97 protein-coding genes, 1 other RNA gene and 3 pseudogenes (2 of these 101 running past the window's edge) are annotated in these 115,343 nt (G+C 58.7%); 42 read left to right on the top strand and 59 right to left on the bottom strand.

Annotated features, from left to right (window positions below; genetic code table 11):
- From RB216_RS21055 to RB216_RS21065, 3 genes are all read right to left on the bottom strand, one after another.
- Positions 1–393, bottom strand: partial view of an NCS1 family nucleobase:cation symporter-1 gene (locus tag RB216_RS21055; protein ID WP_308907829.1) — the start only. It extends 1,050 nt beyond the left edge of the window; 393 of the gene's 1,443 nt are visible here — the first part of the coding sequence; its start codon is at positions 391–393; the stop codon falls past the left edge of the window.
- Positions 394–592: 199 nt separating this feature from the next.
- Entirely contained in the window at positions 593–991 is a 399-nt protein-coding gene (locus RB216_RS21060) for a DUF2177 family protein (RefSeq protein ID WP_028617390.1), read from the bottom strand.
- 52 nt (positions 992–1,043) lie between these two features.
- The gene (locus RB216_RS21065; protein WP_308907831.1) at positions 1,044–1,880 is read right to left on the bottom strand and encodes a CvfB family protein; all 837 of its coding nucleotides are present in this window, start codon (positions 1,878–1,880) and stop codon (positions 1,044–1,046) included.
- 311 nt (positions 1,881–2,191) lie between these two features.
- Between RB216_RS21065 and RB216_RS21070 the strand changes: the two genes are divergently transcribed.
- The 3 genes from RB216_RS21070 to RB216_RS21080 all read left to right on the top strand — a co-directional run bounded on the left by RB216_RS21070 (position 2,192) and on the right by RB216_RS21080 (position 4,232).
- The gene (locus tag RB216_RS21070) at positions 2,192–2,371 is read left to right on the top strand and encodes a PFL_1563 family small protein (RefSeq protein ID WP_003193095.1); all 180 of its coding nucleotides are present in this window, start codon (positions 2,192–2,194) and stop codon (positions 2,369–2,371) included.
- A 206-nt stretch (positions 2,372–2,577) separates the two neighbouring features.
- Positions 2,578–3,300 (top strand): TorF family putative porin, encoded by a 723-nt coding sequence (locus tag RB216_RS21075; protein WP_028617392.1) that lies wholly within the window; start codon positions 2,578–2,580, stop codon positions 3,298–3,300.
- Between the two features lie 65 nt (positions 3,301–3,365).
- On the top strand, positions 3,366–4,232 hold the full coding sequence (locus RB216_RS21080) for a DUF6279 family lipoprotein (RefSeq protein WP_308907832.1): 867 nt from the start codon (positions 3,366–3,368) through the stop codon (positions 4,230–4,232).
- Here RB216_RS21080 and copD read toward each other — a convergent pair.
- From copD to RB216_RS21105, 5 genes are all read right to left on the bottom strand, one after another.
- Positions 4,229–5,083 (bottom strand): copper homeostasis membrane protein CopD, encoded by an 855-nt coding sequence (copD, locus tag RB216_RS21085; RefSeq protein ID WP_308907833.1) that lies wholly within the window; start codon positions 5,081–5,083, stop codon positions 4,229–4,231. The genes RB216_RS21080 and copD overlap by 4 nt on opposite strands.
- Positions 5,080–5,466, bottom strand: coding sequence for a copper homeostasis periplasmic binding protein CopC (copC, locus tag RB216_RS21090; protein ID WP_028617395.1), 387 nt, complete (start codon positions 5,464–5,466; stop codon positions 5,080–5,082). The genes copD and copC overlap by 4 nt, the downstream gene beginning before the upstream one ends.
- Positions 5,467–5,516: 50 nt before the next feature.
- A complete protein-coding gene (locus RB216_RS21095; RefSeq protein WP_308907834.1) occupies positions 5,517–6,329 on the bottom strand; it encodes a copper resistance protein B in 813 nt (270 codons plus the stop codon).
- Between the two features lie 10 nt (positions 6,330–6,339).
- Positions 6,340–8,037, bottom strand: coding sequence for a copper resistance system multicopper oxidase (locus RB216_RS21100; protein WP_308907835.1), 1,698 nt, complete (start codon positions 8,035–8,037; stop codon positions 6,340–6,342).
- A gap of 127 nt (positions 8,038–8,164) precedes the next feature.
- Positions 8,165–8,554, bottom strand: a complete 390-nt coding sequence (locus RB216_RS21105; RefSeq protein WP_028617398.1) for a hypothetical protein — start codon at positions 8,552–8,554, stop codon at positions 8,165–8,167.
- A gap of 153 nt (positions 8,555–8,707) precedes the next feature.
- Here RB216_RS21105 and RB216_RS21110 point away from each other — a divergent pair, with 153 nt between their 5' ends.
- Positions 8,708–8,983 (top strand): hypothetical protein, encoded by a 276-nt coding sequence (locus tag RB216_RS21110; RefSeq protein ID WP_028617399.1) that lies wholly within the window; start codon positions 8,708–8,710, stop codon positions 8,981–8,983.
- A 50-nt stretch (positions 8,984–9,033) separates the two neighbouring features.
- Here RB216_RS21110 and RB216_RS21115 read toward each other — a convergent pair whose 3' ends face one another.
- Entirely contained in the window at positions 9,034–10,380 is a 1,347-nt protein-coding gene (locus tag RB216_RS21115; RefSeq protein ID WP_016979359.1) for a DEAD/DEAH box helicase, read from the bottom strand.
- 193 nt (positions 10,381–10,573) lie between these two features.
- Between RB216_RS21115 and RB216_RS21120 the strand changes: the two genes are divergently transcribed.
- Entirely contained in the window at positions 10,574–11,872 is a 1,299-nt protein-coding gene (locus tag RB216_RS21120) for a mechanosensitive ion channel family protein (RefSeq protein ID WP_068937129.1), read from the top strand.
- A gap of 64 nt (positions 11,873–11,936) precedes the next feature.
- On the opposite strand, the gene RB216_RS21125 is transcribed toward RB216_RS21120, so the two are convergent.
- The 3 genes from RB216_RS21125 to RB216_RS21135 form a co-directional block, all read right to left on the bottom strand.
- Complete coding sequence (locus RB216_RS21125; RefSeq protein WP_068937130.1) at positions 11,937–12,803, bottom strand: carboxylate/amino acid/amine transporter; 867 nt, start codon at positions 12,801–12,803, stop codon at positions 11,937–11,939.
- Between the two features lie 202 nt (positions 12,804–13,005).
- On the bottom strand, positions 13,006–13,605 hold the full coding sequence (locus RB216_RS21130; RefSeq protein WP_308907836.1) for an FMN-dependent NADH-azoreductase: 600 nt from the start codon (positions 13,603–13,605) through the stop codon (positions 13,006–13,008).
- Positions 13,606–13,744: 139 nt separating this feature from the next.
- Positions 13,745–14,059 (bottom strand): hypothetical protein, encoded by a 315-nt coding sequence (locus tag RB216_RS21135; RefSeq protein ID WP_033900621.1) that lies wholly within the window; start codon positions 14,057–14,059, stop codon positions 13,745–13,747.
- Positions 14,060–14,108: 49 nt separating this feature from the next.
- Between RB216_RS21135 and RB216_RS21140 the strand changes: the two genes are divergently transcribed.
- From RB216_RS21140 to RB216_RS21170, 6 genes and pseudogenes are all read left to right on the top strand, one after another.
- Positions 14,109–15,032, top strand: a complete 924-nt coding sequence (locus RB216_RS21140) for a LysR family transcriptional regulator (protein WP_028617427.1) — start codon at positions 14,109–14,111, stop codon at positions 15,030–15,032.
- A gap of 14 nt (positions 15,033–15,046) precedes the next feature.
- Positions 15,047–15,850, top strand: coding sequence for an alpha/beta fold hydrolase (locus tag RB216_RS21145; RefSeq protein ID WP_308907837.1), 804 nt, complete (start codon positions 15,047–15,049; stop codon positions 15,848–15,850).
- A gap of 3 nt (positions 15,851–15,853) precedes the next feature.
- Complete coding sequence (locus RB216_RS21150) at positions 15,854–16,417, top strand: peptidylprolyl isomerase A (RefSeq protein ID WP_016979352.1); 564 nt, start codon at positions 15,854–15,856, stop codon at positions 16,415–16,417.
- Between the two features lie 82 nt (positions 16,418–16,499).
- Positions 16,500–18,332 carry an ABC transporter ATP-binding protein gene (locus RB216_RS21155; RefSeq protein WP_068937133.1) on the top strand — a complete coding sequence of 611 codons (1,833 nt, stop codon included), beginning with the start codon at positions 16,500–16,502 and terminating at the stop codon, positions 18,330–18,332.
- Positions 18,333–18,558: 226 nt separating this feature from the next.
- On the top strand, positions 18,559–19,260 hold the full coding sequence (gene aqpZ, locus RB216_RS21165; RefSeq protein ID WP_308907838.1) for an aquaporin Z: 702 nt from the start codon (positions 18,559–18,561) through the stop codon (positions 19,258–19,260).
- A pseudogene (locus RB216_RS21170) lies at positions 19,253–19,366 on the top strand (outer membrane lipoprotein carrier protein LolA); the annotation flags it as partial. The gene aqpZ and the pseudogene RB216_RS21170, both read left to right, overlap by 8 nt.
- 13 nt (positions 19,367–19,379) lie before the next feature.
- Here the strand turns inward: RB216_RS21170 and RB216_RS21175 are convergent.
- A complete protein-coding gene (locus RB216_RS21175) occupies positions 19,380–20,504 on the bottom strand; it encodes a GNAT family N-acetyltransferase (protein ID WP_305382241.1) in 1,125 nt (374 codons plus the stop codon).
- A gap of 283 nt (positions 20,505–20,787) precedes the next feature.
- Here RB216_RS21175 and RB216_RS21180 point away from each other — a divergent pair, with 283 nt between their 5' ends.
- Positions 20,788–22,110 (top strand): putative porin, encoded by a 1,323-nt coding sequence (locus RB216_RS21180; protein WP_028617432.1) that lies wholly within the window; start codon positions 20,788–20,790, stop codon positions 22,108–22,110.
- A gap of 107 nt (positions 22,111–22,217) precedes the next feature.
- Here the strand turns inward: RB216_RS21180 and RB216_RS21185 are convergent, their stop codons facing one another.
- The 4 genes from RB216_RS21185 to hrpA form a co-directional block, all read right to left on the bottom strand.
- The gene (locus tag RB216_RS21185) at positions 22,218–22,463 is read right to left on the bottom strand and encodes an anti-sigma factor family protein (RefSeq protein WP_028617433.1); all 246 of its coding nucleotides are present in this window, start codon (positions 22,461–22,463) and stop codon (positions 22,218–22,220) included.
- A complete protein-coding gene (locus RB216_RS21190; RefSeq protein ID WP_028617434.1) occupies positions 22,457–23,071 on the bottom strand; it encodes an RNA polymerase sigma factor in 615 nt (204 codons plus the stop codon). The genes RB216_RS21185 and RB216_RS21190 overlap by 7 nt, the downstream gene beginning before the upstream one ends.
- Before the next feature lie 136 nt (positions 23,072–23,207).
- Positions 23,208–24,329 carry a beta-ketoacyl-ACP synthase III gene (locus RB216_RS21195; RefSeq protein WP_308907839.1) on the bottom strand — a complete coding sequence of 374 codons (1,122 nt, stop codon included), beginning with the start codon at positions 24,327–24,329 and terminating at the stop codon, positions 23,208–23,210.
- 392 nt (positions 24,330–24,721) lie between these two features.
- Positions 24,722–28,633 carry an ATP-dependent RNA helicase HrpA gene (gene hrpA, locus RB216_RS21200; RefSeq protein WP_308908896.1) on the bottom strand — a complete coding sequence of 1,304 codons (3,912 nt, stop codon included), beginning with the start codon at positions 28,631–28,633 and terminating at the stop codon, positions 24,722–24,724.
- Positions 28,634–29,218: 585 nt separating this feature from the next.
- Between hrpA and RB216_RS21205 the strand changes: the two genes are divergently transcribed.
- Entirely contained in the window at positions 29,219–29,806 is a 588-nt protein-coding gene (locus RB216_RS21205) for a hypothetical protein (RefSeq protein ID WP_028617437.1), read from the top strand.
- Positions 29,807–29,831: 25 nt separating this feature from the next.
- Here the strand turns inward: RB216_RS21205 and RB216_RS29895 are convergent.
- A pseudogene (locus tag RB216_RS29895) lies at positions 29,832–29,974 on the bottom strand (hypothetical protein); the annotation flags it as partial.
- A 238-nt stretch (positions 29,975–30,212) separates the two neighbouring features.
- Here RB216_RS29895 and RB216_RS21210 point away from each other — a divergent pair.
- Complete coding sequence (locus RB216_RS21210) at positions 30,213–32,090, top strand: NAD(P)/FAD-dependent oxidoreductase (protein WP_308907840.1); 1,878 nt, start codon at positions 30,213–30,215, stop codon at positions 32,088–32,090.
- Positions 32,091–32,143: 53 nt separating this feature from the next.
- On the opposite strand, the gene aceK is transcribed toward RB216_RS21210, so the two are convergent.
- Complete coding sequence (gene aceK, locus RB216_RS21215) at positions 32,144–33,850, bottom strand: bifunctional isocitrate dehydrogenase kinase/phosphatase (protein WP_308907841.1); 1,707 nt, start codon at positions 33,848–33,850, stop codon at positions 32,144–32,146.
- A gap of 404 nt (positions 33,851–34,254) precedes the next feature.
- Here aceK and RB216_RS21220 point away from each other — a divergent pair, with 404 nt between their 5' ends.
- Complete coding sequence (locus RB216_RS21220; RefSeq protein ID WP_372514815.1) at positions 34,255–35,865, top strand: methyl-accepting chemotaxis protein; 1,611 nt, start codon at positions 34,255–34,257, stop codon at positions 35,863–35,865.
- 52 nt (positions 35,866–35,917) lie between these two features.
- On the top strand, positions 35,918–36,805 hold the full coding sequence (locus tag RB216_RS21225) for a DMT family transporter (protein ID WP_308907843.1): 888 nt from the start codon (positions 35,918–35,920) through the stop codon (positions 36,803–36,805).
- A 75-nt stretch (positions 36,806–36,880) separates the two neighbouring features.
- Here RB216_RS21225 and RB216_RS21230 read toward each other — a convergent pair whose 3' ends face one another.
- A complete protein-coding gene (locus tag RB216_RS21230) occupies positions 36,881–37,741 on the bottom strand; it encodes a DMT family transporter (protein WP_308907844.1) in 861 nt (286 codons plus the stop codon).
- Positions 37,742–38,150: 409 nt separating this feature from the next.
- Here RB216_RS21230 and RB216_RS21235 point away from each other — a divergent pair, with 409 nt between their 5' ends.
- Positions 38,151–38,939: a CPBP family intramembrane glutamic endopeptidase gene (locus RB216_RS21235; RefSeq protein ID WP_028617443.1), complete on the top strand. Its 789-nt coding sequence runs from the start codon at positions 38,151–38,153 to the stop codon at positions 38,937–38,939.
- 333 nt (positions 38,940–39,272) lie between these two features.
- Positions 39,273–40,430 carry an acyltransferase family protein gene (locus RB216_RS21240; RefSeq protein WP_028617444.1) on the top strand — a complete coding sequence of 386 codons (1,158 nt, stop codon included), beginning with the start codon at positions 39,273–39,275 and terminating at the stop codon, positions 40,428–40,430.
- Between the two features lie 87 nt (positions 40,431–40,517).
- Here RB216_RS21240 and RB216_RS21245 read toward each other — a convergent pair whose 3' ends face one another.
- The 21 genes and pseudogenes from RB216_RS21245 to RB216_RS21345 form a co-directional block, all read right to left on the bottom strand.
- On the bottom strand, positions 40,518–41,624 hold the full coding sequence (locus tag RB216_RS21245; protein WP_028617445.1) for a glycosyltransferase: 1,107 nt from the start codon (positions 41,622–41,624) through the stop codon (positions 40,518–40,520).
- A gap of 81 nt (positions 41,625–41,705) precedes the next feature.
- Positions 41,706–42,152 (bottom strand): hypothetical protein, encoded by a 447-nt coding sequence (locus RB216_RS21250; protein ID WP_028617446.1) that lies wholly within the window; start codon positions 42,150–42,152, stop codon positions 41,706–41,708.
- Between the two features lie 353 nt (positions 42,153–42,505).
- A complete protein-coding gene (locus RB216_RS21255; protein ID WP_308907845.1) occupies positions 42,506–44,800 on the bottom strand; it encodes a DUF7024 domain-containing protein in 2,295 nt (764 codons plus the stop codon).
- A gap of 33 nt (positions 44,801–44,833) precedes the next feature.
- Positions 44,834–45,769 (bottom strand): glycosyltransferase family 2 protein, encoded by a 936-nt coding sequence (locus RB216_RS21260; RefSeq protein WP_032864229.1) that lies wholly within the window; start codon positions 45,767–45,769, stop codon positions 44,834–44,836.
- Positions 45,759–46,139, bottom strand: a complete 381-nt coding sequence (locus RB216_RS21265) for a GtrA family protein (protein ID WP_028617449.1) — start codon at positions 46,137–46,139, stop codon at positions 45,759–45,761. The genes RB216_RS21260 and RB216_RS21265 overlap by 11 nt, the downstream gene beginning before the upstream one ends.
- Before the next feature lie 82 nt (positions 46,140–46,221).
- Positions 46,222–47,397, bottom strand: coding sequence for a glycosyltransferase family 4 protein (locus RB216_RS21270; protein WP_308907846.1), 1,176 nt, complete (start codon positions 47,395–47,397; stop codon positions 46,222–46,224).
- Positions 47,394–48,350: a GDP-mannose 4,6-dehydratase gene (locus RB216_RS21275; RefSeq protein ID WP_028617451.1), complete on the bottom strand. Its 957-nt coding sequence runs from the start codon at positions 48,348–48,350 to the stop codon at positions 47,394–47,396. The genes RB216_RS21270 and RB216_RS21275 overlap by 4 nt, the downstream gene beginning before the upstream one ends.
- A 94-nt stretch (positions 48,351–48,444) precedes the next feature.
- Positions 48,445–49,479, bottom strand: a complete 1,035-nt coding sequence (gene gmd / locus RB216_RS21280) for a GDP-mannose 4,6-dehydratase (RefSeq protein WP_028617452.1) — start codon at positions 49,477–49,479, stop codon at positions 48,445–48,447.
- A 25-nt stretch (positions 49,480–49,504) separates the two neighbouring features.
- A complete protein-coding gene (locus RB216_RS21285) occupies positions 49,505–50,866 on the bottom strand; it encodes a formyl transferase (RefSeq protein WP_164673172.1) in 1,362 nt (453 codons plus the stop codon).
- Between the two features lie 11 nt (positions 50,867–50,877).
- Positions 50,878–52,476 carry a membrane protein insertase YidC gene (yidC, locus tag RB216_RS21290; protein ID WP_028617454.1) on the bottom strand — a complete coding sequence of 533 codons (1,599 nt, stop codon included), beginning with the start codon at positions 52,474–52,476 and terminating at the stop codon, positions 50,878–50,880.
- 128 nt (positions 52,477–52,604) lie between these two features.
- Positions 52,605–52,841, bottom strand: a complete 237-nt coding sequence (locus RB216_RS21295) for a hypothetical protein (RefSeq protein ID WP_032864231.1) — start codon at positions 52,839–52,841, stop codon at positions 52,605–52,607.
- A 12-nt stretch (positions 52,842–52,853) separates the two neighbouring features.
- On the bottom strand, positions 52,854–54,002 hold the full coding sequence (locus tag RB216_RS21300; RefSeq protein ID WP_050587882.1) for a CDP-glycerol glycerophosphotransferase family protein: 1,149 nt from the start codon (positions 54,000–54,002) through the stop codon (positions 52,854–52,856).
- A 2-nt stretch (positions 54,003–54,004) separates the two neighbouring features.
- Positions 54,005–54,784: a phosphocholine cytidylyltransferase family protein gene (locus RB216_RS21305; RefSeq protein WP_028617455.1), complete on the bottom strand. Its 780-nt coding sequence runs from the start codon at positions 54,782–54,784 to the stop codon at positions 54,005–54,007.
- Positions 54,784–55,422 carry a gamma-glutamyl-gamma-aminobutyrate hydrolase family protein gene (locus RB216_RS21310; protein ID WP_028617456.1) on the bottom strand — a complete coding sequence of 213 codons (639 nt, stop codon included), beginning with the start codon at positions 55,420–55,422 and terminating at the stop codon, positions 54,784–54,786. Before RB216_RS21310 ends, RB216_RS21305 begins: the two co-directional genes overlap by 1 nt.
- On the bottom strand, positions 55,422–58,490 hold the full coding sequence (locus tag RB216_RS21315) for a PEP-utilizing enzyme (protein WP_028617457.1): 3,069 nt from the start codon (positions 58,488–58,490) through the stop codon (positions 55,422–55,424). Before RB216_RS21315 ends, RB216_RS21310 begins: the two co-directional genes overlap by 1 nt.
- Positions 58,490–60,724: a sulfatase-like hydrolase/transferase gene (locus RB216_RS21320; protein WP_308907847.1), complete on the bottom strand. Its 2,235-nt coding sequence runs from the start codon at positions 60,722–60,724 to the stop codon at positions 58,490–58,492. The genes RB216_RS21315 and RB216_RS21320 overlap by 1 nt, the downstream gene beginning before the upstream one ends.
- 33 nt (positions 60,725–60,757) lie before the next feature.
- Positions 60,758–64,465 carry a glycosyltransferase gene (locus RB216_RS21325; RefSeq protein WP_028617459.1) on the bottom strand — a complete coding sequence of 1,236 codons (3,708 nt, stop codon included), beginning with the start codon at positions 64,463–64,465 and terminating at the stop codon, positions 60,758–60,760.
- 1,351 nt (positions 64,466–65,816) lie between these two features.
- A pseudogene (locus RB216_RS29995) lies at positions 65,817–66,570 on the bottom strand (class I SAM-dependent methyltransferase); the annotation flags it as partial.
- A complete protein-coding gene (locus RB216_RS21335; protein ID WP_028617461.1) occupies positions 66,567–67,784 on the bottom strand; it encodes an ABC transporter ATP-binding protein in 1,218 nt (405 codons plus the stop codon). The pseudogene RB216_RS29995 and the gene RB216_RS21335, both read right to left, overlap by 4 nt.
- Complete coding sequence (locus RB216_RS21340; RefSeq protein ID WP_122687283.1) at positions 67,781–68,575, bottom strand: ABC transporter permease; 795 nt, start codon at positions 68,573–68,575, stop codon at positions 67,781–67,783. Before RB216_RS21340 ends, RB216_RS21335 begins: the two co-directional genes overlap by 4 nt.
- Positions 68,576–68,691: 116 nt before the next feature.
- A complete protein-coding gene (locus RB216_RS21345) occupies positions 68,692–70,134 on the bottom strand; it encodes a mannose-1-phosphate guanylyltransferase/mannose-6-phosphate isomerase (RefSeq protein WP_308907848.1) in 1,443 nt (480 codons plus the stop codon).
- A 463-nt stretch (positions 70,135–70,597) separates the two neighbouring features.
- On the opposite strand from RB216_RS21345, the gene RB216_RS21350 reads away from it, so the two are divergent.
- Positions 70,598–72,163 carry a methyl-accepting chemotaxis protein gene (locus tag RB216_RS21350; RefSeq protein WP_028617464.1) on the top strand — a complete coding sequence of 522 codons (1,566 nt, stop codon included), beginning with the start codon at positions 70,598–70,600 and terminating at the stop codon, positions 72,161–72,163.
- A gap of 75 nt (positions 72,164–72,238) precedes the next feature.
- Here RB216_RS21350 and RB216_RS21355 read toward each other — a convergent pair whose 3' ends face one another.
- The gene (locus RB216_RS21355) at positions 72,239–72,931 is read right to left on the bottom strand and encodes an alpha/beta family hydrolase (RefSeq protein WP_028617465.1); all 693 of its coding nucleotides are present in this window, start codon (positions 72,929–72,931) and stop codon (positions 72,239–72,241) included.
- A gap of 79 nt (positions 72,932–73,010) precedes the next feature.
- Here RB216_RS21355 and ccoN (RB216_RS21360) point away from each other — a divergent pair, with 79 nt between their 5' ends.
- The 16 genes from ccoN (RB216_RS21360) to hemN all read left to right on the top strand — a co-directional run bounded on the left by ccoN (RB216_RS21360) (position 73,011) and on the right by hemN (position 87,733).
- Positions 73,011–74,435, top strand: a complete 1,425-nt coding sequence (gene ccoN / locus RB216_RS21360; RefSeq protein WP_028617466.1) for a cytochrome-c oxidase, cbb3-type subunit I — start codon at positions 73,011–73,013, stop codon at positions 74,433–74,435.
- Positions 74,436–74,445: 10 nt separating this feature from the next.
- Positions 74,446–75,054, top strand: a complete 609-nt coding sequence (gene ccoO, locus RB216_RS21365; protein ID WP_017735321.1) for a cytochrome-c oxidase, cbb3-type subunit II — start codon at positions 74,446–74,448, stop codon at positions 75,052–75,054.
- A 3-nt stretch (positions 75,055–75,057) separates the two neighbouring features.
- Complete coding sequence (locus tag RB216_RS21370; protein ID WP_010208563.1) at positions 75,058–75,258, top strand: cbb3-type cytochrome oxidase subunit 3; 201 nt, start codon at positions 75,058–75,060, stop codon at positions 75,256–75,258.
- Entirely contained in the window at positions 75,255–76,202 is a 948-nt protein-coding gene (gene ccoP / locus RB216_RS21375; protein ID WP_028617467.1) for a cytochrome-c oxidase, cbb3-type subunit III, read from the top strand. The genes RB216_RS21370 and ccoP (RB216_RS21375) overlap by 4 nt, the downstream gene beginning before the upstream one ends.
- 351 nt (positions 76,203–76,553) lie before the next feature.
- Positions 76,554–77,996, top strand: coding sequence for a cytochrome-c oxidase, cbb3-type subunit I (gene ccoN / locus RB216_RS21380; RefSeq protein ID WP_028617468.1), 1,443 nt, complete (start codon positions 76,554–76,556; stop codon positions 77,994–77,996).
- Positions 77,996–78,604 carry a cytochrome-c oxidase, cbb3-type subunit II gene (gene ccoO / locus RB216_RS21385; protein WP_003193167.1) on the top strand — a complete coding sequence of 203 codons (609 nt, stop codon included), beginning with the start codon at positions 77,996–77,998 and terminating at the stop codon, positions 78,602–78,604. The genes ccoN (RB216_RS21380) and ccoO (RB216_RS21385) overlap by 1 nt, the downstream gene beginning before the upstream one ends.
- A 6-nt stretch (positions 78,605–78,610) precedes the next feature.
- Positions 78,611–78,796, top strand: a complete 186-nt coding sequence (locus RB216_RS21390) for a CcoQ/FixQ family Cbb3-type cytochrome c oxidase assembly chaperone (protein WP_003175465.1) — start codon at positions 78,611–78,613, stop codon at positions 78,794–78,796.
- Complete coding sequence (ccoP, locus tag RB216_RS21395) at positions 78,793–79,770, top strand: cytochrome-c oxidase, cbb3-type subunit III (RefSeq protein ID WP_028617469.1); 978 nt, start codon at positions 78,793–78,795, stop codon at positions 79,768–79,770. Before RB216_RS21390 ends, ccoP (RB216_RS21395) begins: the two co-directional genes overlap by 4 nt.
- Positions 79,771–79,941: 171 nt before the next feature.
- The gene (locus RB216_RS21400; protein ID WP_010208555.1) at positions 79,942–80,196 is read left to right on the top strand and encodes a type II toxin-antitoxin system Phd/YefM family antitoxin; all 255 of its coding nucleotides are present in this window, start codon (positions 79,942–79,944) and stop codon (positions 80,194–80,196) included.
- The gene (locus tag RB216_RS21405) at positions 80,196–80,606 is read left to right on the top strand and encodes a type II toxin-antitoxin system VapC family toxin (protein ID WP_028617470.1); all 411 of its coding nucleotides are present in this window, start codon (positions 80,196–80,198) and stop codon (positions 80,604–80,606) included. Before RB216_RS21400 ends, RB216_RS21405 begins: the two co-directional genes overlap by 1 nt.
- A 207-nt stretch (positions 80,607–80,813) precedes the next feature.
- Positions 80,814–82,217 (top strand): cytochrome c oxidase accessory protein CcoG, encoded by a 1,404-nt coding sequence (ccoG, locus tag RB216_RS21410; RefSeq protein WP_122687281.1) that lies wholly within the window; start codon positions 80,814–80,816, stop codon positions 82,215–82,217.
- A gap of 14 nt (positions 82,218–82,231) precedes the next feature.
- Positions 82,232–82,771: a FixH family protein gene (locus tag RB216_RS21415; protein WP_015885303.1), complete on the top strand. Its 540-nt coding sequence runs from the start codon at positions 82,232–82,234 to the stop codon at positions 82,769–82,771.
- A 114-nt stretch (positions 82,772–82,885) separates the two neighbouring features.
- Complete coding sequence (locus RB216_RS21420) at positions 82,886–85,336, top strand: heavy metal translocating P-type ATPase (protein WP_308907849.1); 2,451 nt, start codon at positions 82,886–82,888, stop codon at positions 85,334–85,336.
- Positions 85,337–85,358: 22 nt separating this feature from the next.
- Positions 85,359–85,571: a cbb3-type cytochrome oxidase assembly protein CcoS gene (gene ccoS / locus RB216_RS21425; protein WP_028617473.1), complete on the top strand. Its 213-nt coding sequence runs from the start codon at positions 85,359–85,361 to the stop codon at positions 85,569–85,571.
- A complete protein-coding gene (locus RB216_RS21430) occupies positions 85,564–86,247 on the top strand; it encodes a sulfite exporter TauE/SafE family protein (RefSeq protein ID WP_068934580.1) in 684 nt (227 codons plus the stop codon). The genes ccoS and RB216_RS21430 overlap by 8 nt, the downstream gene beginning before the upstream one ends.
- A gap of 103 nt (positions 86,248–86,350) precedes the next feature.
- Positions 86,351–87,733, top strand: coding sequence for an oxygen-independent coproporphyrinogen III oxidase (hemN, locus tag RB216_RS21435; protein ID WP_028617475.1), 1,383 nt, complete (start codon positions 86,351–86,353; stop codon positions 87,731–87,733).
- Here the strand turns inward: hemN and RB216_RS21440 are convergent, their stop codons facing one another.
- The gene (locus tag RB216_RS21440) at positions 87,734–88,201 is read right to left on the bottom strand and encodes a hypothetical protein (RefSeq protein WP_084651060.1); all 468 of its coding nucleotides are present in this window, start codon (positions 88,199–88,201) and stop codon (positions 87,734–87,736) included.
- A 153-nt stretch (positions 88,202–88,354) separates the two neighbouring features.
- Here RB216_RS21440 and fnr point away from each other — a divergent pair, with 153 nt between their 5' ends.
- Entirely contained in the window at positions 88,355–89,089 is a 735-nt protein-coding gene (gene fnr / locus RB216_RS21445; RefSeq protein WP_016979302.1) for a fumarate/nitrate reduction transcriptional regulator Fnr, read from the top strand.
- Positions 89,090–89,169: 80 nt separating this feature from the next.
- Positions 89,170–89,718, top strand: coding sequence for an adenine phosphoribosyltransferase (locus RB216_RS21450; RefSeq protein WP_028617477.1), 549 nt, complete (start codon positions 89,170–89,172; stop codon positions 89,716–89,718).
- On the opposite strand, the gene RB216_RS21455 is transcribed toward RB216_RS21450, so the two are convergent.
- The 5 genes from RB216_RS21455 to dnaX all read right to left on the bottom strand — a co-directional run bounded on the left by RB216_RS21455 (position 89,719) and on the right by dnaX (position 95,294).
- Complete coding sequence (locus RB216_RS21455; protein ID WP_308907850.1) at positions 89,719–90,867, bottom strand: acyl-CoA dehydrogenase family protein; 1,149 nt, start codon at positions 90,865–90,867, stop codon at positions 89,719–89,721. It lies immediately after the preceding gene.
- Between the two features lie 163 nt (positions 90,868–91,030).
- On the bottom strand, positions 91,031–91,633 hold the full coding sequence (gene recR, locus RB216_RS21460) for a recombination mediator RecR (RefSeq protein ID WP_028617479.1): 603 nt from the start codon (positions 91,631–91,633) through the stop codon (positions 91,031–91,033).
- A 58-nt stretch (positions 91,634–91,691) separates the two neighbouring features.
- On the bottom strand, positions 91,692–92,717 hold the full coding sequence (gene curA, locus RB216_RS21465) for an NADPH-dependent curcumin/dihydrocurcumin reductase (protein WP_122815034.1): 1,026 nt from the start codon (positions 92,715–92,717) through the stop codon (positions 91,692–91,694).
- Positions 92,718–92,851: 134 nt separating this feature from the next.
- On the bottom strand, positions 92,852–93,190 hold the full coding sequence (locus tag RB216_RS21470) for a YbaB/EbfC family nucleoid-associated protein (RefSeq protein WP_003175481.1): 339 nt from the start codon (positions 93,188–93,190) through the stop codon (positions 92,852–92,854).
- Between the two features lie 43 nt (positions 93,191–93,233).
- Positions 93,234–95,294, bottom strand: coding sequence for a DNA polymerase III subunit gamma/tau (gene dnaX, locus RB216_RS21475; protein ID WP_028617481.1), 2,061 nt, complete (start codon positions 95,292–95,294; stop codon positions 93,234–93,236).
- 133 nt (positions 95,295–95,427) lie between these two features.
- Here dnaX and RB216_RS21480 point away from each other — a divergent pair, with 133 nt between their 5' ends.
- Positions 95,428–96,177 (top strand): substrate-binding periplasmic protein, encoded by a 750-nt coding sequence (locus tag RB216_RS21480; RefSeq protein WP_028617482.1) that lies wholly within the window; start codon positions 95,428–95,430, stop codon positions 96,175–96,177.
- Positions 96,178–96,232: 55 nt separating this feature from the next.
- Positions 96,233–96,604: a VOC family protein gene (locus tag RB216_RS21485; RefSeq protein WP_308907851.1), complete on the top strand. Its 372-nt coding sequence runs from the start codon at positions 96,233–96,235 to the stop codon at positions 96,602–96,604.
- Here the strand turns inward: RB216_RS21485 and RB216_RS21490 are convergent.
- A complete protein-coding gene (locus RB216_RS21490) occupies positions 96,530–97,477 on the bottom strand; it encodes a DMT family transporter (protein WP_028617484.1) in 948 nt (315 codons plus the stop codon). The genes RB216_RS21485 and RB216_RS21490 overlap by 75 nt on opposite strands.
- Before the next feature lie 102 nt (positions 97,478–97,579).
- Here RB216_RS21490 and RB216_RS21495 point away from each other — a divergent pair, with 102 nt between their 5' ends.
- On the top strand, positions 97,580–98,443 hold the full coding sequence (locus RB216_RS21495) for a LysR family transcriptional regulator (RefSeq protein WP_028617485.1): 864 nt from the start codon (positions 97,580–97,582) through the stop codon (positions 98,441–98,443).
- Positions 98,444–98,570: 127 nt separating this feature from the next.
- Here the strand turns inward: RB216_RS21495 and RB216_RS21500 are convergent, their stop codons facing one another.
- From RB216_RS21500 to RB216_RS21545, 10 genes are all read right to left on the bottom strand, one after another.
- Positions 98,571–99,161 (bottom strand): SH3 domain-containing protein, encoded by a 591-nt coding sequence (locus tag RB216_RS21500; protein WP_308907852.1) that lies wholly within the window; start codon positions 99,159–99,161, stop codon positions 98,571–98,573.
- Position 99,162: 1 nt separating this feature from the next.
- Positions 99,163–100,209, bottom strand: a complete 1,047-nt coding sequence (locus tag RB216_RS21505) for an N-acetylmuramidase family protein (protein WP_028617487.1) — start codon at positions 100,207–100,209, stop codon at positions 99,163–99,165.
- Between the two features lie 157 nt (positions 100,210–100,366).
- Positions 100,367–102,328, bottom strand: a complete 1,962-nt coding sequence (locus RB216_RS21510) for an AAA family ATPase (RefSeq protein WP_305382310.1) — start codon at positions 102,326–102,328, stop codon at positions 100,367–100,369.
- A 20-nt stretch (positions 102,329–102,348) separates the two neighbouring features.
- Positions 102,349–102,762, bottom strand: coding sequence for a hypothetical protein (locus RB216_RS21515; protein WP_028617489.1), 414 nt, complete (start codon positions 102,760–102,762; stop codon positions 102,349–102,351).
- A 127-nt stretch (positions 102,763–102,889) separates the two neighbouring features.
- An RNA gene (gene ffs, locus RB216_RS21520) (signal recognition particle sRNA small type) lies at positions 102,890–102,986 on the bottom strand.
- Between the two features lie 149 nt (positions 102,987–103,135).
- Positions 103,136–104,299: a zinc-binding metallopeptidase family protein gene (locus tag RB216_RS21525; protein ID WP_236321111.1), complete on the bottom strand. Its 1,164-nt coding sequence runs from the start codon at positions 104,297–104,299 to the stop codon at positions 103,136–103,138.
- A 240-nt stretch (positions 104,300–104,539) separates the two neighbouring features.
- Positions 104,540–106,897: an NAD-dependent DNA ligase LigA gene (gene ligA, locus RB216_RS21530; RefSeq protein WP_028617491.1), complete on the bottom strand. Its 2,358-nt coding sequence runs from the start codon at positions 106,895–106,897 to the stop codon at positions 104,540–104,542.
- 88 nt (positions 106,898–106,985) lie between these two features.
- Positions 106,986–107,855: a cell division protein ZipA gene (gene zipA / locus RB216_RS21535; RefSeq protein WP_308907853.1), complete on the bottom strand. Its 870-nt coding sequence runs from the start codon at positions 107,853–107,855 to the stop codon at positions 106,986–106,988.
- A 259-nt stretch (positions 107,856–108,114) separates the two neighbouring features.
- Complete coding sequence (smc, locus tag RB216_RS21540; protein ID WP_308907854.1) at positions 108,115–111,603, bottom strand: chromosome segregation protein SMC; 3,489 nt, start codon at positions 111,601–111,603, stop codon at positions 108,115–108,117.
- 2 nt (positions 111,604–111,605) lie between these two features.
- Entirely contained in the window at positions 111,606–112,265 is a 660-nt protein-coding gene (locus RB216_RS21545; protein ID WP_028617494.1) for a GntR family transcriptional regulator, read from the bottom strand.
- A gap of 280 nt (positions 112,266–112,545) precedes the next feature.
- On the opposite strand from RB216_RS21545, the gene xdhA reads away from it, so the two are divergent.
- Positions 112,546–113,994, top strand: a complete 1,449-nt coding sequence (gene xdhA, locus RB216_RS21550) for a xanthine dehydrogenase small subunit (RefSeq protein ID WP_028617495.1) — start codon at positions 112,546–112,548, stop codon at positions 113,992–113,994.
- Positions 113,987–115,343 carry the 5' portion of a xanthine dehydrogenase molybdopterin binding subunit gene (gene xdhB / locus RB216_RS21555; protein ID WP_122554753.1) on the top strand. The gene runs 1,046 nt beyond the window's last position, so the window shows 1,357 of its 2,403 coding nt (coding positions 1–1,357); it begins with the start codon at positions 113,987–113,989; the stop codon falls past the right edge of the window. Before xdhA ends, xdhB begins: the two co-directional genes overlap by 8 nt.

Genomic DNA, 115,343 nt, shown 5'->3' on the forward strand with positions numbered 1-115,343 from the left:
CACGATGATCAAGGCGCTCGACGCCAGGTACGTCTGAATCCCGTACCAGGCCACGGCGATCAAGCCGCGAATCACCGCAGGAATATTCGCGCCGAACACACCAAACGCCAGGCGACAGATCACGGGATAAGGCACAGCGGCTTGCTGACTCGGCTTGGCCACCAGGTTGGCGATCAGTTGCACAATGCAGATACCGGCGAGCAAGGCGATGAGTACTTGCCAACTGGCCAAGCCCAAGGCGAACAGGCTGGCGGCAAACACATAACCGCCGACGCTGTGCACGTCGCTCATCCAGAAAGCGAAGATGTTGTACCAGTTCCACTTTTGCGGCAGCGGGCCCAGGTCCTGGTTGTACAGGCGCGGGCTGTAGCCTTTGGGCAATTGTTCGGTCATCGCGGGGCTCCTCGAAATACCGGCCTGCGCTTCCGTCACGGGGATGCATACGGGAGGCGGCATGGTTTGTATACGAGGTGTTCAGCAGAATGCGTGCCAATTGAACGCAATCCCTCTGGAACGGTGTTCCAAAGGGAGGGGAGCAGGCGAGGACACAGGGCCTACGCTCAGCAACGGTGCACAACAATCCTGTACACAATCAGCGCTGCACTCGATGTGCACACAGATAGCCCACCGTGCAGCAGGCTGCGGTCAAGAAGGTGCCCCACGCCATGTCCATGACCGCCAACTGCGCAGACCATGCTTTCAGCGTGGCCCAGTTGCTCAAGTCATAGGTGCCGTAGGCGACCAGGCCCAATAAGGCACCCAGGCGTGCTGCGCGTTGCCAGCTTGCGCTGGGCAAGACCACTAACACCACGCAACCGAGCACGTAAAGGAGATAGAAGAATGTGGCGGGCAACAGACGGGGCTGGTCCAGCATCAGTGGACCCAGCAAGGATTTGTAGGTGGGGCCCATGAGGACACCGAGCCAGAGACCGTCCAGCACTAGGAAGGCGAGCAACGTGCCGAGGTAGGCGAGCAGCGATTTTTTGGTCATTGGTGCAGCCTCTGTAGACGCCGACGAGCGTCTACAGAAGAGCAAAGCGTGGTCAGCTTAGTTCAATGCGATCCGCGTGAATCACAATCTCGCCCTGCTTGTACAACGCACCAATGGCCTTCTTGAAGTTGCCCTTGCTCACGCCGAACAAGTTGCTGATCACCGCCGGATCACTCTTGTCGCTGACCGGCAAGCTGCCGTTGTTTTCACGCAACTTGGCGAGGATCTTCGAGTTGAGGCTGGAGGCCGCTTCCTGGCCGACCGGCTGCAGGCTCAGGCTGATGTTGCCATCGGCGCGGATCTCTTTGATAAAGCCCTTCTCTTCTTTCCCTGGGCGCAGGAACTTGAACACTTCGTTCTTGTGGATCAGGCCCCAGTGCTTGTTGTTGATGATCGCCTTAAAGCCCATGTCAGTGGCTTCGGCCACCAGCAGGTCGACCTCCTGGCCCACCTGGTAGTTGGCAGGGGTCTTGTCCAGGTAGCGATCCAGGCGTGCAGTGGCGGTGATGCGCTTGGTGTGTTTGTCGAGGTAGACATGCACCACGCAGTATTCGCCTGCGGTCAACTGGCGCTTTTCTTCCGAATACGGCAGCAACAGGTCCTTGGGCAAACCCCAGTCGAGGAACACGCCAATGCTGTTGACTTCCACCACTTTCAAACTGGCGAATTCACCCACTTGAACTTTGGGCTTTTCAGTCGTGGCGATAAGTTTGTCATCGCTGTCCAGATAAATGAAAACGTTAAGCCAGTCTTCATCTTCACTAGGAATATCTTTGGGGATATACCGATTAGGCAAGAGGATTTCGCCATCTTGCGCACCGTCCAGGTACAAACCAAAGTTAGTGTGTTTAACCACTTGCAAGCTGTTGTAGCGCCCGACCAAAGCCATTTTCAATACCCTCATTACGTGGGCGGCATTCTACCCGAGTTGTGCCCGCCACGCGCGCGCGCCTGAAAAATCGCGGGTTGCCATGGCTCCGCCCCGCTCGTCTGATCAATCGACCCATTTTTTCCGCGCAGTCGGTGATGGATAGCTCCATGGTTTCGAGCTAAAACAGTAAGTTAGGGGATTATCTCAACGATGAACTTCGGCTATTTCCCATCGCGTCACTTATTCCCAGGGGATATTTGCCAAGCAATTGTCAAGTATTTCCTGTACGATGCCTGGCCAAGTTAATTTTCTACAGGTTAGTGGCCGCCATGCGCGTAAAAGCATCCAACAGCAAAGCAAAGCCAGCTCCCGCCGTTGAAACCAGCGAATCGATCAACAGCCAGATTGCTGCATTCCTCAAGTCCGGCGGCGAAATCCAGCAGATTGCCAAGGGCGTGAGCGGCCAGACTTTCGGCCCATCCAAGCAGATCAGCCTGGGTAAGAAGTAATACCGCGCAACACACCTGGTCCCTAAGCGTCTTGCCATCAAGGCGCTAGGACTAGAGCCCGAAATACCCTCTGCTGACCTTCATCATCGCGCTAATCGACGAACGGGCCTCACCGCCTGGCATTCGCCGGTATGCTTGCACACGTCTAGCACGGGCATCTGCCCGATTTTCTCCGTTACTGCTCCTCGCTTTTCATGGAGTGAAGCATGTTCAAACCCTGCATATTCCTGGTCGGCGCCCTGATTGCCAGCCCTCTCGCCGAAGCCCAGATCTTCCAGCGTGAATTGGGTGACTTCGACTTGAAATTGGGCACGACGCCCAGCCGCAGCATGGCCCAGGGCCTGGTCAAGCCAACGTCTCCCGGCAGCGATTCATTCCATGGCGGGCTGGACCTGAGCCACGACAGCGGCCTGTACTTCGGCCAGTTTTCACCGAACATGGGCCTGTCTTCGTCCAGCAACCTCGAAGTCGATTCCTACATGGGCTTCAAGCACCCCTTCGACCAGACGTTGGGCTACGAGGTGGGCCTGATTCACTATAGCTACCCCACGCTCAGCCCCCTCGACAGCCAGGAGTTCTACGGCGGCCTGAACCTGCTGGGCAATCGCTTCGGCGCCTCCTTCAGCAACGACCCGGACCGCCAGGACAGCACCCTGTTTGCCGACCTCGGCGGCACCCAGCCGTTCGGCATCGGCGTCAGCATGAAATACACCACTCATCAGTTGGGCACCCCGGTCGCGGTGGACGGCGGCTCCATTCGGACCTTCAGCGATTGGTCGGTGCAATTCTCCCGACAGTGGATGGGCGTGGACTTGAACCTGATCTACAGCGATTCCAGCCTCAGCGGCGGGGATTGCTCGGCCTATTCCGGACACAACTCGCAATGCGATGGCCTGTTGACGTTGAAGGCCGCACGGTCGTTTTATTGAGGGGCTGAACTGTCGCACCCGGCGCGGGTTCACATGTGATAACCCACTCTGCGAAGGACCCGCCCATGCTGCGTCGGCTCAAACTACTGGTGGTACTGCTGACCCTGAGCCTGGCGCTCAGCGGTTGCAATCGCGTGGGCCTGGCCTATCGCAACCTCGACGTGATCATTCCCTGGACCCTCAATGACTACCTGGACATGAATGCCGGGCAGAAGAGTTGGTTCAACGACAAGCTCAAGGAACACCTGGCCTGGCACTGCACCACGCAATTGCCGGGTTACCTGGATTGGCTGGACCGCCTGCAACAGATGGCCAACGACAACCAGGTGACCGACGCCGCGCTCCAGGCCCGGACCACCGAGGCCAAACAGGCCATCGACGAAGTCGCCCGTGAGATCACGCCCTCCGCCATCGAACTGCTCCAAGGCCTGGACGACCAGCAGGTCAAGGAAATGAGCGACGCCCTGGCCAAGGACCTGCGCAAGCGCCAAGACGAATACCTCAAGCCGCCCCTGGCCCAGCAGATCAAGGACCGCGCCGAGCGCATGAGCAAACGCCTGGACGCCTGGATCGGCCCGCTCAGCGCCAGCCAGCAGAACCGGGTGACCGCCTGGTCCATCGCACTGGGCGAGCAGAACCATGAATGGATCGGCAACCGCGCCCGCTGGCAGGCGCAATTTATCGACGCCGTGCAACAGCGCAAAAACGCCGACTTCCCGCAGAAAATGCAGCAGTTGCTGGTGGACCGCGAAAACCTGTGGACCCCGCAATATCGCACCGCCTATGCACAGACGGAAGCCGCGGCCCGCAGCCTGATTGTCGACGTGATGGCCGAAAGCACTGTGCAGCAACGGCAGAAACTCACCCAGAAAATCGACAAGGTGCGCAGCGATTTCCAGGCGCTTAAATGCCTGAAGAGCGTGCAGCCCTAGCTGGGTGCCAAGGTCCCCAGCCAGGCCACAAGCCCCAGGATCAGCACCACCGCCCCGAACTCCAGGGTGATGCTGCGACGCAAGGCATTACGCGCCGCTCTGTGGTCACCCGCCGCGAGAGAGCGCTGAAGCAGGGGCGTCAAGTGCGAGCGATTGAGCGCCGCCAGCCCCAACATCAAGCCGAACACCCCCAACTTCAAGCACAACAGGATTGCGTAGACACCGCCGGTGATGCCGTCCAGGTTCGGCCCGACCACAAACAGATAATTCGCCACGCCCGTGCCGATCAGTACCGCGACGAAGACCACACCAACACGCTCGAAGCCCGCCAAGGCGTGTGCAAGCGTCTGCACCGCCTGCTCAGACGCATTCGCCAGCATCAGCCCGAACGCCGCCAATGCCCCGACCCAGCCCGCCGCTGCCAGCAGATGCGTACTGTCGCTTAGCAGATGCCACTGCCCCAACGAGCCCTCATGCATCACGCCATGCCCGACCCACGCCAGCGTCACCAACGCGACACCGCCGAACACGGTGGCCAATCGGGTACTGAGCGCAACCAGCACCAGCGCCGCAATGCGCAACCACCACGTCCAGCCCAGCTCGGTCTGCCAGAGCATCATCTGCAGGTGCGTCCACAGTGTCGGCCAATCCTCGGCGCCGCTCATGGCCTGGGTCATGGACAGCAGCGACGCCAACGACAGCAGCAAACCCAGCGCCGCCAACCTGCGCAGCAGCGGTTTCAGATTCAGCAACTTGCTGTCTGCATACAGGCCAAACAGCCCCAGGCCGAATACCAGCATCAAGTCCAGATACAGCGCGAAACGCAGTAACACCGGGACCAGTTCACTCATGGCTGGACGCTGAACACCACGTTGCCAAGGATCGGGTGCGTGTCGGAAGACACGGCCCGCCAATCGACCCGATAGGTCCCGGTCATCAGTGTGGAGGCCGGCTTGATCAACATCACCTTAGGATCACTACTGGCCGCGACACTGGCCTTGACCGGCATCGGCGAATTGGGCATGCCGGGCATATCGGTCATGATCAGCTTGGCGCCGGAAAACTGCGTCAACAGGTTTTCCGAGAACCGCAGTTCAATGACTGCCGGTGCCGCGCCCTGGGCACCGGACGCTGGCGTGGACGACAACAACTTCGGATGGGCCGAGGCCGCCAGGCTGGCGATCACTCCGGCGCACAGCACAACGCCCGCCAGGGCGGTTTTAAACATCGACATGCAAGGCTCCAGGCCGCTCGTGGCGGCGAGTTATAGGAAAAATAGAAACGTCAGAACCACAGGCGCACACCCACGACCCAGCGCACCTGGTTCGTGTCTTCGCCGTCATCTCGGGCGTATTGCGCGGTTTGGCCGTAGCTGCGATTCCATGTCACGCCCACATAGGGCGCAAATTCGCGGTGCACTTCGTAACGCAGCCTCAGGCCCAGCTCACTGTCCGACAGGCCCGAACCAACGCCGCGCTGCGGATCGTTGCGCCCATAGAAGTTGAGTTCAGCGGTGGGCTGCAGGATCAGCCGATTGGTCAGCAGAATGTCGTAATCGCCCTCCAATCTCGCAGCAGTACGCCCTGCTTCACCGACAAAAACCGTGGCTTCGGCTTCAACGTTGTAAAGAGCCATGCCCTGGGCCCCGAACGCCGCCCAGGTCTGGCCGTCCCCTGGCTTGAAGTCCTGGCGCACACCACCCACCAAGTCCCACCAGGGTGTGATGGCATGCCCCCACAACGCCTGGGCTTCGGCGCTTTCGGTGCGACCGGCACTGCGCTCGCCTTCACTGCGTAGCCACAGGCGATCGATATCGCCACCGACCCACCCCTTGATATCCCAATTCAGCGCGCCGTCGCCCTCGCCGCCCTGCCATTCCAACTGGTTGATCAGCAGCAGGGAATTGATGCCACTGTCGTGGACCCTGTGCCCACCAGCCGCGTTGTAGACCGCAGCGCGATCGGCGGCAGTCAACACGGGAATCGGTGTGCGACTCTCGGTGAGCGCCGGTGTCGCCGGGCTCATGCCCTGGAATTCGTCGGCCAGCGCCGATGGAGCGAACGCCAGCCCGATCAGGACAGTTAAAACACGGCTCATGCTCGCGTCCTCATTCATGCACGCGTACCTCACGGAACATGCCCATTTCCATGTGGTACAGCAGATGGCAGTGATAGGCCCAACGCCCCAACGCATCGGCAGTCACTCGGTAGCTGCGCCGTGAGCCCGGCGGCATGTCGATGGTGTGCTTGCGCACCTGGAACTGGCCGTTTTCATCTTCCAGGTCACTCCACAGGCCGTGCAGGTGGATGGGATGACTCATCATGGTGTCGTTGACCAGCACCAGCCGAACTCGCTCGCCGTAGGCCAACTGCAAGGGCTCGGCATCGGAAAACTTCACGCCATTGAACGACCAGGCGAACTTCTCCATATGCCCGGTGAGGTGCAGTTCAATGGTGCGGCTGGGATCGCGCCCGTCGGGGTCTTCGAAGGTGCTGCGCAAGTCGGCATACGTCAGGACGCGCCGGCCGTTGTTGCGCAGGCCGATACCGGGGTCATCGAGCTTGGGCACCGGGCTCATGGCCTGCATATCCACCAGCGGGTTGTCTTGCTCGCTGGCAGGATGGGCCTGCATCGACATGGCACTGTGATCCATGCCCGGCATATCCGCCATGGCAACGTGATCCATGCCACCCATGCCCATGTCGTCCATGGTGATCCAGGGGCGCGGGTCCAGTGCCGGTACGGGGGCCGTCGCCCCGGTTTGTCGGGCAAGCGTGCCGCGGGCATAACCACTGCGGTCCATTGACTGGGCGAACAGCGTGTAAGCCTCGGCCGTCGGCTCGACCAGCACATCGAAGGTCTCCGCCACGGCGATACGGAACTCGTCGACGCTCACCGGCTGCACTGGCTGGCCATCGGCGGCAATCACGGTCATCTTCAGCCCCGGAATGCGCACATCGAAGTAGCTCATTGCCGAGCCGTTGATAACGCGCAACCGGATCGTCTCGCCAGCCTGAAACACACCGGTCCAGTTGCGCTCCGGCGGCTGGCCGTTGAGCAGGTAGGTGTAGGTCTCGCCGCTGACATCGGCCAAGTCCGTGGGGTTCATCTTCATCTGCGCCCACATCAGGCGATCGGCAATCGTGGCCGACCAGCCTTGCTTGCCCACATCCCGCACGAAGTCGCCCACGGTGGGCTTGTGCAGATTGTAGTAGTCGGACTGTTTCTTGAGGGTTTTCATCAAGGCGACCGGGTCTTCGTCGGTCCAGTCCGACAGCATCACCACGTAGTCTCGCTGGTAGGTGTAGGGCTCGGGCTCTCTCGGGTCGATCACCAGCGGGCCATACACGCCCTGCTGTTCCTGGAACCCGGAATGGCTGTGGTACCAGTAAGTGCCGTGCTGCTTGACCGTGAATTGGTAGACAAACACGCCACCCGGCTCGATGCCCTTGAAGCTCAAGCCCGGTACGCCGTCCATGTTCGACGGCAGGAGAATGCCGTGCCAGTGGATCGACGTCGGTTCGGCCAAGCGGTTCTTCACGCGCAAGGTCACGGTGTCGCCTTCGCGCCAGCGCAGCAGCGGGCCGGGCAAGCCGCCATTGATGGTCAGCGCCGTGCGGTGGCGGCCGGTGAGGTTGACGGGGGCCTGGTCGATGAACAGATCAAACTCGGTGCCGGCCAGCACCGTGGGCTGGCCGGGGCTGGTCAAGGCCCAGACCGGGCTGCGCCAGAGGCCGAGCCCGCCCAGCAAGCCGCCGGCGGCCAAGCCTTTGACGAAGGTTCGTCGGGAGGTATTGGAGTGCATGCCGATTCAATTCCATGAGTTGAATGGCAGCAGAGTAGGCAGGGTCGGCTGTCAGCCAGCTTAGCGGCAGATTACCGATCTGACAGTTTCGCCCCGGCGTTACGAGCGTGCCGGGGCGTAATGGATATCAGGCGATCTGGGCCTTGGAGGCGACCTCGGCGAAGGTCGTCGGGTCCAGCGCGTCGGATTGCTCATCCAGCACCTGCCGTGGATGATCGTTGCCCGGAATCGAACTGTCGATCAGCGCCAGCAACTGCGCGCCCAGCGGGGTCAGGATGAAATTCTCGCCATTCCCGCCCTCATCTTCGGGGCGCGATTCGATAAAACCGCGCTTGAACAGCAGTGCTTCATAATCCGCAGCAGTCTTCTTGAGCGCGTCCAGGTTGCCGGTGGACTCGCCCGCCGTGGCCTTCTCGGCCGCTTCCTGCTCGGCGTATTTGCGCGGGGCGAAGCTGCCCTCGCCGTTCTGCACTTCATGCAGCAGACGTTCGATCAAATCCCAGTTGTAAGTCGTCATCCTGATTCCTCCTGCGGGCGAGTGGAAAGTAGCCCGTTAAAGGTGTGACCCGCCGCGCCACTGGCCGTTCAGCCCAGGAGACGAGCGTCATTGGCGTGAACTTTCCAGGTGCCCGCGACCTCAACTGAATATCCCTGCCAAGGAGGTCCCCCCATGAAAACCCTGATGAACCTGGCCATCGCCGCCGCATTGTTGACCGCCCTGCCCGCCTGGGCCTGTACGCCAGACGAGGCTACCGCCAAGCGCGAGCAACTGGCTCAGGAAGTGGCCAAGCTGACCGAGCAGAACCCGACCAAGGCCAAGGAGATGAACGACGAGCTGCAAAAGATGGACTTGGATACCGAAAGCGCGGAATTCCCCGACAAGTGCCAGTTGATCGATGCTCGCCTGAAAGAGCTCAAGGAAGCAGCCGCCAAGGCCAAAAACTGATGGCATAAAAAAACCGGACAATCGTCCGGTTTTTTCACATCACCTGCGCCTTATTCGGCAGCCGGGGCTTCCGGCTTGCGGCGCTTGAGCGGAGCCATGCCGTCCTTGCTGACGAGCGACAGGTTGTCGGTCTTCGGCCGGTTGGCGATCTTGCGCTTGGTCGGCGACTTGGCGCCGGTTTTCTTCTTGTCGCCCTTGGCGTCGGTCTTTTTCTTCTTCACGCCAACGGCCTTGCCCGACGCCTTGACCTTCTTCGGCCCGGTGTAGGTGCCTTTGACTTCCTTGATGGTGCGGCGCTCGAACGATTGCTTGAGGTAGCGCTCGATGCTCGACATCAGGTTCCAGTCGCCGTGGCAGATCAGCGAGATGGCCAGGCCGTCATTGCCGGCACGCCCGGTACGCCCGATACGGTGCACGTATTCGTCGCCACTGCGCGGCATGTCGAAGTTGATCACCAGGTCCAGGCCGTCCACGTCCAAGCCACGGGCGGCGACGTCGGTGGCGACCAGGATCTTCACGCCGCCAGCCTTGAGGCGGTCGATGGCCAGCTTGCGGTCCTTCTGGTCTTTCTCGCCGTGCAGCACGAACGCCTTGTATTCCTGGGCCACCAGGCGGCCATAGATACGGTCGGCGGCGGCGCGGGTGTTGGTGAACACGATGGCTTTCTGATAGGTCTCGTTGGCCAGCAGCCAGTTGAGGATCTGCTCTTTGTGCACATTGTGGTCGGCGGTGACGATCTGCTGGCGCGTGGTCGCGTTCAGGTCACTGACGTTGTTGACCTGCAGGTGCTCAGGGTTGTTCAGTACCTTGGCGACCATGTCGCGCAGGGTCGAACCACCGGTGGTGGCGGAGAACAACATGGTCTGCTGACGGTTGACGCATTCGCCCACCAGACGCTGCACGTCGTCGGCAAAGCCCATATCGAGCATGCGGTCGGCTTCGTCCAGCACCAGCACTTCGACTTCCTTGAGGTCGAGGTTGCCGGCGTTGAGTTGCTCGATCATGCGACCTGGGGTGCCGATCAGGATGTCCGGCACCTTGCGCAGCATGGCGGCCTGGACCTTGAAGTCTTCACCGCCGGTGATGATGCCGGACTTGATGAAGGTGAACTGCGAGAAACGCTCGACTTCCTTCAGGGTCTGCTGGGCCAGCTCGCGAGTCGGCAGCAGGATCAGGGTCTTGATGCTGACGCGAACCTTGGCCGGGCCGATCAGGCGGTTCAGCACCGGCAGGACGAAGGCGGCGGTCTTGCCGCTACCGGTTTGAGCTGTCACCCGCAGGTCACGCCCTTCGAGCGCGAGCGGGATGGCCGCTGCTTGCACAGGCGTAGGCTCGACAAATTTAAGCTCGGCCACGGCTTTGAGCAGGCGTTCGTGCAGGGCGAATTGGGAAAACACGGGTGCTACCTCGAAGAAATACAAAAAATCAGCTGCATAGGTTACCGGTTTCGGGCGTCCAAACCGAGTTTCTTTACGCGAACAGTGCGAATCGGCTGCTTTTTTGTCAGGGCATTTGTCCATGACATCAACTTTGTTGCACTTAAATGCTCTAATCGCCCCGTGTTGTCTTATAGAAGAATCGGTTTCACCCATGGATATCAAACAGCTCTGGCTCAACGTCCAAGACCTTTGGGGCACCCTCGACGAACACCCGCTTCTGCATGCCAGCCTTGGCTTGCTGGTGTTGCTGGTGGTGGCCCTGTTGCTCGGACGAGTGGCACGTTACCTCATCCTCCACGCCGTCAAACTGCTCGGCCGGCAACCGGCGCTGCACTGGCTCAACGACCTGCGGCACAACAAGGTCTTCCATCGCCTGGCGCAGATGACGCCGTCCTTGGTGATCCAGTTCGGCCTGTACCTGGTGCCAGACCTGAGCAAGACCGCCATCCTGTTCATCGGCAACGTGGCCCTGGCAATCACCATCCTGTTCCTGGTGCTGGCCACCAGCGCGCTGCTCAATGCCCTGCTGGACATCTACGCCCGCACCGAACACGCGCGCACCCGCTCGATCAAGGGCTACGTGCAGTTGGCGAAGATGGTGCTGTTCGTGTTTGGCGCGATCATCATCGTCGCCACCCTGATTGACCGCTCCCCCCTGTTGCTGCTGTCAGGGCTTGGCGCCATGTCGGCGGTAATCCTGTTGGTATACAAGGACACGCTGTTGTCGTTCGTCGCCAGCGTGCAGTTGACCAGCAACGACATGCTACGGGTCGGCGACTGGATCGAAATGCCCCAGGTCGGCGCGGATGGCGACGTGGTGGACATCACCCTGCACACGGTCAAGGTGCAGAACTTCGACAAGACCATCGTCTCCATCCCCACCTGGCGCCTGATGTCGGAGTCGTTCAAGAACTGGCGTGGCATGCAGGCCTCCGGCGGGCGCCGTATCAAGCGCAGCCTGTTCATCGACGCCAGCGGCGTGCGCTTCCTGCGCGACGACGAAGAACTGCGCATGACCCAGGTGCACTTGCTCACCGACTACATCGGGCGCAAGCAGGCCGAGCTCAAGGCCTGGAACGAAGCCCAGGGCCACAGCGCACAACTCTCGGCCAACCGCCGCCGCATGACCAACCTCGGCACCTTCCGCGCCTACGCCCTGGCCTACCTGAAAAGCCACCCGGACATCCAGCCGAACATGACCTGCATGGTGCGCCAGATGCAAACCACCGCCCAGGGCGTACCGCTGGAGATCTATTGTTTTACCCGCACCACGGCGTGGGCGGATTACGAGCGTATCCAGGGGGATATTTTTGATTACCTGCTGGCGGTACTGCCGGAGTTTGGCTTGAGCCTGTATCAGCAGCCGAGTGGCAATGACTTGCGTGCGGGGGTGTTGCCGGCGGTGTTGGGGGCTAGTCATTTGCCGACTCTGGACAACAAATCTGCCTGACGCCACCACACCGCTATGGGAACGGGGTTGAGTGGGAGCGGGCTTGCTCGCTCCCACAGATGGTTCAGCGCAGGATCGGCTGTTTGCGCACACCCAACCGACTGATCCACACCGCCCCCAGAATCACCAACCCGCCCAACGCCAACCGCCCCAGCGGCTCATGCTGGTTCCAGATCAGCAAGTTCAACAGCAACCCCACTGGCACATGCAGGTTATTCATCACTGCCAGCGTGCCGCCCTGCACCAGGCAAGCACCCTTGTTCCACCAGTACATGCCTAGCGCGGTGCTCACCAGCCCGAGGAACACCAATACGCCCCATTGCAGTGGCGCATCGGGCAAGAAATTGGCCTTGCCGAACAGCAGGAACGCCGGCAGCACCACCAGCAATGCCCCTACGTAGAAGAAACCAAAGCGGCGGTAATGCGGCAAGTCGCTTGGGTAGCGTTTGACCAGGTGCTTGTACATCACCTGTCCGGCGGCATAGGTGAAGTTGGCCAATTGCAGCAGCAGGAAGCCTCCCAGGAAGTGCGGAGTGATCTGGTCGAAGCGGATCACCGCCGCACCCGCCACCGCCACCAGCGCGGCAATCAGCGCCCAGGGGTTGAAGCGACGATTGAGTGCATCCTCGATGAGGGTCACGTGCAACGGCGTGAGGATGGTGAACAGCAACACTTCGGGCACCGTGAGCACGCGAAAGCTCAGGTACAGGCACACATAGGTCACGCCGAACTGCAACGCGCCGATCACCAGCAAGCCGCGCATGAAGCCCGGTTCCACCGAGCGCCAGCGGGTCAGCGGGATGAATACCAAGCCGGCCAGCAACACGCGCACCAGCACGGCGAAATAGCTGTCGACGTGACCGGCGAGGTATTCGCCGATCAAGCTGAAGGAAAATGCCTGAATCAGGGTGACAACCAGTAAGTAGCCCATGCGCGCCTCGTTTCGAATGGGCGGGACATTAAAGGTTTTCGACGGTTGAAGAAACTCGGCGCAAAAAAAACCCGACCTCGCTAAAGCGGCAGTCGGGCAGGAGCACTCAGGAGCAAAAGTGCAAAGGGAGGTCTGTTACGCGTACTTGAAGGGCTTGCGTGGAGCTAGATAAACATCGCGGGATTATCTGGCGATTAACGGATCAGGCGACCTGGGCCAACAGGGCCTTGGCGTGGTTGATGCCCTTCTCCTGGAAGTCACCACTGAGGTTCACCCCTTCGGCGTGAATGAAGGTCACGTCGTGAATTCCGATAAAAGCCATGACCTGACGCAGGTAGGGTTCCTGGTGATCGGAACTGGCCCCGGTGTGAATGCCGCCGCGAGCGGTGAGCACGATGGCGCGTTTGCCAGTCAGCAGGCCCTGTGGCCCGGTGGCGGTGTACTTGAAGGTCACACCGGCCCGCAACACGTGATCCAGCCAGGCTTTGAGAGTGCTGGGGATAGCGAAGTTGTACATCGGCGCGGCCATCACCAGAACGTCGGCAGCCAACAACTCATTGGTCAATTCGTCGGAGCGGTCCAGGGACGCCTGCTCGCTGTCGTTGCGTTGATCCGCAGGTTTCATCCAGCCGCCGAGGAGGTTGGCGTCCAGGTGCGGAACCGGGTTGAGGGCCACATCGCGCACGGTCATCTGATCGGCCGGGTGAACGGCCTGCCATTGACTGATGAACTGCTGGGTCAGTTGGCGGGAAATCGAATCCTGCTGGCGGGCGCTGCTTTCGATGATCAGAACATTGGACATGGCTTTGTAGGCTCCATCGGAAATTGCTGTAAGGCGATGGAGTAGAGATTAAACAGAGCCAATTCGATTAAAAAGCGCAAAAAACTGCTATAACCCATCTATAAATTTGTTTATAAGCGGAGCGTGCTCCGCTGCTGGATTACTTCGGTGCGCAAGCCAGGGCGATCCGCATCTTGATAATCGCGCGGTTGAACTTGACCGTGGTGTTGGTGCTTTTGCCCGCCGGCACCGTGACCGTTCTGCGGCGCGGCGATTCCGGGCCGTTGGTGAAGGTTACCGAGCAGACCGCGTCTTGAGTGCCGTAGTTATTGAGTTGAATCGAGCTGATATCGCCGTCCACGTCAGAGGCGGTGTAATCGATGCTGACGCCGTCGATCTTTTTCGTCACGTCGATGGGGTACGCAAACGCGCTCAGCGGCAGCAGCGCCAGCAACACACAACAGAATTTTCTCATTCGACAGTCTCCAATAAGGACTGTCAGCTTAGGACAAGAGGAACCCATCTTGAAAGCGCCCCGCGTTACCCTCGATCAATGGCGCACGCTGCAAGCCGTGGTCGACCATGGCGGCTTCGCCCAGGCGGCCGAAGCGCTGCACCGTTCGCAGTCCTCGGTGAGCTACACCGTGGCCCGCATGCAAGACCAGCTCGGCGTGCCGCTGCTGCGCATTGACGGGCGCAAGGCCGTGCTCACCGACGCCGGTGAAGTGCTGTTACGCCGCTCCCGGCAACTGGTGAAAAACGCCAGCCAGTTGGAAGACCTCGCCCACCATATGGAACAAGGCTGGGAAGCCGAGGTGCGGCTGGTGGTGGACGCGGCCTATCCAAACGCTCGCCTGGTACGCGCGCTCACCGCATTCATGCCGCAGAGCCGCGGTTGCCGTGTGCGCCTGCGTGAAGAAGTGCTGTCGGGTGTTGAAGAGTTGCTGATGGAAGGCGTGGCCGACCTGGCGATTTGCGGTTTCAGCATCCCAGGTTACTTGGGCACAGAAATGAGCGATGTGGAATTCGTCGCCGTGGCGCACCCCGAGCATACCTTGCACCGCATGAATCGCGAGTTGAGCTTCCAGGATCTGGAAAGCCAGATGCAGGTGGTGATCCGCGATTCCGGCCGCCAGCAACCACGGGATGTGGGCTGGCTCGGCGCCGAACAGCGCTGGACCGTCGGCAGCCTGGCTACCGCCGCCGCGTTTGTGGGCAGTGGCCTGGGCTTTGCGTGGCTGCCCCGACACATGATCGAACGCGAACTCGCCGAAGGCGTGCTCAAGCAACTCCCCTTGGAACAGGGCGGCAGCCGTCACCCCACGTTCTTTCTGTATTCCAATAAAGACAAACCCTTGGGCCCGGCAACGCAGATCCTCGTGGAACTGCTGCGCACCTTTGACACCGCCCCGTTGGACGCGCCTTTCGCCGCCCCACAGCAAGCCTGAAACGGAGTTCACGCATGGCCTGGTTCGACCACGAAGGATGCAGCCTGCACTACGAGGAATACGGCCACGGCACGCCGCTGATCCTGATCCACGGCCTGGGCTCCAGCAGCCAGGATTGGGAGCTGCAGATTCCGGTGCTGGCCAGGCATTACCGACTGATCGTGGTGGATGTTCGTGGCCACGGGCGCTCGGACAAACCGCGCGAACGCTACAGCATCCAGGGCTTCACCTTTGATCTGCTGGCGCTGATCGAACACTTGGACCTGCCACCCGCCCATGTGGTGGGCTTGTCCATGGGCGGCATGATCGCCTTCCAACTGGCAGTGGACGAACCCGCACTGGTCAAGAGCCTCTGCATCGTCAACAGCGCGCCGGAGGTGAAGGTGCGCAGTGCCGATGATTACTGGCAATGGGCCAAACGTTGGAGCCTGGCGCGCGTGCTCAGCCTGGCCACTATCGGCAAGGCGCTGGGCGACCGTTTGTTTCCCAAACCGGAGCAAGCCGACCTGCGCCGCAAGATGGCCGAACGCTGGGCAAAAAACGACAAACGTGCTTATCTCGCCAGCTTCGATGCCATTGTGGGCTGGGGCGTGCAGGAACGACTTTCCAGAATCACCTGTCCAACCTTGGTCATCAGCGCCGACCACGACTACACCCCCGTGGCGCAGAAAGAAAACTATGTAAAACTGCTGCCCGATGCGCGACTGGTGGTGATCGAGGATTCCCGCCATGCCACGCCCTTGGATCAACCCGAAGTCTTTAACGCAACCCTGCTCGATTTTCTAAAGACAGTCGAAACCACTACCCAGGATCACTGACCCATGTTGAAAAAAATCGCCTTCTTTGCCGGTTCCGTTCTGTTCGCCGCCAACCTGATGGCCGCCGAGCCCGCCAAGGCGCCCCACGTATTGATCACCACCACCAACGGCGACATCGAGATCGAACTGGACCCGGTCAAGGCGCCGATCAGCACCAAGAACTTCCTGGCCTATGTCGACAAGGGCTTCTACACCAACACGATTTTCCACCGCGTGATCCCAGGCTTCATGGTCCAGGGCGGCGGGTTTACCGCACAGATGTCGCAGAAGCCGACCGAAGCACCGATCAAGAACGAAGCCAGCAACGGCCTGCATAACGTGCGTGGCACCCTGTCGATGGCGCGCACCAATGACCCGAATTCGGCCACCAGCCAATTCTTCATCAACGTCGCTGACAATGCCTTCCTCGACCCGGGCCGCGATGCCGGTTACGCCGTATTCGCCAAAGTGGTCAAGGGCATGGACGTGGTTGATGTGATCGTCAACTCGCAGACCACCACCAAGCAGGGCATGCAGAACGTGCCAATCGATCCTGTTGTGATCAAGTCGGCCAAGCGCATCGACTGAGGTCAGCAGGTAGCTCCGCGCGCAGCCCACAAGGCTGCGCGCGCATTTGAAAGGAGAGCCCGCCCCGCGGGCGTCATACCTAATGCTCTATCGTCGTTTTGAACAACTGATCGATATTTTCCGCGACGCCCCCAGCGAAGCCCCACCCGACAACGTCCTGCCCTTCTACCTCTACTACCTGCGCCAAGTGTGGCCGCATTTCGCCGCCTTGCTGGTGGTGGGCCTGATCGGGGCGCTGATCGAAGTGGCGCTGTTCAGCTACCTGAGCCGCATCATCGACCTGGCCCAAGGCACGCCGCCGGCCAACTTCTTCCAGTTGCATAGCACCGAGCTGATCTGGATGGCCGTGGTCGCCCTACTGCTGCGCCCGATCTTCGGCGCCCTGCATGACTTGCTGGTGCACCAGACCATCAGCCCCGGCATGACCAGCCTGATCCGCTGGCAGAACCACAGTTACGTGCTCAAGCAGAGCCTGAATTTCTTCCAGAACGACTTCGCCGGGCGTATTGCCCAGCGCATCATGCAAACCGGCAACTCCTTGCGCGACTCTGCCGTGGCGGCAGTGGATGCGATCTGGCACGTGGCGATCTACGCCATCAGTTCCCTGGTGCTGTTTGCCGAAGCTGATTGGCGCCTGATGATCCCGCTGGTGACCTGGATCATTTGCTACAGCCTGGCGCTGCGCTTCTTCGTGCCACGGGTGAAGGAGCGCTCGGTGATTTCCTCCGAAGCGCGCTCCAAGTTGATGGGCCGCATCGTCGACGGCTACACCAACATCACCACCTTGAAGCTGTTCGCCCATACCCGCTATGAGCAGGAATACGCCAAGGAAGCGATCATCGAGCAAACCGAAAAAACCCAGTTGGCTAGCCGCGTCGTCACCAGCATGGACATCGTGATCACCACCATGAACGGCCTGCTGATCGTCACAACCACCGGCCTGGCGTTGTGGTTGTGGACGCAGTCGCTGATCTCGGTGGGCGCAATTGCCCTGGCCACGGGTTTGGTGATCCGTATCGTCAACATGTCCGGCTGGATCATGTGGGTGGTCAACGGCATTTTCGAGAACATCGGCCAGGTGCAGGACGGTCTGAAGACCATCGCCCAGCCACTCGCCGTGATCGACCGCGAGAATGCCCCGCGCTTGAGCGTACCTCGGGGCGAAGTGCGTTTCGAACAGGTGGATTTCCACTACGGCAAGAAGAGCGGAATCATTGGCGGCCTGAACCTTGAGATCAAGGCCGGTGAAAAGATCGGCCTGATCGGGCCGTCGGGTGCCGGTAAGTCGACGTTGGTCAACCTGCTGCTGCGCCTGTACGACCTGCAAGGCGGACGCATCCTGATCGATGGTCAGAACATCGCCGATGTCGCCCAGGAATCCTTGCGCGAACAGATCGGCATGATCACCCAGGACACTTCGCTGCTGCACCGCTCCATCCGCGACAACCTGCTGTACGGCAAGCCGGATGCCACCGATGAAGAACTCTGGGCCGCCGTGCACAAGGCGCGTGCCGATGAGTTCATCCCGTTGCTGTCGGATTCCGAAGGCCGTACCGGGCTGGATGCGCATGTCGGTGAGCGCGGGGTGAAGCTCTCCGGCGGGCAGCGTCAACGCATCGCTATCGCCCGCGTGCTGCTCAAGGACGCGCCGATCCTGATCATGGACGAAGCCACCTCCGCGCTGGATTCGGAAGTGGAAGCGGCCATCCAGGAGAGCCTGGAAACCCTGATGCAGGGCAAGACGGTAATTGCCATCGCGCACCGGTTGTCGACCATTGCACGGATGGACCGCTTGGTGGTGCTGGAGAAAGGCCAGATTGCCGAGAGCGGAAGCCACGCCGAGTTGCTGGCCCATGGCGGGCTGTATGCGCGGTTGTGGCAGCACCAGACCGGAGGTTTTGTCGGTATCGACTAACCCCTCTCACTGTAGGAGCGAGCTTGCTCGCGAAAAACGTCAACGATAACGCGGGCAGTCTGGTTTTAAGTGGCGTCCTGGCGTTCTTCGCGAGCAAGCTCGCTCCTACACTTTTGCCGCAACCCTGCTGTAATCAGTGCAGTGCCCAGAAGGGCGCTGAAGTAAATCTGCAGGGAGCATCACTGATTTACGGATCCGGTAGAGCGATCTATCAAGGACGGGCGGCATGTCTTTGTTCAAGCGTTCAATCACAGAGGGGCTAGGTACATTTTGGTTGGTGTTGGGCGGTTGTGGGAGTGCGGTGCTTGCCGCAGCGTTCCCTGCAGTCGGGATTGGATTGTTGGGCGTGTCCCTGGCATTCGGGCTCACGGTGCTGACCATGGCGTTCGCCATCGGGCACATCAGCGGCTGTCACCTCAACCCGGCAGTGTCGGTTGGGCTGGTTGTGGGCGGACGGTTTCCGGCCAGGGAACTGCCGGCGTACATCGTGGCGCAGGTGGTCGGCGGTACGATCGCCGCTGCGTTGCTGTATTTAATTGCCAGCGGCAAACCGGGGTTCGAACTCGCGTCGGGCCTGGCGTCCAACGGTTATGGCGCGCATTCACCCGGCGGCTATTCGATGGCGGCGGGGTTTGTGAGTGAGCTGGTAATGACCGCCATGTTCGTGGTGATTATCCTCGGCGCCACCGACCGCCGTGCCCCAGCGGGCCTTGCGCCCATCGCCATCGGCCTGGCGCTGACACTCATCCACCTGATCTCCATCCCCGTCACCAACACTTCAGTCAACCCGGCCCGCAGTACGGGCCCGGCATTGATCGTCGGCGGGTGGGCGATCCAGCAGTTGTGGATGTTCTGGCTCGCGCCGATCCTTGGCGCGGGGATCGGTGGGGCTACCTATCGATGGCTGGGCAAGGAGGAGCCTGCCTAACCCCTTTGTAGGAGCGAGCTTGCTCGCGAAAACCATCAACGATGACGCAGCGCATCTGGTTTTACGCGGCGCTCTCAGGTTTTTCGCGAGCAAGCTCGCTCCTACAGGGGACCCGAGCGTTACACCTGCCGATAAGGCAGGGCTGCCCTCGCCTCCTCAGCATACGCCACGATCCCCACCCGCTCGCGCTCGAGGAAATCTTCCACGGCGTTCTTCAATCCCGGATGGCGCAAGTAGTGCCAGGACCGCGTGATCACCGGTTCAAACCCGCGAATCAATTTGTGCTCGCCCTGTGCCCCCGCGTCGAAGCGTTGCAGGCCGTGGGCGATGGCGTAGTCCATGCCTTGGTAGAAACAGGTTTCGAAATGCAGGCGGTCGAACTCCGCCAGACAGCCCCAGTAGCGACCGTAGAAGCTGTCGCCGCCGATCAGGCTGAAGGCCATGGCCACCGGGCGGGTGCCTTGTTTGGCCAGGACCACGCGAATCGCTTCGGGCATGCGCTCGGCCAGCAGGCTGAAGAACGCGCGGGTCAGGTAGGGTGATTGGCGGCGCACCGCGTAGGTGTTGGCGTAGCAGGCGTAGACGAAATCCCACTGGGCCTCGCTCAGTTCATGGCCTTGCAGCCACTCGAAGTCGATGCCCTGCCCTGCCACTTGTTCGCGCTCTTTGCGCATCTGTTTGCGCTTGCGTGAACTCAAGGCATCAAGGAAATCCTGGAAGTCGCGATAACCCCGGTTCTGCCAGTGAAACTGACAACCCAGGCGCTGCAGCCAGCCCGGTTGTTGGGCCAGTGCCATATCGGCCAGTTCGTCAGTGAAGTTGATGTGGGCACTGGAGAGCCCTTCGATTTCCAGGTAACCCGGCAGGCTTTTCAGCAGTTCGACCCCCTCCTCTGCACTCGCCGCTAACAGGCGTGGCCCGCTGACGGGGCTGAACGGCACGGCAGTCAGCAGCTTAGGGTAGTACTCAATGCCAGCCCGCTCGCAAGCATCCGCCCAGCCGTGATCAAACACGTACTCGCCGTAGGAATGCCACTTGCGATAACTGGGCAGTGCCGCCACCAGCCGATCACCTTCCCAATGCAGCAAATGCTCCGGCTGCCAGCCCGATTGCGGGCCCAGGCTGGCGCTGTCTTCCAATGCGCTCAGGAAGGCGTGCCGTACGAACGGCTGGGCCTGTGGCACCAGCGCATCCCAGGCTTGCGGGGCGATCTCGGACAGGCTGTCCAGGCGTTGCAACGGCATCGGCATCCTCACTGGTTTGGGGCGTGAAAGCCTAGCGAGTATCGCTGATTGCCGGCCTTGGCACACCCCCGTTTCGCGCGACAAGGCTCTAAACCAATAGTTCCGAACGTGAAAAATTTGTCATCTAGATGACATCACTTCGCCACTGCTCCGTCATAAACGATCGTGATACTGACGCCTGTTTTTAGAGCGCCTGGTTCTACCCGGCGGCTATTTTTCCGTCCGTCATCGGTCGGTTGTGTCCTGGATGGTTTGCCATCCCTCCTCACCTTCGGAGATTGATATGCGTCTTGCTTCCACTAAAACTGCGGCGGTCCTGTGCGGCGGCCTGTTACTGGCCCTGAGCGTTCCGGCCAGCGCTGCAGTCGACGCTAAATTGCTCGACATGCTCAAGGCCAACGGCCAGATCACCGCGGCGCAGTACACTGAACTGCAAAGCGAATTGGCCAAAGACCAGAAAGAACAGCAGATCGCACGGCAAGCTCAACAAGAGACCAACGAACAGATCGCGGCCACCGCGAAGAAAACCAATGAGCTGAGCAGCTTTGACCAGAAGCTGGCCTGGGCGGCCAAGACTCAGTTCAAGGGTGACGTACGTTTCCGTCAGGAAACCGTGAAAATCCAGGGAGAATCCAACAACGGCGGCCGCGACAAAGACCGTCAGCGCATCCGTGCCCGCCTGGGCGCCTACACCGAGATCAACTCGCAAGTCGACACCGGTATCCGCATTGCCACCGGTAGCAGCGACGATGCGCGCTCGACCAACCAGGACCAGGACAACTATTTCGACAAGAAGTCGATCTGGCTGGACCTTGGCTACATCGACTACCACCCGGACCAGATCAAGAACCTGCACGTGATCGGCGGCAAGATGCTGCAACCGTGGGTGAACATGGGCGACGTCATCTGGGATAGCGACATCAACCCTGAAGGCCTGGCCCTGACCTACAAATACCCGCTGGGCAGCAGCGCCGAACTGTTCGGCAGCCTCGGCAACTACAACCTCAAGGACAACGTCGACGGCGACGGCGTGCAGTTCCGTCACGACCTGCGCCTGACCTCTGGCCAGTTGGGCACACGCTTCTCGGTCACCGACAACCTGAAAATGACCCTGGGCGGCAGCGTCTACGCCTACCAGAATGACAAGGACAGCCGTTGCACAACCACCACCACGCCTTGCGCACTGGCGGTCAACGGCAACTCGGCCGACAACCAGTTCCGCCTGTATGAAGGCTTTGCCCAAGCCGACATCGGCGGCCTGGCTGTACCGCTGGCGTTCTACGGCCAGTACGTGAAAAACAACGACGCCGTGACCGACCAGGACACCGCCTGGCTGATCGGCGCCAAGTCGAAAGTGTTCGGTTTCAACCTGGACTACAACTACCGCGACATTCAGCGTAATGCCGTGGTGGGTGCCTTCACCGACTCGGACTTCGCCAACGGCACCACCGGTTCGCGCGGTCACAAGATGAAGGTCAGCTACGACATCGACAAGAACTTCGCCCTCGGTGCCACGTACTTCCTGACCAAGGCCGACTACGCCAGCCGCACCCAACGTGATGCCAACACCAACACCCTGCAGTTGGACGCAGAAGCCAAGTTCTAATAGTCAGTGTTGAAAGCCTCGGGCCAGGACGGCCCGGGGTGGCTGTAACAGTCTTGCGTGGGTGGAGCGGTCCCCATCATCCGTCCGATCCATCCACGTGAGCCTGCTTAATCCCCGCCTTTGTGATCCTTGAGTCGTTCTTCAGCCAAGCGCTGCGCCAAGGCCTCCACACCCTCTACCGGCTCATCCGGCATTATCTTCAGCGTCGCCTGCATCAGGCGCATCTGGCGGATAAACCGGCGACAGTTCGGGCAGAACATCAGGTGATGACGCACCAGCAGACGCTCGCGAAAGGTCAGTTGCCCATCGAGATAGTCACTGGAACGTGCCACTTGTTCTTTACAGGTCAACATTCGCCCGTTTCCTCAAAATGCTCCACCGTGGCGAAGACTTTAAGCCGTGCTCGATGCAATAGCACACGGACATTGGAGAGCGACAGCGTCAGAAGATTACAGATCTCTTCCAACTCCAGCCCCTGGCGTTCACGTAGCACCAGCACGCTGCTTTGCAATTCAGACAAACTCAGCAACGTATGCTCCAGGCACTTGCGCAGCTCATCCTCGGTCAGCAAGGCTTCCGGGGTGTCCTGATGCCAGGCGTAGGGGGCGACAGCCCAGTGGCCATCATCCGGGGAGAAACGGTCATCGCCAATGGTGCCATGGGGCGAAGGCAGATCGTCGAGCAACACTTCGCGACGATTCTGCTTGTAGCGCCCCTTGGCGGCGTTGGCGGTGATGGTCAGCAGCCAGGTCTTGAGGCTGGAACGCCCTTCGAACCTGGCCAGGTTGCGCACCACCGACAGCCACGCGTCTTGCACGACTTCGTCGGCGTGACGCTGGCCGACGATGGCATAGGCCACCGCCCGCATGGCGCTTTGGTAGGTGGTGACCAATTCCTTGTAGGCCCGCTGCTCACCCTTGAGCAGGCGTTCAAGCAGGTGCGTGTCGTCCGCTGCTGCCATCGTTTACCTCGATTTCACTCTGGAAACCCGATCCCTGTGGGAGCTGGCTTGCCTGCGATGCAGGCGCCACGGTGCGTCATTTACACCGCAGGGATATCATTGCCGGCAAGCCGGCTCCTACAGGGAACGAGGCAGATCAGCGTTTGCGCAAAATCACGCTGCCGATCGAATAACCCGCACCAAACGAGCTGAGCACCGCCACGGAACCCTTGGGCAAATCATCCTGATACGTGTGGAACGCAATCACCGAGCCCGCCGAACTGGTATTGGCGTAAGTATCGAGGATCACCGGCGCTTCTTCCACCGAGGCTTCGCGACCCAGTAGTTTCTTCACGATCAGGTGGTTCATGCTCAAGTTGGCCTGGTGCAGCCAGAAGCGCTTCACATCGGCTACGTTCAACTGGTTTTCTTGCAAATGCACGCCGATCAGCTCGGCCACCATCGGGCACACATCACGGAATACCTTGCGGCCTTCCTGTACGAACAGCTTGTCGGGCGCGCCGATGCCTTCTTCCGCCGTGCGGTTGAGGAAGCCGAAGTTGTTGCGGATGTTGTTGGAGAACTTGGTCAGCAGCTTGGTGCTCACCACGTCGAACTGGTGCTCGGAAGTCGCCAGGTCGGCGCGCTCCAGCACCACGGCAGTGGCCGCATCACCAAAGATGAAGTGGCTGTCACGGTCGCGGAAATTCAGGTGGCCGGTGCAGACTTCCGGGTTGACCATCAAAATCGCCCGCGCCTGGCCCAACTGGATGCTGTTGGCCGCGTTCTGGATGCCGAAGGTAGCCGAGGAACACGCCACGTTCATGTCAAAACCAAAACCTTCGATACCCAGGGCTTCCTGCACTTCAATGGCGATGGCCGGGTAGGCACGCTGCAGGTTGGAGCACGCGACGATAACACCGTCGATATCGGCGGCGGTTTTGCCGGCGCGTTGCAAGGCTTGTTCGGCAGCGCCGACGGCCATCTGGCAGAGCACTGACCATTCGTCGTTGCTGCGCTCGGGCAAGCGTGGGGCCATGCGCTGCGGGTCGAGAATGCCGTCCTTGTCCATCACGAAGCGGCTCTTGATGCCCGAGGCTTTTTCGATGAAGGCGGCGCTGGATTCGGTCAGCGGCTGCACATCACCGCGCTCGATGGCGGTGGCGTTGTCGCTGTTGAACTGATGCACGTAGGCATTGAAAGACTGCACCAGCTCTTCGTTGGAGATGCTGTTGGCCGGGGTGTACAGGCCAGTGCCGCTGATGACGACGTTATGCACGGTCGTTCCTCTAAATCTGTCAGGCAGAAGATATTGGTACCGTCGTACCAAACTGTAAGTAGTCCGATTCCGCACCGCGGACACCAAACTGGCATCGCTTAATTCCTTCGCGTCGCATCCCTACACGACGATCCCGGCATTTATAGGCGCGAAGTTTGCCACAAACCCCGGGATTTGGCGCCATATGCCAGATAAACACCCTTATCAGAGGCTTACACACAACCCTGTGGTGAGCGAGCTTGCTCGCGCTGGGGCGCGAAGCGACCCCATTCCAGGCCCTGTGGTGTTTCAGCAATATCTTGATTGCCTGTAAGAGGGGCCGCTTCGCAGCCCAGCGCGGGGCAAGCCCGCTCACCACAACAAGCTCGCTCACCCCAGAGGATCTACGGGGGTCAGGGCTCTACCTGGCTCCATTGCTTGCTCAAGCGCTTGTCGGAAATCGGCACTTTAGTGCCCAGTTGCTGGGCAAACAACGACACCCGGTATTCCTCCAACCACCAGCGGTAAAGTTCTAGCTGGGGGTCGCGCTTGCCTTCCTGGGCATGTTTTTTCAGGCGATTCTCGTACTGCGTCCACAAGCCTGCCAGCTCGCCGCTCCATACCCGATCCTTTTGCACCTGGCTCGGCAGTTTTTCCAGGCGTAACTCGATAGCCTTGAGGTAACGCGGCAGCTCCTTAAACCACTGCGCCGGGGTTTCCCGCACGAAACCGGGATACACCAAATTGCTCAGCTGCTGCTTGATGTCGTTCAGGGCCACGGCCTGGGCGAGGTCAATCTTGCCTTTGAAGCGTTTTTGCAGGCCGTGCCACAGCTTCAACACATCCAGGGTCAAGCGCGCCAAGCGCTCGGCGTGCTCGGTCCAACTGCCGCGCTTGCGCTCGGCCAAAGCGGCCAGACCAGCACCATCACGCGGCAGGCTGGTTTCGCCTTCGAGCACGCAGGTGTCGAGGCTGGCCAGCAGGATGTCTTCCACCAGCGCATCGATACGCCCCAGTTCGCGGTACATCAGGCCCAACTCGGTCAGGCCCGGCAATTTGCCGCGCAGGAATTTCGCCGGTTCCGCCAGTTGTTGCATCAGCAAACGCTGCAAGGCGCGGCGATGCTGGAACTCCGCCTCGGCGGCCGTGGAGAAACGCCCTTCCTTGACCGTGCCGCTTTCTTCCACCAACGCTGGATACACCGTCATCGACAGACCGGCGATCTTCTGTTGGGTCTTCTCCGCCACCGCCGCAAACACCTTGGCTTCCACCGGTTGTTGGCTTTTCGCGGTTTGCGGCACGGCCAGGGCGGCCTGGCTCGCCTCGGCAAAACGTGCGGTCAGTTCGGCCAGGTCGCGGCCTTCGCCGAGGAACTTGCCCTGGCCGTCGACTACTTCTAGGTTCATCTTCAGATGGCTTTCGACCTGCTGCGCGGCTTCGGCCCAGGCTTCATCGCTGACACGCGCACCTGTCATGCGCAATAACTCACGGCCCAATGCCTGGGGCAAAGAGCCCTGGCCGAATTCGATGCGTTGCAGCGCGGCTTTGACGAAGTCCGGCACCGGCACAAAATTCTTACGCAGCGCCTTGGGCAGGTTGCGCACCAGGGCGATGCATTTGGCTTCGATCACCCCCGGCACCAGCCATTCCAGACGCTCTGGCGGCAACGCCGGCAGCAGTGGCGCCGGAACGCGCAGGGTCACGCCGTCACGCGGGTGGTTGGGTTCGAAGTGGTAACTCAAGGCCAGTTCCAGGTCGCCCAGGTGCAGGGTGTCCGGGTAATGCGCGGCGGTGACTTCACTGGCTTCGCGGGCCAGCACGTCTTCTTCGCGCATGATCAGCAGTTGCGGGTCTTTCTGGCTGTTGACCTTGTACCAGCTGTCGAAGGTCGCGGTCTGGTGGATCTCCGCCGGCAACCGCGCATCGTAGAAGGCGAACAGGGTTTCTTCATCGGCCAGGATGTCGCGACGACGCGCCTTGGCCTCCAGTTCGTCGAGTTGTTCCAGCAGTTGCTGGTTGGCGGTAAGGCACTTGGCCCGCGACTGGATCTCGCCACGCACCAGGCCTTCGCGGATAAACAACTCGCGCGACACCACCGGGTCGATCGGCCCGTAATGCACCGGCCGGCGTCCGACCACAATCAGCCCGAACAGGGTGATCTGTTCAAAGGCCACGACCTGGCCGCGCTTCTTCTCCCAGTGGGGCTCGAAGTGGTTTTTCTTGATCAAGTGCCCAGCCAGCGGCTCGATCCAGTCGGCGTCGATCTTGGCGACCATGCGCGCATACAGCTTGGTGGTTTCCACCAGTTCGGCGGTCATCAGCCATTGCGGACGCTTCTTGCCGATGCCCGAGGACGGGTGGATCCAGAACCGCCGCTGGCGTGCGCCGAGGTAATCGCCGTCTTCGGTCTTCTGGCCGATCTGGCTGAGCAGGCCGGACAACACCGCCTTGTGCAGTTTCGGGAAGTCCGCCGGCTCTTTGTTGACCGTCAACTGCATGTCGCGGCAGATCAGGCTCAGCTGGCGATGGGAATCACGCCACTCGCGCAGGCGCAGGTAGTTGAGGAAGTTCTTGCGACACCAATTGCGCAACGGGCTGGCCGTCAGTTCCTGGCGCTGCTCTTCGAAACCGCGCCACAGATTGACCAGGCCGGCGAAATCCGAATCCGGGTCTTTCCACTGCGCGTGGGCTTGGTCAGCAGCCTGCTGACGTTCCGGCGGACGCTCGCGCGGGTCCTGGATCGACATGGCACTGGCGACGATCAGCACTTCCTGCAAGCTGCCAAGCTTGGCGGCTTCCAGCAGCATGCGGCCCATGCGCGGGTCCACCGGCAGGCGCGCCAACTGACGGCCCAATGGCGTGAGCTGACTGTTGCGGTCCACCGCCGACAGCTCTTGCAGCAAGTTGAAACCGTCGCTGATAGCCTTGCCGTCCGGCGGCTCGATAAACGGGAAATCGGTGATCTCGCCGAGGCGCAGGTGCAGCATCTGCAAGATCACGGCGGCGAGGTTGGTGCGCAGGATCTCGGGGTCGGTAAATTCCGGACGCCCGATAAAATCTTCTTCGCTGTACAAGCGGATGCAGATGCCCGGCTCGACCCGGCCGCAACGGCCCTTACGCTGGTTGGCGCTGGCCTGGGAGATCGCCTCGATCGGCAGGCGCTGCACTTTGGCGCGGTAGCTGTAGCGGCTGATGCGTGCGGTGCCGCTGTCGATCACATAACGAATGCCCGGCACGGTCAGCGAGGTTTCCGCGACGTTGGTCGCCAACACCACGCGCCGCCCCGGGTGGGACTGGAAAATGCGCTGCTGTTCAGCCGGCGACAGGCGCGCGTACAGCGGCAGGATTTCGGTGTGCTTGAGCTGGGCCTTGCGCAGCATGTCGGCGGCGTCGCGAATCTCGCGCTCTCCGGGCAGGAACACCAATACGTCACCAGGACTGCGTCGCTCGCTGCGTTCATAAGCAGCGATTTCATCGAGGGTGGCGAGGATCGCCTGGTCAACAGTCAAGTCGTCCTCGACGCGGTTGCCCTCTTCATCCTGTTCCAGGGTCAGCGGGCGATACCAGGTGTCCACCGGGAAGGTACGACCCGAGACTTCGACAATCGGCGCATCGTCGAAATGCTTGGAAAAACGCTCCAGGTCGATGGTCGCCGAGGTGATGATGACCTTCAGGTCCGGACGGCGCGGCAGCAGGGTTTTCAGGTAGCCCAGCAGGAAGTCGATGTTCAGGCTGCGTTCGTGGGCTTCGTCGACGATGATCGTGTCGTAGCGTTCCAGGTAGCGATCGTTCTGGGTTTCCGCCAGCAGGATACCGTCGGTCATCAGTTTGATCAGGGTGTTGGAATCGCTCTGGTCTTCAAAACGCACCTGATAGCCCACCAACGCGCCCAACGGCGTGGCCAACTCTTCGGCCACCCGGCTGGCGACGCTGCGGGCCGCGATCCGGCGTGGCTGGGTATGACCGATCAGGCCGAACTGGCCACGACCGATTTCCAGGCAGATCTTCGGCAACTGGGTGGTCTTACCCGAACCGGTCTCACCGGCAATGATCAGCACCTGGTGCTTGTTCAGCGCGGCTTTGATCTCATCACGCTTGGCCGCAATCGGCAGGCTGTCGTCATAACGGATCACCGGCAGGCTGGCACGCCGCGCCGTGACTTGGGCGCAGGAAGCCTGCATGCGCGCACCCCATTGCGCCAACTTTTCCTCGTCGGGCTTCTTGCGCAGCTCAAGCAGTTGCCGCCGCAAGCGGTGGCGGTCGGCGAGCATGGCGTGATCGAGGGTTTTGAGCAGTTGGTCGATGGTGGGTGCTTGGTCGGTCATCAGGGTGGCAAAGGTCTTCTGGGTGAGGCAGGGCACGCCTGCATAACTGTGGACGTAGAAAAGAGGAGCGATTGTCGCAGATTTCGACATTCCTGGAGACGCTCAGTCAGTGACCGGCCGCATAACGCCGCCTAATCAACATATTTCTTACACGAGAAAGTCGCTCATCCGACCATTTCACAGTGCAAATCCGATGGTTTGAGTGCCGTACACAGGATCAAATCAACCCGCCAGAAACCTCTGGCAGATCACTGTATCGCTTATGAAACCGGAGCTTTTATGCCTATCGATTCGACAAATAGCCAACCTTATCTACCCAGCTACTCTGCATCCCTGCAGGCCCAACCGCGCTCGGCAGCGTCGCAACCACCGCCCAAATATGAGTTCCCGCCCGCCTACACAGAAAAGCCGTCGTCCAAAGCAGCCCCGCAGACCGCCTCGACACCGCCCACTAATTTGACGGCCAATCGAATCTCGAATTTCCACACGGCCACTCAGGCAGTACGAGGCATGAATTTCATGAGCGGCCTGTAACTCAGCGGCAAAAACCTGATTGATATCGCCTCTAACGCCCGAGGAATTCTTATGCCCATTGACGCCAGCCGCTACTACAACGCATCCATCCAAAACCTGCATAGTTACGCCAACAAATACCAGGACATTGCACCTGTATCCGATCCGGCAAACGGTTCCTGGACCTCAAACCCCTCTGGACCTTCCTATGCCTCCAAGAGCTATCCAAAGCTACCCAATACGAAGGCGAGAGACTTGGGCGCTGAGCTGCATCTGGCGGGAGCGGCTACAAACCCCCGAAACTCCACGGCAACGGTGACACCCGTAAAAAAGCCAGAGGATCTGAACATCGCGAAGACACCGAATACGGTTACCAAGTTTATCGTGACGGGAGACGGACAGATGGCGATCGCCAACATCAGTAAAAACGTAGCGCCAAAAATGATATCCCACCCCGCCACCGCCGAACTGGGCGTCGGTGCCGGGCAGTCGAATAACATCGTCAGTGCCGGCTACTTAAAGCAAACCATGACCGGGAGAACTCACTTATCCAATACCTCGGGCCACTACCGCCCCACAAAGGAGAATATGAGGCCCGCCCAGGATTACTTGGAAAATATCGGCGTGAAGTCGACCAAAAGCCAATTCGGTATTTTCTGAAGATTGATCAATCCGTAAATCAAGTTCATGAGCAGTGATCGCGCTCCTTGCGCCGGTACGGAAACACATCGATCACCTTACCGGCGCGAATTGCAGCCCTTTCCAGTAATCGGCGTTGTACAACTCGCCATGCAGCTCATCGAACAACCTGCGCTGACCAGCATCGGCAGGACTTCAAGGTATTGATTCATTCCACAGGCAAACCGTACGTCAAACTGGGCGCCATCAATCCGCTAAAAGACAGCAATAAACAGCGGGCGTTAGTTGCCGAACTGAATACCGATTTATTCAATATCTACACTGATTTGAGAAACAATCTGACCCTTCACCGCATGACCGCTTCACACCAATAACAAGGACGAGTTCTTAATGCCTGCGGATGAGGCCTTTTGAAAGGATTATCCTGATGCTACTCGGTAAATCGCTGCATGAACCACAGCCCCAAAGAGCGAACGCTGTACAGCCGGCCGCAACCCAGGTCGGCACCCAAGCCGTTGGCGATGCCGACAAACCGTTGAGCCCTCACCGAGTGCGTGACCTGACATTTGTCGGCACCGGCAGCAGCGTGGCTTATCTGGTCAACGAATTGAACCACCGGTTTTCGACGAATAGTCACGCAACCCCTCTGCACGGAAAAGTCAGCATCATCGGCCAGGAAGATCCTTGGCTGCCCAGTGTGCGAGGCCAGGGCTACATCAATCATCAACGTGAAATCATCGACCAATGGGGCCCTACGGTACCCTGCTACAACTCTGGCTACGCGGACCGGGGCGAGTTTGCAGCGCGGAACCGACAACAGTTGGACCGGGCACAGGCATTGGGGGCGGAATATCTACCGGCGCAGGTCACAGGCATCAACCAACTGAAAGACGGTCGCTATCAGATTCGCCTGGAAAACGGCCAGGCTATAGAAAGCCGGCAGGTAGTGTTGGGCATGGGGGCCGGGCCGCACACCAGCGTATGGAACAACGACAGCGCACAGACTTTGGCGGAGAAACGTCTAGGCAATATCCGCCTGCACCAGCAAGAGGTCTTGCGGGGCAACGTCATGGACCTGGATGAGTTTATGCGGGCCACCGACAGCCGCCCTGAACAGTTCGCGGGCAAGAAGGTGGTGGTGCACGGCCCCAACGCAGGTATCGATGCGGTCGAACGCGCGGGAGAACTGGGCGCACAAGTCAATTGGCTGATCCGCAGTACCAAGCCGGTGCTGCTGGACGGCCACCAGCTGAAGTTTGCACCCCAGGTGGCCAACCACCACTTGGTGTCGGTGGACGCGCTCGACATCCATCCGAACCCCACCCCTGGTGGCGCGCCGTTGCAACTGAGGTACAGTGTGCCCACCGGCGAGAGCCAGGCGCCTCGTCAAACCCTCGACGCCGACTACTACGTCTATGCCCTCGGACAGGACATTCACAAGCCGGGAAGCGCCGGTGCCGTCTTGGGCGACTTGTTTGGCAAACTCGAACCCGTTTACGACTACGATCAGGTCTATAGCGACCAGCCCTTCAAGACTGTTCTCGGCCTGCAAACCCGCGGCAGCAACAGCGATAGCGGCCTGCTCATTGTCGGCGCCGCCGTCGCGCAGTTGGCAGCCACTGTCCAGCACAGCTACCTGGACCATGCAGCCGACCGAATTTTCCAACAACTGGAAAAGCTTCCAGGCGCCGCTGGCGAAGCACTCTCACGTCTTATCGTGGAGGACGCAAGCACCCAAGACATCCAGGCACACATACAGACATGGGCGGCCGACACCCCAAGCACACCGCGTATGCAGACATTACTCAACTCGATCGCGGACTACCTGGCAGCCCGTGAGTACTTCCAACAACAAGCTCAGAAAAAAGGCCCGCGTGGGGTGGCGCAAGAAGTGGAAAACCAGACCTTGAACCAGGTGCCTTCAGTGATCGTCTCTCCACAGTTGGGTACGGTGAAAGCCTCCGTCGCTGCACTCTCAGGATTGATGCCGGCTTACGTAGCACAAGGCGAAAACAACTTCACCGCCGATGATCGCACGATGCTGCGCGCAGGCATCGCCCACCGATACCCCAACATCGGCAATGCCACGGCCAGCCGTTTCATTGATGAGGTCTTGCACCTGCGGCATCTGGATGACCAGGCGTTCAGGGCCAAGGCAACGGCCGAAGGGGGCAGCGCAGCGCCGGTGCAGACACCTGTCGTCGGCGTACCTGACGCCGTCAGGAAAAACTATAGCGCCTACTTGCAAGCCAAGAACGACGGTGCCGACGACACACCGCTCATTCGCCAGTGGTTGCCAGGCTAACTCGTCACATCGGGGCAGCGGCTCGCCTGTTGCCCCGTTCGAGTTTTGGTGCTTTACGTCGATTTGCGCCGATACGGAAACACATCAATCACCTTACCGGCACGAATCGCCTCCTGCAGCCCTTTCCAGTAATCGGCGTTGTACAACTCGCCATGCAGCTCATCGAACAACTTGCGTTGGCCAGCATCCGCAAACAGGAACGGCGGGAACTCCTCAGGGAATACATCCAGCGGGCCAATGGAGTACCAGGGCTCCGAGGCCATCTCATCCTCGGGAGTACGCGGCGCGGGGATGTGGCGGAAGTTGGCTTCGGTGAGAAAGCAAATTTCATCGTAGTCGTAGAACACCACGCGGCCGTGGCGGGTGACGCCGAAGTTCTTCAGCAGCATGTCGCCGGGAAAGATGTTGGCCGCCGCCAGTTGTTTGATCGCCAGGCCGTAGTCTTCCAAGGCTTCACGCACCTGGGCGGGGTTGGCGTTGTCGAGGTAGAGGTTGAGCGGGGTCATGCGCCGTTCGGTCCAGCAGTGGCGGATCAACACCGTGTCGCCTTCGACTTCGACGGTGCCAGCGGCGACTTCCAGCAATTCGGCGAGGCATTCGGGTTCGAATTTGCTCAGGGGAAAACGGAAATCGGCGAACTCCTGGGTGTCAGCCATGCGTCCGACCCGATCGACGCTTTTGACCAGGCGGTACTTCTCGATCACCGTGGCGCGGTTGACGTTTTTCGACGGTGAGAAACGGTCCTTGATGATCTTGAACACGGTGTTGAAGCCCGGCAGGGTGAACACGCTCATGACCATGCCACGCACGCCGGGGGCCATGATGAATTGATCGTCGGTGGTCGCCAGGTGGTTGATCAGAGCGCGGTAGAACTCCGACTTGCCGTGCTTGTAGAAACCAATGGAGGTGTACAGCTCTGCGACGTGCTTGCCCGGCAGGATGCGCTTGAGAAAGCCGATGAATTCCGCCGGCACCGGCACATCCACCATGAAGTAGGAACGGGTGAACGAAAAGATGATCGACACATCGGCTTCATCGGTGATCAGTGCGTCGATCTGGATGCCCTGCCCTTCGCGATGCAACAGGGGGATCACCAGCGGCCATTGTTCGTCGCGGGTGTAGATGCGTCCTACCAGGTACGCGCCTTTATTGCGGTAAAGCACCGAGGAAAACAGCTCGACCTTGAGGTCTGGATCCTTGCACACCCAGTCCGGCAAGTTTTCCCGCAGTTGGGCTTCAAGGCGGTGCAGGTCGCCGGCCAGGTCCGCGTAGGGTTCGCTGAAACGGTAGTCGGCAAAGATCTGCGCGAGCATCTCCGGGATTTTTGCGGCGGGCGTGTAGGTGCGCGTCTGCGCGGCCCGTGCCCGGCGCAGGCTGGGCCGGGTGGTGTGGATAAACATGCAGCCGTCGCTGATCAGGTCGTGGCTGAACAGTCCGCAGAAGATCGAGTTGTACCAGGTCTCGGAGAGTTCATCATCGAAACGCAGATCGATCAGACCGATGTAGGCGCTTTTCACCACGGGCCACTGGTCAACATCGAGTAATGCTCCGTCATCAAAGCTACTGCGCAAACGCGCAATCACTTCACTGACCTTTTCTTCATAGAGGTTGATCCGCGCCGACGACGCCGCCTGCCCCTGCTGCCACTGGGCCTTCTCAAAACGCTCGCGGGCGCCGTCGGTGATCTGGCGGAAGTGCTCACGGTAATCGTCGAAGCCATCGAGGATCATCTGGGCGACTGCGAGGGCGGATTGCGACATGCGGGAAACCTCTACGGGCATCTGGAAGCCCTGAGCTTAGCCAGTGTACGAGGACACGAGAAGGGTCATTTTTTGCCCAGCCTTGTACAACTTCGCTCATTTCGTACATTTATTTTCAATTTCTTTAATTCGACCATTCGGTCAATAAACGCACCATGAAGTCACACTGCGTTTTACCTGCACGCCTGCATTGGCGGGGCTTGGCAGATTGATGCCGGAAATCCCTATGCAACGCCGGCCGCGACCTGCGCGCAGTGCTCTGGATCCAACTAAGGGAAACCCTGATTACCACGATAATGGCACTTTGATATATAGCGCGCCCTCTCCCACCCTAACAAGGTCAAAAGACCGATTCGGGAACAGGTTCTAATCGCCCAAGGAGCATTGAGATGTCATTGAGGAACATGAGGATCGGTCTGCGTGCCAGTCTGAGTTTTGGGGTTTTGGCCAGCTTGCTGGTGATCGTCGGGATGTTTGGGCTGGGCCAGATGGCCAAGTTGCGGCAGAGCGCACTGGTTATCGAAGAATCGTGGATGCCGAGTATCGAGAACATCCACGACAGCGCGGCCTTCGTGGCCAGCATCCGCCTAGAGGCGTTGCGCCTGGCGACCACTGACGAATCGCGGATCCGCGACAACAGCAAAGCCCTGATCACCCGCCAGCGCACCGAGCTGCAAACCTTGCTCGATCATCACAAAACCCTGCTCAGTGGCGATGAAGAGCGCGAGATGCTCAAGCAACTCGAAGGTAATGTGAACGCCTACCTGACCCTCGTCGGGCAGATCGTTGCCTTGGTGGACAAAGATCAGCAACAGGACGCCATCGATCTGCTCAACAGCCGCCTCGCGCCACAGGGCGTGATTCTCAACAAAAGCCTGGAGGACATGATCACCTTCAACCAGAGTGGCGTGGAAACCGCCGTGGACTCCGCCGCACAGACCTATTCCAGCGCGCAGTGGGTCGTCGGCTTGATCATCGTCCTCGCGTTGATCGTCACCTTACTCTTGGCCTGGCTGCTGACCCGCAGCATCACCGCTCCCCTCGGTCAGGCCCTGATCGTTGCCCGCACCATTGCCCGCGGCGACTTGAGCCAGCCAATCGCCGTCAACGGCAACGACGAACCCGCCCAATTGCTCACGGCCCTGGCCACCATGCAGGCGCAACTGCAAGGCACCATTCGCGGGATCAGCGAGTCGGCGCAGCAGTTGGCTTCTGCTGCCGAAGAGATGAGCTCGGTGATGGAGCAAAGTACCCGTGGCCTGCAGGCGCAGAACGACGAGATCGAACAGGCCGCCACTGCCGTGACCGAAATGAGCGCAGCCGTGGATGAAGTGGCGGGTAATGCGGTGTCCAGCGCCGAGGCGTCCCAGGCCTCCGACGAGGACAGCAAGCACGGCCATTACCAGATCAGCGAAACCATCAGCTCGATCCAGAACCTGGTGGACGAAGTGCTCGGCGCTTCAAACAAAGCCGAAGGCCTGGCGGCACAGGCTCAGGACATCAGCAAGGTGCTGGAAGTGATCCGTGGCATCGCCGGGCAGACCAACCTGCTCGCGCTCAACGCCGCCATTGAAGCGGCCCGCGCGGGCGAGGCCGGGCGGGGTTTTGCGGTGGTGGCCGATGAAGTGCGCTCCCTGGCGCAGCGCACCCAGGACTCCACCGAAGAAATCGAACAGATGATCACCGGTATCCAGCAGGGCACCCAAGACACGGTCGAAGCCCTGAACAGCAGCGCCGAACATGCCGGTCAGACCCTGCAACGCGCCAACAGCGCAGGCAGTGCCCTGGAGAAAATCACCGCGGCCATCTCGCAGATCAGCCAGCGCAACCTGGTGATCGCCAGCGCCGCCGAGCAGCAGGCGCTGGTGGCACGCGATGTGGACCGCAGCCTGGTGAACATCCGCGACCTGTCCACCCAAACCGCCGCAGGCGCCACCCAGACGTCGGCGGCCAGCCAGGAACTGTCGCGCCTGGCGGTGGACCTGAATGGGCTGGTGACGCGGTTTGTCCTGTAATCATTGGAAATGTCATGCAACACTCGCGGGCTTATTGAGGTAGGAGTGTTGTGTGAGACCTGTCGACAGCCTGTATTTATTGGGGCTCGCCGCCATCTGGGGCGCGAGTTTCCTGTTCATGCGCATCATTGCGCCGGAGATCGGCACGGTGCCAACCGCGTTTTTCCGCGTGTCGATCGCCGCCGCCGGGTTGCTGGTGATTTTGGCGATGATGCGCGTGAGCTGGGATTTCCAAGGCAAGTTCAGGACGGTGCTGCTATTGGGGGTCATCAACTCCGGGATCCCGGCGACCATGTACTCGGTCGCCGCCCAGGTGCTGCCGGCGGGTTACTCGGCGATCTTCAACGCCACCACGCCGTTGATGGGCGTATTGATTGGCGGGCTATTCTTCAGCGAACGTCTAACGCCGTCGAAAATTGCTGGCGTGTGCCTGGGCCTGTTTGGCGTGGGGGTGCTGACCCGCGCAGGGCCGGTGGCGTTTGACCTGGAATTGTTGATGGGTGCGCTGGCCTGCTTGCTGGCCACCACCTGTTATGGCTTTGCCGGGTTCCTGGCGCGGCGCTGGTTGGATCAGCGCGGTGGTTTGGACAGTCGGCTTGCGGCGTTGGGCAGCATGCTCGGTGCGACGTTGTTCCTGTTGCCGTTCTTCGCCTACAGCGCGATCAGCCAGCCGCCCGCCAGTTGGGGTGGGTGGCAGGTGTGGTTGTCGTTGCTGGGCTTGGGGCTGGTGTGTACGGCGTTTGCCTACATTCTTTACTTCCGGTTGCTGACGTCCATTGGGCCGGTTAAGTCGATGACGGTGACTTTTATGATTCCTCCGTTTGGGGTGTTATGGGGGGCGTTGTTGCTGGATGAGCCGTTGTCGATGGCGCACCTGTATGGCGGGGTGTTGATTGCGGGGGCGTTGTGGTTGGTGTTGCGGCCGAAAAGAATCCTATAGTAGCCCGCTTGCGGGCGATGGCGATCTTCTAGACGCCATCGCCCGCAAGCCGGGCTCCTACAGGGTGCGGTTGTGTCAGGTCTTACGGAAGACGAAAACCAGGCCGATGATGATCAACCCCATCCCCAGCAGGCTCAACATCGCGAGCCTGTTGCCAAAGATCAGGTAATCCATCACTGCCGTTACCGCCGGCACCAGGTAAAACAGGCTGGTGACATTCACCAGGTTACCTCGGGCGATCAGGCGGTACAGCAACAGGGTGGCCAACAACGACACCACCGACCCCATCCACAGCACCGGCAGGTAGAAACCGCTGCTGTGCTCGAAGTGGAACGGCTGGAACGGCACGAATACCGAACACAGCAGCAACCCCGCCAGGTATTGCACCGGCAGCGTGCCCAGCGGGTTGTCGGTGATGCGCTTCTGCATGATCGAGCCGAAGGTCATGCTGGCCAGGGCCAATAACCCGAACAGCATCCCCGCCAACGACATGCCGGACAAGCCGATGCCCTGGTAGACCACCATGATCAGCCCCACCAACCCCAGCGCCAAGCCAAACAGCCGACTCAACGAACGCTGGCGCTCCATCAGCACAACGGTGAGGATCGGCTGCACGCCCATGATGGTGGCCATCACGCCGGGAGTGACTTTGAGGTCCAGGGCCAGCAGATAGAAAATCTGGTAGGCCCCCAGCAGCACCAACCCGGTTGCCGCCGCATACAGCATGGGTTTACCGGAGCGCGGCAGCTTGAGTTTGAGGATAGGTATCAGGATCACCAAGCCCACGAGGGCGATGGCAAAGCGGATCAACAGAAACGCGAAGGGTGATGCGTGGGCCAGGCCCCATTTGGAGAAGATCGCCCCGCTGCTCCACAGCAGGACAAACAGACTCGTCGAGGCCGCCGCGGCCACGGATTGTTTCGAAAGAACAGACATGGATACCACCTGTTATCAGGCAAAAAAGCCGATTCAGCAGACGCTGAAACTCAGTAGGTTTTTTTCAGGCGGGCAGACGGGAACAGCAATCAGCTGATCAGCCCGAAATGCCAACACCCGGCGGTGATACGACTGCGTACACCGGCGTGCTACGGACAGGTGGGGGGTAGTGACTGATCTGCGCAGGCTGCTTGTCCGCGCACGGCACGACCACAGCGTTGACCGCTGAATCGACTACCGCTGTGCGCTGGAAAGCTGGCATGGGCTGATCTTGTGTGAAGGGATGAAGAGGCTGGGACTATAACCAGCCGTTGATAGGTTTTGCAATCACACTGGATGGCGGAGTTTTCATGTGGGCCCTGCGAGATGGCTCGCTATAATGCCGCCCAGATTTTTCCAAGGATTCCCCATGATCGCATTGCCCTGGCTGTACCTGGCGCTTCTTTCCATCGGCTATCTGCTGGCCTTGATCTACGGGCAACTCGGGCTGTTGGCAAGCGTGTCCGTCGGCCTGCTGCTGATCGCCGGCTATGCGGTACGCCAACAACGCACGCCTTGGGCGCGCTACCTGGGTCACGGCCTGTTTATCGTACTGGCGCTGGGTCTGGCGATGCACTGGCTACCGGGCTTCTACAATGGGCGTGGCATTGCCTCACAACGTTTCACCGAAGATGCAGTGCCCTTCTCGATGTACCTGAACCAGGACAAACCACTGATTGGCTTCTGGCTGTTGCTTGCCTGCCCGTGGATCGTGGCACGGCGCCCGCTGCGGCTGTCGATCTGCGTCGCGGCCTTGGCACTGACCTTGACTGCCGTTGTTGCGCTGGGTGGCGCGGTGCTGCTGGGGATCACCCACTGGGCGCCGAAGTGGCCGGAACAGGCGTGGTTATGGGTGCTGAATAACTTACTCTTGGTCACGCTGGTGGAAGAGGCGTTGTTTCGGGGCTACGTACAGGGCGGGATAAGCCGACGATTAAAGCATTTGTCGTATGGCGACAACCTGGCGTTGTTACTGGCTTCATTGCTGTTTGGACTGGTGCACCTGGGTGCGGGGTGGCAGTGGACGTTACTGGCAACCATCGCAGGGGTGGGGTATGGGTTGGCGTATCGGTTTGGTGGGTTGGGGGCGGCGGTGGTCACCCATTTTGGGGTAAATCTGGTGCATTTCGGGTTGTTTGTGTATCCAATGGCGGCCTGAACTTCACTCCCCGCACGCAATGAAAACCTACTACCCTGCTATCAATAGGCGCCTCTCGCTCAAGAAAGAAGAAGGTGAACTGGAGCACATATTTGAGTTTTTCATGTGTTCATCAACCCAAACTAGCAGCACAAGACATCGCCAACATAGAAAATGCACAGGCCAAAACCCGGAATTCATGGATGCGGGGCAAGGCGTCAAGTTTTTAACAAAAAAAAACACAATAGACAGCCTATTAATATCTGGCATATCTTGCAGCCCGCAAGGTCTCAAAACGCGGAACTGACCCAGAAGTCACCCTAAGCCGGCTACACGCCAAAATGGACACTGTAAATGCAACAATACAATGACAAAGTCATATTTGCCAACCAGCTACGGGCTCTGGCTATTATCGCAGTGATGATAGTTCACCTGTGTGGAATTTTCTGGCTGGCCCGAGAGACTGTTTCAACTTACATTTACTCTCCCGTCATAGAAGGTCCTACGCCACCTTTATATGGGTGGCTGTCGCCGCGAACAGTAAACTATGGTCCCTTTGGTGTTGCTGTCTTCTTTCTTATCAGTGGTTTCGTCATACCCTTTTCTCTTTCTAAATCTTCGCCGGTTGAGTTCTTGATTTCGCGAGCGCTTCGAATCTATCCAACCTACTTGATCGGATCCGTTCTCGCGATCACGGCGGTCTGGCTTTCCAGCCTGTATTGGGGAAAGACGTTTAGCATAAACTTCAAAGAGCTGTTCTTAAACCTGACCCTGACGCACTCCAACCTGAACACTCGCACCATTGACTTAGTCAACTGGACACTGGCGATAGAGATAAAGTTTTATATCATATCCGCCCTACTCTTCAGCGCACTGAGAAAAGCCAGCGTCATGCCAATACTGTTATTGGCCATCGGTGTACTGGGTTTCACTGAGTTTTACCCCACTGCAAAATCCATCATCGCACTTAAATACGTAAACTTTTCGGTGGAGTCGCTAAAAGCCGAACTGATGATTGTATGTTTCATGTTCGTCGGCACTCTGTTTCATTTTCACTTCATCCAAAAGATAAGTACTCTCCAGTTGGTCATCTATAGCACTGCTCTGTTGAGCCTTGTGCTCATGTGCTGGACTCACAATGAATGGGCACCAGGAATGCCTAATACACCCTTGAACTATTTTTATGGGCTTGGTGTGTTCACGCTCGCTTATACATTGAGGAAATACTTCAGGCCCATTGCACCACTCGACTTTATCGCCAAAATCAGCTACCCGCTTTACATCATACATTCTTTGATCAGCTATTCGATAATGCGCGTGATGCTGGACAACAATGCGTCCTTCTATGTGGCGCTGGCAACGGCTGTTCTAACCGTGATAGGGATTGCTTATCTTCTCCACATCACCATAGAAAATGCATCAATCAATTACGCCAAGACGCTTATCAAACGGATGCGAAAAGTGGAGCCAGCGATACCGGATACACAACTCCAGTCTCGTTCGACCCTCTAATGACCCCTGCCTGTATTTGGCGAAACCACGCCAAATACAGCATATTCATACTGTCTCTGGTAGCCACACGTAATTAAAACGACGTTATTAGCGATTGATTAAATCACGATAAAGCTTCACGTAAGCCTCACCCATCGAGTGAGAAGTAAACACCTTCAAATATCGTTCTCTTGCAGCAGCACCATAACGTGCAGCCAACTCAGGAGACTCCCACAATGCTGCCATGGCACGGCGCATGGCGGGCGCATCGCCTGGGGGAACTACTATTCCAGATACATCATGCTGGTTAATAAAACTGGTTCCCGTACCAATTTCGCTGCATACCATCGGTTTACCAAACATTGCCGCTTCAAGCAGGCTGATACCGAACGCCTCTGAGCGTAAATGCGAAGGAAACACTACCGCATAACAGGCCTCAAATAGATTGACCTTTTCCTGCTCGGTCACTTGCCCGATGAAATGCACATTGTGCAGTTGCCGCTCGGATGCAACGCGCATTAGTTCTTGCTCTAAGGGGCCAGCACCAACAATCAACAACGGCCAATCAGTCCCTTCGACGGCCCGGAGTAAAAACTCAAGCCCTTTATAATAGCGCAGCACACCAACAAAAAGAAAAAAACGCCCGTAACGACCTCGAAGTTCCTGAATCTTATCAGCCTCAGAAACGGGGTACATTGACTGCTCCAACCCGATGGGAATCGAAGTAGACTTATGACGATAACGCGCTAAAACGGGAGAGCTTTCAAGATAGTTCGGACTGGTTGCCACAATCGCATCGACATCATTCAAAAAAAGGCGCTGCAAGGGACTGTATAAGCATTTAAGAACTTTTTGACGGACAATATCCGAGTGATACGTCACGACGGTTGGTTTCTGGATCCGGGTTGCAAAATGAACCACGTCCATAAATGGCCAAGGAAAGTGATAGTGCACAACATCGGCAGACTTGGCCAACTCCGCGAACAGCTTGAACGAAGACACAGAAAAGCCGGTAGAGGCCACATTGAAATCTTCTTTCGCCTGGACCAACTTATAACTCGGGCCTTCGACGTTAGCCACTTCACCCTTGGCTAACGAAAGCACTACATTTTCGCAACCCTGCTGAGCGCTCACATGTGTCAAATGGCGAATAAACATTTCGACGCCACCATGCTGGTCAGCGGCAAAGGTTTTATAAAAGTGTAGAATTTTCAAATAACACCTACTTTAAAACGGTGAAGCTTGCCGCCTGACAAGCGAGCAAACTTCACGGCTATTTGATTAAAATACAAACACTTATTTGACTTTCACAGCAAGCTCCAGCGGTTTGACATTCTTCGCCTCAAACCAACCTGCACCTTCTTTGACAAGGCTGACTTGAAGGATATAGTTCCCGGGCGCCTTAGGTGCCACTACACCCAACTGCACTGCCACTTCTGAATCAGGCTTAACCGGTTGTGCAAATGGTGTACGGTTCCCATCAAGCAAAAGCACTGTTTTGTCCGCATTCAGCCAGTGATAGCTGGCCAAGACAGGGGCCTTCGAAGCCTTGGAATCCCACGTACCACTGCTGGTGTTCTTGACGGTAATCGGCACTGCAAACTTGCTGCCTGCGGCAACATCTAAACTCGACGAGGAGGCACTGTATTGAGCAGAAAAGACGTTCTCCACTTTACCATCATCGCAAGCGCTCAACGCTGCAATACCAACCATGACGCCCGCCAATTTACCTAACTTCATCATATAACTACCTTGTGAGTGATTTTTCCAGTTTTCATCGATTGGTACAGTGTGTACGTGCTGATACATCGACGAAAATTACTAACTTAAATCGGCTGTCTCTGCCTGAGATCAACCCCTATTCCAAAAAAATCGAGAAGCCGCATCAAGCTCTCACGCTGATGCGCCGGATGCCCTGAACGGGACATAACCGAGCAGGGACTTACGGACAGCTTTACTCCTCGAATGTGTCAGTAAACTGCGGGCCACCCTACACATTTCGTTTAGACACAGAACCTTTTGAACAGTTCTATATTTTTCCGAACAGGCAGCCCTCAGTTCACAGCACCGCGTAGCTGTAAATAGCAAGCGTTCGACTATTCAAGCCGTAATGATACGAACCCAATCCCCAATTTACGCGAATCGTTCCCTACGCCCAGCTGTTGGGGTGAAACGGGGGTAGGTGGGCTGAAGACAATGCTGTCAGCATCGTCACCTTGAAGGTCTACCGAGAGTCGGACTTCAGATGGCTCAGCCCCCAGCAAGACTTCATATTCGCGATTACCTATTGTCACTTTGATGGGTTTATTGACGTTAGGTGCAAATGCCCGAGCGACTAACACCAACGTGAATGTTTGTGGCAGCGGGGCTGTGAATTCAATGCGCACCGTGTTGGAAAGTCTCGCATCGGACCAGCGCCCCCAGGATTCTTTCCCAGAAAGCCCCTCGGCCCCTTTCACCGTATTCGGCCAGCCATCTCGCGTAAAATCGATACCGTCTTTCAGACTACCGGGATAGCGGGCTCCCAACTTGTCAGCATAATAACCGGATTTTTTCATGATCTGCGCAAAGCTCAGACCCGAGAGATCAGCCGACTTCGGCCTATTCAAATTGAAAAAAACCAGATTCCCATCAACGCTGGATATCGAGGGCCCGCTGCCCAGCAGCGCGGTAAACTGTTGAACCACACTCTGGGCATTATCCTCATAGCCGCGACGATCAATATAAATCCCGTTGAAACCAAGATTTTTGATCACTTCCAACTGCTTTTCCGGTGCTTCTTGGGCAAGCGCTCGATAAAATAGATCGCCTTCCCGCCCCTTCATGCCACCGAAGCTCCAGCGCAGTGTTTTGGAATGCAGCACGCCCGCGCCCAACTGGTAGTTATTCAGGCGGTGGACAGGAGGCATTTCTGGAAAGGCAATGTAGGGAAGCTGATAAACAGCTGCCTGAGCGGGTAACGCCGCTTCAATCGAAGTCACGAACGCCCTGTCATTCTCAAAAGCAGCCTTGGCGCTCGCATTACAAGCCCGGCAGGCCGGCGCTGTCTGATCATATAACCCTACGACAAGCAGCAGGGCCAGAATCGCCGTCGAATAGACCGCAAGCCTTGATGAATAACGCGTCATCAACGTTTGCAGCACTATAAAGAAAATCAATAATGCGCCGAACCCAACAAAAACACTGATTCTGTTCCACCCCCTGATTGAAGAGGAAACAAAAGATGAAAAAAGTGCGCCGAGCCCGCCAATAGTACCTAGCATAAAAAGCACAAAAACAAGCGCTACCAGAAACCCCAGTTTCGGATCAACAGAATGCCCCGTGAGAGACAGTAGCAACACACAGAACGCTAATAACAGGCCGAGTGCGCCGACTGCACCCAGTGTAGAAGTCGCGTTCTCATTGATTAATGGAAAGGTCGAGTTATACAGGCTTGTAAACTTCCCCACCCACGATATGCGGTGATCCGCTCTCGGAAGGATGAGTTGCATTAACTTGAAACCGTAGACCTCGGCCTCCATTGGGGACCGTTGCGCCACCTCCAGGTTGGGACCCGCTTGGTTTTTCGCGAGCATATTAGGTGCCACATTAAGCAACACCCCACCCATCATTATCGAAAGCACGCACAGGGTGCGAATAATCACACTGACACGACGGGCTCTGCACCACCCCAATACGCCCCCAAGCGCAACCAACATAACGCCAAACAACGCGTAATACACACCGAATGACGACAGCACCAGCAGCCCAAGCACGACGGCCACAGCCTTCGGATAAGAAAAGCCTTTTAACGTTTGGCTCTCAGCGTCCGTTGAAGATTGAAATATTGAATACGACAAGTAGAAAAAGAACGGAACAACGAAATACCAGGTGTAAAACAGATGGTCCATTCTTAACAAGTGAAACGGCAAAAACGTGAACAGCATGGCCGCCACAAATGCAAATGAGCGGAACAGGCCGAAAGCGCGAACCACGACGAACGTCGCAGAAAACCCTACTGGAAAACTCAGGAGAAGAAACAGGTTTGTCGCTTTGAAGCTGCTCCCCGATACGATTGCAAGTAGCTTAATGAGAAGGTGATTACCAAAGTCAGAACCTGGATAATCTAGAAAATTTGACCCAAACGGATACCCACTGCGAATATTTTCAAACAGCCATCCTTCAGAAACCCGTTGAGCCATCCAGGCATGAAAGAGACTGTCTCCCGCATACCGATAAGGCGCAGAAAGATCAGGCAGCAGACCCGAAGGCCAGCCACTGATGAATACGCTCGCCAACACAAAAGATAAGAAAGCGCCCCCAAGCACTATTACCCAATCACTTTTAAATACCTGCCACAATGATGCGAGTGGCTGCCCTGAACTTAAAACCGTTCTTTCCTGGAGCGTCATGCTTGAGGCCACTGTCCAATATCCCTTACCAGATTAATCAAAGTTGACGCGCTCTGCCTCTACCACAAGAGGCATATTACGTACCTGCGTGTGCACCGACCCTATGTATTCTCCCAGCATGCCCAGGAACAGTATCTGAACCGAACTGAAGAAAAATAGTGAAATCAACAACGGCGCAATACCCATCTGGAATGAGTCCCAGAATATGATTTTTGCCACAAAAAAACAGAACGCCATCAACAAGCTGACCAGGGCAAGCAGCCCTCCTCCCATTACCATCAAACGAAGAGGAACCTTCGAGTGATTGGTAATTCCCAACATAGCGATGTCATACAAGGTGTAGAAATTATTTTTTGTAATCCCGCGTTGACGCCGAGGTTGCTTGAAGGGAACAGTGGCGATAGGAAAACCAATCTCGCACAACAAACCGCGAAAATAGGGATACGGGTCATCAACCTTCTTCAGGATATCCAGCACCGCGCGATCAAATAATCCTGCGCCCGTGGCATTTTGAACAAGTGGCACTTCAGAAATACGAGAAACGAATCGGTAGTAGGTTTTCCTGAGGAAAAACATGACCGGCGACTCTTCACTCTCGGGCTTGACTGCCAGGACCGTCTTGAAACCGGCCTCCCACTTCTTGACAAACTCTTCGATCATTTCCGGTGGGTCCTGAAGATCGGAGGCTATCAGTACGCACGCATCGCCCTTGACTTGTAGCAGCGCATGGTAGGGAGAACGGATGTGACCAAAATTGCGGGCATTCAAGATAATTTTGACGCGTTTATCCTGCGCCGCGATCGCTCTCAACTTTGGAATACTTCCATCCGTCGAACAGTTATCGATGAACACGTGTTCATAATCGTAATCCAGCTTTGACATGACGTCATTGATTCGCTGGCACAGCTCATCAATATTCGCCTCTTCGTTATAGCAAGGCGTCACAATACTAATTAATTTACGCGTCATTGAAAACAAACCTATTATTAATGAGGAACGACAATACGGCCATCGGCAGAAGCAAGATCAATCCGGACACGTAAGGTACAACTCCGAATAGCGCCAGCGCCGCCACGCCACCTAGATTCACGCCATAAACCACTGCGTAGCCCAGTACAAACCTGACAATCAGCTTATTGTCATGAGAGCCGAAAACCAACGAACCCGTACTTTTAAAATTGAAAGCCACACCTAAAACGGTTGCCAGTAACAGTGCAAAACTGTAATGCAAGCCCAGATAAATAAAACCCGCAAAGCATCCATAGCCAAATGCTGCGTTCATCAGTCCGACGAGCAAAAATCTCAAAAACTTCACTTTGATCAGTTCATTGAACGTCATCATCCTGACCTTATACCCCTTGAGCCGACTGCGCCGTTCCAGCTAAAACAATATCCATTAATCATGCCCCCCCAGCTCACGGCTATGTTTCTGCGGCTTCTGAGTAAACCTGTAGCGTTTCTCGCGCACAACGCGCCCATGAAAACTGGCTGGCCCTGGCCTGACCCACCTGCACCATTCTTTCATGCAGTCCTGAATCCTCAAGCAGTCGGGAAATAGCTGTCGTCAGGGCTTCGGCGTCCCCGGCCTCGAATAGCGTACAGGCGTCCTCGGCAAATTCAGCCATGGAGGTACCCCCAGCGCAAATAACCGGTACGCCACTCGCCATCGCCTCAAGCACCGGCAGCCCAAACCCCTCGTACAACGAGGGAAAGACAAAGGTTTTGGCACCGGCGTATATAAAAGGTAAATCCTGAGCGCTCACAAATTGCAGAAACTTCACTTCCCCCTTGGCACGCAGTACTTGAATGCGCGCCATCAAATCAGCATTGAGCCAACCTGGTGCACCGGCGATAACCAAAGGCCAGGCGCGGCGCACATCCGCAGACAGGCGCTGCCACGCATCCAATAGAATCGACAGCCCTTTGCGCGGCTCGATCGTCCCTACATAGGCCAGATAGGCACCATGCACCAAGCCATACTTGGCCAGTACCGCCTCGCTCTGTTGTGCCGAACGCGGCATGAAACGCTCATCGGCCCCCAGATAAATGGCCCTGACCCTGGCTGACGGAATGTTGAATTGTGAAATAAGCTCACGGCGCACCACTTCGGAATCGGTAATGACGAAGTCCGCCCGAGCCAGTGTCTTCGGGAGCTGACGACTCAACCAGGCCACACGCTCGGCCGGGTGAAATTCGGGATGGCGAATAAACGAGAGATCATGCACCGTTGTGACACTGGGCCCATCATGGGGCCTCAAGATGAAGTTAGGTTCGTGATAAACGAAATTCCGGCAGCGTTGAGCGCCTTGCTTGAATCGCGTATTCGAGACCATCGACTTCAGTTGATAGGCCAACGGTGCAGCACGCAACGTTCTACGCAGATACCCCAGCACGCCTGAGCGCGTGCCACCTGAGGGCGCAGAGGCTGAGTCAAGCCCAGCCAACAAATCTGCCGCAGGTAAGAACCGATGACCGTCAAAACAACACGTGGCCCCAACATCAGGCACCCTAGAATACTCATGCAAAAGGTTAAGCGTGTAGTTTCCTATCCCGGTCAAGGGCGGACGCAGCGACTCGGCGCCCATCAGCACGTTCACTGCTCGGTTTCCACACGGGAGCGCCAGTCCACTAACAGCGACGCCAGTGTGTCCTTCAACGAAATAGTCGGCTGCCAGTTCAGAACATTACGCATGCGATCACTGTTACCAACGGCAAATGGAATATCCGATGGACGCAAGCGCTGAGGATCCAACTCGACAGCGATGCTCTGACGGCTCTGACCGACAAGCTCGTTCAGGACGCTGCGAATTTGACAGGCATTTGCGGAGGAAATATTGAAAAGACGTGGGTAACCCGACTGCTCGCTGAGGGTCAGCAACTGCAGGTAAGCCGAACAGACATCGCGCACATCCAGGAAATCCCGGTAGGCATCCAAGTTACCAACCTGTATGACCGGTGCTTGTTTACCGCTCTCGATCAGGGCAATTTGCCGGGCAAACGAAGCAGTGACAAAGTCGGGTGACTGCCCCGCGCCGATATGGTTGAACGGACGTGCAATTACCCCTCGGACGCCTTGCCGAAAATACTGCTCGCCGGCCAACTCAGCCGCTAATTTACTGGCTGCATAGGGATTCATCGGCAAGCAAGGACTGCTTTCATCTAGCGCGACGCCCGCCTTGAATGCCTCGCCATACACTTCGGAAGAACTGACGAGGACAACAAACGCATCAGGTGCTTTCTGCTTTATCGCTTCCAGCAGATTCATAGTCCCCAGGACGTTGGTATTCCAGGTCAGCAATGGATCACGAAAGCTCGTCGGCACATGAGAAACGGCGGCCAAATGAAGAACATGAGTGGGTTTGATCCGCTCAAGTGTCGCAGCGCAGGCCTGCGCATCACGAATATCCAGCAATACATGCTCAACATCCGCTCGAAGCGATGCGCCAGGCGAGGTGCAAGCGCAGCTTACCCGGTAGCCAGCCGCCAACAACTGCTCCAGCAGAACTTTCCCAACAAAGCCATTGGCTCCGGTTAACAGAACATGTTTCACGGCTATTCACCTTTAGACTGGACAACACAGGTAGGACGAACGGGCCAAAAAACAGCCCGCTCGCTCCGAGCGCAAACCACACGCTCTGTCAGCTTCAGAACGAAAAGCCTTGTTCGTTTCGACGTAGATCAGCCTCCACCATCATGCGGCACAATTCTTCAAGATTGGTTGCAGGCTCCCAACCCAGCTTTTCCTTGGCCTTTGCAGGATCGCCAATCAACAGTTCAACTTCCGCGGGGCGGTAGAATTTCGGGTTGACCCGTACAGCGACTTTGCCGGTTGCAGCATTTAGCGCATGCTCTTGATCGCCATCGCCACGCCAGTCCAAATGGATATCGACCGCCTTGAATGCCAGCGAGACGAAGTCACGGACGGTCTCGGTGCGATTGGTCGCCAGTACGAAAGTATCCGGCTCATCGACCTGCAACATACGCCACATGCCTTCCACATATTCCTTGGCAAATCCCCAGTCGCGCTTGGCGTCCATGTTTCCAAGCTCCAGGACGTCCAGCTTGCCCTGGGTGATCTTGGCCACGGAGTCGGTGATCTTGCGAGTGACAAACTCGCGCCCACGCAGCGGGGACTCATGGTTGAACAGGATGCCGCTGGCCCCGAATATGCCGTAGGACTCACGATAGTTGATGGTCATCCAGTGGGCGTACAACTTAGCCACGCCATAGGGGCTGCGCGGGTAAAACGGCGTGGTCTCGATCTGCGGAATCGCTTGGACCTTGCCAAACATTTCAGAAGTGGAGGCTTGGTAATAACGAACCTTCGGATTCACGATCCGAATTGCCTCCAGCAGATTGACAGCGCCCAAGCCTGTGATTTCAGCGGTGGTCACCGGCTGATCGAACGACACGCCGACAAAGCTTTGAGCTGCAAGGTTGTAGACCTCGGTAGCCTCGGTGCTTTGGAGCAGGCGGATGCTGGCCGAGAGGTCGGTCAGATCATATTCCACAAGATGCAGGTTCGGGTGCTGAGTGACGCCCAACTCATCCATTCGCCAGAAGTTGACCGAACTGGTACGGCGATAAGTGCCATAGACGATGTAGCCTTTTTCTAGCAACAGCTGAGCAAGGTAGGCGCCGTCCTGTCCGGTAATGCCGGTAATAATTGCCTTTTTCACGTGTAACTCCTTGAGCAAGCTGTGCTTAGTCTATAAAAATGCTATTCAAAGAAACTGTTTGAATTCTCTCATGCATGAAATGATACGTTGTACTTAGCGAGTCATCCTGCCTGAATACTTGATCAAACTTAAGACCCTCGATTACCTCGAGTGCCTCCCTCAACACATACGCCCTCACCCATGGATCAAAGAAGGCATATATAGCGCGGTACAACATCTTCGAAGGCAATGCCGACGTGTTGAATGCAATCTCCACCTTCGGCAAGTAGCACGGAAGAATGACATCCCCGTCATCAATGCCCGGCGCCATGAAAAAACAGCTGGCGGAGGTACGTCCTTTGATCAATTGCGACCACAGTACGCAATCGGCTCCCCGCACATCCGGTAGATACCCGGGGTGAATATGAATGAATTTCAGCGCAGGCAACTGCAGGCACCGGGCAGGAACAATACCGCCTCCTGTAAACAACAGGGTAGTTTCCGGCAATTTCGCAAGGTAGTCGAACAAACGATCATCCGCGAGATTATCGATCATCAGTGTTTCGACGACAGAACAATATTCACGCAAGGATGACAACGACACTGCATCGTCAAGGACATGCGGCTCAAAACACAGCGAATCCGCTACGGCCATACGTATGGCGTCGCACAAGACGCGTTCTTTCTTGAGGAGTGCCGATGCCCAGTAATGGATGCTGTTTTTCTGGCGTACCGCCGCATACCCCTCGCGAATAAAGGCTGGTAGGTATCCCCCGACAACTTTTTTGCTCACCAGGTCTACGGCCGAGATCAAATGAATGATTTTCTCAGGTCGGTAACCCATGCTTTTAAGCGTTGCAAGGTAGGCCCTTGCAATGGGGCCTTCCCAGAACAGTACGGTGATGGGCAAGACTTTCTGTTGCTCTGGAACAGTGCGCGAAACCGCAAGCGCAATGGTTTCAACCGTATCAGCGCTTGAATGTTGATTCAGAAACCGCTCGGCATGGGCGTCGATGGCTTTGCGCAGGTCAACGTTTATATCCCGGCCACTACCGATAAAGTCTGTCAGTTTCAACATCGCGTTCAGACGTTTGAACGCCAATGGAGCCTGCTCTGGGGCCTCATATATCTGCACAAAATCCAATAGCAACAGGACAAGCGCAACTTCGGCCCATGCTGAATCTATGAGCTGATTACCGATTTTTTTACCATCAACACCATAAGCGTCAAATAAACGACCTGTAATTTCCAACCGCATGCACAGGAAGCTCAACAACCGTAACCGCTCGGTGGCAGACGGCGAAGTAGTGGCCAATTGATATAGTTCGAAAACCGTATCAAAGTGCACAGCATCATTTCTATTTGGCACCTGCTCAGGCAGGACCTTGAACAACAACCCATCGATCATCTGGCCCTCCATCATTTACGCGATGCCAATTGTTGATGAACAAACTGCAAAATATTAGCCATCGTCCAGTAAAGCACCATGCCGGAAGGAAATGAGTAAAACAGCAGGAAGAATACTAACGCCATCAGCCACAGAAAAAATTGCTGGCGAAATGCCTCTTTTGCATTAGCCGCAACGGTTTGGGAGAACTTGATACTCAGCAGAGTACTCAGTGCCATCAGCACCGGCAGCAGGTTGAAGTAGGCTCCAAAAAATGGAATATCAACCCCGAACGAGAACAGCTGGTCGGGCTGCGCGAGCGTCTGTATCCACAAAAAAGGCTCGTTACGAAGCTCAAACGCTTGGCCGAGCAGGTGATACAGTGCCACAAAAATCGGTATCTGTATTAGCACGATCAAAAGAGGTTTCAATCCGGCCAGGGGGCTGACTTGATGTGCCTCATACAGCTCAAGGATACGCTCACTTTGCTCTCCGCCTTTATAGTTGCGGCGAATCTCCTGCAACTCTGGCTGGATACGCTCCTGGATAGCTGCAAATTTTTTCTGCGCCGCCATAGCGTTCTTCGCGACGGGATACATCACCAGCCGAACCAGGATCGATAGCAGAATAATCGAGACGCCCCAGTTTCCAACACCCTGGTGGATAAAGGCCAGGACATACATGATGCCCAAGATCAGTGCACGCATCCATTCCCACAACCCCGCAAACAACAAGCTGGTCAGTGTCGGTTCCTGAGCAGACAGGACGTCATAGGACTTGCCGCCACCAAACACATCCCAACGCAAGATTTGGGAGGACTCGCTGTGAGCTTCAGGCAGGGGGATATTTATCCTGAGCAAGGTTTCAAAGTCAGGTTGCTGCGGATACTCGACGCCTGTCGCTGGCGCCTGCGCTTCCCATTCAAGGTGCCCCTCGGTACTCCCTTCAGGGATCAGAAGTAGCGCAAAGTATCGACTTTGCAAACCCGCCCACTCGGTTACGCCCTGACCCGCCGGGGGCTTGAACCGCACGTTGTCGTCATGCCCCAATCGCTGAGTTGAAACACCTTCAGCGTTTCGGTAAACCACCTCAGTGAACGAGTAAATCGCTTGGCCCATGCCCAGTCCGTGTGTCGGCTGCTCGCCGAGCCCAGGGCCGAGTTCAAGCCACAAAGCGTCTTGCGCCTGCTTGGCTTGCCATCGTGATTGAAGGCTCAGCTCAAATCGAACGCGCGAGGGTGTGTTGGTCAGGCGCCATGTCTTGCGGATTACGAACGGCAACTCTGCGCTGTCGAGTGCAATGGTTACCGCGCCGCTGTCGGCGGCTACGGTTTTCCAACCACCTGCGAGGGTCGTCCACTCTTCGAGTGTTTTTCCTTGCAGACGCCCCTTCAGCGCGAACAATTGACCAGCCGGCATCGCAAGGTCCTGTGGCTGGCCCTGCGCATTCATCACCTGCGGCAAACGCCAGTGCGAGACCGTGCCCGCCGTCAGGTCGAGCGACAATTGCACATTGGAGTCAGCAAGGGAGGGAGAGACCTGAGCTGGGGCAGTCGCGAATGCAAACGGCGCCATGAACATCAGCAGCCAGAGATAAAACACACTCGGCATGCTCTTTTTCTGAATAGACATTGGGCAACTTTGATTATCAGCTCCGCCAACACGAGTTGGCGGAGTGCACTATGCGTATGGAAACCTGCGACGGAAAAGGCCCGATTCATCCTAATGACAAGGACTTGAATCCACCTGCCGGCGACGCTTCATTTCTCAGTAGGGGTATCGCCGCGAGTTTGTTTTTTCACGGTGTCTTTGCGCAACCCCAGCATGCGCAGGAAGCGGTGCCAGTAAAGCTTGAGCACAACGGCGATTGCGGCCAGTGCCCCCAGGATGCCTTGCAATACCGCGCTGCCGGTACCCGGATCCAGGTAAGCGAAAGCGTTGATCGGCAATACGACCAGGCAAACCAGAGCTACCAGCGAGAAACGTGATGTGTTCATAGATACTCCATATCAATTCAGCAAAGAAATCAGATGAGCTGCAGCAGCGCTGCCACTTTTGCCCGAATTGAAAACCCAACGCTCGCGTGCCGTGCGGATAGCCATCTGCCACTGGCGTGCGTTATGGATCAATTCAGTTGCTTTCAACCCCAGACTGGCTAACTCATGCTCTGAGAGAATGAGACCAACCTGTTCACGGATAGCCGCTTCCAGCGGTTCATGGCTAATTGCCTCATACGCGGGATTGAGGATTTTACGCGCAACATCAACAAAAAGGGTGGGTCTTTCTAGCCCAAGGGAAAACTCAAGCGCAGCGCCCGACCAATCGCTGACCATTAAATCCGACTCAATCAACGACTTGCGCGCATCCCCGTCTTCATCCAGATGAAACAGTGGCTCGCCATGAAAATGACTGACAATGGCTTCCAGGACGTCCGGACGCAGTTTGCGAGTACGCGGATGGGGCCGTAGCACCACACGAAAGCCCGCCTGGATCAGCGGCTGTATGACTTCGACTCCATGCAACTCCAACAGGCCATTGTCGCCCCAAGTCGGCGCTACCAGCACCTGCGCAGGTTGGCCGGGTGAGCGCGCCAACGATCCGCAGTTACCCTCTCGAAGAATCGCATCCAGACGACCGTAGCCATGTTCGACCAGTGTTTTTTCCGGCAATGCTGCCATCTGCTCGCGAGCTCGCGTTTCCAAGACGTGGTGCGGCCCGACACACAGGATCGAATCAAAATGATCGAAGGCCGCCTCGCGGTAGATCATGTGCGTGCTGACAATCGAGTGATGCAGGTAGACATAGTGCACCGGACAGGGCGATCGCTTGATGTGAAAGCTCTGCAAATCCGGCATCGTCATCATCAGGACCTGAACATCCAGTGTCGAGAAGAACAACGTGCGCATGCTGCCCTCCCCCACATAAAAGGCCAGTAGCCCTTCTGGCGGGCTTAACAAGATGGGGTCGTCCTCCGCCGATGTCACGTAGATGACCGATTGAGCATACTCGGCCCGCAAGGCCTCAAACACCGACTCAAAGTAAGTCCAGTAGCCGCGACCCTCCGAATAGAACACCAGTTGCCTCTGGTGCTGTGGCAGCCGCTTGAAGGCCTGCAAGCCTTTCCATTCCCTGTAAGTTTTGCGCAGTGAATTGAACATGCTTAAACCGCTAGTTGAATAAAAGAGGCCAACTGTCCGGCTTCATGCATTTGGTGGTATTGATCCAGGTCTTCAACCGTATCGACTTCCAACCAACCGTTGTCGGTAAATGCAGCCTTGGCCTCCCAACCTCCATCAATCAGATGCTGGATAAAACTGGTCATGTACATGTTGTCGACATCTTTACCGTCATAGAGCGCCGAACGATCCAGGGCATGCCAAGCAGCGCGAAATGCAGCCACCTGATCGCCTCGCACCTTGAACAATCCCATGTATTGCCCTTGGATTTCACTGTAGTCACTGGGTTTTTTACCCAGTTCCACGATGCAAGCGTGCGCGTCGAGCTTGAGCGTTTCGGCATCGGCCAGGGGATTTTCCATACGGATCTCCCAGAATCGACGCCACTGGCGATCCACGGCGACAGACAACTGCGCATCACTGCGCAATACCGCCTCGAGCACTCGCGGCTCGTAGACAATATCGCCATAGGCAATCAAAAGATCTTCACCTTCCGGCATCAGGGCTTCGGCACAAAAGAGCGTCGATACCATGTTGGTTTGCGCGTAACGAGGGTTCAGCACGACTTCTATGTCATCCGCCTGTAAGCCCGAAGCACAATAGCCCCCAACCAGGGCGACCTTGTCCACCCCCCCAGCCCGCAACACTTCAAGCTGGCGGTGCAGCAGAGGCTTTCCGAGCAGCTCGACCATGCACTTGGGGCGATCATTGGTATAGGGGCGCAAACGAGTGCCCTGGCCTGCGGCAAGAATGATGGCTCGCATTAAATAGTCCCTGATTCAAAAAGCTTGCGAATGAGTTCGGTGTCGAGGATGTGGAAGGGCGCTTCGCGCTCCGGGTGCCACATCAGCCCGACCCAGGGTAGGTGGTCATGCGTAAACGCTTCGACCGTACCGTCGATAGCGCAGACCTGCGCGGACACCTCGGGGGCCAGATCGCTGATCTGCATCCCCCAACCATGGAAGCTGTTGACCTCACGGTAGCCACTGAAGAAACCGTCATTATTCAGCGCACGCACCGCGTGTCGAACGGCAATGTGATTGGGTACGGGGGCCAGTCCACCTCCGAGAAAGTGGTTAAGCATTTGCATACCTCGACAAACCCCCAGCACGGGCAGACGCTGGAGAGCGGCCGAGGACAACAATGCGATTTCTGTGGCATCGCGTTCAGGCGCGGAACGGGCCGCGCCTGGTAGATGGGCAAGATCATTGCCCCCCGTCAAAATAATCCCAGCAACCCGTTGGCGTTCAAGCCATGCCTGGGGCGCTGTCAACAAATTGGGCACAGGGACGACATCAATCCCCAAAGACTCCAGCAGGACGCTCCATTGCTGGTCAAGACAGTCACGACGCTCGCCGTAACCCTCTATCCACTCGACACGCTGGGTGACCGCGATACGCATCACCGAATGATCCTGATCAGACGGTTGGCCGCATTGAGCTCCAGTACGCGAGCCCCCGACAGGGCCTGGTATTGTGTTTCGCCCACGCCGATGGCCGCAGGCAATCCAAACTCCGCCGCTCGAATGGCCATATGTGAATTGGCACCGCCATACATGGTGATCAACCCAGCGATCTGGCGACCGAACAGCCAATCGTAACCAGGATCGGCCTGGGGTATCAGCGCGATTTTCCCAATCAGTTCGACATCATCATCGCACTTGCTCAGGTCAACACAAGACGCTGTAACCTTAGTACTGCCGATAAAGTTGGCTTGTGTAGAGGGATAAAGAAAGACCGAAAAGTCTTCTTCACGACTCAACAACGGCGGCAGTTCGGCAGCGGATGCCAGACTGTTCATTGCCTTGCCTTCCGTTGCCCGCTGCAAGAGCCAGGAGCCCGGTGTTGCAGTCGCTACCGACCCTGTACGCAACGCGAGGATGTCGTCAAGATTGACGTGGGCCAGCGCTTCACGGGAGACACCCAATGGTTCTGCCCAGAGTGCGAGCTCATCCAGTGCCAGAGATAAATTGCGGCTGAAGGCAAACTTTGCATACTCACGCCCTTCGATGGCGCCTCGCAAAAATGCTTCCAAGCTCTCAACCGTGCATTGCAGCCCTTGGGCGTTTAACGCGTCGGCAAACCGTTGACGGGCTTCATGCCATAACGTCCCGGCAGGCGCGGCCTCATGGCTGGAACCCGCAGTGTTGAATTGCACAGCACTGGTCACAATGGGTTTTAAGTAATGCTCTGGGTCGGCGCGGTAACTCAGGGAGGCGATGTCGTAAGTACCCGGGCGTAAATGCCCATACATATCGACAAACGCTTCCCAACTCAGATCACCCCCGGCACAAGCCTTGGCATCCTGTGTCAACTGATGGCTGACGGTACGGATTGTCCCAAGGAAATCCTCGACCTGCGCCTCGCTCAACACACCCACGCTGACGCCTGAGCGAAGCAACGTGACCGCGACAAACGCACTGCGAGCCAAATGTGCAAAGGGCAAAGTGCCGTACTTGCGACAATCATGCAGCAGCGCCCAGACCTTCTCCAGCGGAGGCAACGCCGACTCCCGCAGGCGCTCATAGCGCACTTCGAGTTTCTGTATCTGAGCCAAATCATCAGCGTTACGCACAATCGCTTGGGCGCTGATATCACGCAATGCAACGCGTAATGTTCTCAACTCCTCGACAGAAAAACCGCCCTGCTCGATCAGGCGAGTTTCCCAGCGTTCGAAGTCGAGGGCAAAACAGGTAGGCACTACGTCGAATTCGACCTTGTCATGCAAGTGCGGATGTTGCTTGAGCCATTCCAGGTAAAAGTCGACCAGCCGGGTTGCCAACCCATCATCCAGTACCGCGGGCACGAACGAGTTGAAACTGGCCCGGACATCCACATAAGGATGACCGGCAAATGCTACCAGCAAGGGCTGTGGCCGAACATCCCGGTAGCCGTACTCGGCGCGTTGGGTCGCCCACGTCTGATCCATGATCAGGAAGCGATACAAACTGAAGGCCAGAAGACCGGGCTTGGTACCGATGATCTCTGCGGGATTCCAGTCCGGCATGATGCCAAATACACCGCTGTGTCCCAGTACGAAGGGTGATGGCGTCTGTAACTGGCAAAAGCGATGACGGGCTTCCTCGATCAAAGCCATCAGTTCGCTGTCATTTCCACTCCATCCCGAGTGGTCGACTGCAATCGGGCGCACCTGGAGAATATGCAAGCCACCGCTGGCAGTGACGGCGAACTCGATATCCAGCGAGTCGTACCCCAACAGGCTTTCGATTTCGCGTATTGCCGGTAACAGCGAACGCAGATGAGCAGGAATGTTCGGGTTGTGATCTTCGGCATCTCTGCGCATGACCAGGGTTTTATGTTCGCGACTGCTACCGCTGGTAATCGATTCGGTGCTACCACTGACATCGTCGTAGTTGGCAACGTAATAAGGTGCCCCACTGCTCAGACTGCGGGTAAAAACCACGCCACTGGCCAAGACTTGATCCAGCATGGGCTGGACCAGGACCTGGTCCTCGGGGTTGTAGTCCGGGTAGGAAGCAACGACCTCTTCCACGGCACGACGCAGGGCGCCCAAATCACTGCCCGGGATATTCAACAGGCTGGTATAGGCGCCCGCATTGGAGTTTACAAACCCGTCCTCCGATAACGCACTGCTTCGAATAACCAGGTTCTGATCAGGGAAATGGCGTTGAATCGTCAGCAGCACAGCCTCTGGCTCGTCACGCCATTCAGCGACGGTGAAGCTGACTTGGTCCTCGATACGACTCAATGTGACCATGCCATACAAGCGCTGCAGCGTCTGGGCCTTGGTGCCGAGCACGAAATGCGCCAGATCTCGCGGTTCATTCAACTCCGCCCAGTCGCCATGGACATCGACCGCCTGCACGGTGAAACCTTGCATTCGCAAGACTTCAATGAGGTCCGACAAATTCCCCTGCCGCAACCGCTGGCGCAGACTGGCCTTCTCCCCCATCAACATCTCGATGACTTTAGGCCCGAATCGTACGCAGCCCACAAACTCCGCCGACGCGACGTCCGACGCAATATCGGCACCAAGACGGGTCACCAACGCCTCATGCAGGCACACTTTTTCACAGCGGGCCAGGTCGTCTTGAGTCCGCCCGGAGAAACGCTTGCGCCAGTGGGAGTCCACCGCAATGACTACGTCGGCATCGACCGCACGCAACGCCGGCACCAGGCTCTTACGTATCAGAATGTCGGAATACGACACCAGGCATTCACTGAAGGAAGGCAGATCAACCTGTAGAAACGAATAGGCCGCGCGCGTACTTTGCCATGAGCCGTTGAGCCAATAAGTGAACTCGGGGTAGCGCGCCTCGATGGTTTCGACCTGATACCCACCCACAAAGTGAACAACAGGCTGAATCGGACCAACAGCGCGCAGCAACCAGTCCAGGACTCTGGACGGGCCCAACGCACTGCGAAGCGCTACGTGCTCCTCCCCTGAGTGTGGGCGACCAGCGCCAAGAATAATGAAAGCGGGTTGCATTACTGAGCCACTCCCTGTTCGGCAACACTGACTTCAAGGACAGCCATGCCCAGTTTTCGACAATCTTGCGAGGCACTTATCTCGCAGGGCGCTGTGGGATCTTTGATCTTGAAAACAACACCCAGCACACCATCCCCTACCACACGCTTCGCAATTGGGGCCTCGTACCAACCCACTCCCGACAAGGTCCAGTTTGCAACTTTCACACCATTCACCAGCACATCAACCTGCTGAGGACCTCCGCGCCCAGGGAAACCACCGGCTTTCACGCGCAACAGAAGATCACGCGCCTTACCGGATAGCTTCACTGGCAAACTAAGGTCGGCCTTCGCACCATCCGTCCAACGATGATCCCCTTCCTGGCCACTCCATCCATGACCGATGAACGTGTCGGAAAAACCGGATTGCGAGAAGGAAATTACACTGCCCAACTCAACGTCTGAAACTTTGACCTTGGCATTTTCAACACTGTCGAAATGGGGTCGGCCTTGCCCATTGATGCTGACTTTAAACTTGTAATAATTTCCCGCAATAATCTCGTCAGTAGAAAAGAAATTGAAAAACCGATCTCGACCACTCGGAATATTACACGTGTCGGGGGACAGACAACTCACCAGGCTCAACCCATCCAGCCGAATACCGGAGGTGTCAATTCCGGCCAGATCGGCAATCGTCGGGTACACATCCAGCAGTTGCGACTCAGTGTCTACTGTCACAAGGGCGTGATCGGCATGGGCAGGCTTGATCATCAACAGTGCCATGGAGCGTGATTCCAGCTGCTGCCTGCTCCAAGGGGTAATCGAGGCGTCGAAGGGCGGGTTTTCAGACTCGACACCGGTGGAACTGTAAAACCCACTCTCTTTAGTGCCGTCCAGAAAGCCCGCCCACCCCGCACCGTGGTCCGACTGAACGATAACGATCGAGTCATCCAAACGCCCGAGCCTGTCCAGCTCCGCAAGGAACTCATCAAGCTTGTTCAGCGCACACGCCGCTTGTCGCAAGTAAAGATTGGCAATTTCTCCTGGCTGCGGGTCGTACCTGCACTGTTCGTCCAATACATAGGGGCCATGCGGCAACAGGGCGTGCAGATAGAGATAACTTGAAACGTCAGGCCGATCCTTTTCTGTGCGTAGGGCGTCATCAAACATGAAGACACCGGCATAAGGTTCGATACCTTCTTCGATCGTCTTTGGCTGTACTGTTGCGTTCGACTCAACGACATTGCTGGCCGCCTCGCCCAATACACTGCCATATTCCAATGCCGCATTCGTCATGAAGTTAGGGGAAACCCTGGCGAACCACAGCCTGACGAACTCTTTGATAAAGGGATGTTTTAGTTCGGAGTATCGTTTCAAGACTTCGTCTTGCTGGGTGTAGGTCGTGGCTGCTTTAGCATGAATGAGCGCAGGCTTCGCGTATACATTGACGCTGTAGCCACTTTTGGCAGCAAGGTTTAACAAACTGTTATCCGACTCACCGACCCACTTAGAGAATGACCCGGAATAAAAGCCAGTTCCTGTCAGATAACTCGCGGCCGACACATCGGTATAGGGATAGTTGCTCACGTTATGCTTGAACAAGCTAAAGCCTTTAAGCGCCTTGGTTCGCTCGGGGTGCTTGAGCAGTTCGAGAAAGTAATCCGTTTCCATCTCGTCCAGCACAATATGATAGACATTAGGCCTACGGACACTCTCCATCGCCTCGCCTCCCGCTGGCACTCCGAGGGCCTGGCGTGGCAAGTCTACTTTCACTGCATAAGCAAAGTATCCCACGAAGCACAGGATCAATACGGTTGCTACAGCGCTACAGGCTTTTCGCTGTGCTGGCGTTTTAAGTTGTCGAGCAAACAGAACGATGCCTATCAGCAACCCCGCTTCAATAGCGGTATACATCAACGGCTCGTCACTGAGCCCGACAGAACCATCCAATCGTGCCAACTGCAAGGGTGCAAACACGTCTGCAAATAATAGATAGACACCCGCAATAAAAAACCAGAAGCACACCTTCTCAACCGCCCAACCGGAGAACCACTTGAAACAAATGGCCACCAATCCAACAACCAAGGCAATGATCAGGCCGGCACACGCCGCGCTCTTCAGCAGAAAAGCGTCTCCTCCCCAATCATAAATATTATGATAGTAAAGCTCCGTCGGTATAAATAGAAAAACAACAGCAAAGGGGAATGCAAGCAATGCATAGCCACCCAACTTACCCAACTCCAATTGACGCCCCATAAACTTCCCACTACCAACTTGGTAAAAAACAAATCACTTAAACAGTGAGTACTTTAATTGTTGAGCGCTTTGCTCCCAGGTCAGCCAAGGCATATCCTTGGAAACCGGGTGCGCGCCTTCTTCAAACAATTTCAACCATTCACTCAGAGACTGCGCCACCGTCTCTGGCTGTTTTCCACTGAAGTAAAACGCATGCCCTTGGGCGACTTCACGAAAAACAGCAAGGTCACGAGCAATAATCGGTAAATCATGCTGGGCCGCTTCAATCAACGGCAGCCCGAACCCCTCTCCTTCAGAAGCGGCGATCAAGCACTTCACCGAACGGTAAACCGCTTCCAGGTATTCATCACTGATACCCTCCAGCCAAAGCAGGCGCTTACCAAGCTCTGGATGCGCTCGTATTCTGTCCACAAGTGCTTCAACCATCCAGCCTTGCTTGCCGACGATGACCAGCACGACGTCGTTGCCCTTGGCCCATAGCAACTCAAAAGCACTCAAAATCAACGAATGCCCTTTACGCGGCTCAACCGTACCCACCATCAAGAATCCCGGCATCGCCCGCAGGCGCTCAAGGACACCCTGACTCTGCGCAGGCAAACCTGTCGAGGGAACAGACTGTTGGATATCAGCGCCCAAGTGAAACCAATCCAGCTTGAAGGGCCGTTCACGCTTGCCGCCGCTGTGCTCCAGCCACTCAGCCAATCGATCGCGTACCGCCCCGGAGATGCACACAGCGCCATCGGAACGGGCTACCACTGCAAGCCACCGCTCCAACAACGCACCGGCACCTTCAGGGAAGTACTGCGCCAATTCAAGCAGCAACAGGTCGTAGACAACAAAGTGCACGCCCACCCCGCTGCGGCGCATAGCTTCATAACAAGCCGCCTGCGCGGGAACAACTTCCGGTTGAAAATCCAGCCCCACAAACACGTCACCGGCTCGGTAGGTGATGGGTTCATCGGCCAACACCGTTGACGGGCACTCCAGAAAACCAAGGGTGAACTGCCGGGCGTAACGATACCCGCGCGAGGTAGTCGTCGCATAGACCGGCTCAACTCGGTACCCGTCCGGCGGATTCAGCAACCACTCTCGCAGGATGCTACGCACTACACGCTGGATACCGCTGCGGGCATCGCGCTGAACCAGCTCCGAAACATCGACCAGCAATTGTCGATGAGAGAACCGAGCCGGCATCGAGCTATCGATGGCGCTCGCCAACTCGATCAGTTCAGCACCATTGCCGGGCGCATCCAACTGGGCGATCGCCTCGACCAACGCCGGTATGGACGTCGATGCGCGGTTGTGAAAATGCTCGATGGCCTCGAAATACTGCTCGGCACAGGCCCGCGGTGAATGCTGCTGGCGAATCGACAACTGCGCGCGGTCACCCAACTCCCGGCGCGCCTGATCATCACCCCACAGCGTCTCAAGGGCCCCGACCAACTGGCTGTCGGTGAACTCATCGTCCATCCGCCAGATGCACTCCTCAGGGAGGTCAGCCATGCTGCCGTGAGAGTTGACGATGGTTGCCAGGCCGTAGTTCATGCAATCTAGAACCGCAGCAGAGGTCTCACCGCGAGACAGGGTACGCAGTTGCACACCGATATCGGCTGCCGCCAGGTACTGTTCGAAAACTCCGGCGTCAGCCCAGCCAGTAATTTTGATGCGTGCGCGAGAACCACTTTTCTTGATGATTGCTTGCAGTTCCCGCGCGTAATCGCCCGCAGCCAAGTCGCCCACAAAAACGAGCACACAGTTTTCATCACGGGCCAGGGCCGAGTTGACCCAGGCATTGAGTAATCGGTGATTCAGCTTGCTTGGGCCGAGCAGCCCGAAGCTGCAGACAACAAAGGCATTATCAGAAAGCCCTAGCGTCGAACGTGCAACCTTTCGACTCTGCGGGGTAGGAAAATAGGGTGTACGCAGCAGCGGGATACATGACCACTCGCCGCCCACTTCGAGGCCATACCACTTGCGGGACAACCTGCAAGCGTCATTCGAATGAACGATGATGCCTTCGGCGTTGCGCAGCACGTCATAGTTGCACGGGTACGCCCACACCACGTCGGCCGTGTCCTCGGCATGAAAACGCTGACGAAGTGCGTGGTAGCCATGCCCGGAGTACAGCGCCTGGGACCAGAAATTCGGAACCGCGCCATGGCACTCTTTATGCGCAACGATACCGGAGACAAAGAAGTCGTGAAGCACAACCACACCGGGAATATGCTCCAGGAGCGAGAACATGTGCTCGTGGAATGACGAGTTACCAAAATGATAGATAACCCGGTCAAACGCTCTTCCATGCTGCCTGAACCATTCGACGGAACGCACAGGGCAATTCGCGGTAATCCACGGAGTGGTGATGGTGTCCTGAGCGACAACGACTTCAATTGCATAATGGCGTGCCAGCTCGGGCAAAAGCTCCGCACTGTAGTCACTGATGCCGCTACGCTCTGAAGGGAGTGGAGAGACAAATGCAAGGCGCGGGCGCCTGACCGCCTTGGCGGATCGCTCATCCACGTGCTGGGCGTAGTAGGCCTCCAGCGCCGCTATTGCGGCCAGTGCACTGGCATCCCAGGAAAACGTTTTTGCCTGCTCAAGGCTATGGCGCTCAAGCTGGGTGCGAAAGGTGTCATCCGTCAGGACCTGTTCCAGTTTTTGCGTTATCGAACGATCGTCGAACGGGTCAAACAGGGCTTCAGGAAACCCGACGACCTCAGGCAAGCTGGAAGTATTGGCAGCAATCACTGCGCGTCCACAGGCCATCGCCTCCAGCGCGGGAAGACCAAAACCCTCGTGAAAAGATGGAAAAACAAACACCTTGCAACCGTTATAAAGAGCAACAAGGTCGTGTTCTGAGACGAAGCCGGTCAGAACCAGTTCATCCTTGCCCAGTCCCTGCGCCTTGGCCAACGCGAGCAGGCGCTCACGATCAGCAGGCTGGATGGAACAGACAACAGCCAACTGGTGGGCTCGTCGCAACGCCACAGGCAACTTTGCATAGGCCCGGATCAAACCCTCGATATTTTTCCGATAGTCAATGCCACCCGTGTACATAATGAAATCACGCACGATACCGTGGCGACTTTGTACGTCACCCCGTTCATCGTCCGTCAGTGGCGTCACCCTAAAGACGTCGTCCACGGCCGTGGATATGTTAGTGATGCTACTTTTGGCAAACCCTAGATGATCAATACCTTCATTTCGCGATGACCCCGATATTGCCAACAGCAAATCGCAGCGACGAAGATGATCCAGCTTGTTTTCGTACCAGGCGGCCACGGCCGGGTTATCGAGATAGGGGCTGCGCCGAATCAAAGGAATCAAATCGTAAAGAATGGCTGCGGTAGGTATCGCTCGACTCAACGTCCCGACACTCGTCACCGCGTCATCGACCAACCCCTCGAACACACTGGTCACCAGCACGATCGACGGGTCAAGTTGAGCGATGAAAGCCTCGCGCACCAGCTCCGCGGATTTACGACGCCAACTGTTGGTTGAATCAATATGGCTCAACGGCCCGACAGCCTGCCATACGTGGATGTTAGCCTGCGGCAACAGGCCTTCAAAGGCCGCACGGACAGGCTCGATCGTTTCAGGGAAACTGCCGTTCAGGATCAGAAGCACTTCATGGTCTGAACGATTTCTGACAATCGCCTGCGCTACGGAAAGTGCATATCGACCGATGCCACGATGGCGATTTTCGGCCTGCGCCCCCTGCAGGTCGATGACAATACGCATTAATGAATTTCCTTGTTCATTGAAGCTTTCTTCATTTCTGTATAAATGCGACGCGCGCCCGGCGTCATACTTGAGACCGACTCCTCCGGACTCTCGTCATGACGCGGCGCACCGACGCTGAGGTGAGCCACGGGCGTCGAGGTGATCGGCGCAGCTCCTGTCACATGCGAATGCGCAGTGCCCGTGGACAAAATGCCACGATGCCGCGCGAACCGTTCAAGATGATTGAACAAGGCTGGAGACACACTGCGAACTCCCCTGGCCAGACGCTGGCGTAAGCCGGGGCGCTTGAGCACCATATTGATGGAAGTGGCCAGGACAGGCCTCAATAGTCTGCGCGCGATACGAAACGGTAGACGCATCAACCATTTGAATGCCCGAACCAGTGCCCTCAGTGGCGATGTGATCCGCCAGGAACTGCTGCTTAACACCTGCTCAAGTCGCGTTTCGTGAGCTGTCGCACGCTCCCACCAGTGATGGGCGTTGCCAAGGGACTCATTCAAACGGTCCCCAAGATGCGTGGCGCGCTCCCACCAGTGATGGGCATTTCCAAGGGATTCGTTCAAACGATTGTTGAGCTGTTCAGCCTCTGCCTTGAGCTCATTGATCCGGGCATTCAGGGATTCAACCTCAGTCTGGCCATGCGCCTTTCTGACCTCTTCCTCGGCATGCGCCAGACTTTGTTGCAACTGCTCGATTTGTTCACTGGCCTGGAAATAGGAGGTTTCCAGCAGCCTTATGTGAGTCTCAGCCTTGGTTGCTTCATGTTTGAACGTATCAATCTGGGCTTCAAGCAACTCCTCTCGATCCTGAGCATCGGCAAGCTGTTGCATCCGACGGGCCAGGTCCTCCTGTTGCGGGGCGAGTTGTTCCAGCGCTATCGCCTGAAACGCCGCTTCGAGTTCAGCCAGCTCTGCTTCCAACGACCTGTTACGGTCAGCATGCTCCCCCAAGGCGCTTTTGAGAGAGTCAGACTGAGTCTGCAATTGCAGCACTTGATTCTTTTCTGAAAGCAGTTGCGTCTGAAGCAGCTCGTTGATGGCTTGCGCGGCACTCAAACGCGCCTCCGCCTCGCTGGCACGGCTGCTCAACTCGCGCCCCATGCGCTCGCTTTGCTCATAGCGGTCATCGGCCAACCGACTACGAATGCTCAAGTCCTGCAATTGGTGGCGCAACTGATTCGAGCCCGCTTCCAATCCATCAAGCCGAGCTTCGGCATTCGCATTGCGCCCCAGCAATTCACGCACCGAGGCTTCCAGATGCTTGCTATGCCGCTCAGTATGTTCAACGTGGGTGCTGATCTGCGTCAGATTACGATGCAGCAGATCCGTATGGACCTCCAGCTTGTGGCTGCGCTTTTCCGCCTGGTCGTCGTAACGCTTGGCAAGGGTATCCAGCGCTAACCCGTAATCACGCTCGAACGCAGGGTTAAAATGCTCCAACTGCTCAGGTTCGGCGGCTTTTTGAGCGACGATCGCATAATCGGGGCTTACGCCTCCGAGAACGCTCATCAGATCAACCGCGGAGCCCTCTACCAGCGACGCAGACTCTTGCAGGCGGAGCAATTTGGACCGAGCAAAACCTGTGTACTCGGTCAAAAAGCTGAGCAGCAAGTGTGGAATCGGGCGCTCGTGTGTCGGGTCCAGGTAGAAGTTCTGGGTGCCCACCATCAGGTTTTCCGCATTGGGCGTTTCCAGAACCAGCAGCCCTCCCGGGCGCAAAACACGCAATGCCTCAGCGACCAGCACCTTCAAATCGGCAAACGGGATGTGTTCCGCGATATGAAACCCGGAGACAACGACCTTGCAGGCGTCAGGCAGGCTTCGCAACGCCGACAGCGCATCCCCCTGCTCGGCAGGCAAACCTCGAGACTGGCATGCCTCTAGCATTCCACTGTCCAGGTCTACGCCTGAAGGCGCGAAGCCATTTTGGACCAGCAATTCAAGCCACTCTCCGCGACCACAGCCCAGGTCCAGTGCATCGAGATCCTGATATAGGTTCTTCAAAGGCTCAAGAAAGGCCATGTAAACCTGAAGCCGCTGAGCAATCAACTCACGAGAGCCCCTGTGACGATCCTCAAATGCGCGATAAAAAGGGACGGTCATCTCACACACTCCACACTTGGCGGCATCCAGGCCAACCCGACAAACTCATCTTTGGAGATATTCACGATATTGAACACCATCGCCAGGTCAAGCCACTCGTAGCTTCGGGCAAGGTGTGTATCAGCGGTATGCAGCGCCACTGCTACCGAGTAAGACCCCACGCCAAGGTTGGCAGAAAAGTCAAAACGGTACTCCGGGCTTTCACCTGCTGACAGATCAGTCAGCTTACAGTCAAGGTGATGTGTATTGGTGCCAAAGACGGGCTGGCCCAGGCGGTCCTTAATGAGGTAGCCGACCACCAACTCAGGAATATCCGCGTTGATCTGCGTTTTGATACGCAATGTAACCGGCTCGCCCACCGGCACATACTCCACCATCTGTCCCGCTGCATCGTGCAAGGAAACCGACTCGATAGTGGCTTCACCACTCCCGGAGCGAGTCTGGATACTCCCATCCTCTAATTGCCGCACGCTTACGGTAGCGTTTTCTTTCTCGGCGATAATTGCGTTGTAGAAATCCATCACTTCTTCAGGCTTGCCATCTTTGATGACGGTCCCGCTTTCGAGAAGAATCGCACGATCACACAGGGCCTGGATCGAGCCACGATCATGGGAAACAATCAGCAAGGTCGTACCCTGTTGCTGAAATTCGCGAATCCGATCAAAGCTTTTATGCTGGAAGTAACTGTCACCCACCGACAACGCTTCGTCGACGATGAGGATTTCGGGCCGAATCGCGGTCGCCACTGCAAACGCGACACGCATCTGCATACCACTTGAATAAGTACGCACCGGCTCATTGAAGTATTCGCCAATTTCGGCAAATGCCTCGATGTCATCGATTACCTCGTGGATCTGATCAGCGCTGAAACCCATAAGCCCCGCGGCGTGGTAAACATTTTGCCGGCCGGTCAATTCAGGGCTGAACCCCATGCCCAACTCAAGAATGGCCGCAATTCGTCCATTCACCGTTACCGTGCCCTCAGTAGGCTGCAACGTGCCGGTAATCATTTTAAGAAGGGTCGACTTACCTGCACCATTTTGGCCGACGATCCCTATCGCTTCTCCAGGCTCGATGGAAAAGTTGATGTGCTTGAGTACCCAATGCTCTTCAGAGGGACGCGTGGGCAAACCGAACCAGCGGCCTATCCGCTGAAACTCCGACGCATAAACACGATAAGCCTTACCCAGATTCTTAACAGACAGCAGGCTCATAATACGTCCACCATTTCCGGAGCGGCGCGCCGAAACATGAACAAGCCGAGCAACATTAAACCCAGGGAGATCAGTGCCGTGAGCATAACGTCCTGCAGATCCGGTGTTTTGGCGTATACCAAAATGTCGTGAAACGCACTGACTATCGGAAACATCGGGTTCAAGTCCATTACGTTCTTGAATTGCTCAGGAATAATAGTGACGGGATAAACAATGGGCGTAAACCAGAACCACACCTGCATCAAAATAGGAACGACTTGGCCGATATCACGCACAAACACATTCAAAACGCCCAGAATCAAGCCAATCCCAACGGCCAACGCTGTGACCGTAGCCGTCAATGGAATAATCCAGAACATCTGAGGGCCTGGAAACTGATCAAGCAATGCAAAAACCAACAGCAAAGCGAGAAACAGCAACACGTAGTTGAGCAAACAGGATCCGACAACAATCACCGGCAACGTGATACGCGGAAAACGCATCTTCTTCATCAAGTTGCCTTGATCGATAAACAAGGTCAGGCAACGATTGATAATTTCGGAAAACAAACTCCACGCCAGCATCCCGGCCATCAAATAAAGTGCATACGCATACTTATTGTCGATCCCGGGCAGTTTCGCCGCCAACACGTTGGACAACACCAGCGCATAGATCGCCACCTGCGCCAGCGGGTTAATGATCATCCACAGCCCACCCAATCGGCTACGGGCAAAACGGGCAACAAACTCATTCCGAATGGATGACCAGACGAAACCCCGGTACTCCCAAAGGCTTCTAAACAACCCCAACATCGCTGACTCCTGAAAAAAGCCAGGCCTATGCCTGACTTATTGCACCACTAAACTGCGGACTCGCCCGTCATGCACCGACGATCAACCCTTAGCGCTTCCCCAAGCAGGCGCGCTGTTCATCCTCCGGCCCTGCCATAAATGTCTTGAAACCTGACGATGTCGTTCTCCCCCAGGTAGTCGCCACTCTGCACTTCGATCAATACCAGATCGATAACACCTGGGTTCTCCAAGCGATGGGTGTGCCCGGCAGGAATAAAGGTCGATTCATTGGTGTTCAACAAGAACTCACGATCATTGTTAACCACACGCGCCATACCACTCACCACAATCCAGTGTTCACTACGGTGGTGATGCATTTGCAGCGACAACGACCCTTGTGGCTTGACGACAATACGTTTGATCTTGAACCGCAGCCCTTCTTCCAGCGTGGTGTAAGCGCCCCAGGGTCGACTTACTGTGGTGTGGTCCAAGTGTGATTGGTGACCATTTTTCTTCAATTGCGCCGTGATCGCCTTGATGTCCTGCGCATGATCTTTGTGCGCAACCAACAGGGCATCCGGCGTATCGACAATGATGAGGTCCTCAACACCTACCAGGGCGGCCAAGCGGCGCTGACTGCGTACGTAGTTGTTGCTCGCGTCGTGAAAAATGGCTTCACCCTCGACACGGTTGCCCTGCTCATCCGCCGCAGACAACTCGCTCATGGCATTCCACGAGCCAATATCACTCCAACCAATGTCACAAGGCACCGTCGCCACTTTGCTTGAACGCTCCATTAGCGCGAAGTCGATGGAGATATCAGGCACGTTGGCAAAGCTTTCGGGCTCCAGATGCAGGCTGCGATGACTGCTGCCGGTCATCGTGCCAGAACCCGCCAGGCACAGCTCCACGGCACCGGACACGTCCGGTGCACACACTGCCATTTGTTCAATTAACGTTCCGGCGCGGAAGCAGAACATACCGGAGTTCCAGAAGTACTCACCCGACGCCAGATAACCCTGGGCAGTTTCGAGGTCCGGTTTCTCTACGAAACGCTTGACCTTGAAACCGCTACCCAAGGGGCTGTCGCTATCTTTCTGGATATAGCCATAACCGGTTTCCGGATACTCAGGCTTCACACCAAACGTGACCAGCCAGCCATCTTTGGCCAGCTCGCACGCACTTGAAACAGCGGTGGCGAAGGCTGCCTGATTATCGATCAAGTGGTCGGCTGGCAGCACCAGCATGATGGCATCTTGCCCATGCGTGCGTGCAACTTCCAGGGCAGCCAATGCTACTGCTGCTGCTGTATTACGCCCGAACGGTTCCAGGACAAAACTCAAGTTCGTGAATTGAGGCGCCTGAGCACCATATTCATCAAGCGTCTTGAAGTAGAGATCACGGTTAGTAATCGTCAATACTTCACTCACCGCGTCCAACGCCAAGGCACGGCTATATGTTTTCCGAATCAAATTGCCACCATCTGGCAATTCGATAAACGGCTTGGGATGCGCAGAACGTGAAACCGGCCAGAGGCGGCTGCCCGAACCGCCACAGATAATGACTGGAACAAGTGTCACTTTGTACTCCTTTACGCATTGCCACTACAGTTGTGCTGCAGCCCTCGCACCCTCGATGCAGCATGCTCGAAAGAAAAGTGACGTAGAGTCTTCCAGCTATAAAAAGTCAAAACACCGGAGGCGTTTTGGGGGGAAAAATACGGTATTTTTCTTACAAAATGTCCCGTGCATTCTTTATCAAACGGTCATTTATGTCTAGGAAAAGGCGGAATATTCCTGTCGGCACGGCCATTATTCATCTCAAGGAAAAGGGTGCTTCAGGCAAAACTTGTCACTTTTCTGTATGAGATTTCTTAAGCTCAGTGAAATCTCGCCTAAAATCTTCCACTCCCTTGACCTAGAGCCTTGGCAGATACTGTCGCTTTTGCGCGCCAGCCCTTGGCGTGTCGCCTCTCGAAAAATCGCCCTCAACAATGGCCTACTGCTGCCGATAACCCCTGAAAGCCTTGCGGATTGAACAACCATGCGTAATAACCAACCCGTTACCCAGCGCGAACGTACCTTCCCCGCTCAGCAACGGTTGATCTCCACCACAGATGCCAAAGGCGTTATCACCTACTGCAACGACGCCTTCGTCGAGATCAGTGGGTTCTCCCGTGACGAACTGGTGCGTGCCCCGCACAACCTGGTCCGTCACCCGGACGTGCCGGCGGCGGTGTTCGCACACATGTGGTCCACGCTCAAACAAGGCTTGCCATGGATGGGCATTGTCAAGAATCGCTGCAAGACCGGGGATCACTATTGGGTTAACGCCTACGTGACGCCGGTTTTCGAAGGCAACCAGGTGGTCGGCTACGAATCGGTGCGCATCAAGCCTACCGCCGAGCAGATCCGCCGTGCCGAAGCGCTCTACCACCGCATCAACCAAGGCAAGTCGGCGATCCCGCAGCGGGACAAGTGGCTGCCCGTGTTGCAGGACTGGCTGCCGTTTATCCTGGTGAGTCAGTTGAGCTTCATGATCGGCGCCACCCTCACCTCCCAATGGGGCTTTGCCTTGGCGGCGGGGCTGTCGGTGCCGTTGGGCCTGCTGGGCCTGAGCTGGCAACAGCGCGGCCTCAAGCGCTTGCTGCGCCTGGCCGAGCAGACCACCTCTGACCCGCTGATCGCGCAGATGTACACCGACAGCCGTGGCGCCCAGGCGCGCCTGGAAATGTCGATCCTCAGCCAGGAGGCACGTCTGAAGACCTGCCTTACGCGTTTGCAGGACACCGCCGAACACCTCAACGACCAAGCCGCGCAGTCCAACACCCTGGCGCATAACAGCTCCAGCGGTCTGGAACGCCAGCGCGTCGAGACCGAGCAAGTGGCGACCGCCGTCAACCAGATGGCGGCCACCACCCAGGAAGTCGCCAGCCACGTGCAGCGCACCGCTGATGCGACCCAAGAGGCTAACCGCCTGACCGGTCGCGGCCGCGATATCGCCGGGGAAACCCGCGAGGCGATTCAGCGTCTGTCTGTTGCAGTGGGTGAGACCGGCGTGACCGTGACCCAACTGGCCAAGGACAGTGATGAGATCGGCGGCGTAGTCGACGTGATCAAGGGCATTGCCGACCAGACCAACCTGCTGGCACTGAACGCGGCCATTGAAGCGGCGCGTGCCGGTGAAATGGGTCGTGGTTTTGCGGTGGTCGCGGACGAAGTCCGTCAACTGGCGCAACGTACCGCCGAATCCACTGGGCAGATTCACGCCCTGATTGCCAAGCTGCAGCAAACCGCCAGCGCCGCCGTGCAAACCATGGACGCCGGGCATCGCCAGGCCGAAGAAGGCGTGGCGCGGGTGATGGAGGCGGATCAGGCGTTGGTGGGCATCAGTGAGGCGGTGGCGCATATTACCGACATGACCACGCAGATCGCGGCGGCAACTGAAGAGCAAAGCTCGGTGGCCGAAGAGATCAGCCGCAACATCAGCACCATTGCGCTGTTGGCGGACCAGACGTCAGAGCAGGCGTTGAACTCGGCTCAGTTGAGTGAAGAGCTGACGCACACCGCGAATACCCAGTATTCGCTGGTTGAGCGCTTTAACCGGTAAATCGCTATCGCCCGCAAGCCGGCTCCTACAGGTTACGCAATCCCCTGTAGGAGCCGGCTTGCCGGCGATAGAGCCCTAACAGGCGCCAATAAACCTGGCGACGTTCACCGCCGCAGCCTCCAAATGCTGCTCATGACTGAACCCCGAAGCCTTCAACGGCTTCAAGTCATGATCCCCTGCCACCAGCCACATCACCTCGATGCTCGGCGACAAGTCATACCCCTCCACCGCCGCCCGATTGCCCAGCGCATCCCGCTCGCCTTGCACAATCAAGGTCGGCGTCTTCAATCCCGCCAAATGCTCGACCCGTGGTTTCTCCGGTTTGCCCACCGCATAAAACGGATACCCCAGGCACACCAGCCCATCGGCACCCAACTCATCCGCCAGCAAACTGGCCATGCGCCCGCCCATGGACTTGCCGCCAATGGCCAGTCTCCCAGCGACATGACGTCGCACCTCGGCCACCACCTCGCGCCAGGCGTCCAGCAGTTTCGGCGCCGGGTTCGGCGGGCGTTTGCCGCCGTCCACACGGCGCTGGGCCATGTAGGGAAACTCGAAGCGCAACACGTTGACGCCATGCCCGGCAAGGCGTGCAGCCATGTCGTTCATGAAGGATGAGTCCATCGGTGCACCGGCGCCGTGGGCCAGGATCAGCGTCGCAGGTTCAGGTCCGGCAACGTTCGACGCGACATCCCACAACCAGCCGCGTTCCTGTACACACTGCGCCCATTGATCCCCGTCAATACTGGCCTTGTGCTCTTTGCCCATGCTTGCCTCGCTTTTTAGTCTGCCTATAACTCCAGCCCAAGTGCCGCATTTGCTTGGGTTGAACCGTGGATGGGGAACCATGAACACTACATTAAGTACCGCCTATAACTACAAGGTGGTCCGCCAATTCGCCATTATGACGGTGGTGTGGGGCATCGTCGGCATGGGGCTCGGGGTTTTTCTCGCCGCCCAATTGGTCTGGCCTGCACTCAACTTCGACTTGCCGTGGACCAGCTTCGGCCGCCTGCGCCCGTTGCACACCAACGCGGTAATCTTCGCCTTCGGCGGCTGTGCGCTGTTCGCCAGCTCCTTCTACTCGGTGCAACGCACCTGCCAGACACAGCTGTTCGCGCCGAAGATCGCCGCGTTCTGCTTCTGGGGCTGGCAGTTGGTCATCCTGTTGGCCGCGATCTCCTTGCCGCTGGGCTACACCAGTTCCAAGGAATACGCCGAGCTGGAATGGCCGATCGACATCCTCATCACCATCGTCTGGGTGGCCTACGCCATCGTGTTCTTCGGCACGGTGATGAAGCGCAACACCAAGCACATCTACGTCGGTAACTGGTTCTTCGGTGCGTTCATCATCACCGTGGCCATCCTGCATATCGTCAACAACCTGGAAATTCCGGTCAGCCTGACCAAGTCCTACTCCCTCTACGGCGGTGCGACGGATGCCATGGTGCAGTGGTGGTATGGCCACAACGCGGTAGGCTTTTTCCTCACCGCCGGCTTCCTGGGGATGATGTACTACTTCGTGCCCAAGCAGGCCGAGCGTCCGGTGTATTCGTATCGCTTGTCCATCGTGCACTTTTGGGCACTGATCACCCTGTACATCTGGGCCGGCCCGCACCACTTGCACTACACCGCGCTGCCGGACTGGGCACAGTCCCTGGGCATGGTGATGTCGCTGGTCCTGCTGGCTCCGAGCTGGGGCGGCATGATCAACGGCATGATGACCTTGTCGGGCGCCTGGCATAAGTTGCGCAGCGACCCGATCCTGCGCTTCCTGGTGGTGTCGCTGGCGTTCTACGGCATGTCGACGTTCGAAGGCCCGATGATGGCGATCAAGACCGTCAACGCCCTCTCCCACTACACCGACTGGACCATCGGCCACGTACATGCCGGCGCCCTCGGTTGGGTAGCGATGATCTCCATCGGCGCGCTGTACCACATGATCCCGAAAGTCTTCGGCCGCGAGCAGATGTACAGCCTCGGCCTGATCAACGCGCATTTCTGGCTGGCCACCATCGGCACCGTGCTCTACATCGCCTCGATGTGGGTCAACGGCATCGCCCAGGGCCTGATGTGGCGTGCGGTCAACGAAGACGGCACCTTGACCTACTCCTTCGTCGAAACCCTGGTGGCCAGCCATCCAGGCTTCATCGTGCGGCTGGTGGGCGGCGCCATCTTCCTCAGCGGCATGTTCCTGATGGCTTACAACACTTGGCGCACCGTGCGTTCGGCGCAACCTGCCGAAGTCACCGCTGCCGCGCAGATGGCCTGAGGAGTCGATGATGAAACACGAAACGATTGAAAAGAACGTCGGCCTGCTGATGTTGCTCATGGTGCTCGCCGTGAGCATCGGCGGCCTGACCCAGATCGTCCCGCTGTTCTTCCAGGACGTGACCAACAAGCCGGTGGAAGGCATGAAGCCCTACACCGCGCTGCAACTGGAAGGCCGTGACATCTACATCCGCGAAGGCTGCGTACAGTGCCACTCGCAGATGATCCGCCCGTTCCGCGCCGAGACCGAACGCTACGGCCACTACTCGGTCGCCGGCGAAAGCGTATGGGACCACCCGTTCCTGTGGGGCTCCAAGCGTACCGGCCCGGACCTGGCCCGCGTTGGCGCGCGCTACTCGGACGACTGGCACCGCGCGCACTTGTACAACCCGCGCAACGTGGTGCCCGAGTCGAAAATGCCGGCCTACCCGTGGCTGGTCACCGCCGCCGTCGACAGCAGCCACACCGAGACCAAGTTGAAAGTGATGCGCACCCTCGGCGTGCCATACACCGACGACGACATCAGTGGCGCCGTCGCCAGCCTCAAGGGCAAGACCGAGATGGACGCGCTGGTCTCGTACCTGCAAGTGCTCGGCACTGCCATCAAGAGCAAGAGGTGAGCCATGGGATTTGAATTCGATGCGGGCACCATCCGCGGCCTTGGCACGCTGGTGGTCGCCATCGCCTTTATCGGCCTGTCGCTGTGGGTGTTCAACAACCGGCGCAATGCGGAATTCGAGCAGGCCCGCCTGCTGCCCTTTGCCGATGAACCTTCTCCATCCGACGCTCAAGAAGAGCCTGCAATAAGGAGCACTCGGCCATGACCCTATTCTGGAGTACATGGATCTGCGTACTGACACTCGGCAGCCTGATCGGCCTGACCTGGCTGTTGATTGGCACCCGCAAGGGCGAGACCAAGGGCAGCGTCGACCAGACCATGGGCCACGCCTTCGACGGTATCGAGGAATACGACAACCCGCTGCCCCAATGGTGGTTCATGCTGTTCGCCGGCACCCTGGTGTTTGCGGTCGGCTATTTGATCCTCTACCCGGGCCTAGGCAACTGGAAAGGCGTGTTGCCGGGCTATGAAGACGGCTGGACCCAGACCAAGGAATGGGACAAGGAAATGGCCAAGGCCGACGCCAAGTTCGGGCCGATCTTCGCCAAATTCTCGGCCATGCCCGTGGAAGAAGTCGCCAAAGACCCGCAGGCGCTGAAAATGGGCGGTCGCCTGTTTGCCTCCAACTGCGCGGTGTGCCACGGCTCGGATGCCAAGGGCGCGTTTGGCTTCCCGAACCTGGCGGACAACATCTGGCGCTGGGGCGGCTCGGCCGAAGCGATCAAGACCACCATCCTGAACGGCCGCCACGCGGCGATGCCGGCGTGGGGTGACATGCTTGGCGATGAAGGCGTGAAAAACGTCGCGGCCTATGTTCGTCACGACGTGGCCAAGCTGCCCTTGCCGGCCAACAGCACCGCAGACCTGGCAGCAGGCCAGGCGGCGTTCAGCACTACCTGTGTCGCCTGCCACGGTCCGGAAGGCCACGGCATGGAGGCCATGGGCGCGCCCGACCTGACCAAACCGGCCGGCTATATCTACGGCACCAGCCTTGCGCAGTTGCAGCAGACTATCCGCCATGGCCGCCAGGGCCAGATGCCCGCGCAGGAAGTGCTGCAGGGCAATGACAAGGTGCACTTGTTGGCGGCCTATGTTTACAGCTTGTCCCACACCGCTGATGGTGCAACGCCAGACAGCCAGCCTGAGTAACCTCTGAGCTGCTGCCCCAATCTGGGGCGGCAGCTCAACCTAGCTGCGCGACCAAGTGTCGCACCCTTCCAAAGCACACCTTTCCCCCCCTCACTTTCGGGTCTACGCTTGTTCCCACAGCGGACCGATCCTGGCGTACGCAACGACATTCGTTGCGACCCCAAAATTTTCCTGTCCACTCGATCAGCTTTCGATTTCTGATTTTGTCCCTACGCAAAACATGGAAAGGGCGCAGAATCTGGCGTGGAACGCATTGATACAGGTCAGCCATTGCGTTGCAATGGCCCCTCGCTTTCTACATACTTGCGGCCGATTTTACCTATAAAAAAACCTAAACCGTGGAACCTTAGAATGAGCACAGCAATCAGTCCGACTGCTTATAACTATAAGGTAGTCCGCCAGTTCGCCATCATGACGGTGGTCTGGGGGATCCTTGGCATGGGGCTCGGGGTGTTCATCGCCTCGCAACTGGTTTGGCCGGAATTGAATTTCGGTTTGCCATGGACGACCTTTGGCCGCCTGCGCCCGCTGCACACCAACCTGGTGATCTTCGCCTTCGGCGGATGTGCATTGTTTGCCACCTCCTACTATGTCGTGCAGCGAACCTGCCAGACGCGACTGATCTCCGACAGCCTCGCGGCCTTCACCTTCTGGGGATGGCAAGCGGTGATCGTGAGCGCCATCGTCACCCTGCCGCTGGGGTACACCACCACCAAGGAATACGCCGAGCTGGAATGGCCGATCGCCATTTTGCTCGCCATCGTGTGGGTGACCTATGCCGTGGTGTTCTTCGGCACCATCGTCAAGCGCAAGACCAAGCACATCTACGTGGGCAACTGGTTCTACGGCGCGTTCATCCTGGTGACGGCGATGCTGCACATCGTCAACCATGCATCGTTGCCGGTGAACCTGTTCAAGTCCTACTCGGCGTACGCCGGGGCCACGGATGCGATGATCCAGTGGTGGTATGGCCACAACGCCGTGGGTTTCTTCCTGACCACCGGTTTCCTGGGGATGATGTACTACTTCGTGCCGAAACAGGCCGAACGTCCTATTTACTCGTACCGTTTGTCCATCGTGCACTTCTGGGCGCTGATCACCCTGTACATCTGGGCCGGTCCGCACCATTTGCACTACACCGCGCTGCCGGATTGGGCGCAGTCGCTGGGCATGGCGATGTCGATCATCCTGCTGGCCCCGAGCTGGGGCGGCATGATCAACGGCATGATGACCCTGTCGGGCGCCTGGCATAAATTGCGCACCGACCCGATCCTGCGCTTTTTGGTGGTATCGCTGGCGTTCTACGGCATGTCGACCTTCGAAGGGCCGATGATGGCGATCAAGACCGTCAACTCGCTGTCCCACTACACCGACTGGACCATCGGCCACGTACACGCCGGCGCTCTCGGCTGGGTGGCGATGATTTCCATCGGTGCGATCTACCACATGATCCCCCGACTGTTCGGCCGCGTGCAGATGCACAGCGTCGCACTGATCAACACCCACTTCTGGCTGGCCACCATCGGCACCGTGCTCTACATCGCCTCGATGTGGGTCAACGGCATCACCCAGGGCCTGATGTGGCGTGCGATCAACGATGACGGCACCCTCACCTACTCCTTTGTCGAAGCGCTGCAAGCCAGCCACCCGGGCTATATCGTCCGCGCCCTGGGCGGTGCGTTCTTTGCGGCCGGCATGCTGTTCATGGCCTACAACGTCTGGCGCACCGTGCGTGCCTCGGACCCTGCCGAAGCCGAAGCCGCCGCCAAGATCGCCGTTGTGGGAGCCCACTGATGAAGCATGAAGTAGTCGAGAAGAATATCGGCCTGCTGGCCTTCTTCATGGTCATCGCCGTGAGTATCGGCGGCCTGACCCAGATCGTTCCGCTGTTCTTCCAGGACGTGACCAACAAGCCGGTCGAGGGCATGAAGCCGCGCACCGCGCTTGAACTGGAAGGCCGCGACGTCTACATCGCCAACGGTTGTGTCGGCTGCCACTCGCAGATGATCCGTCCGTTCCGCGCCGAAACCGAACGCTACGGCCACTATTCGGTCGCCGGCGAAAGCGTGTGGGACCACCCGTTCCTGTGGGGTTCCAAGCGGACCGGCCCGGACCTGGCCCGTGTCGGCGGACGTTACTCCGATGACTGGCAGCGTGCGCACTTGTACAACCCGCGCAACGTGGTGCCTGAGTCGAAAATGCCGGCGTATCCGTTCCTAGTGGAAAACAAACTCGACGGCAAGGACACCGCGAAGAAGATGGAAGTCTTGCGCACCCTGGGCGTGCCCTACACCGACGAAGACATCGCCGGTGCAGCCGCAGCCGTGAAGGGCAAGACCGAAATGGACGCATTGGTGGCCTACCTGCAAGGCCTGGGCACCATCATCAAAAGCAAACGGTGATTCTTCATGGATATCGGGATGATTCGTGGCCTGGGCACCGTTGTAGTGATGGTGGCCTTTATCGGCCTGGCGTTGTGGGTGTTCAGCCCCAAGCGCAAGTCGGAGTTTGAAGACGCGACCTTGCTGCCCTTTGCGGATGATCCCGAAGCCATCAAGCACGTCGAGCAAGCTTCTAGGAGTAACAAAGAATGACTACGTTCTGGAGTCTGTACGTCACAGTCCTCAGTCTGGGTACCATCTTCGCCCTGACCTGGCTGCTGCTGTCGACCCGCAAGGGCCAGCGCGCCGAGCAAACCGACGAGACCGTCGGCCACTCGTTCGACGGCATCGAGGAGTACGACAACCCATTGCCGAAATGGTGGTTCATGCTGTTCGTCGGCACCATCATCTTCGCCCTCGGCTACCTGGCGCTGTACCCCGGCCTGGGTAACTGGAAAGGCCTGCTGCCGGGCTACAACTACCTCGACACCGACAAACAAACCCCCTTCGCCAACGGCCAGACCGGCTGGACAGGCGTACACGAATGGGAAAAGGAAATGGCCAAGTCGGATGCCAAGTTCGGCCCGATCTTCGCCAAATTCGCGTCGATGCCGATTGAGGAAGTGGCCAAGGACCCGCAAGCCTTGAAGATGGGCGGCCGCCTGTTCGCCTCCAACTGCTCGGTGTGCCACGGTTCCGACGCCAAAGGCGCCTATGGCTTCCCCAACCTGACCGACGCCGACTGGCGCTGGGGTGGCGAGCCAGCCACCATCAAGGAAACCATCATGAAGGGCCGCCATGCGGTGATGCCGGCCTGGCTGGATATCCTCAAGGAACAAGGCGTCAGCGATGTGGCCGCGTTCGTGGTCACCAACCTTGACGGCCGCAAGCTGCCCGAAGGCGTGAAAGCCGATGTGGCCAACGGCGAGAAACTCTTCGCCGCCAACTGCGTGGCCTGCCACGGCCCGGCCGGCAAAGGCACCCCTGCCATGGGTGCGCCTGACCTGACCCACCCAGGTGCGTTCATCTACGGTTCGAGCTTCGCGCAACTGCAACAGACCATCCGTTGGGGCCGTCAGGGCCAGATGCCAGCGCAGGAACAACTGCAAGGCAATGACAAGGTGCATTTGCTGGCGGCGTATGTGTACAGCTTGTCCCATGGGGATAAGAAGGCTGAAGAGCAGTAAGCCCTTGAAACATCAAAGCCCCGCGCAGCTAAAGCTGGCGGGGCTTTGTTCTTTCTGGCTCTCGGGATTATGTAAGCAGGAACCCACTACCACTTGTAGCCTAATACTTGCGGTTTTTGACAGCCAAGTAGTAACGTAACTACATCCAGCCTGACGAAGGGGGAGTACCCCATGACCATCACGACTATTTCCAGCCGCGAATTCAACCAAGACACAAGTGGTGCCAAAAAAGCCGCCCGCCAAGGGCCGGTTTTTATCACCGATCGCGGCAAGCCCGCCCATGTACTGCTAAGCATTGAGGACTACCAGAAACTGACAGGGCTCAATGCCGACATCGTTGATCTGCTAGTGATGCCAGAAGCGGCCGATATCGACTTCGAAACCGAACGCGCCGTGATCACTCATCGACCTGTGGACCTCTCTTGATGTATCTACTCGACACCAACGTTATTTCTGAACTTCGCAAACCCCACGCCGACGTAAAAGTAGTCGCATGGGCAAAAAGTGTCATCGCTCCACGCATGTTTATCTCTGCGATTACGCTTAAAGAATTGGAGACCGGGGTCTTGCGTATCGAGCGCCGAGACCCGGCACAAGGCAAGGTGCTAAGAACGTGGCTGAAGCGCCATGTAATGCCCGCTTTTGATTCCAGGATTCTGCCGGTGGATACCGCAGTCGCCCTGCGTTGTGCACATCTGCATGTGCCTGACCGGACCAATGAAAGTGATGCACTGATCGCCGCTACCGCTCTGGTTCACGGGCTGACCGTGGTAACGCGCAACATCAGCGATTTCAAATCCAGCGGCGTTCCACTGATCAATCCATGGGACGAATGACCTGCTTACCCACCAAAACCGTCCATACTTACCAAGTCAATTGATCCAGATCACGTACACCATCAATTGATTTCCCCCAACGCGACCAAAGGTCGCACCCTTTGCACACCATCGGGGGCGTATCATTAGGCCACTGCAACACCCCTAATTTGACCCCGGTTGGCACGTACTGGCCGAGGCAAATCTCCACCGCCGTGGGATGCAATGATGAGCAACCAAATACCGGTACATGACGTTACCCCGCCTGCCAAAACCGTCGACCTCTACGCCTCGCGAGAGAAAATCTACACCCGCGCCTTCACCGGCCTGTTCCGCAATTTGCGCATGCTCGGCGGTGCCGGACTGTTCCTGCTCTACTTCGGCACGGTATGGCTGAACTGGGGTGGCCACCAGGCCGTGTGGTGGAACCTGCCGGAGCGTAAGTTCTTTATTTTCGGCGCGACCTTCTGGCCCCAGGACTTCATCCTGCTCTCGGGCATTCTTATCGTCGCGGCATTTGGCCTGTTCTTTATCACCGTGTATGCCGGGCGTGTGTGGTGCGGTTATACCTGCCCGCAAAGCGTGTGGACGTGGATCTTCATGTGGTGCGAAAAGGTCACCGAAGGCGACCGCAACCAGCGCATCAAACTCGACAAAGCGCCGATGGGCGCCAACAAGTTCCTACGCAAGTTCAGCAAGCACACCCTCTGGCTGCTGATCGGTTTTGTCACCGGCATGACCTTTGTCGGCTACTTCTCGCCGATCCGCGAACTGGTGTTCGACTTCTTCACGGGCCAGGCCGATGGCTGGTCGTATTTCTGGGTCGGTTTCTTCACCCTCGCCACCTACGGCAACGCCGGCTGGCTGCGCGAACAGGTGTGTATCTACATGTGCCCGTACGCACGCTTCCAGAGCGTGATGTTCGACAAGGACACCCTGATCGTCTCCTACGATCCGCGCCGTGGAGAGTTGCGTGGCCCGCGCAAAAAAGGCATCGATTACAAGGCCCAGGGCCTGGGGGACTGCATCGACTGCACGATGTGCGTACAGGTGTGCCCGACCGGTATCGACATCCGCGACGGCCTGCAGATCGAGTGCATCGGCTGCGCCGCCTGTATCGACGCCTGCGACAACATCATGGACAAGATGGAGTACCCACGCGGCCTGATCAGCTACACCACCGAGCACAACCTGTCGGGGCAGAAAACCCACAAGCTGCGCCCGCGCCTGATTGGTTATGCACTGGTGCTGCTGGCGATGATCAGCCTGTTGGTGGCAGCATTCTTCATGCGTTCGCTGGTGGGTTTCGACGTGAGCAAGGACCGTGTGCTGTATCGCGAAAACGCCGAAGGCCGCATCGAAAACGTGTACAGCCTGAAGATCATGAACAAGGACCAGCGCGACCACACCTACGTGCTCGATGCCTCCGGATTGCCAGACCTCAAGCTGCAAGGTCGCCGCGAAATCAAGGTCGCTGCTGGTGATATCGTCAGCATGCCGGTCGAGCTCTCGAGTGCGCCAGAACAGTTGCCGTCGAGTACCAACGAGGTGAAATTCATCCTCACCGATGCCGATGACGCCAGCGTCCATATTGAAGCCAAGAGCCGATTCATCGGCCCCCAAGTTCGTTAGAAGAGAGCAGAACAATGTCCGTAGCCACTGCCGCAAGCCCCTGGTACAAGCACCTCTGGCCCTGGATCATCATTGGGATCCTGGCCTGCTCGGTGACGTTGACCCTGTCCATGGTGACCATCGCGGTGAACAACCCGGATAACTTGGTCAACGACAACTACTACGAGGCCGGCAAAGGCATCAACCGCTCCCTGGACCGCGAACTGCTGGCCCAGACCCTGCAACTGCGCGCCAAGGTGCACCTGGATGAACTGACCGGTGAAGTCGAAGTGAACCTCACCGGCAACAGCAACCCGACCACCCTGGAATTGAACCTGATTTCCCCGACGCAGCCGGAGAAGGATCGCAAGATCAACCTGGCCCGCAGCGACAGCGAACCCGGTCGCTACATCGGCCAGGTCACCGACAAGGTCGAAGGCCGTCGCTTCGTCGAGTTGTTGGGTGTGGAAGGCGACCGTACCTGGCGCATGTTCGAAGAAGAACAGGTCAGCCACGACAAGGACTTGCTGCTGGGCGATGAACCGTTGCAGGGTGCCGAAGACCTGAAAAAATAAACACCTGCGCTTCGCGCATCGCCGGCAAGCCGGCTCTTACAAGGGACTGCGTTAGACCTGTAGGAGCCGGCTTGCCGGCGATGAGGCCTTCCCAGCCGACTAAGATTCATACCCATGACCAGCCCAATCCCCTGCTACCACTGCGCCCTGCCTGTTCCGCCGGGCAGCCGCTTCACCGCAGTGATCCTCGGCGAACGCCGCGAGCTTTGTTGCCCAGGCTGCCAGGCGGTGACCGAAGCCATTGTGGCCGGCGGCCTGGAAAGCTATTACCAGCACCGTAGCGAAGCCTCGGCCAACCCAGAGGCATTGCCGGTGCAGTTGGTGGATGAGCTGGCGCTGTACGACCGCGCCGATGTGCAGAAACCCTTTGTGCGCCACGAAGGCGAACTCGCCGAAGCCACCCTGTTGATGGAAGGCATCAGCTGCGCGGCCTGCGGCTGGCTGATCGAAAAACACCTGCGCAGCCTGCCCGCCGTGGCCGAGGCGCGGCTGAACCTGTCCAACCATCGACTGCAGGTGCGTTGGGCAGACGGCCAACTGCCGCTAAGCCAACTGCTCAGCGAGTTGCGCCACATCGGCTACGCCGCCCACCCCTATCAGCCGGACCGCGCCGCCGAGCAACTGGCCAGCGAAAACCGTCTGGCCCTGCGCCAACTGGGCGTGGCCGGCCTGCTGTGGTTCCAGGCGATGATGGCAACCATGGCCACCTGGCCGGAATTCAATATCGATCTGAGCCCGGAGCTGCACGTGATCCTGCGCTGGGTGGCAATGTTTCTGACAACGCCCATCGTGTTCTACAGCTGCGCACCGTTTTTCAAGGGCGCTATGCGCGACGTACGCACGCGTCACCTGACCATGGACGTTTCGGTGTCATTGGCTATCGGTGGCGCCTATCTGGCGGGGATCTGGACCGCGATCACCGGCGTGGGCGAGCTGTATTTCGATGCGGTGGGCATGTTTGCGCTGTTCCTGTTGGCCGGTCGCTACCTTGAGCGCCGCGCCCGCGAGCGCACGGCCGCCGCCACCGCACAGCTGGTGAACCTGTTGCCCGCCTCGTGCCTGCGGCTCAAGGCCGATGGCCAGAGTGAACGCATCCTGCTCCCGGAACTGGCACTGGGCGATCGAGTCCTGGTGCATCCAGGCGCTGTGCTGCCAGCCGATGGCGTGATCCTTGATGGGCAATCGAGCGTCGATGAATCCCTGCTCACCGGCGAGTACCTGCCGCAGCCCCGCCAGACCGGCGACGCGGTCACCGCAGGCACCCTCAATGTCGAAGGCGCGCTGACCGTCGAAGTGCGCGCCTTGGGCCACGACACACGCTTGTCCGCCATCGTTCGCCTGCTGGAGCGGGCCCAGGCCGAGAAACCGCGCCTGGCGCAGATCGCCGACCGTGCCGCGCAGTGGTTCCTGTTGTGCTCGTTGATCGCCGCAGTGTTGATCGGCCTGCTGTGGTGGGAACTGGATTCGTCGCGGGCGTTCTGGATTGTGCTGGCGATGCTGGTGGCGACCTGCCCCTGCGCGCTGTCCCTCGCCACCCCCACCGCCCTCACCGCCGCCACCGGCACCTTGCACAAACTCGGCCTGCTGTTGACCCGCGGGCATGTGCTGGAAGGCTTGAATCAGATCGACACGGTGATTTTCGACAAGACCGGCACCCTCACCGAAGGGCGCCTGGCGCTGAGGGCTATCCGCCCCCTGGGCAGCTTGAGCACCGACCTGTGCCTGAGCCTCGCCGCTGCCCTGGAAAACCGCTCCGAACACCCGATTGCCTGCGCCTTTGGCCGTGCGCCACTGGCCGCCGATGAAGTCATCAGTTCGCCAGGGCTGGGCCTTGAAGGGCGTGTCGGCGAGCGCGTATTGCGCATTGGCCAACCGGGTTTTGTCTGTGAACTCAGTGGTTGCCCGATCCCAGCCGCGCCTGAGGTTTCGGGCCAATGGCTGCTGCTCGGCGACCGTGAAGGCGCCCTGGCCTGGTTCGTCCTCGATGACCGTCTGCGCAGTGACGCGCCGGCCTTGCTCGCCGCGTGCAAGGCACGTGGCTGGCGCACGCTGTTGCTGTCCGGCGACAGTTCGCCGATGGTCGCCAGCGTCGCCGCCGAACTGGGGATCGACGAAGCCCACGGCGGCTTGCGCCCCGATGACAAGCTGCACGTACTGCAACAACTGCACAAGGAAGGCCGCAAGGTGCTGATGCTCGGCGACGGGGTCAACGATGTGCCCGTCCTCGCCGCCGCCGATATCAGCGTGGCCATGGGCACGGCCACCGACCTGGCCAAGACCAGCGCCGACGCGGTCTTGCTGTCCAACCGCCTGGACGCCCTCGTACAAGCCTTTACCCTGGCGCGGCGCACCCGCCGAGTGATCATTGAGAACCTGCTGTGGGCCGGGCTGTACAATGGCCTTATGCTGCCGTTCGCCGCCCTGGGTTGGATCACCCCGATCTGGGCCGCAGTGGGCATGTCCCTCAGTTCGTTGACCGTGGTGCTCAATGCCCTGCGCCTGACTCGCCTGCCGAGCGCGCCAGCGGCCCGAGCCCCCTCAGTAACCCGCCCGCTGCCGGTGTGAGCCGCACGACCATGGAGTGCAGATGCCAGCTTTATACGTGATGATTCCGGCGGCGCTGCTGTTAGTGGGCGTGGCCATCTACATCTTCTTCTGGGCGGTGGACAGCGGTCAGTACGACGACCTCGACGGCCCGGCCCATAGCGTGCTGTTCGACGACCAGGACCCGAACCACCTGGCCGGCATCGAAGAGGCCAACCACTCCGAACAACCGCCGAAAGACCCGCCCCATGCTTGAACTGGCGCCACTGCTGGTCTCCGCGCTGATCCTCGGCCTGCTCGGCGGCGGCCATTGCCTGGGCATGTGCGGTGGCCTGATGGGCGCGCTGACCCTGGCCATCCCCAGGGAGCAGCGTGGTCGCCGGTTTAAACTGCTGCTGGCCTACAACCTGGGGCGCATCTTCAGCTATACCGCTGCCGGGGTGTTGATCGGCCTGGCCGGTTGGGCAGTGGCGAACAGCCCGGCGGCGATGTTCATGCGCGTACTGGCCGGGTTGTTGTTGATCAGCATGGGCCTGTACCTGGCCGGCTGGTGGAGCGGCCTCACCCGTATCGAAAGCCTCGGACGCGGCCTGTGGCGCTACATCCAGCCAGTCGCCAACCGTTTGCTGCCGGTGTCCAGCGTACCGCGCGCCTTGCTACTGGGCGCGCTGTGGGGCTGGTTGCCGTGCGGATTGGTCTACAGCACGCTGCTATGGGCAGCGAGCCAGGGCAATGCACTGGACAGCGGGTTGCTGATGCTGGCGTTCGGGCTGGGGACCTGGCCGGTGCTGTTGGCTACCGGCCTGGCCGCCGAACGGGTCACTGCATTATTGCGCAAACGCAGCGTGCGGATGGCCGGTGGCCTGCTGGTCATACTCTTCGGTATCTGGACGTTGCCCGGCCCGCACCAGCACTGGTTGATGGGCCATTAAAGCGCCATGTGGCATAGCGCCGCTCCCCGTTGATGCAAATCAAGATGCCATCCCCGCCACGCCCCTAGACTCGGCCCACTAGCCTATCCGGGGGAACGCCCGCATGCTCGACGCCATTCGTTGGGACACCAATCTGATTCACCGCTACGACCTGGCGGGACCGCGTTACACGTCCTACCCCACCGCCGTACAATTCGACAGCCAGGTCGGCACTTTCGACCTGCTCCACGCCCTGCGCGACAGCCGCAAAGCCGTGCGACCGTTGTCGCTGTATGTGCATGTGCCGTTCTGCGCGAACATCTGCTACTACTGCGCTTGCAACAAGGTCATCACCAAGGACCGTGGCCGCGCCCAGGCCTACCTGCAACGCCTGGAGCAAGAGATCCAACTGGTGGCCTGCCACCTCGATCCGAAACAGCGGGTTGAGCAACTGCACTTCGGCGGCGGCACCCCGACCTTTCTTAGCCACGATGAACTGCGCCAGGTCATGGGCTGCCTGCGCCAGCACTTCAATTTGCTGGATGACGATTCCGGCGACTACGGCATCGAGATCGACCCCCGTGAAGCGGACTGGGCGACCATGGGCCTGCTGCGTGAACTTGGCTTCAACCGCGTGAGCATCGGCCTGCAAGACCTTGACCCCGAGGTACAACGGGCAGTGAATCGCCTGCAGAGCCTGGAGGAAACCCGTGCGGTCATCGATGCGGCGCGCACCCTGCAATTTCGCTCGATCAATATCGACCTGATCTACGGCTTGCCCAAGCAAACACCGATCAATTTTGCGCGCACCGTGGAAGAAGTCATCAGGCTGCAACCCGACCGTCTGTCGGTGTTCAATTACGCGCATCTGCCGGAGCGTTTCATGCCCCAGCGGCGTATCAGCACCGACGAACTGCCCTCCCCTGCGTCAAAGCTCTTGATGCTGCAAACCACCATCGAGCAACTGACCCAGGCCGGCTACCGCTACATCGGCATGGACCATTTCGCCCTGCCCGACGACGAGTTGGCCATTGCCCAGGAAGAAGGCACCCTGCAACGCAACTTCCAGGGCTACACCACCCACGGCCACTGCGACTTGATCGGGCTCGGGGTGTCGGCGATCAGCCAGATCGGTGACCTGTACTGCCAGAACAGCAGCGACCTCAACGGCTATCAGAACACCCTGGCCGGCGCGCAACTGGCTACCAGTCGCGGCCTGGTCTGCACCACGGACGATCGGTTGCGGCGGGAAGTAATCCAGCAGTTGATCTGCAATTTCAGCCTGGCATTCGAGACGATCGAGCAGGCCTTCAACATCGACTTTCGCGGGTATTTCGACGACATCTGGCCGCAACTGACGGCGATGGCCGAGGATGGCCTGATCGAACTCGACGCCCAAGGCATTCGCGTGTTGCCAGCCGGGCGACTGCTGGTGCGTTCGGTGTGCATGGTGTTCGATGCCTATCTGGAGCACCAGAACAGGCAGCGATTTTCCCGGGTGATTTGATTACATCGACAGCGAGGCAGTCTTCATCGAATCCTCGGCACTCATCCCTTTCATCGACTTAGCGAGTGAAGTCTGGGCCGACATCAGGCCCGCCTGCAGAGAACTGATCTCGCTCTGCAAAGCGCTGGCCTTTGCGCGGGCCTCTTCAGGGGAAAGATTAGTGGCCGCTGCAACAGCCGCCAGCTCGGCCTGTTTTTCGGCGATCTGTTGTTTCAACTGACGGATCATTTTCAGCACCTGTTTGACGTTGTCGTCCAGGCCACTTTCATCGATATCCGCATTGGAGCTCTTGGCTGCACCGGCGGCCTTGAATGCATCGGCGGAAATAGTCACCGTCACACCTTCCACCACTTTGGGTGCAGTGGTCGTTTCAACCTCAGGTGCTTTTTCCTGGGCCTCAGCCGCTGGCTTTGCATCCGGCACCGTCGGAATGCGGATGGCAGGGTTGTAGGCAGCTATAACAGACATGATCCAAGCTCCGACTCAATAGGTATGCCTGCTGTATCGGCCCCGATACAAAAACCTTTATACCGCTGCCGGTTTTTTGTACAGGCTGGCCTCACCGCCCCCCAGTGCGTTACCCTTACGTCTTATGTGTGTTTTCCCACAAGGATTTAAGAAATGTCCGAGCCAGTTAAACTGCGCGCTCACAGCCAGGCTCATTGCAAGGATTGCAGCCTGGCGCCCCTCTGCTTGCCACTTTCGTTGAATTTGGAAGACATGGATGCGCTGGACGACATCGTTAAACGTGGCCGCCCGCTGAAAAAAGGCGAGTTCCTGTTTCGCCAGGGCGACAAGTTCGATTCCGTTTATGCAGTACGTTCGGGTGCGTTGAAGACGTTCAGCCTGAGCGACAGTGGCGAAGAGCAGATCACCGGTTTCCACCTGCCCAGCGAACTGGTGGGCTTGTCGGGCATGGACACCGAGATTCATCCAGTGTCGGCCCAGGCGCTGGAGACTACATCCGTTTGCGAAATCCCCTTCGAACGCCTGGACGAACTGGCCCTGCAGTTGCCACAACTGCGCCGTCAGTTGATGCGTGTGATGAGCCGCGAGATCCGTGACGACCAGCAAATGATGCTGCTGCTGTCGAAGAAAACCGCCGACGAGCGCATCGCGACCTTCCTGGTCAACCTGTCGGCGCGGTTCCGTGCCCGTGGTTTCTCGGCCAACCAGTTCCGCCTGAGCATGTCGCGCAATGAAATCGGCAACTACCTGGGCCTCGCGGTGGAAACCGTGTCCCGTGTGTTTACCCGCTTCCAGCAAAACGAACTGATCGCCGCCGAAGGTAAAGAAGTGCATATCCTCGACCCGATCCAGTTGTGTGCGCTGGCCGGTGGCTCGCTAGAAGGTTGATGCAGACACTTGCGGCCGCGCCATCCGGCAAGGCCGCAGGTATACTTCGAGTCCGTTTCCAGCCCCAGGACTCTTCGACGATGACCTTCGATTCGTTCGACATCAAATCCCTGATCCGCCCCGTCATCGACTTCCCCAAGCCTGGGGTGATCTTCCGTGACATCACGCCATTGTTCCAATCGCCCCGCGCCCTGCGCCTGGTGGCGGACAGCTTTGCCCATCGGTATGTCGAGGCCGAGTTCACGCATATCGGCGCGATGGATGCGCGGGGTTTCCTGATCGGTTCGATCATCGCCTACCAACTGAACAAGCCGCTGATCCTGTTCCGCAAGCAAGGCAAGCTGCCGGCTGACGTGCTGGCCGAGGGTTACCAGACCGAGTACGGCGAAGCGTTCCTCGAAGTGCATGCCGACAGCCTGTGCGAGGGCGATTCGGTATTGATGTTCGATGACCTGATAGCCACTGGCGGCACCCTGATCGCGGCGGCGAACCTGGTGCGGCGCATGGGCGCGAAGATCTTTGAAGCGGCGGCGATTATTGATCTGCCGGAACTGGGTGGGTCGCAGCGTCTGGAAGACATGGGGATTCCGACGTTTTGTTTGACGCAATTTGCGCTGACCGAACAGTGATCAAAGCCCCATCTGCTTGCTGATGATTTCATTCATCACTTCGCGGGTACCGCCACCGATGGACAGGATGCGGTTGTCGCGGTATAGCCGCTCCACCAGGCTACCGCGCATGTAACCCTGGCCCCCGAGGATCTGTACCGCGTCGTAGGTGACGCGGTCGGCGGTGTCGGTGGCAAGGTTCTTGGCCATGGAAATTTCCTTGATCACGCTGATACCGGCGGCCATCTTTGCCGCCTGCCGGTAGGTGAATTCGCGGGAGACTTCCACGGCGGTGGCCATTTCCGCCAGGCGATGCTTGATCACCTGGAATTTGCCAATGGGTTTGCCGAAGGCTTCGCGCTCGGCGGCCCATTTGAGGCTTTCCTCTAGGGCCAACTGCGCGGTCATGTTGGCCATGAGCGCCAGGGCCAGGCGCTCGCTCTGGAAGTTGCCCATGATGCAGGCAAAGCCCATGTTTTCAGCGCCGATCAGGTTGCCGACGGGCACGCGGCAATCGTCGAAGAACAATTCAGCGGTGTCCGACGCCCACCAGCCCATTTTCTTCAGAGGCTGGCCAACGGTAAAACCGGGGGTGTCTTTTTCGATCAGCAGCAGGCTGATGCCGGCAAATCCCGGTCCACCCGTGCGCACGGCCACGGTGTAGAAGTCGGCGCGGCTGCCGCTGGTGATGAAGGTCTTGCTGCCGCTGACGCGGTAATGGTCGCCCTCGCGAACGGCACGGGTTTGCAGGCTGGCCACATCCGAACCGCCGCCCGGCTCGGTGACCGCCAGGGCGATGATCTTTTCACCAGACAGGATCTGCGGCGCCACGCGCTCGCGCACCTCGGGCCGGGCCCATTTGACGATAGGCGGCAAGCCAATATCCAATGAACCCAACCCTGCGACGACGCCGCCAGAGCCGCAACGCATCAATTCTTCGCTGGCAGCCACCTTGGCGAACAGATCACCTTCATGACTGCCACCGAGAGCTTCGGGGTAGCCGATGCCAAGAATCCCCGCCGCGCCGGCCTTGAGGTACAGCTCGCGGGGAAAGCTTTCCGCCTCCTCCCACTGTTCGATGCCCGGCAACATCTCGCGCTCGACGAAACGGCGCACGCTGTCGCGGACCAATTGGTGGCTGGGGTCGAAGTAGTCCTGATAGGCAGACATCGGCAAGCTCCACGGTGAGGTGGAGCGAACTTACCAAGCGCTTGCTTGGCTTTCAAGCCTGGCGCTGTGTAGGAGCCGGCTTGCCGGCGATAGCATCACCACGGCCTATGCGGAAAAATGCGTCGCCCGCATCGCCGGCAAGCCGGCTCCTACAGGATCATCGTTAGAGGGCGATGGGTTTGCGGCCAGCGAAGGAATGCGCCAACGTTCCACCGTCCACCAACTCCAGCTCGCCACCCAACGGTACGCCATGGGCAATACGCGAGGTGATCAAGCCTTTGTTGGTCAGCAATTGCGCAATGTAGTGCGCGGTCGCCTCACCTTCCACCGTCGGGTTGGTGGCGAGGATCACTTCAGTGAAAGTGCCCTGTTCTTCAATGCGCGCCACCAGTTGCGGAATGCCGATGGCTTCCGGGCCCAGACCGTCCAGCGGCGACAGGTGGCCCTTGAGTACGAAGTAACGGCCGCGATAGCCGGTCTGCTCCACCGCGTACACATCCATCGGCCCTTCTACCACGCACAGCAGCGTGTCGTCGCGGCGTGGGTCGGCGCATTGCGGGCAGAGTTCTTCTTCAGTGAGGGTGCGACACTGGCGACAGTGACCGACACCGGTCATGGCCTGGCTCAAGGCCTGGGCCAACCGGGCGCCGCCGCTGCGATCACGCTCCAGCAGTTGCAGCGCCATACGCTGGGCGGTTTTCTGGCCGACACCCGGCAAAATGCGCAGGGCGTCGATCAGTTGGCGAATCAGGGGGCTGAAGCTCATGGGCGAAGGGTCCGACAAAACAACGAGACGCGGTTTATACCCGCGCCCCGGATAAGCGTCAAATGCGCACGACCAACTTGCCGAAGTTGCGCCCTTCCAACAGACCGATAAAGGCCTCGGGCGCCCGCTCCAGGCCCTCGACCACATCCTCGCGGAACTTGATCTTGCCGTCGCGCACCCACGGCGCCATGGCGCTTTGGAATTCGGGCTGGCGATCACCGTAGTCATCGAACACGATAAAGCCCTGGATCCGCACGCGCTTGGTCAGCAGCGTGCGCTGCAGCGCCGGCAACCGGTCGGGGCCGCTGGGTGCTTCATGGGCGTTGTAGCCGGCGATCAACCCGCACAGCGGAATCCGGGCCTTGGGATTAAGCAAGGGCACCACGGCGTCGAATACCTTGCCGCCGACGTTCTCGAAATAGATGTCGACGCCCTTGAAGCAGGCGTGGGCCAATTCGTCGGCGAAGTGTGCACTTTTGTGGTCGACGCAGGCATCGAAGCCCAACTCCTCCACCACGTAGCGGCACTTGTCCGCGCCCCCTGCGATCCCGACCACGCGCAAGCCCTTGAGCTTGGCCACCTGCCCTACCACCGAGCCCACTGCGCCGGACGCTGCGGCGACGACCAGCGTTTCCCCGGTTTTGGGCTGGCCAATATCCATCAGGCCCATGTAGGCGGTCATGCCCGGCATGCCAAGCACACCCAGGGCCATGGACGGGCTGGCCAGGCCCTTGGGCACCGGCATCAGGTTCCGGCCATCGGAGATGCTATGGCTCTGCCAGCCGGTGGAACCGACTACCAGGTCACCCACTTCGAATTTCGGATTGCGCGATTGCTCGATACGGCTGACAGCGCCACCGGTCATCACTTCATCGATTTCCACCGGAGCGGCGTAGGACGGTGCGTCGCTCATACGTCCACGCATGTAAGGGTCCAAAGACAGGTACAACGTCTTCAGCAGGACTTGGCCGTCTGCCAACTCCGGTAGATTCACGCGCTCCAGGCGGAAATTTTCCGGGGTCGGTGCGCCTTGGGGGCGTGAGACCAGGACAATGCGCTGGTTCAGGGTTGGTTCTTGAGGCATGAAAGGGCTCCTTTATCGAATCCATCGGTATAGGGTGCAGACCATGCGTGCCGTGCCAGGGTTCGATCAGATTCGGCACAAACAAAAATGCCAGGCACAAGGCCTGGCATTGGAGTCTAGCTAAAGCTACCGGATCAGAACGGCAGCTTCATGCCCGGTGGCAATTGCATGCCAGCGGTCACACCGCCCATTTTTTCCTGGCTGTTGGCTTCGATCTTGCGCACGGCGTCGTTGACGGCGGCAGCGAACAAGGCTTCGAGCATTTCCAAGTCATCTTCACCGACGCCTGGCAATACGCTTGGGTCGATGCTCACGCGCTTGATGTCGTGACGACCGGTCATCACCACGCTGACCATATCGCCACCGGCTTTACCGGTGACTTCGGCGTTGGCCAGTTCTTCCTGCATCTTGGCCATTTTTTCCTGCATCTGCTGCGCCTGCTTCATCAGGCCGGCCATGCCACCTTTCATCATGGGAATCACCTCAAAGTACGTGGATCAAGTTAGTAGCCCGGTGTCAGGACGCCTGGGGCACCGGGGCTTCGACAGGTTCAATAGTATCGTGACGGACGACCGCACCGAACTGTTGCATCATTTGCTGGATGAGCGGATCACCGTGGATCGAGTCCTCGGCCTCACGCTGACGGTTGATACGCCGGCGGGTCGCGGCCTGGGCCGGGGTTTCCTGCTCCGGCTTGATCAGCTCGATGGTAATGGTCAGCGTGCGCTCATGGTACTGGTTCAGTGCGTCATTCAGGCGGCGTTGCTGGGTCGCGTTGAACAGGGCGCTGTGGGCCGGGTCCAGGTGCAGCAGCCAGTGATCGCCATCGATGGAAATCAGCGTGCAGTTCGCGGCGATGCTACCGGTCATGCCGGAAATCGGCAGCTTCGGAAACAATTCCAGCCATTGCAGGGCCAGGCCGGTGGCCGGCGCGGCAGCGGGTTCCGCCTCAGGCTCGGGGGCCGGCTCGGCGGTGTGTTCGCTGGCCAGATCGTCCAAGTAGCTGTAGGCCGAATCCATGTCCGGCTCGATGTAGTCTTCGTCCAGCGGCGGTTCGTCGTCGAGGTCGATGCCCGGCGTGGCGGCTTCCACTTGGGCCACGGTCGGCTCGGGAACCGGCGCCGACACCCATTCGGGCGCGTCCGGCACCACACTGTCCGGGGTCGGCGTGGGCATCGGGGTCAGCTCGGGCTGCTCGCCGATGGTTTCCAGCACGGGCTCCACGGCGGGCGCTTGCTCGGCTTCGACTTCGGCGTCTACCGGGTCATTCCAAGGCAGGTCTACAACCGGTTCAGGTTCGACGACGGATTCGGGCTCGATCACCGGCGCAGCGACCACAGGCTCAGGCTCGGGCGCCGCAGCAACCGGCGCAGGCGCAGGCGCAGCAACCACTGGCGCAACCACCGCCGCGCCAGCCACTGGTTTGGCGGAATCAACTGTGGCCTGGCTGATCCCCACTGGCTTTAGCGGCTGTCTCGGCGCATCGGCCGAATCGGCGGGCCGGAACGCCAGCATCCGCAGCAGCACCATTTCAAAGCCACCACGCGGGTCAGGCGCCAGCGGCAGGTCGCGGCGGCCAATCAGGCCCATCTGGTAGTAGAACTGTACATCTTCGGCCGGCAACGCCTGGGCCAGGGCCAACACACGGTCGCGGTCGCCATGGCCGTTGTCGACACCCTCAGGCAGCGCCTGGGCGATAGCAACGCGGTGCAGCACATTGAGGATTTCCGAGAGCACGCCGTTCCAGTCCGGGCCTTGCTCCGACAGGTGACGCACAGCTTCGAGCAACGCCTTGGCGTCGCCTTCGATCAGCGCATGCAGCACGTCGAATACCTGGCCGTGGTCGAGGGTGCCAAGCATGGCGCGCACATCAGCGGCCATGACCTTGCCTTCACCAAAGGCGATGGCCTGGTCGGTGAGGCTCATGGCATCACGCATCGAGCCATCGGCAGCGCGGCCGAGCAGCCACAGCGCGTCGTCTTCGAACGGTACGTTCTCGACGCCCAGCACGTGGGTCAAATGCTCGACCACCCGCTCGGGGGTCATGTTTTTCAGCGAGAACTGCAAGCACCGCGACAGAATCGTTGCAGGAAGTTTCTGCGGGTCGGTGGTGGCCAAGATGAATTTGACGTAGGGCGGCGGCTCTTCCAGGGTTTTCAACAGGGCGTTGAAGGAATGGCTGGAGAGCATGTGCACTTCGTCGATCAGGTAGACCTTGAAGCGGCCACGGCTCGGCGCATACTGCACGTTGTCGAGCAGCTCGCGGGTGTCTTCGACCTTGGTGCGGCTCGCGGCGTCGATCTCGATCAGGTCGACGAAACGCCCTTCGTCGATTTCCTTGCACACCGAACAGGTGCCGCACGGCGTCGAAGTAATACCGGTTTCACAGTTCAGGCATTTGGCGATGATGCGCGCAATGGTGGTTTTGCCCACCCCCCGCGTACCAGTGAACAGGTAGGCGTGGTGCAGCCGCTGGCTGTCCAAGGCATTGATCAGAGCCTTGAGCACATGGGTCTGGCCGACCATTTCGCGGAACGAGCGCGGACGCCATTTACGTGCAAGAACCTGATAACTCATCGAAAACCGTCGCAACTGGGAAACAGAAGCCGGTAATGCTAGCGGAGCAAGGGGGAAATTGCATCCGGCACGCTTGCCTAATCTGACTAAGCTCATGTGACTGGCCCCGAAAAGGCCTGAACCCGGAGAGCTTATGCGCGCAGTCCTGGGCGTTTTATGGATGATTGCCACGGCCAGCCTTGCAGCGCCCGCACCGCTGCGCTTCTCGGTTTCCGACAGTTGGGCGATGCCCATGGTGCAACTGGAAGATGGCCGGCCTACCCAGGGCATTTGGTATGACGTGATGTTAAGCCTGGCCACCCAGGTCGGCCGCCCTGCGCAATTCCATGTACTGGCACGGGCGCGCATCTCCAGCGCCATGGAACACGGTGATATCGATGTGCGCTGTTATGTCACCCAGGCCTGGGTCGACGACCAGTCCGGCGACTACACCTGGAGCATTCCGCTGATGGTGCAGCGCAACCTGTTGGTCAGCACCCACATTCCCCCGCACCCCATACACATCGACCAGCTCGCGCCGCAAGCCATCGGCACCGTGCTCAATTACCGCTACGTCACCCTCGACCCGCTGTTTGCCGGCGGCCAACTCAGCCGCGACGATGCGCGCAGCGAAGAGCAGGTGCTGCACAAACTGGTGGCCGGGCGTTTCAAGTTCGCAGTGGTCAATGAATGGATACTCGACCGCTTCAACCAGCGGATGCCGGTGGGCAAACGCCTGCACAAGGTGGCGGTGATCGATGAACAGAACCTGGGCTGCACCGTACGCAATGACCCGAACGTGCCGGTGCAGTTGATCCTGCGTACCTTGTTGCGGATGAAGATGTCGGGCGAGATCGACCAGATCATCCAGCTGTACACCGGAGAGACTCCTGACAGGAACTGACAGCACTGCCTTATAGACTCGGCTCCCTCACCACACGCGCTGCCAAGGAGCCCGCATGCACACCGTCGCCCATTACTTTTTGCTCTACGTCGACAGCCCGGCCACCAGCGCCAACTTCTATAGCCGCCTGCTGGACAAGCCGCCGGTGGAACTCAACCCGACGTTCGCCTTGTTCATTCTCGACAATGGCGTGAAGCTGGGACTGTGGTCACGCCATACCGTGCAACCGGCAGCGCAGCTCACGGGCGGTGGCGGCGAAGTGGGGTTGTCCCTGGCCGACCAGGCCGCCGTGGATGCCCTGCACGACCTGTGGGTAGAGCGCGGCGCAACGATTATCCAGTCACCGACCACCCTAGATTTCGGCTACACCTTCGTCGCCGAGGACCTCGACGGCCACCGCCTGCGCGCGTTTTGCCTGAGCGAGTGACCGCCAGCGCCCTTCCAGGCTGATGGCGGCCACGCTGGCCAACACGATCAAACCGCCCAGCACCACTTGCAGGGCGATGTGCTCGCCCAGCAGCGTCGCCGCCATCGTCATGGCCACGGGCGGGATCAGGTACATCGCCACCGAGGCACGGCTGACCTCGACATGTTTCAACACATAACCCCAGGCCAGGTACGCCAGGGCACTGGGGAAGATCCCCAGCACCAGCACCGCGAGGTTTTCCGGCAATGGCGCCTGCATCATGGCAGCGGGCAGGCCCGGTAGATTCACGCAGAGCATCAAGGTGCCCGCCCACACCATGTAACACGCCATGGTCAACGGGCTATAGCGATGGGCATAGTGTTTCTGGATGGCGAAGTACAGGCTCCACGACACCGCCGCCAACAGGATCAACAAACCGCGCGGATCGATATCGCCCAGGCCGTGATCGCCCCAGATCACCACCAGCACACCCAGCAGGCCGAGCAACACACAGCTCCAACGCCAGACGCTGATCCGCTCCTTCAAGCAGAAGAACGCGATTAACACACTGAACAGTGGCGCCGATTGCGCCAGCACGCTGGACGCCGCTGCCGTCACGAATTGCTGTCCGTAATTGAGGCTGGTGTGATGCAGGAACACCCCGAAAAAACTCAACACCAGCAGCCACGGCAGATCCCGCAGGCGCGGCCTGCCAATGCCCATCACCAGTGCCACACACGCCATGAACATCGAGGCAATCAAGAACCGCAGCAACGCCAACTGGCCAGGGCTGTAGCTGTGCAGCCCCATGTGCACGCCAATCGGCGAATAGGCCCAACAGAGGATGACGCTGGCGATGACTAGCGTAAGCTTCAGGGGTGACGGGGTGTTCATCGACGGCATCCGAAAACAGAGAAGGAATACCGTCAGTCTTGGCCCGCACAAGACGCAGGACAATTAACCGTTTCTGACTTCTGAAATCACTGGAACTGAGCAATGGAACTGGCCCAACTGAAAATGGTGCGAGCCGTGGCGCAAACCGGCAGCGTGGCCCAGGCCGCCGTGCACTTGCATTGCGTGCCGTCCAACATCACTACGCGGATAAAGCAACTGGAAAGCGAGTTGGGCACGCCGCTGTTCATCCGAGCCGGGCGTGGGCTGGCAATCAGTGCGGCGGGGGAGATTTTCCTCGAATACTGCGAACGCATCCTGGCCTTGGTGGACGAATCCAAACGCGCCGTGGACGCCAACGCCATACCCCGTGGCACCCTGCGCATCGGCGCAGTGGAGTCCAGCGCCAGTGGCCGTCTGCCGCCGCTGCTGGCGGAATACCACCGACGCTACCCGGATGTCAGCCTGGAACTGGTGACTGGCGCCTGGGGCGAGCTGCTCGATGACCTGCAACACCATCGCCTGGATGTGGCGCTGGTGGCCGCTGGCAACAAACGCGCAAAGCTCGAACACAGCGTGGTCTACAGCGAGCGCCTGGTGCTGATCGCCAGCGCCTCCAGCGAACCGATCCGCAGCGCCGAAGACCTGGCCGGCCGCACCTTGCTGGTATGGCCACCGGGTTGCCCCTATCGGGCAGCGCTGGAGAACTGGGTCAAGCCCCATGCGTTCAAGCCGACCATTGCCAGCTATGCCAGTTGGGGCACGATCATTGGTTGCGTGAGTGCCGGGATTGGCGTGGCGCTGGCGCCGGAAGGCATCCTGGCCCGCTATGAGCAGGCCAATCAGCTGGCATCGTACCGGTTCGATGAACTGCAGGCGGTGGACAACCTGCTGTTCTGGCACAAGGACACCCAGCGGCATCTGGCACGGGATGCGTTTGCCGGGTTACTCCGCGAAATATTCGGTTGATGAAGATCCAAAATGTGGGAGCGGGCTTGCTCGCGAAAGCGGTGGCTCAGTCACTGCATCCAGCGACTGACACTCCGTATTCGCGAGCAAGCCCGCTCCCACATCTAGATTTTTGCCGTTTTCGAGATCAGCTTTTGGGGGCCGCCAACCGCGCGTATTGATCCTGGCTGATCCACCCCGTAAACGAGCGACCATCTGCGTTGATGAACTCGACTTGGGCCCAGCCATCCTTGAATGCCAGCACACCGACCACGTCGTTCTTGACGATGTAGGGACGTTTAGCCGCCTTGGCACTTGGATTTTTCAGCAGGTAAGCCTTGTCGGCTGAGACCTTGACCAGGCCGATCCATTTTTTGCTGGCGGTCTGGGTCAGGTCCAGGCCGGTGGCAATTTCCGGCATCAGCACATTGAGGCAACCCGGATGCTGACGGCCTTCTGCCAAAGTGAGGGTCACGCCGTCCGAAGAAGGCGCCACGCTGCCGGGATAGGCAGTGTCGTTCCAGGTGGTCAGCGCTGAGGGCTTGCCTTGCAGGTAGAACGTGCAGCTGCGAGTAACGCCCTCGCCCATCTCTTCCGCGTAATAACCTTCCACCTGATGCTCAGGCGTCACCGCCAGCATCAGCCCTTCGTATTTTCCGGAATGCAATGCAGGCGAACCGGCAAATGCGGGGACAACGGCGCACAACGACAACACACCCACTGCTAGAAAACGGATCATCTTATTTTTTTCCTTCAAGTTTCTCGTAGGCTTCTTTCATCAGGACGTCATAGTTGCCGTAGTCCTTGCCGTTATAGTTACGGGCCATCGAAGTGAAATCCTTGGCTTTCATGGCCGTCATCAACGCCGGGCTGTTAGCGCAAAACGCGAGGAACGCCTTCAGTTGGTTACCGACATTCACTTTTAATGCCGCGGCAAACTCAAACACCGTTTTGTAACCGCATGAGGCGTAGTTGAACCCCATGGTCTGAAACATGCCCCACGACGCCGACATCAAAGCCGCTTCCTGGTCCAGGGCGAATGCAGTGGCCATGGTTTCCCAGGCCTTGACCTGATCCTTGTTATTGACCTGCCACTGCGGCCCGGCCTTTCTCACATAGATGTACGAAAGCAGCGGATGCGCCTGGTCGTAGATATGCTTGGTGTACTTGCGAAATTGGTGCCCTTCAAACGCAATGATCGGTAACTTGGCCGGCCCGAATCCCGAGCGACCACCGGACTCCACCGTGGCGAAGGCCCTGATGACATTCACCGAAATGCCGTTGCCTAACTGCTTGGCGGCATTCTGAAAATCGGTATCGGTGAGCGTCATGCCGCCATCGCACGTGGCCTGGAGCATCAATTGGCGATTGCGCCGCTCAGCCTCGATCATTGCCCGCATACGGTCCAGGTACACGTTGACGGTGGCTTGCACCGCGTCACCCTGGTTGTTACCGAATGCATTCAGAAAGCTTGGGATACGCATGCTCGGAAAGGCCTTCACCGGTACCTTCACCGCCTCTTCGATCAGGCTGTTGAAGGTTTTACCGGTCGGGTCGATCACACCATCGGGGTGCGCGTATTTGAGATGACGGAACTGATACTGGCTGATGCACTGCACCAACTGACCGTCGCACTTGCCGTTTTCGGCCAGTGGGAAGCCCAGTTTGGGAATGATCAGATTGAATAAATATTGGATGCACTGCACATCGGAAGGCAAGTTGCGGGCTTTACCGGGCGCGCCTACTGAAGCACTGATAAGACGGGGCAACCCTTGCAGGCTTTTCATCACAGACATCCTTGTTAGTTAAAGAAGTGATGGCACTTCAATATCAACCGCACACCCTTGTCATACTCTGAAACAAGTGGCTGGCGGAAACTAACAAGGTGGTTTTAGGTTGTCCAGAGCGACCGCTGAAAGTTGTGAAACAGCCGAATTAAATAAATCAGTAACCGTGGAATTCACGGGTTTTCTGGTAGGTGTGGAAATCAATCCACTCGACCACGTCGTAAGGCAGGTAAAGCTGCATCCGCGCTCGGGAAATGGCGATGTACACCGCGCACAGCCGCTGGTCGAACGCGTAGGCGTCCTTGAACTTCACGTTGGTCAGCAGTTCGGGCGTCAGCAGCACCCGGTCGAACTCCATGCCGCCCGCCTCCTCCGCCAGCATCAGCAGGCAGCGCTTGCCGGGGACGCCGCTCAGGCGGTTCAAGCGCGTGATATCGGCAACGTTGAAGCCTTTTTCCAGCTCGCTCTCGACCCACAGGAACGACTCGTCGTACTGGCTGGCATCGCGCACCTGTTGCCAGTCGTCCATGTCGCTGAAGTAAGCATGGGGGCCGTTGTCGTTGTGCTCGTTGCTGTAGAACTCTGGCTTGAACAGCGCGATGACGCTGATCATGAAGCGCTGCAAATCCTGTTGCGCACCACTGTCGAGGAAGCCAAACGGGCAGTTAGCCTGCTGCAACTGAATGGCCCATTTCATGGTGTCCCAAAGGGACGCAGTCAACACCACGCAGCCTTCGGGTGGCACGAAACCCTGAGGGTAATGCTCAATGCCAACGTCGGCATCCCGCGCGCCTTCGAAGGGCGTCTTGCCCTTCTGCGAGTGCACGCTGATCAGCGGGTTGACCAGGCGCTCGACGTTGCGGCCCGAGCGCACCGAGTAATTGATGTCGGTGTGCCGGACTTCACGCTTGCGCCTGACCATTACACCGCTGGCCAATTGGTACTCATCGCCAAGGGTGATCAGCACCTGGCGGCCACGTTCGATAATCTGCAACAACGAGGGTGGAATGTCCTGGCTTTCATCGATCAGCACATGGGTGTACCGCGGCGGCACCACGCATCCATCGAGGCTCGCGCGCTTGATCAGCAACAAGGCTGCGAAGGCCGTCTGACCGGCCCACTGCGGGTTGGCGTCCAGATACGTCCACAACCGGCTGGAATACTCCAGCAACGCCTGGGCGTCCACGCTGGACAAGGCTTGCTTGAAATGCGGCAAATGCCTGGCCGACAGGCTGTGATGGTTGGAGTGGCAGTAGCTGTCGAGCACCTTCAGGCAGATATCGAGCGTTGCCACGCCATCGTGACCACGCCAGCCGTGGATATTCAGGGTCTGCGACACTTCGTGTTTGCTGGGCAACCGAGTTGGCGTGGCCTGCGCGGCGGGTCGTTGCCCCTGCAACAGCGCCTTGGCGAAGGCAGCAAAGGTCGAACCGGTCTTGCTGTCCTTGGCCAGTCCCATGCGTTCACGCAGGGTCGCGAGTTTTGCCCCGGTGCGCGCCAGTATCAGGGTTTGGGCCGGCCGCAGGCACTCCATCAAGGCGCCAAGCAGGTGGCTCTTGCCAATGCCGGCGTAGCCTTGGACATGCAGGTCTTCGTTCAGGTTGGCACGGAAAGTCCGCACCAGCTTGTCCTGCGCCGGGCTGAGCCAGCGCTCACGGTGCCGGGGCGTGACCATCTGCTGGCTGAACGGATCATTGCTACGTAGATGGCGGACCTTGTAGCCGATATCCCATTTGCCAGTAGGCAACAGGTAATTCCGCGCTGCGACTTCTTCAACCGACAACAGGCGCAGATTGACCGTTTTAAGGGCGTTGAAGCCGAAGTACAACTTGCGTGGATCGAACAGCCGCTGGGCTTCGGACAACAACGTGGCGGCGCCCGCTCCGCGGGTATCGACCGCCCAGTCGAGCAACTTGGCCAAGATGCGCTCGGCGCCCGCGCAGGTCAGGTCCTTTTCGGCCGCTTGGGCCAGGTTCTGGATAACCAGCACGGCGGCCAGCTCTGGGTCTGTCAGACCGACCAGGGCCTTGGCGCCGTCCGCGCCGAGCAGGGCCGTGCAGGTTTCCTCCGTGACAGGCAGGAAGACAGGGCTGGATAAGTCAAAGTGTTCCGGTTGCATAGTGCCTCGCCACCAGGGAATCAGGCATTGCCATGACCGCCCAGTTCAAACCGATACTCCCCCAGGGAGCCCGACATATTGCCGCGATGGGGACCCGCGTCAGCCGTGGCGGTCATCGCATTGACCTGCTGCTGGAGTTCGAACACCGCCATATCCAGCAGCCGGCGCAGGTCCTCGGCACTCTGTGCGGCTACATTCAACTGCAGCGTGTAGGCGCCAGTGAGTGGCGGCGGCATGGGCTCATTGGCCACGTCCGCAGACCGGATCATTTCCGCCTGGCTGAGGATTTCCGCGTGCTCGTCGTCCATAAGGTCCAGCACCCGCGACAATTCCAGGGTCTGTTCAGGATGGGATTGGATGCGGTCCTTGATCTCCAGGCGCCGCATCTGCCACTCCCGCAGTTTTTCGCGCGTGAGGTCGTCGACTTTTTCCACGTGTGTTGTCTCCGGATGCCAGGCACTGGAGTATGCCGCCATGGACTGCACGATGGCAGATGGCTTGAAAGCATTTTTTTGAATTGAATTTGAGGAGGTGTTGCAAGGAAGAGCGTTATGGAGGCAACCCCACCAGCCACACCCCGGCACACAATGTTCCCGCTGTGGCTGCTGCCTTCCGGCTCTGACCAGGTTCACGGGTAATCGTTGCGGGGGGACCGATGGGGTCACCATAACGACGCCTGCCTCTCGGCAAGCGGGGCCATTGTACCGATCTCATCGGAAGTTACAACCGTTGGGGCCGGATTAAAAATATTCGATGGTTCAAGCACTTGTGTCTATCGCGGGGCGGCCATCGCCGGCAAGCCGGCTCCTACAGGGTGACGGCTTCGTCTGCTCGGCCACCTTCCTCCTGGATCACCAGGTGGATAAAGTGCAGCTTGGCAATCACCGCCGGTGGCAGCACGAAGGGATAGAAATCCGGCTGGCCCATGCTGCGCGACAGTTCATTGAGCATGCCGGCCAACTCGATCCAGGCGTTGACGAACGACAGGAACGCCACGCCGCCGGGGTGTTCGGGGTCGTAGAGGGTGGTGAGCGGGAATGGCTGGTAATCCAGGTCCATCTCGCGGGCGCTCATGCCAAAGCCGAGGGCGGTGTCGACGGCGTCCATCATGTGCAGGTAGTGCGCCCAGGTTTCGGCCCAGTCTTCCCAGGGGTGCATGGTGGCGTAGGCACTGACGCAGGTTTGCTGCCAGTCCGGTCGTGGGCCGTTCTGGTAGTGCTGGTCGAGAGCATCGGCATAACTGGCGCGTTCGTCGCCGAACAGGGCGCGAAACGGTTCGAGCCAGTGGGTATTCGCGATCAGGCGATCCCAGTAATAGTGGCCAACCTCATGGCGAAAGTGACCGAGCAGCGTGCGGTAGGGTTCGCGCATTTGTACGCGTACCTTTTCACGGTGGGCGTCGTCGGCTTCCTTGATGTCGAGGGTGATCAAGCCGTTCGCGTGGCCCGTCATCGGCGCGTTGCCCTCCAGGTCGATACCGACGAAGTCGAAGGCCAGACCGTTGTCTTCGTCGACACTCTTGGGCACCACTTGCAGGCCAAGGCTGATCAATTGCGCGACCAAGCGGCGCTTGGCGGTTTCGACTTTGCGCCAGCGCTCATGGTTTTCTACGATCGACAGGTCAGGGATGGTGCGATTGAGGCCGCAGGCCACGCACAGCGGCGCGGTGCTGTGAGCCGGGATCAGCCAATTGCAGGCGGCCGGCGTGTCGAGGTTGGCGCAGCGACGGAAAGCGCCGGCGTCGAGGTTGCCATCTTGCAGCCAGGTGCCTTCCACCGGGCCGGGCCGCAGGGAGTCCAACCGGGCTTGTTGAGGCTGGTAGCCCAGCAGCGCCTGGCAGGCCAGGCATTGGCTGTTGCGAAAGAACAGGGATTGGCCGCAACGGCACTGCCAGACCTTGCTGTCACGAGACGAGCCGGCCACGAACGGTGCGGCAATGCGCGAACTGAGTTGCTCGAAGTAGCGAAACATGGCGATCTCTCCCTGGGTGACTGAGACTAGATCACTTTCGCTTCAGAATCGTTCCACATTGTTGTAGTGAGCGGGCTTGCCCCGCGCTGGGCTGCGTAGCGGCCCCAAACCCGGCACTTCGGTCTATCCGAAACACTTCGGCGTCCTTGTTGGGGCGGCTTCGCCACCCAGCGCGGGGCAAGCCCGCTCACCACAGCAAGCCCGCTCACCACAACACGCTTGTTTACCCCACAGTCCACATCAGACAGTGATGTTGTGCTTGGCCAAGAAGGCGACGAAAGCCTCTTCGTCCAATACCTTCAGGCCCAACTCGCTGGCCTTGGCCAGTTTGGAACCGGCCCCCGGCCCCGCCACCACGCAATGAGTCTTCGCCGACACGGAACCCGCCACCTTGGCGCCGAGGCTTTCGAGTTTTTCCTTGGCCACGTCGCGACTCATCAGTTCCAGGGAGCCAGTGAGAACCCAGGTGTGCCCAGCCTCAGGCAAGCCTTCGACGACCTTCTTCTCGCTGTTCCAATGCATGCCGAAGTCTTTGAGCTGCTGCTCGATGGCCAGGGCGCGGCTCGCGTTGTCGGCGTTATCGAAGAACTCGCGCACGGCCTTGGCTTGTTTCTCGGGCAGGGCCTGGCGCATGTCCAGCCAGTCGGCCTTGATCACGCCTTCAAGGGTGACGAATTTGTCCGCCAGCTTCTGCGCCGCGCCGGGGCCGACGCTCGGTACGTGCAACTTGTCGAGCAACCCGCCCAAGGTGGCGCTGGCGGCGAATTCGGCACTCAGGTCGCCCTGATCCTGCAGTTGCAGGCCGCATTCCTGCGGCGACAGCAGCGCGCCGATCACGTCCTGGTTATGGCTGTCTTCAAAGAAACTATGAATCTCATGCGCCACTTCCAGGCCCACGTCCGGCAAGTACGTCAGCACTTCCGGCAAGGCCTTCTGCACGCGCTCCAGGGAGGCCAGGGAGCGCGCCAGCACCTTGGCGGTCTCCTCGCCGACGTCGGGAATGCCCAGGGCGTAGATAAAGCGCGCCAGGGTCGGGGATTTGCTGTTTTCGATGGCGGTGATCAGCTTCTTGCTGGAAATGTCGGCAAAGCCTTCCAGGTCGATGATCTGTTCGTACTTGAGCTTGTAGAGGTCGGCCGGCGAACCAATCAGCTTTTCATCCACCAGTTGCTCGATGGTTTTGTCGCCCAGGCCATCAATGTCCATGGCGCGGCGCGAGACGAAATGGATGATCGCCTGCTTGAGTTGCGCGCCACAGGCCAGACGCCCGACGCAACGGTACACCGCGCCTTCGCTGACGGTTTCCTTGCCCTTGCTGCGCTTGACCAGTTGCGTGCGCTCCACGTGGGAACCGCAGACGGGGCAGCTCTCGGGGATCGGCACCGCACGGGCGTTTTCCGGACGGCGCTCAAGCACCACCGAGACCACCTGCGGGATAACATCCCCGGCGCGGCGAATGATCACGGTATCGCCGATCATCACGCCCAGGCGCGCCACTTCATCCATGTTGTGCAAGGTGGCATTGGACACGGTGACACCCGCGACCTTGACCGGCTTCAACCGCGCCACCGGCGTAACGGCGCCGGTACGCCCGACCTGGAATTCCACGTCGAGCAATTCGGTCAGCTCTTCCAGGGCCGGGAATTTATGCGCGATGGCCCAGCGCGGTTCGCGGGCACGGAAGCCCAGCTCTCGTTGGGAAGCGATGCTGTTGACCTTGAACACCACGCCGTCGATCTCATACGGCAGGCTGTTGCGCCGCTCGCCGATATCGCGGTAGTAGTCCAGGCAATCCTGAATGCCTTTGGCCAGCTTCAGTTCGTGACTGATGGGCATGCCCCATTTCTGCAACTGTTGCAGGTTGCCGATGTGGGTGTCGCTGATGTCGGTGGTTACACCGTAGCAGCAGAACTCCAAGGGTCGGCTGGCGGTGATCTTCGAATCCAACTGACGCAGGCTGCCGGCAGCGGCGTTGCGCGGGTTGGCGAACGTCTTGCCGCCGACTTCCAGTTGCGAGGCGTTGAGCCGCTCGAAACCGGCCTTGGACATGAACACTTCGCCACGCACTTCCAGGGTCGCCGGCCAGCCGCTGCCGTGCAGTTTCAACGGAATATTGCGCACGGTGCGCACGTTGATGCTGATGTCCTCGCCGGTCGTGCCGTCGCCACGGGTGGCGCCGCGCACCAGTTCGCCGTCCTGATACAGCAGACTGACCGCCAGGCCATCCAGCTTAGGTTCGCAGCTGTACTCCACCACCGCGCCACCGCCAAATAGATCGCCGGCCGGCAGGTCGAGTCCTTCGGTGACCCGGCGATCGAATTCCAGCATGGTGGTTTCGTCAAAGGCGTTGCCGAGGCTGAGCATGGGGGTCTCATGCTTGACCTGGGTGAACGCCGACAACGCCGCACTGCCGACCCGCTGCGTCGGAGAATCGCGCGTGACCAGCTCCGGGTGCTCGGCTTCGAGGGCTTTGAGTTCATGGAACAGCCGGTCGTACTCGGCGTCGGGAATGCTCGGTTCGTCGAGGACGTGGTAACGGTAGTTGTGCTGATCCAGTTCAGCGCGCAGTTCGAGGATGCGGGTGTGGGCGGCGGTCATGGGTGTTCTCTCAGAAAGCAAAAGAGCAGCCGAAGCTGCTCAATATGTTAGTGCGCTTATTCTATCCGACAACGCCGAGGAGCAATCCTCAGCGTTTTTGTGTCAGGGCGCGACGCTCGAACTCGACGATGCGCTGACGGTAATGCTCGATGGTCTGGGCGGTCAGGACACTGCGTTGGTCGTCCTTGAGTTCGCCATTCAGTTCCTGCGATAGCTTGCGGGCTGCAGCCACCATCACGTCGAACGCTTGTTTCGGGTGACGCGGACCTGGCAGGCCGAGGAAGAAGCTCACCGCCGGAGTGCTGAACAGGTCGATATCGTCCAGATCGAAGGTGCCCGGCTTGACCGCGTTGGCCATGGAGAACAGCACTTCGCCGTTGCCGGCCATGCTTTCGTGGCGATGGAAAATATCCATCTCACCGAAACGCAGGCCGCTTTCCAGAATATTCTGCAACAAAGCCGGGCCCTTGAAGCCGGCGGCGTCGCGGCAGATCACGCTGATCACCAACACTTCTTCAGCGGCAGGCTGGTCGTTGACCGATTGGCGCGGCGCGGCGGAAGTCTTGCCCAGGTTTTCATCCGGGAAATCATCGTCGCGACTGCTGAAGCTCGGGCCCTCATCCACGTCGAGATTCAGGTCACCCTGATGCGGTTCAGCCACGGCGGCACTGGCACGCTTGCCACGCTTGGAGGACGGCTCACGGGCTTCACGCACCGGCGCGCTCATCGACGGCAAGTCGTGTTCGTCCAGTTGCGGCTCTTTATGCGTATCCAGCACACGCGGCGGCCCCAGCAACTCGGCGGCGCCGTCGTCGTCGGGTAAGTTGGACAGGTTGCGGTCCAGACGGAATTTAAGCTTGCCCTTGCCACCGCGCATGCGGCGCCAGCCATCAAAAAGAATACCGGCAATGACAATAATGCCGATGACGATCAGCCACTCGCGCAGACCGATTTCCATGTAATCCCGTGCCTCTAATAAAAAATGCTGAAAAATAAGGGGTTTAGCAACGTGCAAACCGCTTTAAAACGTGGCGCCAACTCTATGTTCTGACTGACGTTTTGCCCACGCATACGAAAATTTGACATTAAACTAGCACGACCAAAGATAACTTTACACCGTCTGTCAAAATGCCTTGAACAAATATGTCCATTTGCCACTTTCGCCAGACCGGTAAAGCGTCTTACCGCGCGCTATAAAAATTCTGTCCCGGCATGGATCAAGACTCCACCATCGCCATCGCTTCTTCCACATCCACCGCCACCAGACGCGAACAGCCCGGTTCGTGCATCGTCACGCCCATCAATTGATCCGCCATCTCCATGGCGATCTTGTTGTGGGTGATATAGATGAACTGCACGGTCTGGGACATCTCTTTGACCAACCGCGCGTACCGTCCAACGTTAGCGTCATCCAGCGGGGCGTCAACTTCGTCGAGCATGCAGAACGGCGCCGGGTTCAACTTGAAGATGGCAAACACCAGGGCCAATGCGGTCAGGGCTTTCTCGCCGCCGGACAACAAATGGATGGTGCTGTTCTTCTTGCCCGGAGGCCGCGCCATGATCGTCACCCCTGTATCGAGTAGATCTTCGCCCGTCAGTTCCAAGTAAGCGCTGCCACCGCCGAAAACTTTTGGGAATAACGCCTGTAAACCGCCATTAATCTGATCAAAGGTATCTTTGAAGCGGTTTCGGGTTTCCTTGTCGATCTTGCGGATCACGTTCTCCAGGGTGTCCAGGGCTTCGACCAAGTCGGCGTCCTGGGCATCCAGATAACGTTTACGCTCGGATTGCTGCTGGTATTCGTCAATGGCCGCCAAGTTGATCGCGCCCAGACGCTGAATACGCGCAGCAATCCGCTCAAGTTCTTCTTCGGCGTCTTTCTCGTTGGCCTGGGCGGTCAGGGTATTGAGCACGCCGTGCAGGTCGTAGCCGTCTTCCAGCAACTGGTCTTGCAAGGTCTTGCGGCGCACGGTCAGGGCTTGCCATTCCATGCGCTGTTGTTCGAGCTGGCCACGGATCAGCTGGGATTGCTGCTCGGCCTGGGTCCGGCGTTTTTCGGCATCACGCAGTTCGCGGTCGGCGTCTTCCAGGGCGATTTGTGCGGTCTTGAGCTCTTCGTCGACGGTCATGCGCTTGTCGAGCAATTCTTCCAGCTTGAGGCGCAGCTCTTCCAGCGGCGCTTCGCCCTCTTCCAGGTTGAGGCTCAGTTGTTCGCGCTTTTCGGTGAGGCGCTCGGACTGCATCTCCAGGCGTTCAAGGGCCTGGGACGTGGACGCGTGCTGGGCCTTGAGCGAGCCCAAGCGCACCGCCAACTGGTGGGCGTGATCCTTGTGCTGGCGGGCCTCCTGGCGCACACGGTCGAGGCGCTCGCGCAGGCTGTCGCGCTGGGCCAGCAGCAGTTCGCGCTGCTCGGTGTCCAGCGCCATGCTGTCGAGGGCCTCCTGCAGGTGCAAGCGTGCTTCGCCGATCTGTTCGTGTTCGAGGGCGCGTTGCTCGCCCATCTCTGCCACTTCTTCGTCGAGGCGGGTGCGGCGCAGGGTCAGTTGCTCAACCTTGGCTTTGCTCGCGGAAAGCTGGGCTTTCAATTCGCCTTGCTGGCGCGCTTCGTCCTGCAACAGGCGCCGCAGGTGTTCGCGACCGGTCTCTTGCTGGCGCTGGGTGGCGCGCAGGGTTTGCAGTTCGGTTTCCAGGCTTTCCAGGGTGGCTTCGCGCTCTTCGCGTTCGGCGATCAGGTTGACGATTTCCTGGCCACGGGCCAATACGCCACTTTCGGCTTCACTGGCGCGACGTACGCGCAGGAAATGGCGGCCTACCCAGTAGCCGTCGCGGCTGATCAGGCTTTCACCGGCGCCGAGCTGGCCGCGCTGGGCCAGCGCCTGCTCAAGGGATTCGACCGGTTTGACCTGGCCCAGCCACGGCGACAGATCAATCGCCGCTTCAACCTTATCCAGCAGACTGCCCGGCACCCGCGTGCCGTCCGCCGCTGGGCTGAGCAAACGCAAATCGCCTTGGGCAAAACCGGCCAGGTCGAAACCGCCAAAATCATCCACCAGCACGGCTTGAAGGTCGGCACCGAGGACCGTTTCAACCGCCAACTCCCAACCTGCCTCTACCTTCAAGCCTTCCGCCAAGCGCGGGCGCTCGGCCAGATGCTGGTCACGCAGCCACTCGGCGGTGCCGGTACCGGGGTCCAAGGCGGCTTGCTGCAAGGCTTCAAGGGAAGCCAGCCGACCATTGAGCCGCTGCAAATCGCCCTGGGCCTGTTGCTGCGCCTGGGTCGCCTGTTGCAGTTGCTGACGCAATTGCTCCAGGCGCTCCACTTGTTGTTCTTCACTGGCTTCCAGCTCTTCCAGCGTCATTTCGCTTTCGGCCAGTTGCTCGCTCAGCTCCATGATCGCCGCGTCTTCCGGGTCGGCGGACAGCAATGCGCGCTCTTCCTGCATTCGACGCTGGCGCTCGGCCAGGCGCTCCATGCTGGTTTCCAGTTGCTGGATGCGCGATTGCTGCACCTCAGCCTGGCGGCGTGGCTCGGCGGACTTCAGGTTGAAAGTGTCCCACTGCTCCTGCCAGCCGTGCATGGTGGTTTCGGATTCTTCCAGGGCGGCGGCGGCCTCTTCGGCGGCGGCGCTGGTGATTTCCTGCTCGGGGGTGAGCATGTCCAGCTCTTCGCCAAGGGTCAGCAGCAAGGTGCGGTCGTGGCCCAGGTGCGATTCAGTTTCCAGGCGTGCGCGTTCGGCTTCCTTCAAATCATCCTGCAATTGGCGCAGGCGCTGCTGGCCGTGCTGGATGCTCTGCTCGACGCGGGCAATGTCGCCACCCACCGAATAGAAACGGCCCTGCACCAGATTGAAGCGTTCGGACAGGTCATGGTGACCGTCACGCAGGCGTTCGATGCTGGCGTCGGCGTTGCGCTGCTCGGCTACCAGGGCCTCAAAGCTGATTTCCTGGGTGCCGATGATTGCTTCGCGCTGGCCGACCTGATCATTCAGCGCCTGCCAGCGCAGGGCCGAGAGTTGCGCTTTGAGCTGGCGTTCTTCGCCCTTGTATTCCTGATACTTCTCGGCGGCCTGGGCCTGGCGGTGCAGGCGTTCAAGTTGGCGCTCCAGCTCTTCGCGCAGGTCGGTCAGACGGGCGAGGTTTTCATGGGTGCGGCGAATACGGTTTTCGGTCTCGCGGCGGCGCTCCTTGTACTTGGAGATGCCGGCCGCTTCCTCGATGAAGTTACGCAGGTCTTCGGGCTTGGCTTCGATCAGCTTGGAGATCATGCCCTGCTCGATGATCGAGTAGCTGCGCGGGCCCAGGCCGGTGCCGAGGAAGATATCGGTGATATCCCGACGGCGACACTTGGTGCCGTTGAGGAAGTAACTGTTCTGGCTGTCGCGGGTCACTTTGCGGCGAATGGAAATTTCCGCGTAGGCCGCGTACTCGCCGATCAAGGTGCCATCGGAGTTATCGAACACCAGTTCGATGCTGGCCTGGCTCACCGGCTTGCGGCTGGTTGAGCCGTTGAAGATGACGTCGGTCATCGACTCGCCACGCAGGTTTTTAGCCGAGCTCTCGCCCATCACCCAACGGACGGCGTCGATGATGTTCGACTTGCCGCAACCATTGGGCCCGACCACCGCCGCCATATTACTGGGGAAGTTCACCGTGGTCGGGTCGACGAAGGATTTGAACCCCGCCAGTTTGATGCACTTGAGCCGCACGTTTAGGCGTCCGCCAACGCAGCGATGACCAGCGAGCAACTGCGCTCGCCGTAGGCCGACAGCACTTGGCGGATCTGCGGCAGGTCACGGGCCAGTACGGCGGCGAGCAGTTGCTCGAACAGCGCCAGGTACTCGCTCATGGACGCCTTGCGTTGATCCAGCGCCAGGTAGTAGGCGCGGTTCATCGCCGGTTGCAGGTTCTCGACGGTTTCCTGCAGGTACGGGTTGTTGGCGAAGGGATAGGCGGCGCGCATCACATTGAAGCTTTCTTCGACAAAGGCGCGGATGTCTTGGCGCTCGAAGCTGGCGATCAGCCGCTGCTGGATCTGCATGAACGGCGCCATGTCGGCCTGGGTCTGCCAGCCTTGAGCCACCGCATTGCCGAGCAGGATATACAGCTCGCCCATCAAGGTGCACAGGCTCTGCACCTTGTGTGCCGTGAGTTCTGTGACGTGGGCGCCACGGCGCGGCAGGATCGCGATCAGGTGGCGGCGTTCGAGGATCAGCAAGGCTTCGCGCACGGAACCACGGCTGACATTGAGTGCCAGCGTGACCTTTTGCTCCTGGATCCGCTCCCCAGGCTTGAGATCGCCGCGAATGATGCGTTCGGCGAGGTGGTGAGCAATTTGCTCGGCGAGACTGTCCGGCGCCTTGAACGTCATGTTTTCCCTTCAAAATCTTCTATCGGTACAAGCGCGGCAGTGTAGCGCATTGGCTGGCTGATGGCGCTACGCCCACCTTTCAGAATTTGGCACGGAATAAGCAGCGATGAACACCCACAAGCCCCCAAAAACACCGGTTCTAGAAGACTGGACCATAATTGAAAGTGTTGTGACTGCATTTTCTTGACCTTCTGGTCAGAAAATCGTTGACCGAAAAGTCAGACATGACTAGATTCGGCGCAAAGCGGTTAACAACAATAATGAGTCTGCGAGGCCTTCCGTGATCCAGTTTTTACTTAACCAGGAACTCCGTAGCGAGCACGCCCTGGACCCCAACCTGACGGTGCTCAACTATCTGCGTGAGCATCTAGGCAAATCCGGCACCAAGGAAGGCTGCGCCAGCGGCGATTGCGGTGCCTGCACCGTGGTGGTCGGCGAACTGCACGCCGATGATCAAGGCGCCGAGCAGATTCGCTATCGCAGTCTCAATTCGTGCCTGACCTTTGTGTCGTCGTTGCACGGCAAGCAACTGATCAGCGTCGAAGACCTCAAGCACCAGGGCCAACTGCACAGCGTCCAGCAAGCCATGGTCGAATGCCACGGCTCGCAATGCGGCTTTTGCACCCCGGGCTTCGTGATGTCGTTGTTCGCCCTGCAAAAGAACAGTGACGCGCCCGACAGCCAAAAAGCCCACGAAGCCCTGGCCGGCAACCTGTGCCGCTGCACCGGTTATCGCCCGATTCTTGCGGCCGCCGAACAGGCCTGCTGCAACAAGCCCCAGGACCAGTTCGACAGCCGGCAGGCAGAGACCATTGCCCGCCTCAAAGCCATCGCGCCGACGCAAACCGGTGAACTCAACAGCGGCGACAAACGCTGCCTCGTGCCGCTGACCGTCGCCGACCTGGCCGACCTCTATGACGCCTACCCACAAGCTCGCTTGTTGGCGGGCGGCACCGACCTGGCGCTGGAAGTCACCCAGTTCCACCGCACGCTGCCGGTGATGATCTACGTCGGCAATATTGAAGAAATGAAACGTGTCGACGACTTCGACGACCGCCTGGAAATCGGCGCCGCCACCGCCCTCTCCGACTGCTACACCGCGCTGCACCATGAATACCCGGACTTCGGCGAGCTGCTGCACCGCTTCGCCTCCCTGCAGATCCGCAACCAGGGCACCTTGGGCGGCAACATCGGCAACGCCTCGCCGATTGGGGACTCACCACCGCTGCTGATTGCCTTGGGCGCGCAGATCGTGTTGTGCAAAGGCGAAACCCGCCGCACCTTGGCGCTGGAAGATTACTTCATCGATTACCGCGTCACCGCGCGCCAGGACAGCGAATTCATCGAGAAGATCATCGTGCCGAAAGGCCACACGCTGTTCCGCGCCTACAAGGTCTCCAAACGCCTGGACGATGATATCTCCGCCGTGTGCGCCGCGTTCAACCTGAAGATCGAAAACGGTGTAATCAACGAGGCCCGCGTCGCGTTCGGCGGCATGGCTGCCACGCCAAAACGTGCCAAGAGCTGCGAAGCCGCGTTGGTTGGCGCCACCTGGAACTCCGCCACCGTGGAAAAGGCCTGCGCCGCCCTGGCCGAGGATTTCACCCCGCTGTCGGACTTCCGCGCCAGCAAGGAATACCGCCTGCTCAGCGCGCAGAACCTGCTGCGCAAATACTTCATCGAACTGCAAACGCCGCACATCGAGACTCGGGTGACCGCTTATGTCTAACCATCACGCCGTCGTTAAAACCCAGGCCGAACTCGCCGAGCTGTTCGCCCAGGACCTCACCTCCGGGGTCGGTCGCAGCGTCAAGCATGACAGCGCCGCCAAGCACGTGTCCGGCGAAGCGCAGTACATCGATGATCGCCTGGAATTCCCTAACCAGCTGCATCTGTATGCGCGCATGTCCGACCGTGCCCACGCCCGCATCATCAGCATCGACACCACGCCCTGCTACGCCTTTGAAGGCGTGCGCATTGTCATCACCCACGAAGACGTGCCGGGGCTAAAAGACATCGGCCCATTGATGCCGGGCGATCCATTGCTGGCGATCGACACCGTGCAGTTCGTCGGCCAGGTCGTACTGGCGGTCGCCGCCCGCGACCTGGAAACCGCACGCAAGGCCGCGATGGCCGCCGTGATCGAATACGAAGACCTGGAGCCGGTGCTGGACGTGGTCGAGGCCTTCCGCAAGAAGCATTTCGTGCTGGACAGCCACACTCACCAACGCGGCGATTCGGCCGGCGCCTTGGCCACCGCAAAAAACCGCATCCAAGGCACGCTGCATATCGGCGGCCAGGAACACTTTTACCTGGAAACCCAGATTTCCTCGGTAATGCCCACCGAAGATGGCGGCATGATTGTCTACTGCTCCACGCAGAATCCCACCGAAGTGCAGAAGCTGGTGGCCGAAGTGCTGGACGTGTCGATGAACAAAATCGTCGTGGACATGCGCCGCATGGGCGGTGGTTTCGGCGGCAAGGAAACCCAGGCGGCCAGCCCGGCGTGCCTGTGCGCGGTAGTCGCGCGCCTGACCGGTCAGCCGACCAAGATGCGCCTGCCGCGCGTCGAAGACATGTTGATGACCGGCAAGCGCCACCCCTTCTATATCGAATACGACGTGGGCTTCGACGACAGCGGCCGCCTGCACGGGATCAACCTGGAGCTGGCGGGTAACTGCGGCTGTTCGCCGGACCTGTCCAACTCGATTGTCGACCGTGCGATGTTCCACGCCGACAATTCGTATTACCTGGGCGATGCCACGGTCAACGGCCACCGCTGCAAGACCAACACCGCCTCCAACACCGCTTATCGCGGTTTCGGCGGCCCGCAAGGCATGGTTGCCATCGAGGAAGTGATGGACGCCATCGCCCGCCATCTGGCCCTCGATCCGCTGGCGGTGCGCAAGGTCAATTACTACGGCAAGACCGAGCGCAACGTCACCCACTACTACCAGACCGTCGAGCACAACATGCTCGAAGAGATGACCGCCGAGCTTGAAGCCAGCAGCCAGTACGCCGAGCGCCGCGAAGCGATTCGCCTGTACAACGCCCACAGCCCGATCCTGAAAAAAGGCC

This window comes from Pseudomonas canadensis, from assembly GCF_030980095.1.
Lineage (GTDB): Bacteria > Pseudomonadota > Gammaproteobacteria > Pseudomonadales > Pseudomonadaceae > Aquipseudomonas > Aquipseudomonas canadensis.

Coding starts and splice junctions, on each gene's coding strand:
- RB216_RS21060 (WP_028617390.1), bottom strand. CDS start 991: ATGACCAAAAAATCGCTGCTCGCCTACCTCGGCACGTTGCTCGCCTTC.
- RB216_RS21065 (WP_308907831.1), bottom strand. CDS start 1,880: ATGGCTTTGGTCGGGCGCTACAACAGCTTGCAAGTGGTTAAACACACT.
- RB216_RS21070 (WP_003193095.1), top strand. CDS start 2,192: ATGCGCGTAAAAGCATCCAACAGCAAAGCAAAGCCAGCTCCCGCCGTT.
- RB216_RS21075 (WP_028617392.1), top strand. CDS start 2,578: ATGTTCAAACCCTGCATATTCCTGGTCGGCGCCCTGATTGCCAGCCCT.
- RB216_RS21080 (WP_308907832.1), top strand. CDS start 3,366: ATGCTGCGTCGGCTCAAACTACTGGTGGTACTGCTGACCCTGAGCCTG.
- copD (WP_308907833.1), bottom strand. CDS start 5,083: ATGAGTGAACTGGTCCCGGTGTTACTGCGTTTCGCGCTGTATCTGGAC.
- copC (WP_028617395.1), bottom strand. CDS start 5,466: ATGTCGATGTTTAAAACCGCCCTGGCGGGCGTTGTGCTGTGCGCCGGA.
- RB216_RS21095 (WP_308907834.1), bottom strand. CDS start 6,329: ATGAGCCGTGTTTTAACTGTCCTGATCGGGCTGGCGTTCGCTCCATCG.
- RB216_RS21100 (WP_308907835.1), bottom strand. CDS start 8,037: ATGCACTCCAATACCTCCCGACGAACCTTCGTCAAAGGCTTGGCCGCC.
- RB216_RS21105 (WP_028617398.1), bottom strand. CDS start 8,554: ATGACGACTTACAACTGGGATTTGATCGAACGTCTGCTGCATGAAGTG.
- RB216_RS21110 (WP_028617399.1), top strand. CDS start 8,708: ATGAAAACCCTGATGAACCTGGCCATCGCCGCCGCATTGTTGACCGCC.
- RB216_RS21120 (WP_068937129.1), top strand. CDS start 10,574: ATGGATATCAAACAGCTCTGGCTCAACGTCCAAGACCTTTGGGGCACC.
- RB216_RS21125 (WP_068937130.1), bottom strand. CDS start 12,803: ATGGGCTACTTACTGGTTGTCACCCTGATTCAGGCATTTTCCTTCAGC.
- RB216_RS21130 (WP_308907836.1), bottom strand. CDS start 13,605: ATGTCCAATGTTCTGATCATCGAAAGCAGCGCCCGCCAGCAGGATTCG.
- RB216_RS21135 (WP_033900621.1), bottom strand. CDS start 14,059: ATGAGAAAATTCTGTTGTGTGTTGCTGGCGCTGCTGCCGCTGAGCGCG.
- RB216_RS21145 (WP_308907837.1), top strand. CDS start 15,047: ATGGCCTGGTTCGACCACGAAGGATGCAGCCTGCACTACGAGGAATAC.
- RB216_RS21150 (WP_016979352.1), top strand. CDS start 15,854: ATGTTGAAAAAAATCGCCTTCTTTGCCGGTTCCGTTCTGTTCGCCGCC.
- RB216_RS21155 (WP_068937133.1), top strand. CDS start 16,500: ATGCTCTATCGTCGTTTTGAACAACTGATCGATATTTTCCGCGACGCC.
- aqpZ (WP_308907838.1), top strand. CDS start 18,559: ATGTCTTTGTTCAAGCGTTCAATCACAGAGGGGCTAGGTACATTTTGG.
- RB216_RS21175 (WP_305382241.1), bottom strand. CDS start 20,504: ATGCCGTTGCAACGCCTGGACAGCCTGTCCGAGATCGCCCCGCAAGCC.
- RB216_RS21180 (WP_028617432.1), top strand. CDS start 20,788: ATGCGTCTTGCTTCCACTAAAACTGCGGCGGTCCTGTGCGGCGGCCTG.
- RB216_RS21185 (WP_028617433.1), bottom strand. CDS start 22,463: ATGTTGACCTGTAAAGAACAAGTGGCACGTTCCAGTGACTATCTCGAT.
- RB216_RS21190 (WP_028617434.1), bottom strand. CDS start 23,071: ATGGCAGCAGCGGACGACACGCACCTGCTTGAACGCCTGCTCAAGGGT.
- hrpA (WP_308908896.1), bottom strand. CDS start 28,633: ATGACCGACCAAGCACCCACCATCGACCAACTGCTCAAAACCCTCGAT.
- RB216_RS21205 (WP_028617437.1), top strand. CDS start 29,219: ATGCCCATTGACGCCAGCCGCTACTACAACGCATCCATCCAAAACCTG.
- RB216_RS21210 (WP_308907840.1), top strand. CDS start 30,213: ATGCTACTCGGTAAATCGCTGCATGAACCACAGCCCCAAAGAGCGAAC.
- aceK (WP_308907841.1), bottom strand. CDS start 33,850: ATGTCGCAATCCGCCCTCGCAGTCGCCCAGATGATCCTCGATGGCTTC.
- RB216_RS21220 (WP_372514815.1), top strand. CDS start 34,255: ATGAGGATCGGTCTGCGTGCCAGTCTGAGTTTTGGGGTTTTGGCCAGC.
- RB216_RS21230 (WP_308907844.1), bottom strand. CDS start 37,741: ATGTCTGTTCTTTCGAAACAATCCGTGGCCGCGGCGGCCTCGACGAGT.
- RB216_RS21235 (WP_028617443.1), top strand. CDS start 38,151: ATGATCGCATTGCCCTGGCTGTACCTGGCGCTTCTTTCCATCGGCTAT.
- RB216_RS21240 (WP_028617444.1), top strand. CDS start 39,273: ATGCAACAATACAATGACAAAGTCATATTTGCCAACCAGCTACGGGCT.
- RB216_RS21250 (WP_028617446.1), bottom strand. CDS start 42,152: ATGATGAAGTTAGGTAAATTGGCGGGCGTCATGGTTGGTATTGCAGCG.
- RB216_RS21255 (WP_308907845.1), bottom strand. CDS start 44,800: ATGACGCTCCAGGAAAGAACGGTTTTAAGTTCAGGGCAGCCACTCGCA.
- RB216_RS21260 (WP_032864229.1), bottom strand. CDS start 45,769: ATGACGCGTAAATTAATTAGTATTGTGACGCCTTGCTATAACGAAGAG.
- RB216_RS21265 (WP_028617449.1), bottom strand. CDS start 46,139: ATGACGTTCAATGAACTGATCAAAGTGAAGTTTTTGAGATTTTTGCTC.
- RB216_RS21285 (WP_164673172.1), bottom strand. CDS start 50,866: ATGATCGATGGGTTGTTGTTCAAGGTCCTGCCTGAGCAGGTGCCAAAT.
- yidC (WP_028617454.1), bottom strand. CDS start 52,476: ATGTCTATTCAGAAAAAGAGCATGCCGAGTGTGTTTTATCTCTGGCTG.
- RB216_RS21295 (WP_032864231.1), bottom strand. CDS start 52,841: ATGAACACATCACGTTTCTCGCTGGTAGCTCTGGTTTGCCTGGTCGTA.
- RB216_RS21300 (WP_050587882.1), bottom strand. CDS start 54,002: ATGTTCAATTCACTGCGCAAAACTTACAGGGAATGGAAAGGCTTGCAG.
- RB216_RS21305 (WP_028617455.1), bottom strand. CDS start 54,784: ATGCGAGCCATCATTCTTGCCGCAGGCCAGGGCACTCGTTTGCGCCCC.
- RB216_RS21310 (WP_028617456.1), bottom strand. CDS start 55,422: ATGCGTATCGCGGTCACCCAGCGTGTCGAGTGGATAGAGGGTTACGGC.
- RB216_RS21315 (WP_028617457.1), bottom strand. CDS start 58,490: ATGCAACCCGCTTTCATTATTCTTGGCGCTGGTCGCCCACACTCAGGG.
- RB216_RS21320 (WP_308907847.1), bottom strand. CDS start 60,724: ATGGGGCGTCAATTGGAGTTGGGTAAGTTGGGTGGCTATGCATTGCTT.
- RB216_RS21325 (WP_028617459.1), bottom strand. CDS start 64,465: ATGCGTATTGTCATCGACCTGCAGGGGGCGCAGGCCGAAAATCGCCAT.
- RB216_RS21335 (WP_028617461.1), bottom strand. CDS start 67,784: ATGAGCCTGCTGTCTGTTAAGAATCTGGGTAAGGCTTATCGTGTTTAT.
- RB216_RS21340 (WP_122687283.1), bottom strand. CDS start 68,575: ATGTTGGGGTTGTTTAGAAGCCTTTGGGAGTACCGGGGTTTCGTCTGG.
- RB216_RS21350 (WP_028617464.1), top strand. CDS start 70,598: ATGCGTAATAACCAACCCGTTACCCAGCGCGAACGTACCTTCCCCGCT.
- RB216_RS21355 (WP_028617465.1), bottom strand. CDS start 72,931: ATGGGCAAAGAGCACAAGGCCAGTATTGACGGGGATCAATGGGCGCAG.
- ccoN (WP_028617466.1), top strand. CDS start 73,011: ATGAACACTACATTAAGTACCGCCTATAACTACAAGGTGGTCCGCCAA.
- ccoO (WP_017735321.1), top strand. CDS start 74,446: ATGAAACACGAAACGATTGAAAAGAACGTCGGCCTGCTGATGTTGCTC.
- RB216_RS21370 (WP_010208563.1), top strand. CDS start 75,058: ATGGGATTTGAATTCGATGCGGGCACCATCCGCGGCCTTGGCACGCTG.
- ccoP (WP_028617467.1), top strand. CDS start 75,255: ATGACCCTATTCTGGAGTACATGGATCTGCGTACTGACACTCGGCAGC.
- ccoN (WP_028617468.1), top strand. CDS start 76,554: ATGAGCACAGCAATCAGTCCGACTGCTTATAACTATAAGGTAGTCCGC.
- ccoO (WP_003193167.1), top strand. CDS start 77,996: ATGAAGCATGAAGTAGTCGAGAAGAATATCGGCCTGCTGGCCTTCTTC.
- RB216_RS21390 (WP_003175465.1), top strand. CDS start 78,611: ATGGATATCGGGATGATTCGTGGCCTGGGCACCGTTGTAGTGATGGTG.
- ccoP (WP_028617469.1), top strand. CDS start 78,793: ATGACTACGTTCTGGAGTCTGTACGTCACAGTCCTCAGTCTGGGTACC.
- RB216_RS21400 (WP_010208555.1), top strand. CDS start 79,942: ATGACCATCACGACTATTTCCAGCCGCGAATTCAACCAAGACACAAGT.
- RB216_RS21405 (WP_028617470.1), top strand. CDS start 80,196: ATGTATCTACTCGACACCAACGTTATTTCTGAACTTCGCAAACCCCAC.
- ccoG (WP_122687281.1), top strand. CDS start 80,814: ATGAGCAACCAAATACCGGTACATGACGTTACCCCGCCTGCCAAAACC.
- RB216_RS21415 (WP_015885303.1), top strand. CDS start 82,232: ATGTCCGTAGCCACTGCCGCAAGCCCCTGGTACAAGCACCTCTGGCCC.
- RB216_RS21420 (WP_308907849.1), top strand. CDS start 82,886: ATGACCAGCCCAATCCCCTGCTACCACTGCGCCCTGCCTGTTCCGCCG.
- ccoS (WP_028617473.1), top strand. CDS start 85,359: ATGCCAGCTTTATACGTGATGATTCCGGCGGCGCTGCTGTTAGTGGGC.
- RB216_RS21430 (WP_068934580.1), top strand. CDS start 85,564: ATGCTTGAACTGGCGCCACTGCTGGTCTCCGCGCTGATCCTCGGCCTG.
- hemN (WP_028617475.1), top strand. CDS start 86,351: ATGCTCGACGCCATTCGTTGGGACACCAATCTGATTCACCGCTACGAC.
- RB216_RS21440 (WP_084651060.1), bottom strand. CDS start 88,201: ATGTCTGTTATAGCTGCCTACAACCCTGCCATCCGCATTCCGACGGTG.
- fnr (WP_016979302.1), top strand. CDS start 88,355: ATGTCCGAGCCAGTTAAACTGCGCGCTCACAGCCAGGCTCATTGCAAG.
- RB216_RS21450 (WP_028617477.1), top strand. CDS start 89,170: ATGACCTTCGATTCGTTCGACATCAAATCCCTGATCCGCCCCGTCATC.
- RB216_RS21455 (WP_308907850.1), bottom strand. CDS start 90,867: ATGTCTGCCTATCAGGACTACTTCGACCCCAGCCACCAATTGGTCCGC.
- recR (WP_028617479.1), bottom strand. CDS start 91,633: ATGAGCTTCAGCCCCCTGATTCGCCAACTGATCGACGCCCTGCGCATT.
- curA (WP_122815034.1), bottom strand. CDS start 92,717: ATGCCTCAAGAACCAACCCTGAACCAGCGCATTGTCCTGGTCTCACGC.
- RB216_RS21470 (WP_003175481.1), bottom strand. CDS start 93,190: ATGATGAAAGGTGGCATGGCCGGCCTGATGAAGCAGGCGCAGCAGATG.
- dnaX (WP_028617481.1), bottom strand. CDS start 95,294: ATGAGTTATCAGGTTCTTGCACGTAAATGGCGTCCGCGCTCGTTCCGC.
- RB216_RS21480 (WP_028617482.1), top strand. CDS start 95,428: ATGCGCGCAGTCCTGGGCGTTTTATGGATGATTGCCACGGCCAGCCTT.
- RB216_RS21485 (WP_308907851.1), top strand. CDS start 96,233: ATGCACACCGTCGCCCATTACTTTTTGCTCTACGTCGACAGCCCGGCC.
- RB216_RS21490 (WP_028617484.1), bottom strand. CDS start 97,477: ATGAACACCCCGTCACCCCTGAAGCTTACGCTAGTCATCGCCAGCGTC.
- RB216_RS21495 (WP_028617485.1), top strand. CDS start 97,580: ATGGAACTGGCCCAACTGAAAATGGTGCGAGCCGTGGCGCAAACCGGC.
- RB216_RS21500 (WP_308907852.1), bottom strand. CDS start 99,161: ATGATCCGTTTTCTAGCAGTGGGTGTGTTGTCGTTGTGCGCCGTTGTC.
- RB216_RS21505 (WP_028617487.1), bottom strand. CDS start 100,209: ATGAAAAGCCTGCAAGGGTTGCCCCGTCTTATCAGTGCTTCAGTAGGC.
- RB216_RS21510 (WP_305382310.1), bottom strand. CDS start 102,328: ATGCAACCGGAACACTTTGACTTATCCAGCCCTGTCTTCCTGCCTGTC.
- RB216_RS21525 (WP_236321111.1), bottom strand. CDS start 104,299: ATGTTTCGCTACTTCGAGCAACTCAGTTCGCGCATTGCCGCACCGTTC.
- ligA (WP_028617491.1), bottom strand. CDS start 106,897: ATGACCGCCGCCCACACCCGCATCCTCGAACTGCGCGCTGAACTGGAT.
- zipA (WP_308907853.1), bottom strand. CDS start 107,855: ATGGAAATCGGTCTGCGCGAGTGGCTGATCGTCATCGGCATTATTGTC.
- RB216_RS21545 (WP_028617494.1), bottom strand. CDS start 112,265: ATGACGTTCAAGGCGCCGGACAGTCTCGCCGAGCAAATTGCTCACCAC.